This window comes from Mesorhizobium delmotii (genome assembly GCF_900149755.1).
Classification (GTDB): Bacteria; Pseudomonadota; Alphaproteobacteria; order Rhizobiales; family Rhizobiaceae; genus Mesorhizobium; species Mesorhizobium delmotii.
The window spans coordinates 2073-117415 of record NZ_FUIG01000092.1; the positions used below are offsets into that span (position 1 = coordinate 2073).

The following is a 115343-nucleotide window of genomic DNA, read 5'->3' on the forward strand; positions in this document are numbered from 1 at the left end:
ATCGTAAAGAGAAGATGATTTGTTCCTTCATATCCCCCGAAAAGGGGTGTGATTTGTCGCGGGAGACGCTCAATTTCCCGCATATGATGGGTTTGCCTAACCGCACCCTCGAACCGATCTCGAGAAGCTGGTCTTTTTGTGCCAATGCCATCAAGCGCAACCCGTAGGGTTGTCACGCAGCCAAGTCCTGCACAGGATTTGGCTGAAGCGACGATCCTTCGGATCGCGCGGTGGGTATTGGCAATGAGAACGATCAAGTGTCTTAAGGGCAATTGGTGGATGCCTTGGCATGCACAGGCGATGAAGGACGTGATACGCTGCGATAAGCTACGGGGAGGTGCGAATACCCTTTGATCCGTAGATTTCCGAATGGGGAAACCCACCTAAGGTGCTTGGAAAATCAGAGCAGCCAGTGGTCGACAAGGCCAACTTGCTGCTGTGGTTTCCAAGGATCTGTAATAGGTAACTTATCCTGAATACATAGGGATAAAGTGGCGAACGCGGGGAACTGAAACATCTAAGTACCCGTAGGAAAGGACATCAACCGAGACTCCGGCAGTAGTGGCGAGCGAACCCGGACCAGGCCAGTGGCGATGATGAGACAAGCGGAACCTTCTGGAAAGTAGGGCCATAGTGGGTGACAGCCCCGTACGCGTAATGCAAATCATCGTCCTCGAGTAAGGCGGGACACGTGAAATCCTGTCTGAAATTGGGGGGACCACCCTCCAAGCCTAAGTACTCGTGCATGACCGATAGCGAACTAGTACCGTGAGGGAAAGGTGAAAAGCACCCCGACAAGGGGAGTGAAAGAGTACCTGAAACCGATTGCCTACAAACAGTGGGAGTCCAAGGTTCGTCCTGGGTGACCACGTACCTTTTGTATAATGGGTCAGCGACTTAGTGTGACGAGCAAGCTTAAACCGCTAGGTGTAGGCGCAGCGAAAGCGAGTCTGAACAGGGCGTTCAGTTCGTCGCATTAGACCCGAAACCGAGTGATCTAGCCATGAGCAGGTTGAAGGTAAGGTAACACTTACTGGAGGACCGAACCCATAACTGTTGCAATAGTTCGGGATGACTTGTGGCTAGGGGTGAAAGGCCAATCAAACTCGGAAATAGCTGGTTCTCCGCGAAATCTATTTAGGTAGAGCGTCGACCGAATACCCCAGGGGGTAGAGCACTGGATGGGCTAGGGGTCCTCACCGGATTACCAAACCTAACCAAACTCCGAATACCTGGGAGTACTAGTCGGCAGACACACGGCGGGTGCTAACGTCCGTCGTGAAAAGGGAAACAACCCTGACCTACAGCTAAGGTCCCCAAGTTATGGCTAAGTGGGAAAGGATGTGAGGATCCCAAAACAACCAGGATGTTGGCTTAGAAGCAGCCATCATTTAAAGAAAGCGTAACAGCTCACTGGTCTAAATAAGGGTCTTTGCGCCGAAAATGTAACGGGGCTCAAGCCATACACCGAAGCTTAGGGTTCGTGAGCAATCACGAGCGGTAGCGGAGCGTTCTGTAAGCTGATGAAGCCATACCCGTGAGGGGTGGTGGAGGTATCAGAAGTGCGAATGCTGACATGAGTAACGTAAGGGGAGTGAGAGACTCCCCCGCCGAAAGTCCAAGGGTTCCTGCTTAAAGCTAATCTGAGCAGGGTTAGCCGGCCCCTAAGTCGAGGCAGAAATGCGTAGACGATGGGAACCACGTTAATATTCGTGGGCCTGGAGGAAGTGACGGATCATTGAGGTAGTCCAATCTTATCGGATTGAACGGGCTGCTGCGTGGTTCCAGGAAATAGCTCCTCCTTATAGACCGTACCCGAAACCGACACTGGTGGACTGGTAGAGTATACCAAGGCGCTTGAGAGAACTATGCTGAAGGAACTCGGCAAATTGCACGCGTAACTTCGGAAGAAGCGTGACCCTTTTCCACGCAAGTGGAGGAGGGTGGCACAGACCAGGGGGTAGCGACTGTTTATCAAAAACACAGGGCTCTGCGAAGTCGCAAGACGACGTATAGGGTCTGACGCCTGCCCGGTGCTGGAAGGTTAAGAGGAGGGGTGCAAGCTCTGAATCGAAGCCCCAGTAAACGGCGGCCGTAACTATAACGGTCCTAAGGTAGCGAAATTCCTTGTCGGGTAAGTTCCGACCTGCACGAATGGCGTAACGACTTCCCCGCTGTCTCCAGCATAGACTCAGTGAAATTGAATTCCCCGTGAAGATGCGGGGTTCCTGCGGTTAGACGGAAAGACCCCGTGCACCTTTACTATAGCTTTACATTGGCATTCGTAGTGGCATGTGTAGGATAGGTGGTAGGCTTTGAAACCTGGGCGCCAGCTCAGGTGGAGCCACCCTTGAAATACCACCCTTATCACTATGGATGTCTAACCGCGGCCCGTTATCCGGGTCCGGGACAATGTATGGTGGGTAGTTTGACTGGGGCGGTCGCCTCCTAAAGAGTAACGGAGGCGCGCGATGGTGGGCTCAGAACGGTCGGAAATCGTTCGCTGAGTGCAATGGCATAAGCCTGCCTGACTGCGAGACTGACAAGTCGAGCAGAGACGAAAGTCGGTCATAGTGATCCGGTGGTCCCGCGTGGAAGGGCCATCGCTCAACGGATAAAAGGTACGCCGGGGATAACAGGCTGATGACCCCCAAGAGTCCATATCGACGGGGTTGTTTGGCACCTCGATGTCGACTCATCGCATCCTGGGGCTGGAGCAGGTCCCAAGGGTATGGCTGTTCGCCATTTAAAGCGGTACGTGAGTTGGGTTCAGAACGTCGTGAGACAGTTCGGTCCCTATCTGCCGTGGGTGTAGGAATATTGAAAGGATCTGTCCCTAGTACGAGAGGACCGGGATGGACGGATCTCTGGTGGACCTGTTGTGGCGCCAGCCGCATAGCAGGGTAGCTATATCCGGACGGGATAACCGCTGAAGGCATCTAAGCGGGAAACCCACCTTAAAACGAGTATTCCCTGAGAACCGTGGAAGACGACCACGTTGATAGGCCGGGTGTGGAAGAGCGGCAACGCTTGAAGCTTACCGGTACTAATAGTTCGATCGGCTTGATCGTTCTCATTCCTTATGCCCATCTGACAAAGTCAGATGGTCTGTTCTCACTCACGCTTGTTCCGCCCTGCGGGCGGCGCTACGTGGGTGCGGCGCATCGGCGCCGACGGTCGGTCGACCTTGCGAAGCTTCGCTTCGAAAGGCGCCAAGACCAAAAGAACGGTAAAGGCACAACAAAGACCAGCGAACAGCTCAGAGAGAGCAGAAAATAGGGTTCCCTATTCGCTACTCACTATTGGCTATTCGCTCAAAAAGCTTCTCGAGCAACGTGCGCTTTGCCGACCTGGTGGTTATGGCGGAGCGGCTGCACCCGATCCCATTCCGAACTCGGCCGTGAAACGCTCCAGCGCTGATGGTACTTCGTCTCAAGACGCGGGAGAGTAGGTCGCTGCCAGGTCTGCAAAACGCACGTCGAAAAATCCAAATCTTCTCCTTACCAACAGGCCCGCCAAACGGGAACTCGGGCCGCGCAAGCGGCCCTTTCATTTGGCGGAACTTGTACCTAAGTAAAGCGCTGACTTGCTTGAAAAGTTGACGCGGGGTGGAGCAGCGCCCCGTCCGCCCGCAAAGGCCGAAGGCCTCGAGGACGGACAAAACAAAAAGTCCGGGCTGCCCGGCCGGCATTCGCCGTCAAAGTTGACGCGGGGTGGAGCAGCCCGGTAGCTCGTCAGGCTCATAACCTGAAGGTCACAGGTTCAAATCCTGTCCCCGCAACCAAATCAAAAAGACGGCCCGCCTCGCGCGGGCCGTTTTGCGTTTGCGCCCTGGCGCGCCAGTTTTTGATGCTCATCACGTTACCCTACGGTGTGGGTCTCGGCAGGCGCCGTTTTCCCGTGTTAAACTGCTTGGCATGGAGATGGACACCGACAAGATCGACAATGCCGTTCTGGGGCTGCTTTGGCTAACGCTGCATGAAGAGAGGCGCGCCTGGAAGGGATTGGATTGGGATGCTCTGGATCGCTTGCACCAGAAGGGACTGATCGCCAATCCAGCAAACAAGGCGAAGTCGGTGGTTCTGACAGATGAAGGCCTGCGACGGGCTGAGGAACTGTTCCGCACCCTGTTCACGCGGCCGGCGCCATGAGCGCTGGCTGGCGTTCCAATTCGACAGCAAGAGTCGCGCAGGCAAAACCGACAACTTGCTCCGCAGGCTCATCCCGCAACAATTGCGGTTGGGCGTTCCGCCCGACCCCCGTCTGGCGGCGGTGTCCGGAGCGGCGGACTTTCAAGTCGAATTGCTACCGCCGGCGCTGTCATGGCGCCTGGTTCAGTTGATACGGTTTTCCAACCCCACCGTCAGCGGAATCTCAAGCCCCCGCCGCAATCCCGTCGCAACGACCGACACCCTGAATTTTCCTGCGAGCGCCTTGTCGAAAATGGCGCCGACGATGATATCGGCATCGGCGTCGACCTCCTCGCGGATGCGGGTGGCGGCTTCGTCGACCTCAAACAGCGTCATATCAGTGCCGCCCGATATCGAGACAAGAACGCCCTTGGCGCCCATCATCGACGCTTCGTCGAGAAGCGGGTTTGCGATCGCCGCTTCGGCCGCCTTCCTGGCGCGATCCTCCCCGGTGGCTTCGCCGGTTCCCATCATCGCACGACCCATGTCACGCATCACCGACTTCACATCGGCAAAGTCGAGATTGATCAGCCCTTCCTTGACGATGAGATCGGTGATGCAGCCGACGCCGGCGTAGAGGACGCGGTCCGCCATGGCGAAAGCGTCCGCGAACGTCGTCCTGGCATCGGCGATCCTGAAGAGGTTCTGGTTCGGGATGACGATGACGGTATCGGCGCTTTCGCGGAGCCGCTCGATGCCCTCATTGGCCGCATGCATTCGGCGGTTCCCTTCGAAGACGAACGGCTTGGTTACGACGGCCACGGTCAGTATTCCCGCATTCCGCGCGGCCTGCGCTATGACCGGCGCCGCACCAGTTCCGGTTCCGCCCCCCATGCCCGCGGTCACGAAACACATATGCGTTCCCGCGAGATGATCCATGATTTCGTCGATCGATTCGACGGCCGCGGCATGGCCGACGTCGGGCAGGGAGCCTGCACCCAAGCCTTCCGTGACGTGCGCTCCCAATTGGATCAGCCGCGTTGCCTTCGACATGGTGAGCGCCTGAGCATCGGTGTTGGCAACGATAAATTCGGTGCCCTGCAAGCCTTCGGCGATCATATTGTTGATGGCGTTGCCGCCACCGCCGCCAACTCCGATGACGGATATCTTGGGCCTCATCTCCGAGATTGCCGGCCTCGTTGCGGTGTTCATTTGCCGTCTCTCCCCTTGAATGCGCTAGCGCAGCGGTCGGTGGAAGGCTTGTTATCCGCACACTGCAAGATTTTGGACAGTGAGCGAATCAGGACAGCCCAGCGTAACCAAGGGAATCAGACCGTTGAACCGGCTGCAAGTGCAGTATGCAAACTCGCGCATGTTACGCGCCATTGGTTTGCCGTCGGTGCTTCAGTTGGCGCTAGCCGAAAATTGTCTGATGTCAGCGCCTCCCGGTACGGCCGAGACCGATCTTCCTGTTCTACTTCACGCCGATGCCGGCCGTCAGGCCGCCATCGATCCTGTAGTCCGCGCCGGTGCAGAACCCGGCTTTTGACGAACACAGAAAGGCGATGAGTTCCGCCACTTCCTCCGGCTCGCCGATGCGTCCGATGGGGTGGGCTTCGCCGAAGCGCCTGTAGGCGGCTTCGACATCGGCATCGGTGCGTTCTCACCGCGCGCCGCCTTCTCCAGGATAGGGGAGCGGATCGAGCCCGGGCTGACGGAATTGACGCGAATGCCGGAGCGCGCGTAGTCAAGCGCCAGCGAGCGCGTCAGCGTGTGGATGGCGCCCTTGGTCGTAGCATAAGCGGCGACGTTCTGCTGGCAGGCGAAGCCCTGCACCGAAGCCACGTTGACGATGGCACCGCTGCCCCGCCTGATCATTTCCGGGATGCCGAAATGCGCGGTCAGGTAGATCGAGCCGACATTGACGGACATCGCCCGATTCCACGTGTCGAAATCGGTGCTAACAGCGGTTCCATATGGATGGACTGCCGCGGAATTGACGATGATATCGAGGCCGCCGAACCGCTCGACACCGGCCGCGACCGCGTCGCGAACCTGATCCGGCACGGAGACGTCGACGGCCATGACCAGCGCCCCGGCGCCGGAGCTGTCCAGTTCCGCTGTCATCGCCGCGTTGGCCGCGCGATCGATGCCGCAGGCGATGATCGCCGCGCCGCCTGCCGCAAGACGTCTGGCGGTCGCCAGGCCGATCCCGGTCGTCCCCGTCACCAGAGCGATCTTGCCGTCGAAATCCTTCATGCGCAAACTCCTTTAATTTGACTTCCATTGTGGCCCAACAATACGGTTCTGTTTTTATCGCAAAGGGAAAGCCTCGATGGAACAGTGTTGGCGCTGGTATGGCCCGAACGACCCGGTGACGCTCGATCATGTCAAGCAGGCCGGAGCCACGGGCGTCGTGTCCGCCCTGCATGATATCTACGACGGCCGCGCCTGGCCTTTGACGGACATCCTGGAGCGTAAGCGGATCATCGAGGCCGAAGGGCTGACCTGGTCTGTCGTGGAGAGCATTCCCGTCCACAATTCGATCAAGATCGGCTCGGCGGAAAGGCAGCGTTACGTGGGTTGGTACCAAGATACCATCCGCGCGCTGGCGAAGGCCGGCATAAAAACCATCTGCTACAATTTCATGCCGGTGGTCGACTGGACCCGCACCGACCTTGCCTATCGGCTTCCAACGACGGGCTACGCCCTGCGTTTCGATGCGATCGATTTTGCCGCATACGACATTTTCGTCCTGAAGCGCAGGAATGCCGAAGCCAGCTATAGCGCGTCACGTATCGCCGAAGCGGAATCGCGACTGAAGGAACTGAGCGAAGAGCAGATCGACAGGATCGAGCGCAATCTCATTGCCGGCCTGCCGGCGACCGAGCGCAGCTACGTCAGGGATAGTTTTCGCGAGGCATTGGCGGAATACGACTCGATCGGGCCGAAGGAGTTGCGCGACAATCTTGCCTGGTTTTTGCGCGAGATCATTCCGGTGGCCGAGCAGGAGGGAGTGCGCATGTGCATCCATCCCGACGACCCGCCATTCTCGCTTTATGGCTTGCCACGGATCGTTTCGACCGCCGAGGACGCGCGTTTCATCCTCAACGCTGTCGACAGCCCGGCGAACGGCCTGACATTCTGCACCGGCTCCTACGGTACGCGCGCAGACAACGACATTGTCGGCATGGTCAAGGAATTCGCCGACCGGATCCATTTCGTCCATCTGCGCAATGTAACCATCGAGGATGACGGCTCCTTCTATGAAGCCGAGCATCTGGAGGGTGGCACCGACATGGCGCATGTCATCCTCGCTCTGATGCAGGAAGAGACGCGCCGTCGCAAGCAAGGTCGCGCCGACTGGCGGATTCCCATGCGCCCCGATCATGGCCATCTGCTCGCCGACGATATCGGCAAGACCAGGATCAACCCCGGCTACTCATTGATCGGCCGCCTGAAAGGCCTCGCCGAACTGCGTGGCATCATGCTCGCTGTGGAACGTTTTGAGCTGGCCTGAGGATCGCAAACAGGAAGTGGTGCTAAGGCTGATGGCTTGACGCAACAAGCTCGGCCTTGCGCCGTGCCGTCTCCAGCCCGATGGCGATGAAGCGGCGCGCATGCCGGGCCAGCTCCATATTGTCGGTCCACAGATTGCGCCAAATGGCGGTTTTCTTCGACAGGTTCTCATCGACGATCTCCGACGAGAAGGATTCGAAACTGAGGTCGTCGCCATAGCCGATTGCGGTCAGCGCATCGAAGATCGCGGCAAAGTCGATGTTGCCGGTGCCGAGGAAGCCGCGATGGCTCTCGCCGATATGGACATAGCCGATCTTGTCAGCCGCATGGCGGATGGCCAGCCCGATATCGGCCTCCTCGATGTTCATGTGGAAAGTGTCGAGATGCAGGAAGATGTTGTCGGAACCGGTGTCCTCGATGAAGGCCAGCCCTTGCGCGGCGGTGTTGAGCAGATTGCTCTCGAAGCGGTTGACGATCTCGAGGTTGAGCGTAACGCCGGCGGCCTTGGCGGTCTCCGCGACCTTGGCAAGCGTTCCGGCGCTGCGGTTCCATTGATCGCGCGTCGGCGCCTGCCCCTGCAATCCATGGCTGGTGCTGAGGATGCCGGCGACCTTCTGGCCGCCGAGATCGCGGGTGAGCGCGATCGTGCGTTTCAGGATTTCGACGCCATGCGCGGCAATCGCCTTGTCGGCGCTTGAAATGTCGCCGTCGGCCGGTAGTCCGATGCTGATCGCCACGCCGAGATCGAGCTCGGCGATGCGCTTGGCCAGTCCGCCAATGTCGACATTGGCAGGGTCGAGATAGGAGAATTCGATCAGGTCGAAGCCGGCGTCTTTGGTGGCGGCCAGCGTCCGCTCGAGGTCGCCTTGCGCCGAGCTCGCCGACCAGACGAAAGAATGGATTCCAATGCGCGACATGATCGTCTCCTGCTGTTCGAGAGCATCGGACCCAAAAGTGGAAACCGGTTTGGGAAAATCCGATGCTCAAACAAAAAAACGGTGCGACCGGTCGTCCCGGCCGCACCAGCCTTGGGAGGCTCTAAGCTAGCGGGCCGCCGTCCAGCCCTTGTAGTCCTTCAGGTTCTCGGCCGTGATCAGCTGCGGGTCGAGCAGCACCGTCGCCTCGGCCGGCTTTTTGCCGGCAAGCACTTCGGCTGCCATCTGCAGCGACTGGCCAGCCATGACGTAAGGATCCTGCGAGGCCGAGGCCTTGATCATCGACGTGCCGGAAGAGAGTTCCTTCTCGATATCGGGCGCGCCGTCGACCGCGGTGAAGATGAACTCCGAGCGGTTGAGCTGCTTGGCCGCAAGCTGGGCGCCGATCGCCGTCGGATCGTTGATGGCGAACACCGCATCGATCTTGTCGAAGCGGGTCAGCAGCGACTGGAACACCTTCAGCCCGCCGTCGCGCGAGCCTTCGGCATTCTGGTCGTCGGAGAGGATCTTGATATCCGGGTGTTTCGCGAGCACGTCCTTGCAGCCCTTCACCCGCTCCAGGATCGACGACGATGCAGGGCCGTTCAGGATGACATAGTCACCTTTGCCCCCGGTTTGGTCGACGAGGTACTGGCAGGCCGCTTCGCCGGCCTTGACGTTGTTGGTCATCACGGTGACGTCGGCGCCCGGCGCCGAGACGTCGAACGCGGCAACAACGATGCCCGCCGCTTGCGCCTTCTTAACCGCTGGTGCGATGGCCTTAGCATCGACGGCGTTGAGCATGATCACGTCGACGCCGGCCGCGATGAAGGAGTCGACCTGCGAGACCTGCTTGTTGAGGTCGTAGTCGGCCGACACCGACGTCACCTCGACATTCGGGTTGATTTTCCTGGCCGCGTCCTCGATGCCCTTGATGGTGGCGACGAAGAACGGGTTGCCGAGCAAGCCGACCGATATGCCGACCTTGTTCAGATCCTTGGCCGAAGCCGGTGCGATGGCGACGGCCGCGAGGGCAACGCCGCAGAGCAGTTTAGCGATGGTCTTCATTGTTTTCCTCCTGATGCCCCGCGCCTCTCACGGTGCGTTACATGAAACCGGGTCGTTGACGCCGGCGACTAAGGTCAATCACGTTCTTGCTCCTGCCTGGAGCCTGTAGCGGTCGAGGGCGACCGCCACGATGATGACCAATCCCTTGATGATGTACTGCCAGATGTCCGAAACACCGGCCAGGATGAGCCCGTTGGAGAGCACCGCTATGATCAGCCCGCCGATCAGCGTGCCCCAGATCGAGCCGACGCCGCCGACGAAGCTGGTGCCGCCGAGAATGACCGCGGCAATGGCGTCGAGTTCATAGGACTGCCCAAGCTGCAGGCCGTTGGCGGCATAGAGCCGGGCCGCCGACATGGCGCCGCCAAGACCGGCCAGAAGGCCGGAAACGCCATAGACGAAGAGCAGCACCAGCGGCACCTTGATGCCGGTGAGGCGGGCGGCCTCGGCATTGCCGCCGACGGCATAGATCCAGGTGCCGAGCACGGTGCGCTTGAGCACCAGCCAGGACAGCACCACGACCGACAGGGCGATGATGACCAGCCAGGGGATGCCGAACAGCGAACCATTGCCGATGAAGTCGAACGGCAGGTCCGAGTTGAACACCGTGGTGTCCTGGCCGAGCAGGCGGGCGACGCCGCGCACGGCTGTCAGCGAACCCAGCGTGACGATAAAAGGCGGCAGCTTGATATAGGCGACGAGCAGCCCGTTGATGATGCCGAAGCCGAGGCCGACCAGAATGGCCGCCGGCACGCCGAGCATGCCCCACTCCGGCACCAGCGACACCATCACCGCCACCATCGCCGATGCGGCAAGAATGGAGCCGACGGACAGGTCGATGCCGCCGGTCAGGATTACGAAGGTCATGCCGGCCGCAAGGACGATGTTGATCGACGACTGCTGCGTGACGATCAAAAGGTTGGTCTCGGTGAGGAAGCGCGGGTTCATGACCTGGAAGCCGGCCGCCAAAAGGATCAGGACCGGCAGCATGCCAAGGGCGGCGAAGGCCGTGCGAAACCGCCGGCTCCTGCCAACAGCCTGGTCACCGGCACTCATCTCGGTTGCCTTGTCGGTCATCCCTTGGCCGCTCCCGTTGCAAGTTCCATGATTGCTTCCTGACTGAGCGGCTGGCCTTCGGAGGCCGTCACCTCGCCTGATATGGTGCCGTCGCGCATCACCAGAACGCGGTCGGCGACGCCGATCACCTCCGGCAGTTCGCTGGAGATCATCAGGATAGCGATGCCCTTCTTGGCGAGATCGTCGATCAGCCGGTAGATTTCCGACTTCGCCCCGACATCGACGCCGCGTGTTGGCTCGTCGAGGATGAGAACCCGCGGCTCGGTTTCGAGCAGGCGGGCGAGCAGCACCTTCTGCTGGTTGCCGCCCGACAGCGAGCCGGCATTGGCCTGCACCGACCTGGTGCGGATGGACAGGTCGGAAACGGCCTTGGCGGCGCGCTTTTCGGCCGTGGCGAAGTCGCGCAAGCCGCCGGCCCGCGCGTCCCTTGCGAGCACGCCCATGCTGATATTGTCGGAAATCGACATGTCGAGGAACAGGCCGAGTTCCTTGCGATCCTCCGTGAGGTAGGCGATGCCGGCGTCCAGCGCCTCGCGCGGCGAGCCGATGGCTATCGGCTTGCCGTCGAGTTCCAGCGTGCCTGATGTGTGCCTGTCGGCGCCGAAGATCAGCCGTGCGAGCTCGGTGCGGCCTGAGCCGACCAGGCCCGCCAGCGCCAAGACTTCGCCCTTGTGCAGGTCGAAGGAACAGTCCTTCAAAAGATTGCCGTCCGACATGCCCTGCACCGATAGCGCGATTGCGCGCTTGCTGTCCGGCGGGCGGTGATCCTTCTTGTAGAAGGCGGACAGGTCCCGGCCGACCATCATCGAAACGAGGCGCGAGGCATTCAGGTCGGCGCGGTCGAGCGTGCCGACATAGCCGCTGTCGCGCAGCACGCTGACGCGGTCGGCAAGCTGGTAGACCTCTTCCATGCGGTGGCTGATGTAGATGATGGCGATGCCCTGCGACTTCAGCGTCGCAATCACCTCGAACAGCCTGTCAGTCTCGCGCGAGGTCAGCGAGGTCGTCGGCTCGTCCATGACGATGATGCGCGCGCTGGTCGACAGCGCGCGAGCGATCTCGACCATCTGGCGCTCGCCGAGCGACAGGCTGGAGACCGAGGCGCGCGCCGAGAAGGAGACGCCGAGCCGCGCGATGATTTCCTTGGCGCGCCGGTTGCACTGGTCGCGGTCGACGATGCCGAACCGCCTCGGCTCGTTGCCGAGGAAGATGTTCTGCGCGACCGTCAGGTTGGGCGCCAGCGACAGCTCCTGATAGATGACCGCGATGCCGTTGGCGCGTGCCTTGATCGGGTCGCCGGTCGCGACCGGCGCGCCGTCGATCAAGATGTCGCCGCCGGGATCTGGCCGATAGGCGCCGGACAGCACCTTCATCAGCGTCGACTTGCCGGCGCCGTTTTCTCCCATCAGCGCGTGCAGTTCGCCGCCGTGCACAGTCAGCGACACATCCTGCAAGGCGCGGATCGGGCCGAACGTCTTGGAGATGTGCCGCATCTCCAGCACCGGCTGGCGCACTGTTTCGATTCGGGCAGCGGCGGTCATCGCGCGCCTCCCGCAGCTGCACCGACGATGTCTCGGTCGGCGGAAAGGCCGCGCCAGCTGTCGCGATAGAAGGCAAGCCCGGTGAAGCTTGAAGCACGAACAGGCTCCGGCGCCTCGGCGGCAAATTCGCGTCCAACACTCTCGAAGGCGAGAGCCGCCGCTCCAGTGGCGCTGCCCTCCAGCGTGGCGCCCTGCATGAAGGCTTGGCCGGGACGCAGCTGCGCCAGCACCCCGGCGAGCAGGCCGCCACTGTTCAGCCCGCCATCGACGATTACGGTGTTGTTCGAATGGATCAGGTCGAGACACAGATCGACCATCAGCGCGACATAGAGCAGCGCCACGGCCGCGCGTTCCTCCGCGGTGGGTGTGCGCCCGACCAGTTCGCCGGGATGGCCAGGCATCGGCCCACCTGGCGCGAAGCTGGGCAGCGCCATGATGCCGGCGTCGATCACCTGCTGTGCTGTGGAGCGGTCGATTGCGCCCTGCCAGCCGGCGCTGATCGTCGCGAATTCACGCCCGCCCATGAAGCGGATGGTCGGCACCGGGCCACCGTCGACATCGACATTGACCAGCATGTCGCGATCGTGATCGAGCGCGTCGAGCGGGCAGTCCGGATTGAGCACAACCACCCAGGTGCCGGTCGAGACGACAGTGACCGGCCCAAGCTCCTGCCGACGATAGGCATGGAGCGCCGCATTGCTGTCATGGACACCGTTGTGGATGGCGATCGGCCGCGCCGCCTCGCCGAAGCGATGCTCGCCGATGACCGCGCCGGCACGCTCGAAGGCGGGCATCTGGCCGCGCCATCCTTCGGCGTCAACCAGCGAGGAGAAATCGCGCTTGCGCGGCGCCCACAGATGCGAGTGGCAGCCGAGATAGGACACCTCCGACACCGCCCGGCCACCAAAGCGCCAGCTCCAGTACTGGGGATAACCGAGGATCGATTTGGCGGCGGCGAACGCGCTTGGTTGCACCGTCTTCAGCCACAGCATGTGGCGACCATAGTTGAAACCGAGCGGCAGATGGGGCGAGAAGGTCTCGGCAAAATACGGAATGCGGCGATCGATCTGCGCGGCAATCTCGGCCGGCGGCTCCTGCTCGTAGTCGAGGATCGGATGCGTCAGCGCTGCATCGTCGACCAAGGCAAAGGTGCAGCCATGGCCCGAAACCATCAACCCCTCTATGCCATGGATATCGACCGCCTCGCCGACGGCGCGAGCCGCCCAATCGTGAACCGCTGCCTCGTCGAGCACGCTGAAGCCGCCTTTGCGCGTCCAGTTCGGCTGGGTCCGGCGCTCGTCGAGGATCTGCCCGTTCTGATCGAAGACGAACAGCTTCGAGTTGGTCTTGCCGAAGTCGAGGACGGCCACTTTCACTGGACGGCTCCCGAGGAAGAGGCGATCCGCACCATGACGCCGGCGTCTTCCAGCATGCGTGCGTCGGCATCGGAGAGGCCGTCGTCGGTCACCAGCGTGCCGATGCGCGACAAGGGCAGCGCGACGTTGCGCGCGTGGATCGACAGTTTGCGGCTGTCGGCCAGCACCACGATCTGGTCGGCGCATAGGCTGAGTTCGACGATGGAGCGGACCAGCAGCGGATGCGATTCCAGCACGCCCTCCGGGCTGATGCCTTGCGCGCCAAGAAAGAACTTCGATGCGTAGAAAGGCACCGTCTGGGTGAGCGAATGAATGATGCCAGGCTCGCGATGAAGTTCACCCCCGGCAACGGTTAGGCTGCAATGGCCGTGGTCGCTCAAATAGGCGACGAGCGGCATGGAGTTGGTGTAGAGCCGGATGTTGCGGTCGGCGAGTTTGGCGCCGAGATGGAAACAGGTCGAACCGCCATGCACGATGACGGCGTCGCCATCGCGCACCATGGTCGCCGCGAGAGCGGCGATCTGCCGCTTGGCTTCGACCGCTAGATCGCGGTTCTCGTCATAGGGCCTGGCATAGGCGACGCCGGCATGAGAAGCGCCATCGAGCGCCGAGATGCCGCCATAGACCTTCCGTGCTTCGCCGGCCTCGTCGATCTTGTCGATGTCGCGCCGCACCGTCGCAGCCGACACGCCGAGCCGCTCCTGCAGCTCGCGCACCGAGGCGAAAGGGCGGTCCCGCAACAATTCGACGATCTGACGCTGGCGGCCGGAGTCGCTCAACGGATACCCTCCCGAAATGCCATTTTGCCACGGCAATTGGTGCAACTTACTCAACGTGGATCAGATTGCAAGCTCGATTTGATGGGATAAGATCACTATTGACGTAACTTACTCGCATCTGCGATACCAGCTACGGGATATCCAAAGCCGTGGCCACGCGGCCGGTTTGTGGAGGACTTCGATGGCAATCAATGCGGATGCGCAGGAATTGGCTGCGTTGCGGTCGCTTTCGGCCAATATCGGGCGCGACCCGCATTTGACCCAGGCCGCGGGCGGCAACACTTCGCTGAAAGCCGGCGACACGCTCTGGATCAAGGCTTCGGGTACCTGGCTGAAGAATGCGCTCGCCGAGGACATCATGGTTCCCGTGGTGATCCCCCCGCTGCTCAGGGCCGTCGAACAGCGCGACCCGGCCGCCGATCAGCCACAGGCGTTCGCCATCGAGGCGCTCAACATCCGCAAGCTGCGACCCTCGATCGAGACCACGGTTCACGCGCTGATGCCGCAGCGCGTCGTTCTGCATGTCCACTGCGTCGACACCATTTCGCTTGCCGTGCAGGCCGACTGCGAGGCTCAAATCGCCAAGCGCCTGGATGGCCTCGAATGGGCGTATGTCCGTTATCTCCGGCCGGGCCTGCCGCTTGCCCAGGGCATTGCCGAGCGCCTTCGGCCTGGGGTCGATGTGCTGATCCTTGCCAATCACGGCCTGGTCGTCGCAGCCGAGACCGTCGCCGGCGCCGAGGCGCTGCTGCGTCGCGTCACACGACTTCTGGCGCGGCCGCCCCGTAAGGTGGCGGAGCCCAACCTTGTTGCATTGACGGAACTCATCGGACGCACCGGGTACAGATTGCCGGCGGATATCGAAGCGCATGCGGTCGCGATCGATCCTGAAAGCTGCCGCATGGCGTCTGGGGGCAGCCTCTATCCCGATCACGTCATCTTTCTCGGCCAGGGTTCGGTCGTGGCGAGGTCCGGCGAGGACGTTATGCGTGTCACCGAACGGTGCGGCACGGCACCCGCGGCAATCCTGTTTCCCGGGCTTGGCGTGTTGATGCGCGGCGACGCCAGTCCCGGCGCCGATGCCATGCAACGCTGCCTCGCCGACGTGACGGCGCGGGTCGACGTCGCGGCGAAGCTGAACTATCTGACCGCCGCCGAGAACGACGAACTGATCAATTGGGACGCCGAGCAGTATCGCCAGAAACTCAATGCAGCCGGCAGCTGACATGGCGCTTTCGATCGGCCCGCTTTCGATCGGCATCGACATCGGCACATCAGGTGCGCGTGCCGTCGCCATACGGCCGGACTTTTCGATTGCTGCGCGTTCCGCCGTTCCACTCGACAGATTTGGTCAGAACGCCCGCGACCCCTCAGTGTGGTGGTCAGCGATCGGCGCGGCGCTGACGGAACTCCTTGCAGGCATCGATCGCGCGGCGGTCCGGTCGATCGCCGTCGACGGCACTTCGGGCACGTTGCTGCCGGTCGACGGCGCCGGCCGGCCGCTGGCCGAGCCGCTGATGTACAACGACAAGGTCGACGACGACGCCATTCTGGCCGTGATCGCGCGCGAGGCGCCGGCAGCGAGCGCAGCAAGTGGGGCGACGTCCGGTCTCGCCAAGGCGCTGTGGTTCCAGCGCCTGCCCGGCGTCGCCGCGGTGCTGCATCAGGCCGACTGGATCGCGGGACAGTTCTCCGGCCGTTTCGATGTCAGCGACGAGAACAATGCCCTGAAGACCGGCTACGACGTCGAGGCCCGCCGCTGGCCGGACTGGATCGCGGCGACCGGCATGCGCATGGAATTTCTGCCTCGCGTCGTCAGGCCGGGCGATGTCACGGGAACGCTCACCGCGAGCGCAGCGGACCTGTTCGGCCTGGCGCGCGACGTCGCCGTGGTCGCCGGGACGACCGATGGCTGCGCGTCGTTCCTGGCGACGGGTGCTGCGGCAGTTGGCGACGGCGTCACCGCGCTGGGGTCCTCGCTGACCCTCAAAATCCTCTCCGACCGGCCGATCTCGGCGCCGCAGTTCGGCATCTACAGCCATCGGTTGGGAGATGCCTATCTGGCGGGTGGTGCGTCGAATTCGGGCGGCAAGGTGCTGGCCCAGCATTTTTCTCTCGCGCGCATCGTCGAGCTGAGTGCGGCCATAGACCCCATGACGGAGACCGGCCTCGACTATTATCCGCTTCCCGCGGTCGGCGAACGCTTTCCGATCGCCGATCCTGATCTGCCGCCACGTCTGACGCCGCGGCCTGCGGACGACGCCGACTATCTGAAAGCGATGTTGGAGGGCATTGCCGAGATCGAGGCACTCGGCTATCGCCGGCTTGCCGAGCTCGGCGCGCCTCGGCTGCTCTCGGTGAGAAGTGTCGGCGGCGGTGCGGCAAATCCCGCCTGGACCGCGATCCGGCATCGCAAGCTGGGTGTCGGTTTTCTGCCGGCGCTTTCGGATGAGGCGGCCGCCGGTACGGCGCGGCTGGCGCTGATGGGCGCAATCGAAGCGGGGCTTTTGTGAGCACGAAAACGGTTGAACATCTCGACGGCATCGCGGCGCTGGTTGAGCGCTATCAAGTATTCCTGCTCGATCAGTTCGGCGTGCTGCACGATGGTACGAACCCCTATCCGGGCGCTGTGGAGGCATTGTCGGCGCTGAAGCGAGCAGGCAGGACGATCGTGCTGGTCTCGAACTCCGGCAGGCGGGCGCGGCCCAATGAGGCCCGGTTGCTGAAGCTCGGCTTCCAACCAGGAAGCTGGGATCAATTTGTCTCTTCCGGCGAGATCGCGTGGCGGTCCTTTCACGAAATGGCGGTATCCGGAACGCTGCGCCCAAACACAAAGTGCCTGCTGATCAGCCGCGAAGGCGACCGCTCGGCGATTGAAGGCCTGCCTTTCACGTTGACCGGGGACGGCGATGATGCCGAGCTGGTGCTGATCGCCGCCAGCGAGGGCGATCGCTACGACATCGAGCACTATCGCAGACTATTTGCACCGGCAGCAAAGCGGCAGGTGCCGTGCTTCTGCACCAATCCCGACAAGATCATGCTGACCGCCGTCGGGCCTCGCTTTGGCGCCGGTCAGCTTGCGGATCTCTACGAGAGCCTCGGCGGCAGCGTCACCCGCATCGGCAAGCCCTACGCCCCGATCTTCGACGCCGCGCTGGCGCTGGCGGGCAACCCGGACCGCAGCAGCGTGGTCTGTGTCGGCGACAGCGTCGAACACGATGTCGCTGGTGGAATTGGTGCCGGCGTGGCGACTGCGCTGGTCTTGTCCGGAATATTGGCGGATACCCCTGACCTGGCCGAGCTTTTCGACAGTCTGGACGCCTACCCCGATTACACCACGGATAGTTTCAAATTCGCTGATTGAGATCGGCAGCTTCCGAGGGTTGAGCGCTGCCATGGTGTTCGTTTCGTCGTTCGTGCTGCTTTCCGTGGCGCAGCCCTTTGGCTGCTGTTGCCAGTTCACATCTGGTTGGTCAGAGGCTATTGAACTGCATGCGTGATTTCCAACTCCCCGGGCGCTCGCCGGTTCGTGCGACGGAAGCGATGGCCGCGACATCGCACCCGCTGGCGACGCTGGCGGCGGTCGAGATGCTGCGGTCCGGCGGCAACGCGATGGACGCAGCCGTGTGCGCGGCGGCGGTGCAGGCGGTCGTCGAGCCGCAATCGACCGGTATCGGCGGCGACTGTTTCGTCCTCTACTGTCCCAACGGCCAAGGCGAGGTTCTGGCCTTCAACGGCTCCGGCCGCGCACCGGCAGCAGCAGAGGCGCAGTGGTATCTGGACAGGGGGCATGTCGAACTGCCTGAGTCCGGTGCGCACGCAGTCACCGTGCCGGGCGCCGTCGACGCCTGGTGCCGGCTGCTCGAGGATCACGGCAGAAAGGGCATCGACGCCGCGCTCGCACCCGCCATACGTTACGCCGAACAGGGCTACGTCGTCCAAGACCGTGTGGCCTTCGACTGGGCTGAAAGTGCTGCCTTGCTGGCCGCCGACGAACATGCCGCGCGGATTTTTCTGCCGGATGGAAAGGCGCCGCTGGCCGGCGAGCTGCACCGGCAGCCGCAACTGGCCGATACCTTGCGCATCGTCTCGCGCCGCGGTCGTGCCGGCTTCTATGAAGGCGAGGTCGCCGACGACATGGTGTCGCGTCTGCGTGCTCTCGGTGGGCTGCATGCGCTCGAGGATTTTGCGGCCACGAAGGGCGACTATGTCAGGCCGGTCGGCACATCCTACCGGGGCTACGACATCCATCAGATGCCGCCGAACAACCAAGGGCTGACGGCACTGATCATGCTGAATGTGCTGTCGGGCTTTTCGCTCGGCTCCCTGGAGCCGAATGGCGCCGAGCGCTTTCACCTCGAGATCGAGGCGGGGCGGCTTGCCTATCAGGACCGCGACAATTTCATCGGCGACCAGAACCACGTCCATGTTCCCGTAGAGCAGTTGTTGTCTAGATCCCATGCGGACCAGTTTCGCGCCGAGATCGATCCGGCGCGCGCGATGACGCATCTGCCACGCCTCGAGCTTCAGCCGAGCGATACCGTCTACATCTCGGTGGTCGACCGCGACCGTAATGCGGTCAGCTTCATCAACTCGACCTTTGGTTCGTTCGGCAGCGGGGTGGTCGGCCCCAGGACCGGGGTCGTCCTGCAGAATCGCGGCAGCAGCTTCTGCCTGGCGGCGGACCACCCAAACCGCATCGCCCCGGGAAAACGCCCGATGCACACCATCATGCCAGGCATGGTGACAGCCAAGGGCAGGGCGGTCATGCCGTTTGGCGTGATGGGCGGCGGCTACCAGCCGTTCGGCCATGTCCACCTGCTCACCAACATGATCGATTTCGGCATGGACCCGCAGGAGGCGCTGGATGCGCCGAGAGTGTTTTACCGGCAGGACGCAGTGGAGGCGGAGCGTGGCGTTCCGGCCGATGCGATCGCCGGTCTGCGCGAGCGAGGCCACCAGCTGTCCATCGCGGCCGAGCCGCATGGCGGCGGCCAGCTGGTGCTGATCGACTGGGACAAGGGTACGCTTACCGGCGCATCCGATCCACGCAAGGACGGTTGCGCGCTGGGTTACTGACGATCGGCCGCGCCCTGCGTGCTGGTCCTGTTCAGTTTTGGCGCTGCCGCCACCAGCGCCTTGCCGATCGCCGACTGCGGGGCACCGATGACCGCACGGGCATTCCCGCTCTCGGCGACGCGGCCGGCATCGAGAATGACGACACGATGGGCGATGGCGCTAATAACGCCAAGATCATGCGATATGAACAGATAGGCGATCCGTTGCTCGTGTTGCAGATCGAGCAGCAATTGCAGGATCTGCCGGCGCACCGATACGTCGAGCGCCGACACTGCCTCATCGAGCACGATCAGCGACGGCTTTGTGGCGATGGCGCGAGCAATCGCCATGCGCTGGCGCTGGCCGCCCGAGATCTCGTGGATGGCGCGGCCGGCGAGATCAGCGCTCAAGCCGACACGCTCGAGCAGAGCAGCGATGCGGTGCGGGCGCTCCGGTCGAGAGGCGACGCCATGGATGCGCAAAGGATCGTCAAGCACGCGCGCTACCATGGCGCGCGGGTTGAAGGCGGCGAGCGGGTCCTGGAAGACCATTTGCAAACGCGCGCGCCGTGCGCGCAAGGCAGCGCCGTTCAGGGACAGGAAATCGCTGCCTTCGAACTCGATACGGCCGGCGTCCGGTTCGATCAGCCGCAGCACCAGCCTGGCGATCGTCGACTTGCCGCTGCCGGACGGCCCGGCCAGCGCCAGCGTCTCGCCGGGCTCGATGTGGAAGGAAATGTCATCGACGGCGGCGATCGTCCTGCCGCCACGACGATATCGTTTGGTCAGGCCGGAAACGGCCAGCAATGGACTGCTCACCGCGACGCTCCTGCCTGCTGCAGCAGCGGTTCGGCGTCGAGGCCGAGATGGGCGTCGAGCAGCGCTCTTGTGTAGGCGTGGCGCGGGCTAGCGATGATCTGCGCCGTCGCACCGAGCTCGACCAGCTCGCCGTGCCGGAACACGGCGATGCGCTCGGCCAGCTCGGCGGCCAGCGCGATGTCATGGCTGACGAACAGCAGCGTCATGCCGTCCTCGGCCACCAATTGCCGGATCAGCGCGACGATCTCGGCCTGCACGATGGTGTCGAGCGCGCTGGTCGCCTCATCGGCGATCAGCAGCTTCGGACCGGCCGCAATCGCGGCGGCGATCGCCACGCGCTGCTTCTGGCCGCCGGAAAGCTGGTGCGGGTAGGCGTGCAAAGCGGCGTCCGGGTCGGGCAGGCGGACGCGTTCAAGCAGTTCGCTGGCTTTGACATATGCGTCTCGCCAGCTGAGATCGAGATGGGTGTAGGCAACCTCGGCAATCTGCTTGCCGACCGTCATCACCGGGTCGAGGCTGGCGGATGGGTCCTGGAAGACGAAGCCAATATCGCGGCCACCGAGGGGATTGTGGTCGCGAAGACTGGCAGGTTGGCGATCCGTCGCGCCCCCCTCTGTCCTGCCGGACATCTCCCCCACTTGGGGGGAGATTGCGCTGTCATTTCCGCTTTCGCCAATCTCCAAGGCTGCAGGGGGAGTGCCGGCGACGGAACTGCCGATCTCCCCCCTTGTGGGGGAGATGTCCGGCAGGACAGAGGGGGGCGCGAAGGAATGAGGCGATCGAAGGTTCGGTAACTTCCAGACGATCGAGCCTCCCACCTTGGAAGATCCCGGCAGCAGCCCGGCAATGGCCAGCGCCAGCGTGCTCTTGCCCGAACCGCTCTCGCCGATGATGGCGAAGCGTTCGCCGGCGGCGACATCGAAGCCGACATGTTTCAGCGCCGCCACCTCGCTGCCGTCACGGCGATAGGTCACCGTCAGATCGCGGATCGAAAGCAGCGCCATCACGACAGGCTCCTTCTCACCGCCGTTGTCTCGACGACGCCTTCACCGGCGAGATAGACGCCGAGCACGGTCAGCACGAGTGCTACGCCCGGAATGATAGACAAAAAGGGCGCGGTGCGCAGTACGGCCCGGCCTTCGGCGATCATGCCGCCCCAGGTCACGCGGTTGGGGTCGCCGAGGCCGAGAAACGAAAGGGCCGCTTCAGTAAGGATCGCGGCGGCGACGATCACCGACGACAATGCCAGCACCGGCGGCAATGCGTTGGGCAACACTTCGCGAAAGGCGATCTCCAGCGGATGCATGCCGATGACGCGGGCGCCGGCGACAAAATCGCGCTCGCGGATCGATAGCACTTCGGCACGGGCGACACGTGCCGGACCTGTCCAGGCGCCGAGCGCGATCGCCGTGACGACGACGCCGAGCGATGGCCCGACGACGCTGACGAAGGCCAGCGCCAACAGGAAGCTCGGCACGGTCTGGAAGGCGTCGGTGATGCGCATCAGCACCTCGTCGACGAGGCCGCCGGCAAAGCCCGCCAGCGTGCCGACTATTGCGCCGACGGCAAGGGCTGCGGCTGCCGCCGCCAGCCCGACCGCCAAGGAGGTACGGGCGCCGTGGAGAAGCTCGGCCAGCACGTCACGGCCGAGTCGGTCGGTGCCGAGCGGCAGCGACCAGTCCTGAAAGGGCGGCAGCAGCGCCGGCCCGGCAATAGTCTGCGGATCGCCGGGAAAGAATAGCGACGCCGATAGCGCCATGGTGAACAGCGCTACCAGGATGATCGCGCCGGCGATTGCTTCCGGCGCCAGAAGAAAGCGGCGAAGCGGGCTCACGCGCTCGCCTCGCTGGCGCCGATGCGCGGATCGAGGAAGGCGTAGGCGATGTCTACGAGAAGGTTGATGGCGATGACCAGAACAGCGCTGACGAGGATGATGCCGAGCAGCAGCGGCGTGTCGCGCGACGCCACCGCCTCCTGCGCCAGCCGGCCAAGGCCTGGCACCGAAAAGACACTTTCGATGACGACGCTGCCGCCGAGCATCTGCGCCGATTGCAGGCCGAGCATGGTGACCAGCGGCAACAGCGCGTTGCGGGCGACGTGAGCGAGCACGATGCGGCGGCGGGAAAGCCCCTTGGCGCGAGCGGCGAGCACAAAATCCTGCCGCCAGACCTCGGCCATGCCGGCGCGCATCATGCGCAGATAGAGTGCCAGATAGATGAAGCCGAGTGCGGACACCGGCAGGATGAGATGGCGGGCGATATCGGCCGCGCGGTCGAGGCCGGTCTTGCCCGACGCGATGCTCTCGATGCCGCCGATCGGAAACCAGCGCAGGTCGACGGCAAAGATGATGATCAGCACCAACCCGAGCCAGAAGCCCGGTACCGCATAGAGCGCCAGCGAACCGATCGACAGGAAACGGTCGCGAAAACTGCCGGGCCTGGCGCCGGCATAGATGCCGAGTGCCGAGCCGAGCCCGAAGGAGAGCGCGGTGGCGCTGCCCATCAACAGCAACGTATTGGGCAGGCGTTCGAGGATGACGTCGCGGATCGGCCGCGAGAAGGTGACCGACTGGCCGAGGTCGAGATGCAGCAGCGCCCAGAGGTAGTTCGCCAGCCGCGTCAACGCCGACTGGTCGAGGCCCCAACGATGGCGCAGCAATTCGATCATGCCGGCGTCGCCGCCGGTCGAGACGATATAGGCGTCGACCGCGTCGCCGGGGGCGGCTTCCAGCAAAAGGAAAGTGCCGATGACGACAATCAGCAGCACGAAGACGCTGCCGACGAGGCGACGGCGAAGGAGGAGAAGCGCGCGGGTCATGGCGCAACGACGTTGGCGGCAGAGCCAAGCCTTCGGTGCCGATCTCTACGGCGCCCCCCTCTGTCCTGCCGGACATCTCCCCCACTTGGGGGGAGATTGGCAGCTTTGACGCCTCGCTCAGTCCGGCAACGTTGGAGATTGGCGAAAGGCCGGACGACAGCCGATCTCCCCCCTCGTGGGGGAGATGTCCGGCAGGACAGAGGGGGGCGCGACGGAGCTCTCATCATCCAAGCTGAGCACCCGGATACACCATGTGCAAGCCTGGAGCGAACTTGCTAAGCCTCCAGCCAGGTATCCGCCCAGTTCGATACCGCCCAGCGCGGGTTGTTGGCGACATTCCCCACCGTGTCTCTAATAACGCTGATGAAGCTCCATTCGGCGACATTGATCAGCGGCAGGTCGGTTGCAACTTGTCTCTGAAACTCCTTGTAAAGTTCCGTCCGCGCGGCGGGATCGAGCGTCTCGGACGCCTTGGCGATGAGGGCGTCGAGTTCGTCGTTCTTGTAGCCGCCCTGGTTGGAGAACGGCACCCCGTCTGGAATGCCGCTCTGCACCAGGATGGTGGTCGAGATCGCCGGATCGCCGCGGAACACCGGCGGCCCGACCGCAAGGTCGAAGGCATGGTCGGTGTAGACCGCCTTGATGTGGGCGGCCGAGTCGTTGTTGACCAGCTGGGCGTCGATACCGATGGCGGCGAGCGCCTGGCGCAGATAGTCGCCGAACTGCTTTGTCTCGTTGAAATAGGGCGCCGGCAGCAGCTTCACCGAAAAGCGCTTGCCGTCGTCGCCTTTGCTGTAGCCAGCTTCGTCGAGCAGGGCATTGGCCTTGGCCACGTCGAAGGCATAGGTCGGCACATCGGCAGTATAGAACTGCGGATCGTTTTTCGGCACCGGGCCGGTGGCGGTGGCGGCGTAGCCGAGGAAAACCGTCTTGACGACGAAATCCTTGTCGATGGCGTGTGCGATCGCCTGGCGCACCTTCAGGTCGGCCAGCTCCTTGCGGCGATGGTTGATCTCGACGACGAGCTGATAGGTCAGCCCCTCATAGCCCTTGGTGATCACCTTGAGGCCAGGCACCTTGGAGATGCGGTCGAGATCGGCCAACGGCACCGCGGAAAACGCGGCGAGCTGGATCTCTTCGGCCTCGAGCGCGCTTGCCGCCGAGGTGCGGTCGGGCAGCACCTGGTAGATGATCTCGTCGAGGTAAGGTTGGTCCTTGCCCCAATAGTCCCCATTCTTCTCCAGCCGGTAATATTCGCCTGGCTTGTGTTCGGCGAATTTGAACGGGCCGGTGCCGACAGGCGCATTGTTCGCCGGGTTCTCTTCGATCTTTCCTGTCTCGTAGATGTGCTTCGGCACCACGCTGCTCAGCGCCGGCAACGCGTTGCGGATCAGCTGGAACGGTGTCGGCTTGGCGAATTTGAACACCGCCGTCAGTTCGTCCGGCGTGTCGACCGCCTCCAGATCCTTGAACACAATGCGGCCGAGATTCTGCAGCGGCTTCCAGATCTGCAGCGCCGAGAACGCGAGGTCGGCGGAGGTAAAGGGTTTGCCGTCATGCCATTTGACGCCCTCGCGCAATTTGAACGTTACCGACAGGCCATCGGCGGCGCCCTCCCAGCCTATCGCCAGGCGCGGGTCGAGCCCGTCCTTGCCCTCGAAGGACGCCTCGGCCAGCGTTTCCACGATTTTGCTAGAGATAAAGAACACACCGTTGGAAGCGACGATCGCCGGGTTGAGGTTGCGCGGCTCGGAATCGGCGGCGACGACCAGCCGCCCGCCTTTCTTCGGTGTCTGTGCCAGAGCGATGGTCGGCAGAGCCGTCGAAGCCAGCAGGAGTACCGAACCGGCAAGTACGGTGCGTCTGGAAATCGTGACATTTGACATGATCGAACTCCGTCCCTCTCAGCCACCCGGGCCAATACCCTCGGACGCCGGACGGCATCCTTGCAAGGGTGATTATGAGCCTTGCCGAGGGTTTCGCCAGAGACGGATTTGGCGCATCCTCAAGTGGCTTTGAAAATTTCGTCCGCTGGACCAGTTACAGGGAAGCGGTTCAATCCGACCTTATCTGGTAGGACCAGGCTTATCTGGTAGGACGAGACTGGGCACCGCCGGCGATCCGAGCGGCCGGCCAGGGAATTCAGGGAGAGAAAGATGAACGTCGCCCCGGGTAAGAATGCCGTCAGCACCATCCCGTTCGACCACGCCAGAGTCGATCGACTGATGGAGGAGGCCGGTATCGATGTGCTGCTCGCCACCTCCAAGCACAACACGCAATATCTGCTTGGCGGCTACAAGTTCATCTTCTTCGCCGCCATGGATGCGATCGGCCACAGCCGCTATCTGCCTATCGTGGTCTACGAGAAGGGTGGGCCCGACCACGCCGCCTATATCGGCAACCGCATGGAGGGCGCCGAGCACCAGAACAACCCGTTCTGGACGCCGACCTTGCACGCCGCCTGCTGGGGCACGCTCGACGCCGCCAATCTCGCGATTGAGCACCTGACCAAAATCGGCAAGGGCAACGCCCGCATCGGCATCGAGCCGGCTTTCCTGCCGTCGGATGCCTACACGCTGATCCGCAAGGCGTTGCCGGACGCCAAGCTGATCGACGCGACTGATATGCTGGAGCGAATGCGGGCGATCAAGACGGAAGCTGAGCTGGAGAAGCTGCGCACCGCCTCTGAACTGATCACCGATTCCATGCTGGCAACCATTGCCTGGGCACGCGAAGGCACGACCAAGACCGAGATCATCGAGCAGTTACGGCGCGAGGAGACCAATCGCGGCGCGCATTTCGAATATTGCCTGCTGACGCTCGGCGCCAGCCACAACCGCGCCGCCTCGCCGCAGGCATGGAAGAAGGGCGAGGTGATGTCGATCGATTCCGGCGGCAATTATCACGGCTATATCGGCGACCTCTGTCGCATGGGCATTCTGGGCGAGCCGGATGCCGAACTCGAGGATCTGTTGGCCGAAGTCGAGGCGGTGCAGCAGGCGGCCTTTTCCAAGGTACGCGCCGGCACGCTGGGTGGTGACATGATTTCCTACGCGGAAGGCGTGCTGAAGAAATCCAAGGTCGCGCCCTATACCGATTTCTTTGCCCACGGCATGGGGCTGATCACACATGAAGCGCCGTTCCTGATGACCAACCATCCGGTGACCTATGAAGGCACCTATGCCGAAAAGCCGCTGGAGAAAAACATGGTGCTCTCGGTCGAGACGACGATGCTTCACCCGACGCGCGGCTTCATCAAGCTGGAGGACACCGTGACGGTCACCGAGACCGGTTACGCTATGTTCGGCGACCGGGGCAGGGGCTGGAACAGAGGTGGAGTTTGACAGCACTGCAATGAAGGCGCTGCCCCCTCACCCGGATTGCCAACCGAATTGCAAAGGGCAATTCGGGACAATCCGACCTCTCCCCGAAGGGAGAGGAGATCGCCAGCGACGGCGCCTACCTCTTCTCCCCTCGGGGAGAAGGTGGCCGCCCACGGGTCTTGCCTCCGGCAAGCCCGAGGACAGGCTCCGCGCCGGATGAGGGGGCAACTCCAAATGCGATTAGTCCTGCCGCAAACAAGGAGGCGGGTGTGCAGAGATCACTTCCCGCCCGGCGGCAGCAGCCTGAAATCCGGCAGGTCGCGCAGCGCCAGTTCCGGTCCGGCCGGGGAGTAGACGACGAAGAGCTGCATCGGCCCATCGCCGGTGTTCAGCGTCGAGTGGAAGCGGCTTTCCGGCACATAGATGGTGCAGCCGGGGCCGACCTTCTCAACGACCGGATTGCCGTCCTCGTCCTCGACCATCTGCTCGCCATTGCCTGATATGACGAAGATGATCTCTTCAGCACCCGGATGGTTGTGGCGCGTGTGACCCTTGCCGAACGGCAGGTCGACGACGCCGCCGGAAAAGCGCGTCGCGCCGTTCACCTCGGGCGCCACCGTCAGCGACAGTCTGCCCCAGTCGAAGCCGAAGGCGCTGACATCCTTCGGGTAGACAAACACCTTGCTCTTGTCGGTCATCGTCTCATCCCTTCTTTTTCTTCGCGGTCGTTTTGGCACCAAGCGTGACCGCCTTGAAATCGGCAGTCTGCCTGGCGATCGCCGCTTCCGCCGGCAGCCGCTCCATCGAGCTTGCCCCGTAAAAGCCGTGCAGGCCCTTGCAGCGTTCGAGGATGTAGCGGGCATCGTCCGGCATCGAGATCGGCCCGCCATGGCAAAGCAGGATGACATCCTTGCGCACGGCACGCGCCGCTTCAGCGATGGCGTCAATCTCCGTCACGCAGTCGTCGAGCGATTTGGCCGACGTCGCACCGATCGAGCCGCCGGTGGTCACCCCCATATGAGCGACGACGATGTCGGCGCCGGCCTTGGTCATGGCGCGCGCCTCATCGGGGTTGAACACATAGGGCGTGGTCAGGAGATCGAGCTCGTGTGCTGCGGCGATCATGTCGACCTCGAGCCCAAAGCCCATGCCGGTTTCCTCGAAACTTTGCCGCATCTGGCCGTCGAACAGGCCGATGGTCGGAAAGTTCTGCACGCCGGAAAAACCCATCGTTTTCAGCTCGGCCAGCAGCAGCGGCATCATGACGAAGGGATCGGTGCCGTTGACGCCGGCCAGCACCGGCGTCTTCTTCACCACCGGCAGCACCTCATAGGCCATTTCCTTGACGATCTCGTTGGCGTTGCCATAGGCGAGCAGGCCGGCAGCCGAGCCGCGCCCGGCCATGCGGTAGCGGCCGGAATTGTAGATAATGATCAGATCGATGCCGCCGGCCTCCTCGGCCTTGGCCGATAGCCCGGTGCCGGCGCCGCCGCCGACGATCGGCACGCCGGCGGCAATCATCTTGCGGAACTTTTCCAGGATCTTCTTGCGCGGTATCGCGGCCATGGCTTCGTCTCTCACTGTCCGGCGATGTCGAGAAAGGCCGCTGTTGCCGCCCTGGCGAATTCGGGGTCGTTGATGTGCAGTGGCAGGCGCGTCACTCGGCGCGTGTTATCAGGCATGATCGTACGTTCGATAGCCTCGAAGAGTGCTGCATCGGCTTCAGGGTCGAAGAAGGCGCCGCCTTCGATGTCGAGCGCCGAGACGCCCTTTTCGGGAATGAGGAACCGGACCGGTCCCTCGCAAAGGCTCAGTCTTGCACCGATCCATTCGCCGATCTTGCGGCTTTCGTCAGGGGTCGTGCGCATCAGCGTCACATTCGGATTGTGCTCGTAAAACAGCCGCCCGCTATAGCGTTGTGGAACGGTCGGTGGCGCCCAGAAATTCACCATATCGAGCGCGCCGACCGAGCCGACATAGGGCAGTTTCGTGCGGGCGATCGCGCCGAAGCGGTCTTCGGTCGCCGGCAGAACGCCGCCAAACAGGAGGTCGCAGACTTCTGTCGTCGTGATGTCGATGACGCCGGACAGCAAGCCGCTGTCGGCCAGCTTCTCCATGCTGCGGCCGCCGGTCCCGGTGGCGTGGAAGACCATGCAGTCATAGGTCGAACGAAGCTGCTCGGCGATGGAAGTCACGCATGGCGTGGTCACGCCGAACATGGTGAGCCCGATCGACGGTCTGCCGTCGGGTGGCGGCGGCGGTTTTGCAGCCATGCCTGCTATCGCCTGGGCGGCATTGTGCAGCACGACACGAGACAGCCGGTTCAGGCCGGCCATATCGGTCACCGACGGCATCATGACGATGTCGGAGACATCGACGTAAGGTGCGGTGTCGCCCGAGGCGAGCGTCGAGACCATGATCTTGGGCAGGCCGAGCGGCAGCGCGCGCATGCCTGATGTGATGATCGAAGTGCCGCCACCACCGCCGATGCCGATCACACCTGACATATCGGTGCGCGATTGGACAAACCGGGTGAAGGCGATGGCCATTGCCGCCACCGCGGTGCCGCGATCGTCGCTGCCCAGCACGGCACTGCTGCCATCGGGATGATGGCCGGCGATCTCTTCGGCCGAGACATCGACCGGCACGGTCGCGTTGCGCGTTCCAACATCGACGCGGGCGACAGCAGCGCCGGTGGCGGCGACCGCATCGGCAAGAAAGGCGAGTTCCTCACCCTTAGTATCGGCGGTGCCCACCACATAGACGCGCTTCATTGCGTTTCCCCGGTTCTAGGCGCGCTCGGCGTTGCCGCCTGCCGCTCTTTTGCCCGGCCGTTCGGCATCGCGAAGGCCATTGCAATTTTCTGAGACGCGCGTATCGTATTGACATGAATGTCTCACGTCAACAAGCGGCGGTTTCCGATGATACCGGTTCTGGGGCCGCACGTGGACCGCGCGCGCGCACAAGACGGTTGATGCTGGAGACGGCGACAAGGCTGATGCAGGCGGGGGCCACGCCCTCGGTCAGCGAGGTCGCCGAAGCGGCGGAAGTCTCCCGCGCCACCGCCTATCGGTATTTTCCAAGCCAGGCGGCGCTGGTGCAGGCGGTGGTCGACGAAGGACTCGGGCCGATCCTCACCTGGAAATCGGCCTCGGCCGATCCGGAGCGCCGCGTCGTCGAACTGTTCGACACGGCCATGCCACGCATCGAAGCCTTCGAGGCGACGTTCAAGGCGGCGCTCAAGCTGTCGCTCGACCAGTGGGCGCGACGGCAAGCCGGCACGCTGGGCGGCGAGCCGGCCTTCACCCGCGGCCATCGCATCGATCTGCTCAAGGACGCGATCGCACCGCTCAAGCACCGGCTGCCGCCACGCGAATTCAAGCGCCTGGCACAGGCCCTGTCGTTGACCTTCGGCGTCGAAGTGCTGATCGTGCTGAAGGATATATGGGGGCTGGACAGCCGCAAGATGATGTCGGTAGCGCAATGGGCAGCCGGCGCCCTGGTGCGGGCTGCAGTGATGGAATCGATGACCGAAGGAGACAGACGTGCGCCGGCGACAGCTGCGGAATAGTATCGATCTGGTTCGACCAGATGGGGATGCCTACTACCAACAATAGCCGATATGCCGTAGCGCGAACAAGGGCCTTGTGTATCAACGAGTAGGAAAATTTAAGAAAAACAGACAGATGTTGCTGGAATCTGCTTGTCTGAGGCCCCGCCATCGTCCAAGAAAGAGCTTGACGTGCGTCCGAAATTGGTAATACCAGATCAGGACAAATAGCGGGTCGAAAGTGAGGGCTGCGATCCATTTCCGGCGGGGCGAGGAGGCTCAAAAACCGGAACGGCGCCATCACGGAAGGAACTACCAGGGCCGGCCTCGCCGCCGGCTCGCATGATACGGTAGAATGCGCACAAGGGAGGAAATCATTATGCGCAAGACAATGACCAGTATGCTTGCTGGTATCGGCTTAGTGCTCGCCTGCGGAACGTCCGTCCACGCGCAGGATAAGGAACTCACCATCTTCTGGGCCGAATGGGATCCGGCGAACTATTTGCAGGAACTCGTCAACCTTTACGAGGCCGAGAGCGGCGTGAAGGTCACAGTGGAGACGACGCCGTGGCCAGACTTCCAGACCAAGGCGTTCACCGAATTCAACGCCAAGGGCAGCGCCTATGACATGGTCGTCGGCGACTCGCAGTGGTTAGGGGCAGCTTCCGAGGGCGGCCACTATGTCGATCTGACGGACTTCGTGAAGAACAACAATGTGCTGGAGACGATGGCCCCGGCGACCGTCAAATTCTATTCCGAATACCCGGGCAACAGCGGCAAATACTGGTCGATCCCGACTGAGGGCGACGCCGTCGGTTGGTCCTATCGAAAGGACTGGTTCGAAGACCCGAAGGAAATGGAGGCGTTCAAAGCCAAGTACGGCTATGACCTTGCCGTGCCGAAGACTTGGAAAGAAATGACCGACATCGCGGAGTTCTTCAACCGACCCGACCAGAACCGCTACGGCATCGCAATCTACACCCAGAACCAATATGACGGTCTCGCCATGGGCGTCGAGAATGCGATCTTTTCCTACGGCGGGGAACTTGGCGATTATGCGACCTATAACGTGGACGGAATCATCAACTCGGACAAGAACGTCGCGGCGCTCGAGAATTACCGCAAGCTCTTCGGCTTCACGCCGCCCGGATGGACCAACGCCTTCTTCACCGAGGACAACCAGGCGATCACCGAGAACCTGGCGGCGATGAGCATGAATTATTTTGCCTTCTTCCCGGCCTTGGTGAACGAGGCGTCGAACCCGAATGCCAAGGGCACTGGCTTCTTCGCCAACCCGGCTGGCCCCGGGGGTGACCAGTTCGCCGCGCTCGGCGGTCAGGGCATCTCAATAGTCTCCTATTCCGAGAATAAGGAAGAGGCGATGAAGTTCCTCGAATGGTTCATCAAGGACGAGACCCAGAAGAAATGGGCCGAGCTCGGCGGCTACACTTGCAATAAGGCGGTGTTGGAGAGCGCCGAGTTCCAGAACGCGACGCCTTACAACAAAGCTTTCTACGAGACCATGTTCAAGGTGAAGGATTTCTGGGCGGTGCCGGAATACGCCGAGCTGTTGCAGCAGCTCAACCAGCGCGTCTATCCGTACGTCGTGAACGGTCAGGGCACTGCAAAGGAGACGCTTGACGCACTTGCAGCCGACTGGAACGCGACGTTCAAGAAGTACAACCGCGTGCAGTAAAGCGCGGCTTGATCTCGGAGGGGGCGGCCGCCCGCCCCCTCCGTTTCCGTTTCAAGAACCGAAATTCAAGAAGAAGACTGGGAAAGAACGGTCCATGGCCACCACAGTCATAACGACGTTGGATCCAAAATCGCGCGCCGCCTCCCATGGCATGAGCGACATCACGATCCGTAACCTCTTCATCATACCGACGATCCTATTCCTGATCATCTTCAACATTTTTCCGTTGATCTATTCGCTCGGTTACTCCTTCACCGACTTTCGTGCATCGACCAGCGCGGCTGCGAATTTCGTCGGACTGCAGAATTATCGCGAGCTGCTCAACGATCCCTACATCTGGAACAATTTCGCGGTCACGGCAAAATACGTGATCGTCTCGGTCGTCGGCCAGGTCGTGGTCGGCTTCGGCACGGCGATGCTCCTCAATCGCGACATTCCCTTCAAGGGGCTGATCACGACGCTGCTGCTTTTGCCGATGATGCTGTCTATGGCCGTCGTCGGTCTGTTCTGGAAACTGCTCTACGACCCGTCCTTCGGCATCATCAATTACGCGCTGGGCCTTGGAAAATTTGAATGGGTCGGAAATGCCGACATGGCTCTCTACGCGATCGCCATCACCGACATCTGGATGTGGGCGCCCTTCGTCATGCTGCTGTCGCTCGCCGGCCTATCGGCGGTGCCGAAGCATCTTTACGAGGCAGCCGCGATCGACCGCGCCGGCTCGTTCTATACCTTCTTCCGCATTACGCTGCCACTGGTCGCCCCCATCCTGATGATCGCGATCATCTTTCGCACCATGGAGGCGTTCAAAACCTTTGATCTTGCCTATGTACTGTCGACGCAGCCGACCACCGAGGTGATCTCGATCCGGCTCTACAAGATGGCGTTCCAGGAATGGCAGACCGGGCGCTCCTGCGCGCTCGCCTACATCGTGCTGATCATGGTCCTGGCGATCACCAATATTTACGTCAAATACCTGAACAAGGTGAAGGAGCGCTAGAATGGCCGCCGTCACCACCTCTACCGAGCGTTCGCTCAACAAGCTCGCCATCGTCGGCGTGCTGATCGTCACGATTATCTTCCTGGCGCCGATCTACTGGATAGCCTCGACGGCGTTCAAGCCGCGCAACCTCGCCACCACCATCCCGCCGACGGTAGTCTTCCAGCCGGAGATTTCGCCCTTCGTCAAGCTGTTCACCAAGCGCTCGCAACTGCGCACAGCGCCGACGCCGGAACAATACGCCGCCGCCCCGTGGTGGGAGCGGCTGGTGTTTGACGGCGGCGAGAAGGTGGTGCGCTCGGGCAGGGGCGAGGTGCAGTGGTCCGGTTATCCGAGCCGCTTCATGAATTCGCTGATCGTGGCCATCACCTCAACGATCCTCGCCGTCGGCATGGGCACCTTCACGGCTTACGGGTTCTCGCGCTTCAAGATAAAGGGGGAGCAGGACCTGCTCTTCTTCATCCTGTCGACGCGCATGCTGCCGCCGGTGGTGGTGGCGATCCCGATGTTCCTGATGTACCGGGCGGTTGGCCTCAACGACACGCATTGGGGCCTGATCATCCTCTACACCGCCTTCAACCTCAGCTTCTCTGTCTGGCTGATGAAGGGGTTCATGGACGAAATTCCGAAGGAGTACGAGGAGGCGGCCCTCGTCGACGGCTATACGCGCATGGAGGCATTCTTCAAGATCGTGCTGCCGGAGGCGGCTACCGGCATCGCCGCCACCGCCGTGTTCTGCTTCATCACGGCGTGGAACGAATATGCCTTCGCGCTGATCATGACCAACCGGCGGGCCCAGACCGCGCCGCCGTTCATTCCGAGCCAGGTCGGTTCCGGCCTGCCCGACTGGACGGTCATCGCGGCCGGCACCTTCCTGTTCCTGCTGCCGGTCGCCATCTTCACCTTCCTGTTGCGCAACCACCTCCTGCGCGGCATGTCCTTCGGAGCGATCCGCAAATGATCCGCCATGGTACAATCCAGCGCACGGCCGAGATCGTGATGGTGCTCGGCATCATCGCGCTCTGCCAGCCGTGGAATTTCTTCCTGCACCGCTACGGGCTGACGATCATCATCGTCGGGCTGCTGACGTTCATGATCACCGGCTGGGTCGGTCCAAGGCAGAAGCCGCAGGCGACCGGCGCGCCGGAAAAAGAAGGTCACGCATGACCCAGATCGAGCTTCGTGGCGTCCAGAAATTCTTTGGCGCCGTTCAGGTCATCAAGGACCTCAATCTCAAGATCGACGACAACGAGTTCATCGTGCTGCTCGGCCAGTCGGGCTGCGGCAAGACGACGACGCTTCGCGCCATCGCCGGGCTGGAGACGATCGACGGCGGCGATGTCCTCATCGACGGCAAGCCGGTCCAGCATCTCAAGGCTGCCGACCGCGACATCGCCATGGTCTTCCAATCGTTCTCGCTCTATCCGCATATGAGCGTCTACGAGAACATCGCTTTTCCGTTGCGCGCCATGCGCAAGAGCAAGGCGGAGATCGACGGCGAGGTTCGCTCGGTCGCCAAAGTGCTGCAGATCACCGACCTGCTCGGCAAGAAGCCGTCGGCGCTGTCGGGCGGCGACATGCAGCGCGTGGCGATCGGCCGGGCGCTAGTGCGGCGGCCGAAGGCGATGCTGATGGACGAGCCGATCGGCGCACTCGACGCCAAGCTGCGCGAGGAGATGCGCGCGGAGATCAAGCGGCTGCACATCAAGCAGGGCTCGACCACCATCTACGTCACCCACGATCAGATCGAGGCGATGAGCCTTGCCGACCGCATCGTCATCATGCATGAGGGCGTTCTGCAGCAGGTAGGCAGCCCATCGGAAGTGTATACGCACCCGGCCAATTTGTTCGTCGCGCAATTCGTTGGCTCGCCAGTGATGAACGTCGCCAACGCGGCGGTGACGATGAACGGCTCCGGCGCCAGGGTCACCCTCGACGGGGCCGCGGAAGGGTTCCTTTTCCCGGCCGAACTGGGCGGCCAACTCGACGCCGCGAACGTCGGGCAGGACCGCCTTGCACTCGGCATCCGCCCCGAAGGCGTGATGGTCTCGCGCGAGCCGGCGGACGGTTACCTGCCGGTCGAGGCGCACATCATCGAACCGCTTGGCTCCTACGATATCGTCGACCTCAAGGTCGGGGCACAGATGTTGCGCGCCCGCACCCGTTCCGGTTTCGTCGGCAAGCCGGGGGTCCAGGTCTTCGCCAAGCTCGACCCGGCGCAGGCGCACTTCTTCGACACGACAAGCGGCAATTCGCTGGGGGTGAGACTCTGATGGCCCATATCCAGCTCAAGAACATCTCGAAGACATTCGGCAATCACACCGCATTGACCGGGCTCAATCTCGACATTGCCGACGGCGAGTTCTTCGTGCTGCTCGGCGAGACCGGCGCCGGCAAGACGACGACGCTGCGCATGATCGCCGGCCTGGAAAAGCCGGACGAGGGTCAGATATTCATCGACGGCGCTGATGTCGCCGACTGGGGTGCGGCCGAGCGCGACGTGGCACTGGTTCTGCAGCAATACTCGCTTTATCCGCGCTACACGGTGCGCGAAAACCTCGAATTCCCGCTGAAGCCAAAAATCCGCCGCATCGAGCCCGACGAGATCAAGACGCGCGTCGACCGCGTTGCCAGAACCTTGCGTATCGAGCATCTGCTCGACCGCAAGACGGATCGCCTCTCTGGCGGCGAGATGCAGCGCGTTTCGATTGGTCGCGCCATCGTCAGGAAGCCCCGCGTATTCCTGATGGATGAGCCCCTTTCGGCGCTCGATGCCAAGCTGCGGGAGGCGCTGCGTACCGAGCTGAAGAACATCCAAATGAACCTTGGTCAGACCTTCCTGTTCGTCACGCACGACCAGATCGAGGCGATGTCGATGGGCGACAAGGTTGGCGTGCTCAACCATGGCCGCATCGTCCAGACCGGCACACCGTATGAGATCTATAACAATCCGCGCGACACCTATGTGGCGAGCTTCGTCGGCTCGCCGCCGATGAACCTCATCGACGGCAAGCTCGTCGACGGCCGCGCGGTGATGGCACCGCTGAATTTCGAGCTGCCTTTTACGGGGGGTGCCAAGACGAGCGGTGCGACCGACGGTCGCCCGCTCGTCTTCGGTATTCGTCCCGAGGATGTCCATCTCGAGAGCGGGGCGCCGGTGGAAGCGCGCGTCCACGATGTCGAGAACCATGGCGTCGAAAAGATCCTGACCCTGCGGGTCGGCGACACCATGCTGCGCGCCACGGTGCCGGCCAGAACCGATGTCGAAATCGAGCAGCCGGTGCGCTTTGCCTGGGATCCGGACAAGGTGGTGCTGTTCGACAAGGCTAGCGGAATAAGCCTTCGTCACGCAGGCTAAGAGACTGTTTGGAAACTCTACTCCGGCGGCCATCTGATGGCGTTTTCTGTGCTTACTACAGCGCCGCGCGTCCTTTGGACGCGCAAAGGACGCTGTAGCACTTTTGATTTTGCGCATGATCCTTTCCGAAAATCTTTTCCGATTTTCGTGGTCATGCGCGGGCTCACGGACCCAAATGTCCGCTCCGCTCCGGCTCTCGAAACCACCACCATATGACTCGCCGGAGCGACTTTCGAAACAGTCTCTAAGCGCGCCTGCTGGGCGGGAAGGATGCTAGAGCGGGATGCGTTCAAACTGAACGAGGCATCCCGCTCTATCTATTTGTTTTAGCCGCATTTCTGCGACGCCAAGTGATTCCACTTGGGTGCAAAATGCTCTCGCGGCTTGAAGCCTTTGACCAGGTTTAGCCGGCTTGACGGGCCTCGGCCTGTTCCTCGGCGCGGAAATGGCTGGGAGCCGATCCGATGACGCGCTTGAACGCCCGGCTGAAGGACGCGTCGGATTCATAGCCGAGGCGCGCGGCGACGACGGAAATCTTCAGCCGGTCGCGGACCAGCCATTGCCGTGCCTGGTGCATTCTCACCTGGGTGACATATTTTGCCGGGGTTTCGCCGACGATCGTTGCGAAGCGCTCGGCGAAACCCGATCGCGAGGCGCCCATCATCCTGGCGAGCGTTTCCACGGTCCAATCGCGCTCCGGTTCGAGGTGGATCGCGGCCAGCACGCGGCCAATCTCGCGGTCTCTCACCGCGGCGATCCATCCGGACGAGTCGCCGCAGCCGCGCTCGACCCACGAGCGGATGACGGTGGCCGCCAGCACATCGGCGAGCCGGGCCAGAATGCCGCCGGAACCGACGCGCTCCATCGTCACTTCGCGGGCCATCGCCTCCAGCAGATGCGGGATGCCGGGTTCATAGGCTTCCAACTCGTGCGCGCGCATTACGTCCGGCATCATGCCGAGCAATGGGTGCAAACCGTCGAGATTGAAATACATGCTGCCGAAAAACAGCAGCGTCCCCGGCCGGCGACCTTCATTGGACATGCAGTAAACGTCCTTGCAGACCTCGGCGACCTTGTAGCCCTGGATCGGCGAAGCCTCAATGCCCGGCTCGCTCGCCAGGACGTGTGCTGCACCGCGCGGCAGCAGCACCGCGTCGCCCGCCTTGAGCTCCACCCATTCGCCAGAGGGCTGCAGCAGCCAGCATCCCTTGCGGCCGATGAAATGGAACCGCGCCGCCGTCTGGGCCGGAAACTGGAGGCCCCAGGGCTCCTGCATTTCACAGCGGCCGTATTCGACGCCGTCGAGCCGTAACCCGCGCAATATGTCTGTCAGCGGATCACCGGTGATCGGAACTTTGGACGAATAGTCAAGCATGATGGTGTTTCTAGCATGGAAACTCCAGGCGGTCACTCCCTATGTTGCACTGCAGCCAAATGTTGCGCTGCAACCAGATCCGGAGATTCCATCATGACCGAACCCGCGACAGGCGTCATGGACGCCGTTCTCGATCCCGCGGAAACCGACGAACGAGCCGAGCCGGCGTGGGGGGCGGTCGTATCCCTTGCGCTCGGTGTGTTTGGGCTGGTGACCGCAGAATTCCTGCCTGCCAGTCTGCTGACGCCGCTGGCGCAGGACCTCGGTGTGACGGAAGGGACTGCCGGCCAAGCGGTGACAGCGACGGCCGTTGTCGGCGCGATAGCCGCTCCGACCATGGCTATCGTCACCAAACGGCTGGACCGCAGGCTGGTCATGTGGGGACTGACAGTGCTCCTGATCCTGTCGAACCTGGTAGCGGCGTTTGCCTCTTCGCTTCCCGTTCTTCTGATCGCTCGCATCATGCTAGGAGTAAGCCTCGGCGGCTTCTGGTCGATGTCGGCGGCCATGGCGATGCGGCTTGTCCCAATGCGGCTGATGCCGCGCGCCATGTCGATCATTCTCACCGGCGTTTCGGTGGCGACGGTCTGTGCCGCCCCAGTCGGCGCCTATGTCGGCGACGTCTGGGGATGGCGAACGGCCTTCATGATCGCGGCGGTTGTCGGCGCCCTGGCGCTGCTCGTGCAGATCGCCACCCTTCCGAAGCTGCCGCCGGCGGGCGTGGCAAGTGTTCGGACCTTGCTGGAAGTGATGAAGCGCCCGATGATCAGGGTTGCGCTTCTGGTGGTCCTACTGGTCGCTTCGGGACACTTTGCCGGCTTCACCTATGTCCGCCCGTTTCTTGAGAAGGTGCCTGCGCTGGACATCGAGACGATCTCTCTGGTGCTGCTCGCCTTTGGCATCGGTGGATTCTTCGGCAACTTTGCCGGTGGCTTCATGGCCGAACGCAGTCTCAAAACCGCCGTCGGCATGGCGCCTCTGCTGATTGCTGTGGCAGCCGCCTTGCTGCTTACTCTCGGAGCCTCGCCAGTCGTTGCGGCGATAGCGGTTGCCGCCTGGGGCTTTGCCTTCGGCGCGGTGCCCGTCGGGCTGCAAACCTGGCTGGTGCGAGCCGCTCCCGACCAGGCTGAAAGCGCCGGCGGGCTGATGGTCGCGACGTTCCAGGTGGCCATTGCGCTGGGCGCGGTTTTCGGCGGCCTGCTCGTCGACAATGCCGGCGTTGCCAGTGCTTTCGCCTATTGCGGAATCGCGACGTTGCTGGCGGCCTTGGCGGCGTTCTTGCTTGGCCCGAGAAGCGCGACCTAAGCCATTCCGCACGGGCGTCCAACGTAGGACGCCTCTTGCCTCCAAGAAATGGCCCGAAAATCGGTTATGATTTTCGGGCCGTGGCGATTGCGGCGACGAAACGGCCCAGACTGTCTTCGACGTAGGATGCAACTTCGACTTTCGGGTCGAAACTCCACCAAAGCAGCGAACCTTGCCAGTGCGATGCCATCAGCAGGCCGATATCCAACGGCGTGTTGGCCACCGAAGCAAAGCAAGAGTCGAGGATGTTGCACAGGGATGCCTTCCACGATGCCCCGCGCGCGCGAAGCACCGGATCGCGCAGATCTTCACGCAGGACGAGCAGGCCCTCGGCATAGGATTCGATGCCGCCATAGTCACGCGAAAGCGCCACCAACAACCCGATCGCGCCAGCAGGGGTTCTCTGTATCGCATCGGCGAGCTTTATCGTCTTCTCATCCAGCCTATCCCATGCCTGCAGCAAGGTTCTTTGCCTGAGCGTAGCCTTGTTCTTGAAACGCTGCACCAGGGTCGAGCCGGAAAGTCCGCAAGCCTTGGACAGCCGTTCGAATGTGAGGCTCTCCGAGCCATGCTTGTGGATCAGCCGGTGCGCCGCTTCCAGCACGTGCTCGTCGGATTGCGTTTTTTGCCGCGGCATCTTGACATCCATTTATAACCGAATGATCATTTATATATTATGGCATTGAAGAAAGCCAGCGTTTGGTTGGTCAGAGCGTTGGTTGGTCAGAGCCGTGGGGAGTTCAATGACGCTTGAGGGAAAAGTCGCCTTGGTCGCGGGTGCAACGCGCGGTGCGGGGAGAGGTATTGCGGTCGAACTGGGCGCCGCGGGCGCGACGGTTTATGTCACAGGGCGGACGACACGCATGCATCAGTCCGAATACGCCCGCCCGGAAACGATCGAGGAAACAGCGGAGCTTGTTTCAGCGCAAGGCGGCCATGGCATCGCTGTGCAAGTCGATCATCTGGTTGTGGAAGACGTGCGCAAGCTGGTCGACCGGATACGTACCGAGCAGGGCCGCCTCGATGTGCTGGTCAACGACATCTGGGGCGGGGAGAAACTGTTTGAATGGAACAAGCCGGTTTGGGAGCATGATCTCACGAATGGTTTGCGCATGTTGCGGCTGGGCATCGACACGCATCTGATCACCGCGCATTACGCGCTGCCGCTTCTGATTGAGCGCCCGGGCGGGCTGCTTGTCGAAGTCACCGACGGCACAGCCGAGTATAATGCAGACCACTATCGGCTTTCCCCATTCTACGACCTCGCCAAAGTGTCGGTGACCCGCATGGCCTGGGCCCATGCTCAGGACCTTGCCCCGCACGGTGCCACCTCGATTTCGCTGACACCCGGCTGGTTGCGTTCGGAAATGATGCTCGAGGCATTCGGCGTCACGGAGGACAACTGGCATGATGCGACAGCGAAAGTGCCGCATTTTGTCATCTCGGAGACGCCGCGCTTTGTCGGGCGCGCGGTGGCGGCGCTTGCGGCGGACCCGGATCGTTCGCGCTGGAACGGACAGTCGCTGTCGAGTGGCGGGCTGGCGCAGCTCTACGGTTTTACCGATCTCGACGGCTCGCGGCCCGACGCGTGGCGCTACGTTCCCGAGGTTCAGGACGCCGGGAAACCAGCCGATGTGACGGGGTACCGTTAGACCGCTCGAACGCTGGGAGCCGGCAATAGTTTCGGTTTCAGGCCGCGCGGCCGTCGAAGTCGAGAACCGGCACAGCGGCAAGGTCCAATCCGTCGATGCAATGGATATTGACGTAGGCGCTTCGTTCGCTCCCTTCGCTGACATCCTCGGCGAAGGGGTGAATGCCGCAGGTCCGGCAGAACCGGTGGGCGATGACATGGTTGCCGAAAGTGTACCTGCCAAGATCGTCGCCCCAGGCAAGCACCTGCAATGCCTCGTGCGGCACCGCCCATAGCAGCGCGCCCTTGCGCGAGCAGATCGAGCAATTGCATCGCACGGCTCCGGTCAGATCGCCTTCGACCTCGAAGGCGATCTTGCCGCAGTGGCAGCTGCCTTTGTAGAGCATCAGGTCTCCTCCTTCCGTTCGACAGGGGTGCAAATGTGCTTTTGCCGGGTTATGTCTCTGCAGGCCATGCACCAGTCGTTGCCTGTAAGACGTTGCAGGCGTCCGGAGTCCGACACCGAAAATGCAATCCGTCCGCGACCGCCTCGAAGTCGTCCTTTCGCGTCTCGCCGTCCGCGCGGACAATGAAAGCGTATTCGTAAAGCTCTATCCGGAGGCCGCACGGGCAGCAGCCGATGCGGCCGATGGTCGGCGCAGAGCCGGCGTGACGCTCGGGCCGCTCGACGGAACAATTCTGTCGATCAAAGACCTGTTCGATGTCGCCGGCGAGCCGACCACGGCCGGTTCGTTGCTGCTCAGCACCGCGGCGCCGGCGCTGCGGGATGCCGTCATCGTGCAACGATTGCGGCAGGCGGGCGCCGTCATCTTCGGCAAGACCAACATGACTGAATTCGCCTTCACCGCGATCGGCGTCAACCCGCATTACGGCACGCCCGGCAATGCGACCGACGCCAGCCGGATTGCGGGCGGCTCATCCTCCGGCGCCGGTGTTTCCGTTGCCGAAGGCACGAGCGAGATCTCGATCGGTTCCGACACCGGCGGTTCGGTGCGCATTCCGGCATCGCTGAACGGTGTCGTCGGCTTCAAGCCGACGGCGCGGCGCGTGCCGCGCGATGGCGTCTTCCCGCTATCGGCCACGCTGGACTCCATTGGCCCGCTCGCGCGCACCGTTGCCGAATGTGCCGCAGCCGACGCGGTGATGGCCGGCGAAGAGTTCGCGGCACTTGTTCCGCTCTCGCTTGCCGGACTGCGCATCGGTGTTCCGCGCGGCGTGCTCTTCGAGGATACGGAAGAAGAGGTCGCGGTAGCGTTCGACCGATGTGTTCACAAGGTGGAACTCGCGGGTGCACGCCTCGCTGATCTGTCCATCGATGACCTCCTTGCCGATTTGCGCGCGGTAACCAGGCGGGCCTCGATCGCGGCAATGGAGGGTGCCGAGGTCCATGCAGATTGGCTGGCGACTGGCGCGACGACACCGGTGGATCCGCGGGTGGGCGAGCCGTTGTCACGCGCTGCCGCCGTTCCGGCCACGGCCTATATAAGGGCAATCCGCCGCCGCACGGCGCTTGTCGCGGCCATGGACGAGCGGCTGGCGTCTGTCGATGTGCTGGCCCTGCCGACCACCCCGGTCACCGCACCGACAATCGTGTCGATGACCAGCGACGAAGTTCTATGTGAGCGTATGGAAGGCCTTCTGCTGCGCAACACGCAGGTCGCCAACCAGTTCGACCTCTGTGCGATCTCGCTGCCGATGCCGGGAATGGCGCGCCCTGCCGGGCTGATGCTGGTGGCGCGCAACGGCCACGACCACCGTCTCTTGCGTATCGCGGCGGAAGTCGAGGCACTGCTTGGCCGTGGATGATGTGAACGTCAATGCGACGAACAGTGGCCGCGTTCGCTATCCCTGGACGCGCGTTCGACACCGGTCGCGACCAGCCATGGCAAAGTGTATCGCTTGCCGTCTGGGTCCGGGTCTCGATGGAGCCGACAACGACGACCTTGCCGGCGTAGAGCTTGTCAGAGAGATCGAGCGCCTTGTCCTCCTGCGGCAATCCATCGATGTCGATCGACACGCCCTTGATGATCTTGCCCGTGGCAAGATCGAGCGCGCTGTTCGACGGACAGGGCGCCATCACGCACCGCAGGCCGTTGTCGCAATAGACATAACTGCTCTCGGCCGCAGCGAGCGAGGGCGGGACGCACATCGAAAAGATGGTAGCAAGCAGCGGCGTGTGGCGAAGAACGGGCATGGGTCCAGCGTCTTGAAGAAATGGGGCGAAACGGCCGTGGCGCTACGCGTCGGCCGGAAACCGCCGCCGGTAGTGCTCGACCACTTCGGGATTGCGCAGATTGACCGGCAATTTGTTGGCCAGTACCAGCAAGGTTTCATCAGCCGACCCGACGCCCATGCGCATCATCGATTGCTCGGTGATGCCGGCCATGTGCGGGGTGATGATGACATTGTCGAAGCCGAAATAAGGATGATCTGAGGGCAGCGGCTGCGTCGCAAAGACATCGAGCGCGGCACCACCGATACGGCCCTTTTGCAGCGCTTCGATCAGCGCGTCGTCGTCGATCACCGGCCCGCGCGAAATATTGATCAGCAGCGCATGGGGCTTCATTCGACCGATGCGCTCGCGGTTGATCAGGCCGCGTGTCTCCGGTGTCAGCGGGCAGCACAGAACGATGATGTCGCTCTGCTCGACCAGTGCGTCGATCGACAGGAAGCCGACGCTGTCCAGCGCCGGCCTCATGCTGCGCGTCGTCGCCACCACGTTCAGGTCGAAACCATGGGCCGCGATATGGCCGACTGCCTGTCCAATGGCGCCGAAGCCAATAATGCCGATCGTCTTGCCGGCAAGCTCGCTGGCGAGAATGGTGTGGTCGCGACCGGCCAGCCAGCCCTTCGCCCGCAAGTCGCGGTCTACTACGCGGAAACGCCGAAGCAGCGCCAGGGCTGCAAACATCACGTATTCGGCGACCGACCGCGCATTGACCGCCGGCACGTTTGCGACCAGCACGCCGGCTGCAGTGGCCGCCTCCATCGGGACCATGTCGAGCCCGGCGCCATGGCGGATTGCGGCCCGGAGCTTCGTCGCACCTTCGAAAAGCGCTGATGGCAGTGGCGCACGAACGATGATGATGTCGGCATTCCTCGCCTCAGTCGCCAGCGTGTCCGCATCGAGGGCGGAGGCGACGACGAGTTCACCGGCCCCAGTCAGCATGGCGGAGGCGCGCGGGTGAAGCGTGTGTGTCGTCAAGATTTTAGGCATGTCAGACCTGTTCGAGCGCTGGACTGTGAGGTTCTGCCCCACCACCCTCGATCAGGCCTTTCCAGTAGCTTTCCGCACCTTGCAGATGGGCGCTCATGAGCGCCTGGGCGAGGTTGCCGTCGCGGCGCAGCAGCGCCTCGTAGATCTGGATGTGCTCGGCATGCGAGCGCACGCTGCGTTCGGGATCGTTGAAATAGATCGGCAGGCGTTGTTCGCCCATCATGTAGTAGACGCTGCATATGTTGTGAAAAACGCTGTTCTTGGTCGCCCGCACGATTTCAAGGTGAAATTCGCGGTCTTCCTTGGCGAGACCCTCGCCCGCCGCAATGCGGTCTTCCGAAGCCTTCAGGATTTCGCGCAGCCGCTCGAAATTTTCCTCGGTGGCACGCGAACAGGCAAGCTCGGCGGCCTTGATCTCGTGGATCTTGCGCAACTCGACCGTCTCGTAGATCTGGATCGGATCGAGCGGCAGGCCGGCCCTGGCAAAAAGCGCCATCGCCTCGACGCTGGCCTGCTTGGTGTCGATGTAGATGCCGGACTTGGCCCGGCGCTCGACGATGCGCATGGCTTCGAGGATAGCCAGCGCCTCGCGGATCTGGCCGCGGCTGACGACGAAATGCTCCGCCAGTTCTCGCTCCGACGGCGTTCGGCCCGTCGCCTTGTCGGAGTGGGAGAACAGATAGGCGGCGAGTTCCGCGAGAAGGTTCTTTTCTTTCATGATCAGCCGCGTAGCGCGTGCGCCTCCAGGAACCGTTCCGAAAGGGTGAATCCCAGTCCGGGCTTCTCGGGGATCGCTATCATACCGTCCTTTGCTTCGACAGTCTCCTCGATCAGATCGTGGATCATCGGGTTGGCGCCAAGCGAATATTCGACGGTAAAGCTAGCCGGCGAAGCAGCGCAGACATGCAGCCCGGCAAAGAAGCAAGGGGCGCCGGCCCACAGATGCGGCGCGAAGCGCAGATTGAAGGCGCTGGCGATGGTGCTGATCTTCATCGCCTCGCTGATGCCGCCGCAGAAGGCTGGATCCGGCTGGAAGATGTCGGCCGCTTTGAGCGTGGCGAGGTCGCGGAAGGCATAGCGCGTCGCCTCGCTCTCACCGGTGGCGATCGGGATGGAGCCGGACGCCCGCACTTCGGCCATCCCAGGCTTGTCGTCGGCGATGACCGGCTCCTCGAACCAGGCCAGATCGAGATCGCCGGCGAGATGGATGAAGCGTTTGGCTTCCGCCACCGTATAGGTGCCGTGCGCATCGACCATAAGATCGAGTTCAGGGCCGAGCGCCTGTCTTGCGGCGCGGACGCGGGCGGCCGAATTGTGCGGGGTGCCGTCCATCGCGCCGATCCGCATCTTCAGCGCCTTGAAGCCACCCTTGGCGATATAGGATTTCAACTGGTCGCCGATCGCTTCGGTGGGGGCCCAGCCACCGGAAGCGTAGGCCGGCATGCGATCGAGCTTGCGGCCGCCGAGCAGCCGCCAGACCGGAACCCCCAGCGACTTGCCCAGAATATCCCACAATGCGATGTCGACGGCGCTGATTGCGGCGACGCTGATGCCGCGCCGCGCCAGTTGCGGCATGGCGTGGCCGTTTTGCGCGGCGCTGTCGTGGCGCACGCCATTGTAAAGCATCTCCCAGATCACCCCGAGGTCGGCCGGATCGCAGCCGATCAGCTGCGGGCCGACCTCATGGTTCAGCATGTGGACGAGGGCGCCATAGCTGCCGGTGCTGCCGGCGGCATTCTTGCCTTCGCCCCAGCCGACCAACCCATCGTCAGTCTCGATGCGCAAGATGGCGGCGTCGAACGTCGTCACCTGACCGAAGTCGCTGCGGTGCTGCCGTGCCGCTTCGATCGGTATGCGGACCCACCAGGCTTGGACCGTCTTGATGCGCATGTTCATCCTCTGCCTTGCCGCCGTTAGGGGCCGCCGTCGGGCGGAAAGGCTCGTTTCCAGAGATCGACTACTTGATCAGCGGCAGCAGCGTTTCGGCGGTGATGCGCATCTGGTCGGTGTAGAACTTTTCCGTGAGCACGCTGGAACCGTGGTCCTGGATGAATTTGAGCTGCTCCGGCGAGATGTCGACCGGGTTGCGTTCGACCATGTCGGGATAGGGAGCAGCCGGCGTGCGGTCGACAGGGGCGACGAACTCGTTGGTCAGCGCGCCGTCGTAGCCGACTTCCTTCAGGGTGCCAACGATCTTCGGCCAGTCGATCTGTCCGAGACCGGCGGCGAAGCGGTTGTTGTCAGCGACGTGGAAATCGAACAGGCGCTTTCCGACCTGCCGGATGGCATCGTAGACGTTAAACTCCTCCATATGGAGGTGATAGGCGTCAAGGCAGACACCGCATTCGGGGCTGACCGCATCGGCCAGCGCCAGTGCCTGGGCGCCGCGGTTGAACAGATAGGTCTCGAAGCGGTTGAGCGGCTCTACCGCGATCTTGACGCCGACCTTCCTGGCGTGGGTAAAGCATTCCCTGGTGGCGTCGACCACCCATTTCCATTCTTCTTCCTCGGTGCCGTCCGGCACCACCTTCCCGACGGTGGCGGGAACCAGCGTGATGATCTCGCCGTCGAGTTCGCTCACCATCGTCAGCACGTCCTTGACGTACTGCACCGAGCGCTCGCGCTGGCCCTGGTCCTTGGCGGCGAGGTTGCGCTCGCCCAGCATCAGCGTCACCGCCCCCCAGCAGCGGATGCCGTGCTCCTTCAGGAGGGCACGTGTCTCATTGATCTTGTATTGCGCGGGCTCGCCGGAAATCTCGATCGACTCATAGCCGAATTTCTTGATGCGTTTGAGCGTCGTCTCCAACGGTTCCGCCCGCATCCAGTTGTGCGTCGAAAGATGCATGGTCTGTCCTTCCCAGAATTCGCCTTTAACAATTCGCCTGCGACGCCAGATTGCGTTGCAGGTTTCCTCCCCAAGGCGGTCCAGCATTTTTCGTTAACTGGTTCGACCAATTGGGCATGAAAAGAGGTCTACAGCAATTTCATCTGGACGGCAAGAAATCCTGCAAGGCAGCCCCGGCCAACGATTATTCCGTTGATTAAACTAACATATTTCCCCGCTGCCCAGCAATTTTCGCGGCGCTGATTGCGAGCGGCGGCGCTTGACCAAACGGTTGTATTTGGTAATACCAGAATGGCGGCGCGCACTAGCGCCAGTCGAGAAAAGACCAAAGAGGCTGGCCCTGCTTTCAATCGGCGCTATGCTTGGTCGTGGATAAATTAGGGAGGATGCCGATGCCGTCGACAATGAAGGGTCCTGGGCTGTTTCTGGCGCAGTTCGCGGGCGATGCCGCACCGTTCAATTCACTGCCGTCGATCACCAGATGGGCGGCCGGACTGGGCTACAAGGGCGTGCAGATACCGACCTGGGACAGCCGGCTGTTCGACCTCGAGAAAGCGGCGTCTTCCCAGGCCTATTGCGACGAAGTGAAAGGCATCTGCACCGAGGCTGGCGTCGAGATCACCGAGCTGTCGACGCATCTGCAGGGGCAGTTGGTGGCGGTGCATCCAGCCTATGACGCACAGTTCGACGGCTTCGCGCCGCCTGCGGTGCACAACAATCCTAAAGCCAGGCAGCAATGGGCGGTCGAACAGATGAAGTTCGCTGCCAAAGCTTCGAAGAATCTCGGGCTCAAGGCATCGGTGTCCTTTTGTGGTGCGCTAGCCTTCCCTTACCTTTATCCGTGGCCGCAACGGCCGGCGGGATTGATCGAGGAAGCATTTTCGGAGCTCGGAAAACGCTGGAAGCCGATCCTCGACCTCTATGAGGACAATGGCGTCGACCTTGGTTACGAAATCCATCCGGGCGAGGACGTGTTCGACGGCGCGACCTTCGAGATGTTCCTCGACGCCGTGGGCGGCCACAAGCGCTGCAACATCAATTACGACCCGTCGCATTTCCTGTTGCAGCAGCTCGACTATCTCGAATTCATCGACATCTATCACGAGCGGATCAAGGCGTTCCACGCCAAGGATGCCGAGTTCAATCCGACCGGCCGGCAAGGCGTCTATTCCGGCTATCAGAGTTGGACGAACCGGGCCGGGCGTTTCCGCTCGCTCGGCGACGGTCAGGTGGATTTCGGCGGCATCTTCTCCAAGCTCGCCCAATATGACTACGATTCATGGGCGGTACTGGAATGGGAATGCTGCCTGAAGCACCCCGAGGATGGCGCGGCCGAAGGCGCTCCCTTCATTCAGCACCACATCATCAGGGTGACGGAAAAGGCATTCGACGATTTTGCCGGCGGCGCGACGGATAAAAAGGTGCTGCGCGCCATGATGGGAATCTAGCGCGATTTTCCCTCCCCCTCGAGGGGAGGGTCGATCCGCGCAGCGGATCGGGGTGGGGTCGCAGGGCGTAGAGCTCGGCATCGACCGACCCCTCCCGGCCCTTCGGGCCACCCTCCCCTCAAGGGGGAGGGGTATTTCAGACACGAGGGAGAAAATCATGGTCGGCGCAACGAAGTCGGAGACGGGAGGCGGCCCGATCCGCTACGGCATGGTCGGCGGCGGGCAAGGCGCCTTCATCGGTGCCGTGCACCGGATCGCGGCGCGCATGGACAATGAGTTCGTGCTGGTCGCCGGTGCCCTGTCATCCAACCCGGCGCGTGCCAAGGCATCGGCCGAGGAGCTCGGGCTCGATCCGGCGCGCAGTTACGGCTCGTTCGCCGAGATGGCCAAGGCCGAGGCCAAGCGGCCGGACGGTATCGAAGCGGTGGCCATCGTCACGCCCAACAATGTGCATGTGCCGGCGGCGAAGGCTTTTCTCGAAGCTGGCATCCACGTCATCTGCGACAAGCCGCTGGCGACGACGTTGGCGGAAGCGAAGAAGCTGGCGGCATTGGTCGAAAAGACCGGCAAGGTCTTTGTCCTCACCCACAATTACACCGCCTATCCGATGGTGCGGCAGGCGCGCGAGATGGTGGCCAAGGGACAACTCGGCGACATCCGTATCGTGCAGTCGGAATACCCGCAGGACTGGCTGACCGAAGACCTCGCCGCCACCGGCCAGAAGCAGGCGGCCTGGCGCTCCGATCCCAAGCAGGCCGGCGCCGGCGGTGCGCTGGGCGACATCGGCACGCACGCCTACAATCTCGCGCGCTTCGTCTGTGGATTGGAGCTCGATTCGCTTTCCGCCGATCTCGACGCCTTCGTGCCGGGGCGACAGCTCGACGACAATGTCAACGTGATGTTGCGCTTCAAGCCGGTCGGCAAATCGCATCCGGCCAAGGGCATATTGTGGGCGAGCCAGGTGGCGCCCGGCCACGAGAATGGGCTGAAGCTGCGTATCTACGGCTCGAAGGGCGGGCTTGAATGGGTGCAGGCCGACCCGAACTATCTCTGGTACACGCCGTTCGGCCAGCCGAAGCAGTTGATCACCCGAAATGGCGCCGGCGCGCTGCCCGTCGCCGGGCGCGTCAGCCGGGTTCCGTCAGGCCATCCGGAAGGCTATCTCGAAGGCTTCGCCAACATCTACCAGGAGGCGGCGCGCGCCATCCGCGCAGCGCGCCGCAAAGGCGGAAAGCCGGCTAAGGACGTAATCTTCCCGACTATCCAGGACGGTGTCGAAGGCATGGCCTTCATCGAAGCCTGCGTGAAGTCGTCGAAGAAGAATGGAGCCTGGACGAAACTTTAATCGCTGCGCCCGGTTAACGGGGGAGCCCCCTCACCCGGATTGCCAACCGAATTGCAAGGGCAATTCGGGGCAATCCGACCTCTCCCCGAGGGGAGAGGAGATCGCCGGCGCTGCCGTCTGCCTCTTCTCCCCAGCGGGGAGAAGGTGGCCGCGAAGCGGCCGGATGAGGGGGCTTATGGCGAAGTCGGCGGAGGAGCCAGCCGGCCGTCAAATGGGGAGGAGGCGTCGATGAAAATTGGCATGTGTATGTTTTTGTGGACGACGGCCGTGTCGAAGAAACACGAGCCGCTGCTCAGGGATATCAAGGCGACCGGCTTCGATGGCGTCGAGATACCGATCTTTGCCGGCACGCCGGACGATTACAAAAGGCTCGGCGCGCTGCTCGACCGCATCGGGCTGGAACGCACCGCCGTTTCGGCGATGGGCGATCCGGCGATGAATTTGATCTCGGCCGATGCCTCAACGCGCAAGGCCGGCATCGACTATATGAAATGGGCGATCGACTGCACACAAGCGCTTGGCGCCAAAACGCTGAGCGGCCCGCTGCATTCGACGCTCGGCGCCTTTTCCGGCAGCGGGCCGACAGCGGCGGAGAAAAAGCGTTCGGTCGGCTCACAGCGCGCCATCGGCGATCATGCCGGCAACAAGAACGTCACCATCGGGCTGGAGGCGCTCAACCGCTTCGAATGCTATCTGCTCAACACGATGGACGATCTGTCGGAGCATGTCGACGCGATCGACCGGCCGCACATCAAGGCGATGTACGACACTTTCCACGCCAATATCGAAGAGACCGACGCGATCGGCGCCTATACGCGCAACCGCAAAAATGTCGTCCATATCCATATTTCGGAGAATGATCGCGGCGTGCCGGGGCGCGGCCACATTCCGTGGAAAGAGACGTTTTCGGCCATCCGCAAGAGCGGCTATGACGACTGGCTGACGATCGAGGCCTTCGGCCGCTCGCTGAAAGATTTGGCGGCGGCAACCAAGGTGTGGCGCGATTTTTCGGAAAGCCCGGAAGCCGTCTACCGCGACGGCTACAAGCACATCAAGAGCGGCTGGAAGAGGGCCGGAGCCTAGGACGCAGCCTTCCTCTCAGGCGATCTGAGCTGCCGCCGGACGGGCGGAAACGCGCCGCTCATCGTTGCTGTTTGCGACGGTCCCCATCAGCTTGCGGCGGAGATAGCTGGAGATGTTGTCGAAGATGAAAACGACAAGCAGGATCAGCAGAACCATGTAGAAAACATTGGCCCAGTTGGTGTTGGTGCGCATGGCCTCCCACAATTTCAGGCCGATGCCGCCGGCGCCGACAGCACCGATGATCGTCGCTGACCGGGTGTTCGATTCCCAGAAATAGAGGGATTGGCTGAGGAACACCGGCAGAACCTGGGGCAGCACGCCGTAGCGCTGCACCATTGCCGGCGTGGCGCCAACCGAGCGGATGCCCTCACGCTGCTTGTCATCGATGTTTTCCAGCGCCTCGGAATAGAGTTTGCCCAGGGTTCCGGTGTCGGTGAAGAAGATCGCCGACATGCCGGCCAGCGGCCCCGGACCGAAGCCGCGCGTGAAGAACAGCGCCCAGATCAGCATGTCGACCGAGCGCTGGAAATCGAAAAAGCGCTTTGTTAGCTGGTTGGCTATCCGGCTCGGCGTGACGTTGCGCGCAGCCAGGAAGGCGAGCGGAAAGGCGACGATCGAGGCCAGCACCGTGCCGACAAAAGCCATGACGATGGTCTGTAAGAGTTTCAGCCAGACGTCGCCGTGCTGCCACTCGGCGTTGTTCAAAATGTTGTCCCAGGCGAGCGCCGCGTTTGACCGCGACCGGTCGATGCGAACCCCGGAGACGATCAGTGAAGCGACCTCGCTGAACGGCTTTCCCCAGAATGGCGAGTTCGTGTCGAACACGAAATTGGCCCAGCCGAAGAAACGTCGCCAGGCGACCACCTCGTCGTTCTGCACCTCAGCGCGGCCGAGATATCCAAACGAGACATAGGCTGTCGAGCCTGGCCTGCGTTGCTCGATCCAGTCAGGCAGCGGTGTGCGCGGTGTCACAGAACTGCCCTTGGCGATGTCGAAGACGACGCTTTCGGCGCCGCGCGTCACGGTGACCAGGTTTGGCGTGACGGCGATCTGGCCATTGCCAAGGGTGACGGTCGCCGCCACGACGGCGTTTTCGCGCACCGTTTCAGGCATCGCAGGAGCGGATTGGCCCGACGGGGCGGCCGGGTTCTCGGCAGTTGGCGCACCAGGCGCCATGAACGAATCCTGCGACGACTTGTTGGTCGCGATCGCCGGTGCCGGCGCTGCCTCGACCTGCCGCTCGATGACGGCCATCTGCTTGGCCACCCAGTCGGGATTTGGATTGGATCCCAGCTTGGAGAAGCGGGAGTAGTCGATTGTCAGATGATTGTCCTTGAATTCGATGTCCGGCCGGATTTCGTAGGACACCCAGTCGCCGAGATACGCGCCGGCAAGGTTCCAGTTCGCCTTTTCGAGGACGGCGCCGACCGAGAAGAACCACGCGCAGTAGAAGGTGTAGAGAATGCAGAGAAGGATGCCGATCGGGACGGCGTAGCGCTTCCACAGCGAGCGCCGGAACGCGTCCGGGTGGCGAGCGGCGATGTCGTTGATGGCATCGGCATTCATTCTCTTACTCTCCGCGCCCGTATGCGAACGCCTGCCGGCCGACAAGTCGATGTCTTAGCCATGCCGAAAGCTGGTCGACGGCGACGATCGTGCAGAACAGCAGGAAGACGATGGCGATGGTCTTGGCCTCATGGCCCCGGCCGATCGAAAGACGCAGGGATTCGCCGATGCCGCCGGCGCCAACGGCGCCAAGAATGGTCGAAGCGCGCACATTGATCTCGAAGCGGAGCAGGAAATAGCTCATGAAGTTGGGCAGGACCTGGGGCACGATGCCGAACCACACCCGTTCGACCCAATTGGCGCCCACGGCGCGCAAGCCTTCTTCAGGCTTCATGTCGGCGTTCTCGACCACTTCGAAGAACATTTTTCCGAGCGCGCCGACGGTGTGGATGCTGACAGCGAGGATCGCCGGAATGGGTCCAAGCGAGAAAATCGCGAGAAAGAAGCCGGCAATAACAATTTCCGGAAAGGCGCGGACGATTTCAAGGAAGCGACGCGTGGCGAAACGGAGCCAGCGGTTGGCCGTGATATTGCTCGCAGCGAGGAAGCAGAGCAGGAAACCGAATGTAGAGCCTACGAGCGTCGAAAACAGGGCGATGTTCAGCGTCTCGATCATCCGGTGGAAATATTCCGGAATGTAGATGCTTTGGGTCAGGTAGACCCGGCCTTCGGGGTAGTCGAACTTGAGGCTGCCATCGTCATAAGGGGACGGCAGGTCGAACAGCGCGCGCGCCGGGTCGAACCAGTCGCGCGGCTTCAACTCCGCGAAAAAGTCGGCGACGTAGGGAAGGCGGTGGAAGAACTTCCCAGCATTTGTTTCGTTGGCGAACCAGAGCGAGCCAGACAGTGCAAAAAACAGGAAAACCAGGCCGCCGATCGTGTAAAGGCGCCGGCGGGCGGCAAGGTCGCGCCAGTGCCGCTCGACAGTAGCTCCCTCCGGTGAAAGCGCGGGCGCGCGGCAGACGTCGGTCGCACTCATCGTTATTTTTTCTCGGCCCCTGATGCGGCAACGCCGCCGGCGGCACATGGCCCCGGCGGCGTTGTGGCAGTTTGCTTTACGAGCCGATCTTCGCCTTACGGGCGTCGATGATCGGCTGGTAGAATTCCGGGGTGACCGGCGAATAGCCCTTGTAGTCGCCGCCTTGTATCGCCGAGAAACAGGCCGGATCGGTTTCCGGAAGCTTGGTCAGGAAATCGGTGATCTTCTGCTTGGCGCCGGCGTCGATTGACGTACGCAATACCAGCGGGCCGTTCGGGATCAGCGGCGACTGCCACAATTCGACGAGGTCGTCCATCTTGAGGACACCCTTGTCGACCATCTTGCGCAGATTGCCCGAGCTGTAGCCGTCGTTGAAGTCGCCGACGCCCGAAGCCCAGGTGGTGCCGGCATCGAACGTGCCCTTCAGGACTTCAAGGACAAGCTGTTCATGGCCGCCGCCGAAACCGGTCGACGCGAAGTAGCTCTTCACATCCATGCCGATGTCCTTGGGCAGTGACGTGACCGGGATCAGGTAACCAGAAGTCGAATCGGGATCGGCGAAACCGAGTTTCTTGCCCTTCATGTCGGCGAGCGTCTTGATGCCGGAATCGGCGCGCGCGACCATGACCGCACGGTAGCCGGTCGAGCCGTCGGTCTGGATCGTCGTCAGGATCGGTTGAACCGCGTCCTTGTTTTCGAGATAGACCTTGGCGTAGGCGGAAGCGCCGAGCTCGGCAAAGTCGAGCGTGCCGCCGAGCAGGCCCTGGATGACGCCGTCATAGTCAGCGGCCGGGAACAGCGAAACTTTTTCCACGCCGAGGACTTCCTTGATGTGGTCGGCGAAGCACTGGTAGTTGCGCAGGCGGTCGGCTTCGTTCTCGCCGCCCAGAATGCCGACGCGGAATTCCTTCAGGTCCTGTGCCTGGACCGCGCCCATCGCCATGGCGAGGATGGAAACGGCACCGAAAACTATTTTTCTAAACATTTCGCGTCTCTCCTGTTGGTTCCGGCGTCGCGCCGGAAGCGTTCGAATTTTGATAGCGCCTTTTTTACGCCCGGCCTTGATGCGGACTGGCGGTCCAGGCGCTCTTTCGTCGTCTGCTTTCGTATACTCGTATACAGATATCCACTCGCCGGGATCTTGGAGCTAATAGCCGGGAAATGCCGGCTCGAGCGGCCCGGCGGATGCGGCGATTTTTTTCTTGATGGCAACGCTGGTCGAGGTAATGGCCTCGGAGATTTCACCGCCATTGCTGTCGGCGCCATAGACCATGCGCACGGCCTCGCGGTTGAGCTCTTCGGGCGGGCCGTCGAACACCACCTTGCCGGCGGCCATGCCGATGATGCGGTTGCAATAGGTGCGCGCGGTATCCAGCGTGTGGAGATTGGTGACGACGGTGAGGCCCTCGCGCAGATTGATGTCTTGCAGCGAATCCATCACCACCTTGGCGTTGAGCGGGTCGAGCGAGGCGATCGGCTCGTCGGCAAGGATGACTTTCGGCTGCTGCATCATGGCACGGGCAATCGCAACGCGCTGCTGCTGGCCGCCGGACAACGTGCCGGCCGGTTGCAGCGCCGTGCGGGCGATGTCGAGACGCTCGAGCGCCGCGATCGCCTCGGCCCGTTCCTCGCGGGAGAAGACACCGAGCAGATTGACAAGGGTCGAGCGGTGATTGAGCCGGCCGAGCAGCACATTGGTCAGCACGTCGAGACGCGGCACCAGGTTGAATTGCTGGAAGATCATGGCGCAATCGCGCTGCCAGCGCCTGAGCAGCGAGCCGCGCAGGCTGGAGACTTCGGCGCCGTCAAAGAAAATCGAGCCCTGGCTCGGATCGATGAGGCGGTTGATCATCCGCAAAAGCGTCGACTTGCCGGCGCCCGAGCGGCCGATGATGCCGACCATCTGACCCTGCGGGATCAAGATGTCGACATTGCTGACGGCGGTGTTCCTGCCAAACCGGCGGGTGACACCGCGGATCTCGAGCGTGGCTGAGGTTGCTGACATAGGCAAGTTCCAGTCCAGTCGCGTTTCGAAGGTCCGTTAACCTTCGCTAGCGCAGCCGCATGAAACTGCGGTGTCGGATTGATGTCAGTTTTGTTACCGCCCACAGGCCATAGGCGACGCGCCGTCAACCCAGGACCAGAGCTCCTCGAAATGCTTCATGTCCTTGAAACGGCAGAATGCCGGAGCCCGCAACTCGATCACCGGAGCCTGACGGGCGAGCAGCGAAAGGCAATCATCGAACACGTCCTGCCATTGCGATGCACTTTCGTCGTCGAGATGGCGGATCTGATAGGCGAAGGTTATGTGGAATGTGTAGCTGTCGTGGTCGGAATGCCGGTATCCGAACGGCACCGACAGAGCATCGCGCCAGGCGCGCATGACGCGCTCATCCTCGTCCGACGCGCCGGCGACGGTCCGGCCGGTCGGCACGACATCGACGACCCTGACTTTGAACGCACCATGGCCTTCGAAGCCCTTCAGACGCTCCAGATAGAGCCGGGTCATGTCTTCGATGCTGGTGTCGAGAGGCATGTACTGCGGCCAGAAGGGAAGCCGGCGGCGATGTTCGATGATGCCCTGGAACAGCGTCATGTGCAGGCTGGAGATCGGGGTGAAGGCCAGCCGGTCGGGATCGGGCATAGCGCGCATCCGCTCACGCACTTCGATGACCACCGCTTCGGACGGTGAGCCACTGGCGAGATGGCAGACGACAGTGTTGCCGGGCTCGATGAGGAAATTGCCAGCACTGTCGTAGCGCGTGCGGAGATGCACGGGAGGGTTCGGGTTAGAGCCGGCAAAAATCCGGCTAGCGACGGTTTCACGGAGTGAAGCATGGCGATCTCCAGGGAAGACCGCCTCCTGTCCGAGTCATGTGTCAGGCATATGAAAACTGCCCGCAGGGCGAGAAAGGAACCTTCAAAGACAGGGGTTTAACAAGGGCTCGCGATCGACTTCGAGCAACTTGTCCATGTTGGCGGTGCTCTGGCTGGGATCGACAGACTTGAGCGAATTGTAGAGTGCCATGCTCTCGCCCTCCAGCTCACAAGAGGCGGTGCCGCGTTGAGCTTGGCGCGCACGGATCTGGTTCTGCCGTTCGTCCAGCGCAGCTTGCGTGGTGTCCGAGTTCCTGATGATGAAGGCGTTCATGCGGTCGATCCCTGACTGAAGGAAGTCGAGAAAATCACGATCTTGCTTCGGAGCGCAGTTTTCACCGATCGCGTGGATTGATGCATAGATCATCCAGATGCAAAGGACCGCGCCGCGAGGATCCATCTTCGGCACCTGGTTGGCAGGCGCTTGTTGAGGCAAGAGAGTCACCAGCGCAACCAGGCAAGATCCTACCCATCGTCTGAGCATGCCAATCCTTACGTTTTTTCTTACGACTTTTTGCCCGGCAATCGTCAATTAAAAGGCGACAGCGTTGAGCAAGGGACGTTAGCCGCCATATTTTTCCAGAAACGCTTCCGCCGCAAGCGCGCGGAAATCGTCGAGTGCGGCGCGCAGGCAGGCATGGTCCCAATCCCACCAGGCGAGTGCCTGATAGCGTTCCACCGTGCGGCGGTCGAAGCGTTCGCGGATCGGTTTGGCCGGCACGCCGCCGACAATGGTGTAGGGCGCGACGTCTTTCGACACCACGGCGCCGGCGCCGACCGCTGCGCCATCGCCGACGCTGACGCCGGGCAGGATGGTCGAGCCGTGGCCAAGCCAGGTGTCGTGGCCGATGGTGACGCGCCTGGCGCGGCGCTGGGCGAAAAATTCGCTCTCGTGCTCGGCGTCGTCCCAATAGTCAGAGGCGCGATAGGTGAAATGGTGCAGCGTTGGCCGCCAGGTCGGATGGTTGGTGGCGTTGATGCGCACGCTGGCGGCGATGTTGGCGAATTTGCCGATCGTCGCGCACCAGACGCCGCAGTCCTGCATCATGTAGGAATAGTCGCCGAGCGTACTTTCCGAAAGGCGGCAGCGTTCGGCGATCTCGGTCCAGCGGCCGAGCGTCGAGTTCTCGACTTCCGCCGTCTCGTGGACCAGCGGCGTTTCCGACAGTTTTCTGGTCATGCGGCGATTTTTCCGGCGGCAAAAACGGTCACGTCGATAACGCGGTCGGCCACCGCCTCGCGCACGTCGTGGTCGTGGAAAATGCCAAGCAGCGCGACGCCCGCCGCCTTCTTGGCCGCGATCAGCGCAATCACCACGTCGCGGTTCCTGGCGTCGAGCGACGCGGTCGGCTCGTCGAGCAGCAGGATCGGGTGCTCGGTGATGAAGCCGCGCGCGATGTTGACGCGCTGTTGTTCGCCGCCGGAAAACGTCGCCGGCGGCAGCATCCAGAGCTTTTCCGGCAGGTTGAGTTGCGCCAGCAAGGCGCGCGCCTTGCCGCGCGCGACCTCACGGTCCTCTCCGCGCTCGACCAGCGGTTCGGAAACGACGTCGAGGGCGGAGACGCGCGGCACGGTGCGCAGGAACTGGCTGACATAGCCGATCGTGAGCCGGCGCACGGCAAGCACGGTGCGCGGGCTGGCCGTCGCGAGATCGATGAGCCCGTCCTCGTGCTGGACGATGATCTGGCCTACGTCGACGGCGTAGTTGCCGTAGAGCATCTTCAGGATCGAGCTCTTGCCGGCACCGGACGGGCCGCCGAGCACGGCACATTCGCCGCTCCTGATGGAGAACGACACGCCGGTGACGACAGGCAGCTTGATGCCGTCGCGCAGATGCATGGTGAAGCTCTTGGCGACATCGGAGACGACGAGCGGGGTTGCCATGGTTACACCTGAAGTATCGAGGAAACGAGAAGCTGGGTGTAGGGCGCGCGCGGGTCGTCGAGCACGCGGTCGGTGAGGCCGCTTTCGACGACGCGGCCGTCCTTCATCACCATCATGCGTTGCGACAGCAGACGCGCCACCGCAAGGTCGTGGGTGACGACGATCGCCGCCAGGCCGAGATCGGTGACCAGGCCGCGCAACAGGTCGAGCAGGCGCGCCTGCACGGAAACGTCGAGACCGCCGGTCGGCTCGTCCATGAACACCAGCCGCGGCCCGGTGACGAGGTTGCGGGCGATCTGCAGGCGCTGGCGCATGCCGCCGGAAAAGGCGCGCGGTTCGTCGTCGATACGGTCCTCGTCGATCTCGACGCGCGACAGCCAGTCGACGGCGGTAGCTCGGATTTTCCCATAGTGGCGGTCGCCGACCGCCATCAGCCGCTCGCCGACATTGGCCCCGGCTGAAACCGTCATACGCAGCCCGTCGGCCGGGTTCTGGTGGACAAAACCCCAGTCGGTGCGCATCAGGAAGCGGCGCTCGGCCTCGCTCATGCGGTAGAGCTCGCGGAACTGGCCGTCGCGCATGCGGTAGCTGGCGGTGCCGGAGCTCGGCAGCAATCTGGTCGACAGGCAGTTGAGCAGCGTCGTCTTGCCGGAACCGGATTCGCCGACCACCGCCAGCACCTCGCCTGGCCACAGGTCAAAGGTGACGTTCTCGCAACCGACGCGCGAGCCGTAGAACTTGGACAGCGCGGAAACGCGCAGCAACGGTTCCTCGGTCATTGCGCCGGCTCCATCGTTTCAGGCGCAAGGTGGCCGCGATGGCCTTGTTTGCGCCGCTTCTCGCAATGGTCGGTATCGGAGCAGACGAACATGTGGCCGCCATGGTCGTCGAGGATGACCTCGTCGAGATAGACGTTCTCGGCCGCGCACAGCGCGCAGGGCTGGTCGAATGTCTGCACCTCGAACGGATGGTCCTCGAAGTCGAGGCTGACCACATCGGTGAAAGGCGGCAGCGCATAGATGCGCTTCTCGCGGCCGGCGCCGAACAGTTGCAGAGCCGGCGAACGGTGCATCTTCGGATTGTCGAACTTCGGCGTCGGCGAGGGATCCATCACATAGCGGCCCTCGACCTTGACCGGATAGGCGTAGGTGGTGGCGATGCGGCCGTGCCTGGCGATATCTTCGTAGAGTTTTACATGCATGAGACCGTATTCCTCCAGCGCATGCATTTTGCGCGTTTCTGTCTCGCGCGGCTCGAGGAAGCGCAGCGGCTCGGGAATCGGCACCTGATAGACCAGCACCTGGCCTGCGGTCAGCGGGTGCTCGGGGATGCGGTGGCGGGTCTGGATAATGGTCGCCTTGGCCGTCTCGGTGGTCACGGCGACATTGGCGACCTTCTTGAAGAAGGCGCGGATCGAGACGGCATTGGTGGTGTCGTCGGCGCCCTGGTCGATGACCTTGAGCACATCGTCGGGGCCGATAATCGAAGCGGTGACCTGGACCCCGCCGGTGCCCCAGCCATAAGGCATCGGCATTTCACGTGAGGCGAACGGCACCTGATAGCCGGGAATGGCGATGCCCTTGAGGATCGCCCGGCGGATCATCCGCTTGGTCTGCTCGTCGAGATAGGCGAAGTTGTAGGTGGCGATGTCGGTCGGTTGTGCGGTCATTCCGCGGCCTCCCTTTTTTCTTCGACTTTGCCGGCGCTTTCGCGGGCATCGTGCTCGGCGCGCATGCGGCGCACCAGGTCGAGCTCGGCCTGGAAGTCGACATAGTGCGGCAGCTTGAGGTGCTCGACGAAGCCGGTCGCCTGGACATTGTCGGAATGCGAGATGACGAACTCCTCGTCCTGGGCAGCGGCGACGACGTCTTCGCCGAATTCGGTTGCACGAAGAGCGCGGTCGCAGAGCGCCATGGCCATCGCCTTGCGCTCGCTCTGGCCGAAGACGAGGCCGTAGCCGCGGGTGAATTGCGGCGGCGCCTTGGCCGAGCCCTTGAACTGGTTGACCATCTGGCACTCGGTGACACGCACGGAGCCGAGCGGTACGGCGAATGGCAGCTCCGGCACGTCGAGTTCCAGCTCGACCTCGCCGATGCGAACCTCGCCGACGAAGGGATGGTTGCGGGCATAGCCGCGCTGGGTGGAGTAGCCGAGTGCGAGGAGAAAACCCTCATCGCCGCGTGACAGCGCCTGCAGGCGGATGTCGCGCGCCATCGGGAATTCCAGCGGCTCGCGGGTGATGTCACCCGGGATATGGTCCTGCGGCATGTCGCCATCAGGCTCGATCAGGCCTTCGCGGGCGAGGATGGCGGAGACGCGCGGCATGGCTTCCGCCTCGCTGGCGCGCTGCAGCGGCTCGGCGACATCGCCGCCCGCGGCAAGCTCGGGATCGAGCAACCGATGGGTGTAGTCGAAGGTCGGGCCGAGAAGCTGGCCGCCGGGAAGATCCTTGTAGGTCGCCGACACGCGCCGCTCGACCAGCATCGCGCCGGTGTCGATCGCCCTGGTGTAGCCGAAGCGTGGCAGCGTGGTGCGATAGGCGCGAACCAGGAAGATCGCTTCGATCATGTCGCCGCGCGCCTGAACGATGGCCAGCGCCGCCAATTCGCGGTCGTAGAGCGAACCTTCGCTCATCACCCGGTCGACGCCGAGCGCCAACTGCTCGACGATCTGGTCGAGGCGAAGCGCCGGCACGGAACGGTCGCCGCGGCGGCGGTCGGCGAGCAGGGCGTGGGCGTTGGCAATGGCCGCTTCACCGCCTTTTACTGCGACATACATATCACGCCTCCATCGTCTTGATGCGTGTCGTGCGCGGCAGGCAGGCAACGCCTTCCGGGGTGGCGAGGATAATGTCGACACCACGGGGAAAACGCTGATTGTTCTGCTTCCATTGTTCGACGAAGTGGCGCGGCATCTGCGCTGGCGCGATTGTCGCGGTTCTTTCGATGCCAGGACCTTCGAGCAGCAGCGGGGCGCCTGAGACGAGATTGCTCACCTGCAGGATCAGCGTCGTCGAGCGGTCGGGATAGTCCTGTGTGCCTTGTGAAAAGCCGTCGAGCGCCATCATCTCGCCCGGCGTGGCGATCAGCGCGAAATGCGCATCGGCTGGCGTGTGGGCCAGTGGCGCGCCGGAGTGGAAGCCAAGCCAGGATTTTATCGCTGCCGGGGCCTGCAAAACGAGATCGAGCCAGAGCGGCGTGTCGTTGTCGCACAGCGCCAGCGCGATGGCGCCCGCGGTGGCCGACAGCGGCGCCGGCGGGCGGGCAAAGACCGGCAGGGGCTGCAGGGTGCCCGGCCGCGCCATCGCATCCATCACGGCGCGGAACACCGTCTGGGCGTCGAACACCGGATCGGCAAAACCGCCCTCGATCGCTTGCGTCGCGATGTCCATCAGTCTTCTCCGCGTACCATGGTGAAGAAATCGACCTTCGTTGCCGCCGTCTCGGCGCGCCGCCGCTCACGTCCGCTGGCCAGCGCGGCCTGCAGCGGCGCAATGAGTTTGGTCTCGACCTCGTTGCGGCGGGTGGGATCCTGCCAGAGCGCGTCGGCGATCGCCGCCAGTTTTGCTTTCTGCTTGTCACGGCCGAGTGCGTAGCAGTGGCCGACTTCTCCTGAGGCAAGCCGCACCGTCGCGCGGGTGACCGTCGCCTCGCCGACGTTGAACGGCGCGCCGCCGCCGCCGATGCGGCCACGCACGGTGACCAGGCCGGTTTCGGGACCGCGCAGGAGTTCTGCTTCCGAAGGCAGGCCGGCTTCGTTCCAGAGGCGGACGATATCGTCGCCGGTCGATTGCGCCAGCGTCTCCATGACGGCCTTGCGCTCAAGCTGCTGATCGCGCGCTTCCTGTCCTCGCATGGCCGCCATTCCTTTCTCGCCGCAAAATTTGTATAATGATGTAGACAATTATACAAATAATACTTATTTTCTAGTGCGTGTCCATGACGGATGGATGACAAAGATCGGGGCAAAGAGATGATCGGTCAGCAAATGGCCAACAGCTTGGAGCGGCGCAGCGGCGTCTCGCTGTGGCGGCAGATCGCCGACCAGATCCTGCGTTCGATCGCCGTCGGCGACTTTGCCGAGAATGCTGCGTTGCCACCGGAAGTTGCACTGGCCGAGCGCTATGGCGTCAACCGCCATACGGTGCGCAGCGCCATCGCCGCACTGGTGCAGGAGGGCGTACTCAGGGCCGAGCAGGGGCGTGGCACTTTTGTGCTGTCGCGCAAGCGCCTGTCCTATCCGATCGGCGCGCGCACCCGTTTTTCGGAGGGCTTGCAAGGGCAGGCGTCGGAGCGCCGCAGCGTGCTGCTCGAATCGGCGGTCGAGCCGGCCAGCCGGCGCGTCGCCGAAGGGCTGGGGCTTGCCAAGGGTTCGAATGTAATTCGCCTCGAGACGCGCGGCGAAGCCGATGGGCAACCGGTCTCGCGTGCCACCGGCTGGTTCGACGCGGCTCGCTTCGCCGGCATCGATGCCGCCATGGCCGAAACCGGATCGGTGACCGCCTCATTCCAGCGTTTCGGCATCGGTGACTATCTCAGACAATCGACGGTGTTGTCGGCCCGCCACGCGGACGCCGCCGACCTTGCCGATCTCGATCTGCAGCCCGGCGCCATCGTGTTGGTCACGGTCGCCGTCAACGTTAGCCCGGACGGCGAGCCGATCCAGTTCGCCGAAACGCGGTTCCCGGCTGAGCGGGTCGAGCTCAAGATATCGGCGCTTTAAGGTGTGCTGATATTCAGGTGAGGCCGGCCTGCAAATGGCTGATACCTGCGCTTCCGGTACTCACGTACCCAAAAAGTACGCTGCGTTCCGGTTCTCGGAACCCACCTGTTTGGTCGCTTCGCGCCCGTCTTCGACTCCGACTCGGCCTGACCCGAATCTCAACAGACCTTGGTGCATCTTTGTAGCCAAGTGGAACAAAAACAAACCGGATGCCCTGTTTTGACGCATCTCGCTTTAGGGCGTTCCGGTTTCATCCGACCTGGATGACGGCCTTGATCAGACCGGATTTCTCATGCGCCCAGCGGGCGAGGTCGCGCGGTGTGTCCAAAAGCGTCGTGCGATGGGTGACGAGCTTTGCCAGCGGCACCGCGCCGTTGCGGATCGAAGCGGCGACATGGTCGAAATCGGCGCGCAGCGCGTTGCGGCTGCCGATGAGCGTCATCTCGCGCTTGTGGAATTCAGGATCGGAAAAGATGATGTCGTCCTTGACGACGCTGACCAGGACCAGCGTCCCGCCATGCGCGACATGGGCGAAGGCCGAACGGACGGACTGGGTGTTGCCGGTGGCATCGAAAATCACGTCAAAACCTTCGCCGCCGGTCGCCTCCTTCACCAGATCGGTCGCAGACTGCCGTGAACCGTCGAGCGTGGCGAAGCCGAGTTCACTTGCGGCAAAACCCAGTCTTTCCGCACTCATGTCGAGCAGCGTCACGTCGAGACCGCCGATGCGGGCGAACAGCGCCGTGCCGAGGCCGATCGGCCCGGCGCCGATGACCAGCGTGTGCGCGCCGGGATCTGTTAGCGAGCGCCGCACGGCGTGCGCCCCGATCGCCAGGAATTCGACGGCGGCGGCATCAGCCAGCGACAGGCCGTTTGCCGGATAGAGATTTTGCGCCGGCACCAGGATCCGCTCGCACATGGCGCCGTCGCGGTGGACGCCGAGCACCTCGATCCTGACGCAGCAATTCGGCTTGCCTTGGCGGCAGGCGATGCATTTTCCGCAAGCGAGATACGGGTTGATGATGACCGGGTCGCCGAGGGCCAGATCGACGCCTTCGCCAGCCTCGATCACAGTGCCGGAGACCTCGTGACCCATGATGCGGGGATAGGCGAGGAATGGATGCTTGCCCTCGAAGATGTGATAGTCGGTGCCGCAGATGCCGACATGACTGACCGCGACCAGCGCCCAGCCCGGCGGTGGTGTGCCCGGCGCCGGGCGGTCTTCCACAACAAGATTGCCGGGCGAACGGCAGATGACGGCTTTCATGTTTTGATCCAGTCGGTTCATGGCACCGCCGGCCCGATCGCCGGGCCGGCGGTTGTTAAGATGGTCTACTTGCCGCGGCGGCGCAGGCCGTCGAAATAGACGATGACGATGATCAGCACGCCGGTAATGATGCGCTGCCAGAAGGCATTGACGTTCAAGAGATTGGCGCCGTTGTTGATGGTGGCGAGGATGAAGGCGCCGAGCAGCGGTCCGTGCACCGAGCCGACGGCGCCGAACAATGAGGTGCCGCCGATCACCGACGAGGCGATCGCCTGCAACTCCCAGCCCTCGGCCTGTGTCGGATTGCCGATGCCGATGCGCGAGGCAAGCAGCACGCCGACAAAAGCCGCACAGAGGCCCGACAGCGTATAGGCCATGTAGATGGTACGCTGGACGTTGACACCGGACAGACGCGATGCCTCGGCGTTGGAGCCGACCGAGAACAGATACCGGCCCCAGCGGCTGTGATGCAGGAAGACATACGCCGGGATGCCGACGAGGATCACCATCCAGAACAGATTGGGGACGCCGAGAAACGAGCTGCGCGAAAACAGTTGGAAGGCGTCATTGTTGATCGAGATCGAGTTGCCGTTGGTCATCAACAGGCCGATGCCGCGCAGCGAGGTCAATGTCGCCAGCGTGATGATGAAGGGCGGCAGGCCCATCTTGACGATGCCGAAACCGTGGAACAGACCGATGGCGACGCCGACCAGCAAGGTGATCAGGATGGCGAGGAAAATCGGCACGCCGGCATTGATCAGCATTGCCACGATGACGGTTGCGAAGCCAACGACGGCGCCGACGGAAAGGTCGATACCTCCGGTGATGATGACGAAGGTCTGGCCGACCGCCAGGATGGCGATCATCGAACCTTGCCGCAGCAGGTTCGAGATGTTGTTGGCGGAGGCGAAGCTCGGCGTCGCCACCGACAGGATGACCCACAACAATACCAGCAGCGCCAGCAGTGTCAGCCCGAACAGGGCGTTGTAGTTGCGTTTCGGCCTTTCGGCCGGTATCGCCTCGGTGCTCATATCTGTCCTCCCGGGTTTTCTTGTTTCTCGGCCAGCGCTTGGGTGAGGATCTCCTCATGGTTGGCGGTGTGGAAACCATGAGTGGCCACCAGTTTGCCGCGCCGGAACACATGCAGTGTGTCGGCCAGTTCATAGACCTCGGGCAGATAGGACGAGATGAGGATGATGCCGGCGCCATTGGACAAAAGCGCACTGAACAGGCGGTAGATCTCTGCCTTGGTGCCGACATCGACGCCAACTGTCGGCTCGTCGAAGATGAACAGCTTGGCGCCGTGAGCCAGCCATTTGCCGATGACGATCTTCTGCTGGTTGCCGCCGGACAGGCTGGAGGCGAGCGCGTTGCGCGTCGGCGTCTTGATTCTGAGATTAGCGATCTGGCGATCGGCCTCGATCTTCTCCTGTGCGCTGGAGATCAGCAGATTGCTGGAGATGCGCTTGTAGATCGGCAGATTGAGATTGAGGCCGACCGGCAGGTTGAGGCAGAGGCCCTGGTCGCGGCGGCTTTCCGGCGCCAGCGCCATGCCGAGCCTGATAGCGTCATGCTCGGAGTTGACCTGAACCGCCTTGCCCTCCCAGAGGATCTGGCCGGCCGACCTGCGATGACGGCCGTAGAGCGTGGTGACGAACTCGCTGCGCCCGGCGCCGATCAGGCCGTAGAGCCCGACGATTTCGCCGGCACGGACCGTCATCGAGATATTTTCGAAGCCCTTGCCGGAGAGATTTCTGGCTTCGAGGAGCGTCGCGCCCAGGGTAAAATGCTCCTTGTGATAGACTTGCTCGATCGAGCGGTTGATCATCATCTTGACCAGCTCGGCGTCGTTGGTCTCGGCGATGTTCCTGGTGCCGACAAGCGTGCCGTCGCGCAGCACCGAGACGCGGTCGGCGAGTTCGAACACCTCTTCCATGCGGTGGCTGATGTAGATGATGGTGACGCCTTCGCCCTTCAGCCGGCGGATCAGCTTGAACAGCTGGTCGGCTTCCTTCCGGGTGAGATAGGCAGTCGGCTCGTCGAAGATCAGGAACTTGGTGCCGCGCACGGTGGCGCGGGCGGCGGCGATCAGCTGCTGCTGGCCTATGGTCAGGTCACCCAGCACGACATGCGCCGGCAGATCGAAGCCGAGATCGTCGATGATCTTCTGCGCTTCCCTGACCATGGCCCGCTGCTGCAGGATGCCGAAGCGGGAAGCCTCCTCGCCGAGGAACATGTTGGCCGCGACAGTGAGATGGCGGCACAGAACGACCTCCTGATGCACGGCATTGATGCCGAGCGCCATCGCCTCATGCGGCGTCGCCAATGCGGCGGGCTTGCCCTCCCAGATGACGTCGCCGGAGGTGCGCGGCATGACGCCGGTCAGCAGCTTGATCAGGGTGGATTTGCCGGCACCGTTCTCGCCGACGATGGCGTGGATTTCACCGGACTTGAAGGCAAGGTTAATCGGCTTCAGCGCGTGCGTGCCGGGATACTGCTTTTCCAGTCCCTTGAGTTCGAGGATCGTCCTGCCCGGTTCCAGCCTTGGGGCCGGATGCAGGTCCTGCGCCGTCGACGTCATGACAATCCTCCCAGATCGGCCTCACGAGTGGCACGAGTGTAGGTTTCCGGGGCAAAAAGCCCCGGAAACGGTGCGCCAATGCCGATGCTCAGTCGAGCTTCGGATTGAGCAGCGCGTCGATCTTCGGATCTTTCATGTTAGCCTTGGTGACAAGGTTGGCGCCCGTGTCGACATTGGCCTCGACCTTCTCGCCCTTCGAGGCAGCGAGCGCCGTCTTGATGCCGTCATAACCCATCCGGTACGGATCCTGGACGACGAGGCCGGAAATGACGCCGTCATTGAGGAACTTGACCAGCTTCTCGTCGCTGTCGAAGCCGATCAGCCCGACCTTGCCGGCAAGGCTGTTCTCGGCGATCGCCTGACCGACGCCCTGCGCCATGATCAGGTTGGAGGCGAAGATGCCCTTGAGGTTCGGGTTGGCGGTGATCAGGTCGGTCGCGATGTTGAGGCCGGTGGTGGCCTGGCCGTCGGCATATTTGTCGGCAATGAGCTTGAGGCCCGGATATTTGGCGGCTAGCTGTTCCTTGAAGCCCTGGGCGCGCTGCTCGAGCGAGCCTGCACCCGGAAGCGCGGTGATCAGGGCGACGTCGCCCTCGATTTTGCCGCCATTGGCTTCGCCGATCGCGGCCGCCAGCCCGTCAGCGGCGACGCGGCCGCCCTGAATATTGTCTGTGGTCAGGAACGAGGTGAAGGCCTTGGAGTCAGCGCCGGAGTCGATGCCGATGATCTTGACGTTGGTGGCTGCCTCGTCGATCGGCTTGCCGAGCGCCTTGGCCTCGGTCGGTGCGATGACCACGGCAGCCGGGTTGCCGGCGACGGCGTTTTCAAGGATCGAGATCTGGCCGTTGACGTCGGTCTCCGCCTGGGCGCCGAGTTCCGGCACGTTGACGCCGAGGTCCTTGCCGGCCTTGCGCGCGCCGGCCAGGACGATCTGCCAGTAGAAAGAGGTGGTGTCCTTGACGATGATCGGAATGGTTACGTCCGCCGCCGAAGCCGGCGCCGAATGCATCACGCCGGCAAGCATCGAGGCGGCGGCGAGCGCCACGAATGCGCGGCGGTTGAGAATGCTGGTCACGAATTTCATTAGACTTCCTCCCTAAGTCGCCCGGTGGACGTGCGGAAGCTCGGTTTGGATAGGCGCTGGCCAAACGGAACTTTATCAATAAAAAACATTTACCGCATTTTGATAATGCATAGGTTAGGTCGACGCAAGCGGTGTTTCGTATCGGTCTCCATATGGCTAGACCGGAAGGGAGTGCCGATCCTCATTGGAAACCCTCCAGATCCTCTCCGAAAAGGAATGGAATATTAATTCCAACAACTAGTCAAGATGGAATATTCATTCTTTTCTTGAGGGTACGATTATGACGCCTCCTGACCGCACCGTCCGCCGTTAACCAGCGGAGGCCGCAGCGCATCAGCCAAGTTTCTGAACGACCGTATAAGGATCATATTTGGCGAATTCTGTTTCGGGTACTTGGATGTCGAGCAGTTGGAGATTTCGTTCCAGATTGGCCGGTTTGGCGGTGCCCGTCAGCACAGAAGCCACCACAGGCTCGTGCAGCGGGAACTGGAACGCCGCCGCGGCAAGCGGATAGCCGCCCTCGGCGGCGATTTTTTCCATAGCACCGACGCGGTCGAGAATGTTCTGGGTGGCCGGCAGGTAGTCGAAATGCGCACCCGGCACCGGGCCGGTCGCCAAGATGCCGGAATTGAAGACGCCACCGATGATCAGCGAGGTTTGCCGTTGCCGGCAAAGCGGCAGCAATTCGGCTTCGGCGGTGCGGTCGAGCAGCGAATAGCGGCTGGCAAGCAGGATGCAGTCGAGCGGCGCCTGGCGCAGCACATCGAGACAGATCTGCACCTCGTTGACGCCAAGGCCGTAGGCGGAAATGACCTTGGACGACTTCAGCTCTTCCAGCGCCTTCAGCCCGCCATCCATCAGCTGGCGGAAATGCAGCTTCGTTTTCTCGACGCCATGCGTGTAGACGCCGATGTCGTGGACGAACAGGATGTCGATTCGATTGAGGCCAAGCCGCGCATAGCTGAACTCGACCGAACGCATGATGCCGTCGTAGGAATAGTCATAGTCGAGCGCAAAGGGCAGCGGATCGACATAGGAATGGTCCGGAATCTGATCTTCCGGCACCGGCCGGAACAGGCGCCCAACCTTGGTCGACAGCACGTAGGAATCCCGCGGCTTGTCGCGCAGGAAATCGCCGAAGCGGCGTTCCGAGAGGCCGAAGCCGTAGAAGGGCGCCGTATCGAAATAGCGCAAGTCGGCATCCCAGGCGACCTGCAGCGTCTGCATCGCCGCCTCGCGCGGGCAAGCTCGGTAGAGGCCGCCGACCGCCGCGCCGCCGAAGCTGACCTCGGTTATTTCCAGCGCGGTGCTGCCGACACAGCGTTTCTTCATGCAAAGCCTCCCACCGGCCATTTGCCTGGCCCGTCTATGTCTTAAGTCAGTTAGTGGCTGGTCTAGAGGGTCGCTCCGAGGTGCCAGGGCACGAACTCGTTGTCGCCGTAGCCGAAGTCCTCACTCTTGGTCTTGCGGCCGGAAGCCGTCTCGACGATCAGTTCGAAGATCTCGCGGCCCATGCCGGCGATGGTCTTTTCGCCCGAGGCGATGACGCCGCAATTCACGTCCATGTCCTCTTCCATCACGTGGTACATGGTCGAGTTGCTGGCGACCTTGATCGACGGTGTCGGCCGGCAGCCGAAGCAGGAACCGCGGCCAGTGGTGAACACGATGACGTTGGCGCCGCCCGCGACCTGGCCGGTGGCGGAGACCGGGTCGTAGCCGGGCGTGTCCATGAACACCAAGCCGTGCCCGGTGACCTTCTCGGCATAGCCGAAGACACCGTTGAGCGGCGTCTGGCCGCCCTTGGCGACCGCGCCCAGCGACTTCTCCAAAATGGTGGTCAGGCCGCCGCGCTTGTTGCCGGGCGACGGATTGTTGTCGATGGAAGCGCCGTGCTTGGCGACATGGTCTTCCCACCACTTCACATAGCCGTCCAGCTTGGCGGCGATCTCCGGGCTCGCCGCACGGTAGGCCAGCAGATGCTCGGCGCCGTAGATTTCCGTTGTCTCGGAGAGGATGCCGATGCCGCCGACGCCGGCCAGGATATCGACAGCGGCGCCCAGTGCCGGATTGGCGGTGATGCCGGACATGCCGTCCGAGCCGCCGCATTGCAGGCCGACGACGATCTCGCTGACCGGGATCGGCTCACGCTCAAGCTTACCGACCTCCTCGGCGATCTCGGCCAGCACCAGCATCGCCTTTTCGACCGATTTGCGCGAACCGCCGGCTTCCTGGATGTTGAAATGGCGTTTCCCCGCGGCGACGCCCTTCTGGCCATAGAGGGTGAGTTGGTTGACCTCGCAGCCGAGGCCGACCATCAGCACGCCGCCGAAATTCGGATGGCGGGCATAGCCGGCCAGCGTGCGGTGCAGCACCATCATGCCGTCGCCGGTGGCGCTCATGCCGCAGCCCTGGCCGTGGACGATGGGAACGAAGCCGTCGATGCCCGGATATCTGGGAAGCAGCGTGCGGTTCGCCTCGTCGGCGATGGCGTGGCAAACGGTGGCCGAGCAATTGACGCTGGCGAGAATGCCGATGAAGTTGCGCGTGCCGGCACGGCCGTCGGCGCGACGGTAGCCCATGAAGGTGCGGGCGCGGTCGGCCTCGGTCGCGTGCACGGCTTCGCTCGGCGGCACCACCGGCAAACGCCCGGACTCGAATACCAGATTGTGCGAATGGACATGCTCGCCGGGCGCGATGTCCTGGGTGGCGCGGCCGATCGCTTGAGCGTATTTGACCACGGCCTCGCCGGCGGCGATCGGCTTGATCGCCACCTTGTGGCCGGGTTCGATCAACGCCGTGGCGACGGCACCGCCCGGCAGCACAGCGCCGATCTCGATGCGGCCATTGGCGACCGCGACATTGTCGGCGGGAGACAGAAGAATGCTGTTTGCGGCGTTCACTGGCAGTTTCCTGGGTGTTCCTGGGATGGGCAAGCGGATTGACATGCGCCTGTTAAAAGATAATGTCTTTTATCGTGAAAAAACAGTTTTGCGTCAATTGTTTTTTCGTGACGACGCCGCGCATTCTTATGGATGTGCAGAGGACCGGGCACCGGAATCAGGGCTGACTTCTGAAGAGCAATTCGGCTTTTTGGGGGCCTGCGCTAGGGACGTTTGTCAATATCGCGCTTCAAGCCGGCCGCCGCAAGCGCCGGCGCGCAATGGGGCAGGGATGTCGAAGAGCAATAACGTCTATAAGGACGCCTACAATCGCGGTCTGCGGCTGCTCGATGAAACGAAAAGCCTGCCGTCTGAGCCCGAGCTGGGCGCGCTGCTCGGCGTCAGCCGCACGACGATCCGCACCATCCTTGCGCGCATGGAAGAGACGGGGCTGATCACCTGGAACAAGCGCAGCAAGACGGTTTTGCGCGTGCCGCGGCCGGACGACTTTTTCCCCGAGGAAGAGACCGACACGCTGTCGCAGATCATCGAGCGCTCCTTCATGCGGCGGCTGCTTGCCGGCGGCGCCGAGCCCGGCATGCAGATCAACGAGCTCGAACTGGCGCGCGAGATCGGCGTCGGCACCACCAGCGTGCGCGAGTTCCTGATCCGCTTTTCCCGCTTCGGGCTGATCGAGAAGCGCCGCAACAGCCATTGGGTGCTGAAAGGTTTTACCCGCGCTTTTGCTCTGGAATTGACTGAAATCCGCGAGATGTTCGAATTGCGCTCGGCTAACGCCTTTGCCGCGCTGCCGGAAGACAGCCCGGTGTGGGCCGACCTCGACCTGCTGGAAGACGAGCACCGCCTGCTGGCGCGCGAGATCGCCACGCGCTTCAATGAATTCTCGGAGCTCGACGAGCGCTTTCACCGGCTGATCCATCGCGCGTCGCACAATCGCTTCATCGTCGATTTCTACGACGTCATCGCCATGATCTTCCACTATCACTACCAGTGGAACAAGGCGCAGGAGCGCGAGCGCAACGAAGTGGCGGTCGCGGAGCATCTGGCCTATATCGCAGCGCTCAAATCGCGCGATCTAAGCATGGTCGACGCCGCCTGCCGCAAGCATCTGAAGTCGGCACGGCACACGCTGCTGACGTCGATTCCGGAAGGCCAGCAGCGCCCCGATCGCGCCGCGTTGCCGCAGCAGTGATTTGGCGATTTTCCACCTGCTGAGCCCGTGCTAGACATCTGGCCGTTGCTGCGTGAAGAGGCAGGTCTTTGAATATCCGGCGGAGACGATGGAGCATGCCGGCCGCGTTCGCTGCGGCCTATTTGCTCGTGCTCCAGTCGGCGCTTGGCGCATTCGCCATTGGCATCGGGCCGAATGCTTCGCAACTTGACGCTTTCGGCAATGTCATCTGCACTCAGGAGGGCGCGGCCCAGCTTCCCGGCGGCGATCCACACCAGCAGCATATGCCGGCTTGCTGTGTGCTTGGCTGCGGCATGGCCTCGGCTGTTTACGCGCCGCCGCCCGCTGCCGCCACGCTGCCCGGCAATTTTCCCGTCGAAATCGTCGCCTTTGTGCTGCCGCCGTTCAGGCATCTCGACTTTGCCCGCGACCGCTCTCCGTCGAATCCGCGCGCGCCGCCGGTGACGGCCTGATCCGTCCCAGTTCGCCTTGCGGAATTTTTCGCGGGCGAATTCGTTCAACATCGAAACTGTTCGCGACCGGCCGACGGCGCGATTTCTCAGTTCCTGGAGCTATCATGTCTCACACTTTTCGCGCGCGGCTCGGCCGCATCAGCCGATTCCTGCGCAGCTTCGAGGAGCGACTCGGCGTCACCGTGTTCCTCCTCGCGCTGCTGTTCGTCAGCGCCCAGGCCGTTTTCGCGCATGAGTTCAGGGTCGGCGACCTCGAGATCGTGCATCCCTGGTCGCGCGCCACGCCGCCTGGCGCCAAAGTGGCCGGCGGCTATTTTACCGTCACCAACACCGGCAGTTCGCCGGATCGGCTGCTGTCGATCTCCTCCGATGTGTCGGACAGGACCGAACTGCATGAAATGGGCGTCAAGGACGGCGTCATGACCATGCGGCCGGTCAGCGGCGGCCTCGAAATCCCGGCCGGCGGCAGGGTCGCGCTGGCTCCCGGCGGCTATCATCTGATGTTCGTCGGGTTGAAGCAGCAGCCCAAGCAAGGCGAGACGTTTCCCGCCACGCTGACCTTCGAAAAGGCCGGCACGGTGACCGTCGAGTTCGCCGTCGAAGGCATGGGCGAAATGGGCGGCATGCACGACCATGCCAATTGATCCGGCCAGATCCGCACAATTCAAACTCGAGGAACCATCATGAACAGTTATCTTCTGTCGGCCGGCGCGTTTTTCGTCCTGGGGACAAGTGCTGCCTTTGCCCACATTACCCTGGAAGCGCAGGAGGCGGCGGTCGGTTCGACCTACAAGGCCGTCCTGCGCGTGCCGCATGGCTGTGAAGGCAAGGCGACGACCGCCGTGCGCGTGCAGATCCCGGAGGGAGTGATATCAGTGAAGCCGATGCCGAAAGCCGGCTGGACGCTGCAGGTCAAGAACGGCAGATACGAGAAATCCTATCAGCTCCATGGTCAAGAGGTGTCCAGCGGCGTCAAGGAAGTCAACTGGAGCGGCGGCAGCCTGCCGGACGAGTTCTACGACGAATTCGTCTTCCGCGGGACACTGGCAGCGGATCTGCCGGCAGGCCAAACGCTCTACTTCCCGGTGGTGCAGGAATGCGACGGCGCCGCCGAACGCTGGATCGAGATTCCAGCGGCCGGCCAGGATGAGGACGCGCTGGAATATCCGGCGCCCGGCCTCAAGCTTGCGCCGAAGCAATGATTTTTTGGCGGCGCGCCTTGTTCGAAAGAGCGCGCCGCTGTTTTTGTGACATGAGTGCTGCATCCCTGCTGCGAACGGTCTGCACAGCCGGCCGACCTGCGATCTGCCTGCTGGCTGCGATCGTGCTATTTGCCGCCATTGCCGCGCCAGGTCAGGCCTTCGCCCACGCGGCGCTGGTCACAACCGAACCGACGGACGGCGCCGTGCTGGCGCAGGGCCCGGCGCAGTTCTCGCTGACCTTCAGCGAGCCGGTGTCACCGCTGATGCTGAGCTTGGTGCGGCCTGATGGAACGCCGGTTCCGCTGACGTCGTTTCGGCTCGATGGCCACGCGCTCGACATCGACAATCCGCAAAGGCTCGGATCCGGCACGCATGTGCTGAGCTGGCGGGTGATCTCCGCCGATGGCCATCCGGTCGGCGGCTCGGTGCTGTTTTCCATCGGCGCGCCGAGTGCGGCGCCGGCCGTCTCCGAAGCTGTCGACCGGGGTCTGAGGCCGGCGATCTGGATCGGCAAGGTTTTTCTCTATGTCGGCCTGTTTCTCGGCGTCGGCGGCGCCTTTGCCATCGCCTGGCTGGCGCAAGGCGGGCGTTCCGGCCGCCGCTTCGTCATCGCCGCGATCCTGTGCGGCCTCGTCGCGGCGCCGTTGTCGCTCGGCTTGCAGGGGCTGGACGCGCTCGGGGTACCGCTCGCGCGGCTAGCGCAGCCAGGCGTCTGGCAGGCCGGGCTCGCCACCAGCTTCGGCCGGACGGTGCTGGTCGCGCTGGTGGCGCTCGGGCTGGGCCTGCTGTCGCTGGTCGGACCGCGCGGCGGTGCAAAACTGTTTGCCCTTGCCGGCTTGGCCGGCGTCGGCGCCGCCCTTGCCGCCAGCGGGCATGCAAGTGCCGCCGAACCGCAATGGCTGACACGGCCGATGGTGTTTCTGCACGGCGCCGGCATTGCATTCTGGGCCGGGGCGCTGGCGCCGCTCGGTCTCGCCATGAGGCGGAAGCCGGCCGAGGCCGCGCCTTTCCTGAATCGGTTTTCCCAGGCGATCCTGCTTGTCGTGGCCGTGCTTGCGGCCACCGGCTTCGTGCTGGCTGTCATCCAGGTGCAGGCGCCCGCAGCTTTGCTCGAAACCGCCTATGGCCGGCTGCTGCTGGTCAAGCTGGCGCTGCTGTTGTTTCTGTTCACTCTGGCCGCCATCAACCGCTGGAAGCTGACCGGTCCGGCGGAAGCGGGAGAGACGGAAGTACAGACGAGGCTGGTCCGCTCGATCGGCATTGAGATGCTGATCGTTCTGGCGATTTTTGGCGTTGCCGCCGGCTGGCGCTTCACGCCGCCGCCACGCGCCCTGGCGATCGCTGCGGCGCAGCCGGCATCGGTGCATATACACACGCCCAAGGCGATGGCCGACCTCAGCATCACACCCGGCCATGTTGGGCCGGTTGCGGCGTCGATCGTCATCATGACCGGCGATTTTGGCCCGCTCGACGCAAGCCAGGTGACGCTGGTGCTGTCAAAACCCGACTCCGGCATCGAGCCGATCAAGCGCGCAGCGACAAAGCGCGGCGACGGCACCTGGCGCGTCGACGGTCTCGTCGTCCCGGTTCCCGGCCGCTGGACGGCCCGGCTCGATATTCTCGTCTCGGATTTCGAGGTGGTGAAGATAGAGGCGCCGATCGATATCAGATGATGAGGCCCAGCCGGCAGTCTGCGAACCACAATTCGGCGAGGCGGTTGACGCGGCCTTGAAGGCCCGTCATTCATTTCGGCAAGAACGGGCATCCCGACAAGAATGGTCATCGCCGCAAAATCGCGGCCTAGCAAAAGATCCGAAAGCAGGGAAGAAAACGATGGAAAAAGCCGAAATCGGCCTGATCGGCCTTGGCACGATGGGCTCCAACCTGGCGCTCAACATCGCCGAGAAGGGGCACCGCATAGCCGTTTTCAACCGCACCGCGGCACGCACCGACGCCTTTGTCGAGAATGCCGGGGCTCTCAGGGATATGGTCGTGCCCTGCTACAGCCTGGAGGAACTCGCCGCCGCCATCCGGCCGCCGCGGCCGATCATCATCATGGTGCTGGCCGGCAAGCCGGTCGACGAGCAGATCGCGGCACTGCGCGGCGTGCTGTCGGCCAACGACATCGTCATCGATGCCGGCAACGCCAATTTCCGCGACACGATGCGGCGCTTCTCCGAGCTTTCCGATTCGGGTCTCACCTTCATCGGCATGGGCGTGTCCGGCGGCGAGGAGGGCGCGCGCCATGGACCGTCGATCATGGTCGGCGGCACGGAACAGTCCTGGAAACGCGTCGAAAAGGTGCTGACCGCCATTTCGGCCAAGTTCAGGGATGAGCCCTGCGCGGCATGGCTTGGCACCGATGGTGCCGGGCATTTCGTCAAGACCATCCACAACGGCATCGAATATGCCGACATGCAGATGATCGCCGAGATCTACGGCATTTTGCGCGACGGCTTAAGCATGGGGCCGAGGGAGATCGCACAGGTGTTTGCCGGCTGGAACAAGGGCCGGCTCAACTCCTATCTGATCGAGATCACCGCCAAGGTGCTGGCCGCCGACGATCCGAAGACGGGCAAGCCGGTGGTCGATATCATCCTCGACCGCGCCGGCCAGAAGGGCACCGGCAAATGGTCGGTGATCGAGGCGCAGCAACTCGGCATTCCGGCCACCGCGATCGAGGCCGCGGTGGCGGCGCGCGTCCTTTCGTCGATCAAGGACGAGCGCCTGGCCGCTGAAAAGGCCTATGGCAATGACGGTGTGACCAAGATTTCCGGAGACAAGGACGCGCTTCTTGGCGATCTCGAACTGGCGCTGTTCGCCGGCAAGATATCAGCCTATGCGCAAGGCTTTGCGGTGATGAACGGCGCGTCGAAGGAGTTCAACTGGAACCTGCCGATGCCGACCATCGCCAAGATCTGGCGGGCCGGCTGCATCATCCGCTCGCAATTGCTGGACACGATGGCGGAAGCCTTCGGCACCGGCGGGGCGGCCACCAATCTTTTGATGGCACCGGCCTTCATCGCGATGATGCAGGAGGCGCATCCATCGCTCCGGCGCATCGTGGCAAGGGCGTCGGAATCCGGCTCGCCGGTGCCGGCGATGTCGTCGGCGCTTGCTTATTTCGACAGCTACCGCCAGGGCCGCGGCACCTCGAACCTGATCCAGGCGCAACGCGATTTCTTCGGCGCCCACGGCTTCGAACGCATCGACGGGCCGGGCGCTTTCCATGGCCCTTGGGGGAGCGGAGCGGCAGGCTAGCGCCTTCATCTCGGCCGTTTGGGCTAGCTTTGCCACTTCCTGTAAGCAGACATTGACAGGAAACATTTGGAGGTCGCGGTTGCGCCAACAGCGGCCGTGTGAGGCGACATCTGTGAACGCCCGGTGCCGATGATGCAAAGCGGTCGTTCGTTCTCCGCCAGGCGTACTACCAGGCGAACCGACTCTTACCCGAATTTCAATTGTGAATCGATTTGGCTGCTCCAGTACCGAACTCGTCGTCGTTTCGAAGCGCGGTTGGTCGCCGGCGCCGATCTGCTAAACTCCCCGCAGAAATGGAGCGAAGCAGATTGGCGGTTTTGATATGCGCCAAAAGAGGTGGTCTGTCGCGGATGTGGCGAGGGAACTCGAACGAGGCCGCAAGTCCTACAAACGGCATGCCTGGGCCGAAGCCTACCAAGCACTCTCGCTCGCCGATAAAGTGGTTCCGCTGGCCGTCGAGGATCTCGAGCTGCTGGCGATGTCGGCGTATATGATCGCTCGGGATGACGACTATCTGAGAGCGCTTGACCGTGCCTACCACATCTATCTGGATGCGGGCGAAAGTGTGCGCGCGGTTCGCTGCGCCTTCTGGCTGGGTTTGCGCCTGCTCTTTAGAGGAGAGACGGGCCGCGCGACCGGATGGCTCGCCCGTGCCAAGCGGCTTATCGAATGCGAGGAGCGCGATTGCGTTGAAGCGGGCTACCTGCTGTTGCCGGTGGTGCAGCAGCATATCGACGCCGGGGAATGGGAGGCCGCGTATGCCGCCGCGGGCAATGCCGCCGAGATCGGCGATCGCTTCGGAGAGGCAGACCTGATCGCCTGCGCCCGCCACCTGCAGGGCTTGGTTCTGATGCAACAGGGGCAGGTCGAGCAGGGGCTCAGGCTGCTAGACGAGGCCATGCTCGCGGTCACAGCTGGAGAGCTGTCGCCGCTGGTCACGGGTTTGATCTATTGCAGCGTGATCGACGGCTGTCAGCAGGTATACGCGGTGGACCGTGCCCGCGAATGGACGACCGCCCTTGCGCGGTGGTGCGAGGCACAACCCGAGATGGTCAGCTTTACTGGCAAGTGCCTGGTGCATCGCGCGGAAATCATGCAGCTGCACGGCGCCTGGCCGGAAGCGCTCGTAGAGGCGCGCCGCGGCTGCGAGCGTTTCGAAAAGGGCATCGATCCTCAGCGCCCCGCCTCGGCCTTCTATCAATTAGCGGAGATACACCGACTCCAGGGCGACTTTACAGCGGCCGAGGAGGCATACCGGAGCGCGAGCCGTTGGGGCTGGGAACCGCAGCCTGGCTTGGCCTTGTTACGGATGGCGCAAGGACGCGTTGAGATTGCGGCGGGAGCGATCCGACGCGTCGTCAGTGCTACTACCGACCCATTGCAGCTGGCAAGGCTCTTGCCCGCCTGTGTCGACATCATGTTGGATGCGGGCGAAATCGAGGTTGCTCACGCTGCCTGCCAGACACTAAAGGAAATAACTGATCGCTTCGACACGGGCCTTCTTGGTGCGATTGCTGCCCACGCCCAAGGCGCTGTGGAACTGGCCGAAGGCGACGCTCAGGCTGCGCTGGGCTCGCTGCGCCGAGCTTTGCAGGGGTGGGAACAAGTCAAGGCGCCGTACATGGCCGCACGCACGCGTTTGCTGGTGGGGCTGGCCTGCCGCGCTCTGGCGGACGAGGAAGGAGCAAGTTTGGAACTGGATGCGGCCTGCGCCGTGTTCGAACAGTTGGGAGCCGTGCCGGATCTCGCCCGGCTTGAATCGCTTAGAAAGGGTCCACTGTCCGCTCATCCCCACGGACTGACGCCGCGTGAGTTGCAGGTCCTTCGGCTAATTGCCACCGGCAGGACGAACAAGGTCATCGCCGCCGAGCTGTTCTTGAGCCAGCGGACAGTCGACAGGCACGTAAGCAACATCTTCACCAAGCTCACCCTTCCTTCGCGGGCGGCCGCGACGGCCTACGCATACGAGCACAAGCTGATCTGAATCGATCGGCCATACTGGGCGAAACTACCCATGCGGCGGTTGGCGCAAATTGGGTGATTTTGCCGAAGCGGCGCTGTGGCGATCCGTCCTAACGTCGATTTGCGGATCAACACCGTAGATGCGAGCAGGAGGACGCCATGTCCGAGATACAAGCGCGGATGGCCGCTCAGGAGCCAGCAGAAGGGCATCGCGGTCGCCGGTTTGTCGGCAGGCAGGCTCGTGAACGGCTGCTGGCGGAGATGCCTGTCACCGAGCGACGGCTGGAACTGGCTGGCATTCCGACCGCCGTGCTGGAAGGCGGAGACGGCCAGCCAATCATCCTGCTGCATGGACCGGGAGAGCACGCGGCCAAGTGGATGCGGGTCATCCCGGACCTGGTGACGACACATCGCGTGGTTGCCCCCGACTTGCCGGGTCACGGAACGACTGATGTACCTGACGGCCCGCTGAGCACCGATCGCGTACTCGCGTGGCTCGGCGAACTGATCGAGCGAACCTGCCCGATATCGCCGACGCTGGTGGGGCAAATTCTTGGCGGCGCCATAGCAGCGCGCTTCGCCAGCCACCGGAGCGACCGACTCAGCCGGCTCGTTCTTGTCGACACGCTCGGCCTGGGGTCATTCCAGCCGACGCCGGAGTTCGAGCTCGCCTTGACCGACTTCATGGCGGGGCCGACCGAGGAGACGCACGACACGCTCTGGCGCCAATGCGCCTTCGATCTGGACCGCATGCGTGATCGGATGGGTGAGAGCTGGGAGTGGTTGAAGGCGTACAACCTCGATCGGGCCCGCGCGACGAACTTGCACGCGGCGCAGCACAGCCTCATGACGCAGTTCGGGATGCCCGCGATCCCGCCAGCGGACCTCATGCGGATCACGGTTCCCACGAATCTGATCTGGGGCAGGCACGACCTCGCGACGCAACTGGCGATCGCCGAGTCAGCGAGCACCCGCTACGGATGGCCGCTACATGTGATCGAGAACGCCGCCGACGATCCTCCCATCGAGCAGCCCGAAGCTTTTCTGCGGGCGTTGCGCGAGGCGCTCGAAACTTCGACGGGACGGGGAAACGTCACATGAACATGAGCGCCATCGACATCGCTGGTCTCGAGGGTGGGCGCGTCAACCTGACCTCAAAGCAGCTCGACGAATTGGAGGCGCGCCTCGAGGGGCCGCTGCTGCGCCCCGGCGATGGGGGCTGGGATGATGCTGTACTGATCTGGAACGGCATGGTGGCGAAGGTCCCGGCGCTCGTGCTCCAACCGACTTCGGCCCACGACGTCGCCGCGGCCGTGGGATTCGCACGTGACCACCGGCTGCTCCTCAGCGTGAAGGGCGGAGGCCACAACATCGGCGGAACTTCGATCACCGAGCGCGGCTTGGCGCTCGATATGACCCGCATGCGCGACGTCACAGTCATACCCAATGCCAAGCTCGCGCACGTCGGGCCCGGGTGTCTGCTCAAGGACGTCGACCGCGCGACACAGAAGCACGGGCTGGCAACTGTGCTCGGCTTCATATCCGAGGTTGGCGTCAGCGGCTTGACCCTCGGCGGCGGCTTGGGATACCTGACGCGTCGGTTCGGTTGGACGGTCGACAACCTCGAGGAGGTCGAGATCGTCACTGCGGACGGCGAGATCCGCACCGCCAACCGCCAGGAGAATGCCGACCTGTTCTGGGCGATCCGTGGCGCCGGTGCCAACCTCGGCGTTGTCACCCGGTTCACCTTCCACCTGCACGAAGTCGGCCCGACCGTCTACGGCGGACTCATCGCGTGGCCCTTCGACCGGGCCGAAGAGATCCTCCGAGCCTACAGAAGGATCACCACCGAGGCGCCCCGGGAATTGGCCGTGTGGCTGAACCTCCTCCGTGCCCCGGCGGCGCCCTTTGTGCCAGAGCAGTGGCACGGGGAGCGGATCTGCGCGTTGGTCGTCTGTTACAGTGGCGACCTGGGCAACGTCGACGAGGTGTTCGCACCCATGCGGGCGTTGTCCGACCCCGTCGTGGATCTGCTTCAGGAGCAGCCCTATACGCAAGTGCAGTCCTACCTCGACGCGGCAGAGCCGAAGGGCAACCACTACTACTGGAAGACCGAGTATGCCGCCGAGCTGAGCGACGGCCTCCTGTCGACCTGGCGGGACTTGGCCGCCGCGTGTCCCATCCCGGAAGCGCAGCTCGGAATCCTCCACCTCGGTGGAGCCCTCAACGAGCACGACGGGGACGACGGGGCCGTCGGGAACCGGGACGCCCGCTATGCCTGCGGCGTGATCGGCATCTGGAAGCCGGAAGAACCCGAGGCGGACACGTTCCCGCAATGGGTCCGCGACGCATGGAAACGGATCCGACCCTTCTCAACCGGCGGCAACTACATCAATTTCCAGACCGCCGACGAGGACGAGGAGCGCATCTGGGCGACGTACGGCGCCAACTTCGACCGTCTCGTCGAGGTCAAGAAGAAGTACGACCCGGACAACGTGTTTCGCTCAAACCGGAACATCGCGCCTCGAACCCGAGCCGGGAATGCGTGAGCGAAAGCGAACCACGGCGTCGAACAAAGATCGAGGTCTATTTCATTGAGGCGGGCACGGGCCCGCTGGTCGCTCGCGTTCATTCGAGCATGTCCGGAGCACGGCTGATGGACGATTTCCGCAACCGGTTCCACGTCCGCGCGCGCTTCCTGAGATCTTCGGCGATTGAGGATGCAGAAGTCCAGTGCGAATGTCCTCTCCCAACGCAAAGCGATACAAACGTATCCCTCAAGCGGCTGGAGTGAATGACGGCTCGTCACCACCAATCCGGACCTTCGATGTGGTGCGACTGAACGGCCGATAGGGTGAAGGTTTTTCAACGCGGGCCGATGTCGATCCAGCCCCAACCCTCGTGCCACGGCCCGCATCGAAAAACCTTCACCCAGGCCGACCTTCATCAACCCATTTTGCTACTCGATAGCCGACATTCCTTCCTTCACGCATGCGAAAAGATCCAGGCGTAACTGTTGGTGCAAGCTTCGCCATCTCGCGCGAGCCCGACGCCCTCCCAGTTGACGATCACATGGTCGCCATCCGCCCAAACGCGTGTGCTGACCGGCCTGGCAGGCTTGGAAAGCCGGGTTGCAAACGGACGAACGGCGCGCTCATGGATTGATCGCGACCTTGAAAGAGGCCCGCGCTCGGGCCGGAGCCCTCGATCGTCCAGTTGACGTCCAGAGCAAGAATGTCGGTGAAGAACGTCGTTCCACCGGCCGCCCAGCGACCGAACGCCTCGGTGACGACTTGCTTGTTGCGGGTCTCGACGTTGGCCTCGAGAGGCTATCGCCGCATTCGACGACAGAGTGGCGCCGACCAGCACCGTGAGTGCCAACAGGGTCGCGCGAGACGGTGGTGAATTCATCATACTTACTCCTTCATGGCGATGGTTCTTCGATCGTCGAAATCGGGGAACGAGCAGGTGGTCGGCTTCAGCTGCCGTCGCTCAGAGGGAAGGCCTCTTCACCTGCTATCGTCGCGATCGGCTCGTAGTAATCCCATTCGCCTCTCGACTGCCTGGGCGCTTTGACGCGAAGCAGGTACATGTCGTGCAGCATCGTCCCGTCTTCGCGCAGTCGGCCATTCCTGACATACATATCGTCAAAGGTGGTGCTGCGAAGATGCGCGAGGACGACGTCGGGATCGGTGCTGTTCGTCGCTGCGATGGCTTTGAGGTATTGAAGCGCGGCCGAATAGTCGGCGGCCTGAAGTGAAGAGGGCATGCGTTGCTGTCGCGCGAAGAAGCGCTCGGCCCAGCCCCGCGATTCAGCATCGCGTGTCCAGAACCAGCTGTCCGCCAGGTACAGCCCTTGCGCCGCTTCAAGGCCCATTTCGTGGATGTCGTCGATGAAGGTGAGGAGACCGACCAACTCCATCTGATGGGTCAGGTTCATTTTCTCCATCGCCGCCATCGCTTTCAGCAGTTCGGCATGGCCGTTGGCAAGACCCAGAACCTCTGCGTGGCTGTCGCGCGCCGCCGCAAGGTACGGCGTGAAGTCATCCTCACCGTGAGGATTCCTGACCGAGCCGACGATCGTTCCACCCGCAGCCTCGACTGCGGAGGTGCCATGCGCCTGAAGTTCCCGTCCGAATGGATAATCGGCGGTGACGTAGAACCACCGTTTCAGTCCTTGGCGTGTCAGTCCAAGCCCTGGAACGGTAGCAAGCGCGACAGTGCTGTATGCGTACTGAATAATGGAAGGTGCTGCGCGTTCTCGCGTCTGAACCGATGTGCCGGCGCCAACGACAAAGATCGGCTTGCCATGGCGGGCTGCGACCGCTGTCATCGCCAGACTGGTGTCCGAGTTGACGCCGCTGATCACCATATCGACACCGTCGTCTGCATGCCATTTCCGAGCAATTTCGGCGGCGATCTGCGGATCGTTGCGGTGATCGCCGAGAAGCAGTTCAACACGTCGGCCGGCAACGGTCCCCCCCATGTCTTCGATAGCCATTCGGATGGCCTCTGCGCCGGCGGGGCCGTCAACCCCTTGGTAAGGGCCGGTGAGGTCCGTGCAGAAGCCGATTTTGATGGCGGTGTCAGGCATTTCCGCACGCTTTTCTTGTGCCCATGATGATTGCGGAAGCATTGCTGTGATCGCTGCCGCGGCAGTTGCTTTGATGGTTTGCCTTCGGTTCATGTTTGTTTTCCTCGCCGTGAGTGTTCGTTCACTCGTGTCTTGTAATGTCTCTCATCGTTCATAGCGGGCAACCGATGCGCCACCGAAGATGAGTTGCTGAACCATCGGGCGGCGGACGAAGCGGCTGGGGAAGATCGGATCCGGAGCACTCGCCCTGTCGAGTCGATCGAGATATTTGGGCGATAGCGCGACGTCGATAGCGGCGAGGTTGTCCTCAGCCTGGGCGAATGTACGCGCGCCCATGACGGGCGAGATGACCGCCGGCTTTTGCGAGTAGCCATGCGATCGCCACCTGCGATGGTGTCGCTCCGAGGTCCTGCGCGATGGCGCGAACAACCTCTGCAATCTCGATCGAATGCTCGGTGAGGTGACCGGACGAGGCGATGACGCCCTTCCGAGTTGACGATATACTAGCCTCGGCGGATTCGGTGGATCATCAAGCCCGCGCATCACCTCATCAGGCTGCGTCGTCAGATCCCAGCCGTGAAGGTAGAACAAATCGATGTGGTCGGTATCGAGCTGCCGCAGGCTCTGCTCCAGCGGGCGCACCATGTTCAGCCGGTGATTGCCGCCTGAGTTCGGATCGCCCGGATGGCGGGCCATGGTGAATTTTGTTGCGAGGACGATCCGCTCGCGCCTCTCCTTGATGAAACGCCCGAGGATGCGCTCCGAGGCGCCGTCGGTGTAGTTCACGGATGTGTCGACGAAGTTGCCGCCCCTGTCGACGTAAAGATCGAAGATCCGGCGCGCCTCGTTTTCATCGGCGCCCCACACCCAGTCCTCACCAAAGGTCATCGTACCAAGCGAGATCGGGGACACACGTAGCCCGGAGCGTCCGAGCAAACGGTAAGTATCGAGAGAAGTCATAATCCGTAACCCCGGGTATGTTCGGAGATACAGATAGGGCCCGGTGACGGGCGAAACAATTTGCTCAATGATAACCAGCTTGGTAAACCGTGCTAACCAATGGCTGTCGATCTGAACCTCGTTTCCGTCTTTCTCGCAGTCGCAGAAGCAAAAAGCTTCCGCGGCGCTGCCGAACGGCTGGGGGTCACCCGCTCGGCGGTGAGTCAGGCGATTCGTAGGATGGAATAACTAACTTAGGACCACACCTGTCGATCCACTCTCGGCCCCAAACCGGGCTGCTCTGCGCCCATGGCAGTCATTCCTGCCGTCCAGTCCATTCACCAAAAGCGGACGCGGCTGCTGCAGCGGCTCAGGCGGCCCTTGCGCCATATGGACGGCCCGCGCTAGCACCTCGCTGGTACTGTCGCGCTGGGAGTATTTATTTCGCAAGACACCCCGATGCAGAATGGTTTGCGATTGCAGCGCCGCTCCGTGCCTTCCGTCACCCACGCTTCCACTTGATGGCCGCAAGATTGCGACGGTCCGGCTTAAGCCCGTGTAGGGTCAGCCTAAAGCGCGCAGCCGGTCTCGGCAGGCCGAGCCGGCCTATGCGTGCCCAATTTGGCGGGCTTGGACCTTGTAAGAAAGTAGATCACTGCGGCGTGGCCGCGAACGGCAAGATATTCTGATTGAGGCGGAAGAGGTTGGAGGGATCGAGCCGAGTTTTCAGGTGTCTGAGCCGATCATACTTGACGGCTCCGTAGGCACCCGAAGCAATGGCAGTATCGGATTGCTCGTTGACATAGTTGGCGGCTATGGACCGATCGGCCAAGCGCCCGGCTGCGGATCTGCCCCATTCGATGCAACGCTCGTCGTCTGCCGGATCGTCCCATACGGGCTCGGCAATCCAGTAATAGCCAGCCTGCCTTCCGGAATAAGCGGTGTCTTCTTCCCGCACGTCCGCAACGGCACCTCCAAGCTGCGTTATGTAGAACTCGCAATCCATGGTTGGTGCTGAGGCAATCTGCTGCAGCATGGCATCCACTACGTCACCGGTGATATCCGACCAGAAACCACCTTTCGCGTAGTACCGGCGTGACCAGGCGAAATGAGCGTCGTTGCGACTTTGCAGGTGAAGAAACGGCATGGCGCCCATCTCTCCTTCACCGACACCTGCAAGGTCGCCGAACGGCGAGAGCATCTGATCCGCCAGCCTGCTGTCGCCCACCCACACGGCAGTCACGCTCAAGCCTCCTCGCGTGAGTGTAAAAGCGACGGAGAACTCTCGCGGGCGTTGACGAGCCAAATCGCCCAGGCCGGTGATTGCGCGTTGCGCGTCGGCCATCGGGTACATCCAATGGCCGACAGCCACCGGACCAAGCTGATGCAGCCGGAACCTAAAGCGGGTTATGACACCGAAATTCCCACCGCCACCGCGGATGCCCCAAAAAAGCTCCGGATCGATTGCCGCATCGATCCAGTTCACGCTGCCGTCGGCCGTCACGATCTCGACCCCGATCAAGCTGTCGATCGTCAGCCCGTAGGCGCGGCTGACGCGGCCCATGCCACCGCCAAGGGTGAGACCGGCAACGCCCGTGTGAGAAACGACACCCGCCGGAACCACGAACCCGCTTGGAACCGTCGCTCCATCCAGATCGCGAAGAAGCGCGCCGCCGCCGGCTTCCACGGTTCCGGCGGAGATGTCCAGCCGGCCAGAATTGAGCTGCGAGAGATCGAGCAAAAGTCCGCCGTCGCACGTCGAAAGGCCGGGCAGGCTGTGTCCACCGCCTCGGATCGCCAGGACCGCATTGCAATTGGCCGCTACGTCGATCGCCTTCCGCACGTCATCGACATCCGCCGCACGCAATACCGCGGCCGGCCAGCGATCGGCGACACCGTTCCATACCTGCCGGGCTCGATCATAATCCGTGCTGCCGGGCGTGATCACAGGTCCGCGACACCCAATCAAGGCGAGTTGCTTCAATAGCAAGTCGGACATATGAGCCCCCTCGTCGCAAGCGACCGCCGAACCTATCACCGCAGCGCATCCTACGCGCAATCGTTGCAGTTAGCTCCTCAGAAAGCGTTCGCGTCCACCGATCAGCGTCTCACAAGCCTCCGACAATACCCGACACCTGTGGTCCGTCGGCTCTGCGCCGCATCTCGGACGGTAGCGCCGGTTCTGCCGCATCCTGAAGCCGATATCCCAAGCGACCACGCTGATCACTTTCGGATGTGCATGGATACGAGGGTCAGGTTGCAGAAACGGTCCGGCAATTCAGATCTCTTGCCTGGGCAGCGAGAGGAGATCATCCGTGCGGCGACCGGCGTTTTCGCGGCTGGTCCGCAAAATGGGATGACCTGCATCTTGGTAGCAGTGCGGCCTGACTCCATACTATGGACCCCAGCTCAAACGGCCGGGAACCTGGCCAGTTGCAAAGGTATCGGTACTGAAGGCGTCGATGCCGTTCCCGCACCCAGCCACGGTAAAGCCACGGCCCCTCACTCGATCGGGGAAGCGATCGGCTTTCCCTTCTCCACGACGTAGGTCGCGATTACCTTGGCGCCAGCGGGACCGGTCCTGGCGTCGTGGACCTTGGCCGGCGGCACCTGGTAGGATTGGCCGGCCGCGAGATGCCGCGGCGGCTCGCCGTCGATCAGCAGCTCGAAGCTGCCCTCGATGATGTAGCCTGACTCCGGTCCCGGATGTGTGTGGCGTCCGACCGAAACGTTAGGTGCTATTTCGGCAATGCCGATAACCGTCTCGTACGCAGTGCCGGGCACGTCGAAGCGCTGCAACGGCGTACGCTTGATTGGTTGCTGGTCGGTCGCGGCCGCCGGCTTTTCCTGGGCCCCGAGCGGGCCCGTCCAGGCAAAGCATGACAGAGCGGCGCAAAGCGCCAGGGTGTACCTGAGTTCGTGCATCGATCGCCTCCCTGATTTGACAGTCACATTGTCGGCGCCGAACGGGCAGCGCGTCTCGGACTCCCGCGAAGTACTCCTATGCCGTGGACGAACTGGCGATCCCCGCGGCCATTGAACGTCATATTCACCCAGACTAATATCTTTGGGCCGCGGCAGGCGGCGTGGGAGTAGCCAGGGATGAACGGCACCGACTTTGCCTCCTTGCATTTCTCGACGCGCGAGCTTGCCCCGGACAAGCGCCTGCAGGCGTTGCGCGAGCTGTTCGACAGGGCGGTCCGCCTCAACATCGACACCGAGCCCGGCCGTGTGGTTGAGATGCAGATGCACGTCGCACCGGGCCTGCGTCGAGCGCGCATGCTGTCGCCGCTGACGGCGCGCCTTACCCGCTCGGCGCCGATGCTCGCGGACGGCGAGGACACCATCTGCCTAATGATGAAGACCAGTGGTCACATGGCCCTGGCTCAGGGGCGGCGCGAAGGCGTGCCCGAGATCGGGGACGGCGTACTCCTCGTCTATCGCGAGCCGGTCGAGCTCCATTTTGTTGACGCTACCTATCTTTCAGTGCGCGTGCCCTTCACCGCTCTGGCCGGGCTCGCCGACGTCGAGGCTGCCGCCGCGCGGCGCATACCGGCCACGACCGAAGCGCTATCGTTGCTGCGGAGCTATGTCGCGGGCCTGCCCGACCGCTTTGCCGACCCTCGGCTCGCCCGGCTATGTGCAACCCACGTCTACGACCTTATCGCTCTGGCGATCGGCGCGACCGAGGAAGGGCGCGAGATTGCCGGTCAACGGGGCTTGCGGGCCGCGAGGCTGCAGGCGATCAAGGCCGACGTGGTCAAGGATGCCGCGATCCAAATTGACGAGCTCGCGGCGCGCCACGGGATTTCGCCGCGCTATGTCCAGATGCTGTTCGAGGCCGCCGGCACAACCTTCTCTGCTTTCGCTCTCGAACGGCGGCTCGACGCGGCCCGCACCATGCTGACCAGTCCGCGCTACGCGAGTTGGTCGGTCACCGAACTCGCGTTCGAAGCGGGCTTCAGTGATCTTTCGCACTTCAACCGGCGGTTCAAGCGCCGATTCCTGATGACCCCGTCGGAAATGCGCCACAACGGCAAGCCTGAGGCCACAACGGACCCAAATATCGCGCCCTGATGGCGGCACGGCAAAACGCGTCCGCCGTCGGCTTTTGCGAGCTGTCTCTGGCTCAGTTAGTCATTCGCAGCGAACAACGGGAGTGGTGCGGACAGGACGCTTTTGCCTCGGCTGAAGCGCTTTCTTGGTCTTGCTATTGGATTGATTGGCGTTGGCGCAATTATGGAGAGGGGCAATGGCTGTGGGATGGTGCTCGCCCTGCTAATACCTGTGACATACGCCGCTGAGGACCTCTATATATCGCAGAAGCAGCCTGCCAACATCGACAGAGTAGCTATCTACGGACTCGCGCTAATTGCCTCTTGCTTCATACTTATTCCCTTTGCAGTGGGCTTTAGTGACTTCATTCCTGCCCAATTCTTTCTGGAAAACTCGGCATCATTGTCATTCTGATTGCCCTCGCGTCGGCCTGGCGATGGTCCTGTTCATCTATCTCATAAGGGCCACCGGAGCGGTTTTTTGCCAGCCAGAGTGCATATGCGACGACCGTTGCTGGCATCGGCTGGAGCATCGTTCTATTGGGTGAATACATCCCCTTTGGATCTTTGCAGCACGCAGGTTGATCATTGTCGGTCTGATCATAGTCGAGCCAAAGCAGGAAGCGGAGGAGGAACCGCCTCTCTTGGATGGAGCAATCGAGGACCTGCCGATATAGGCTGGACCAGCGCTCTGGAGGTCCGATCACGTGTATTCCGGCCGGCTGAAGGTCCGCTTTCGAATATCTGTTCCGGGAAGCTGCCGATCCGCTCTCGGCCCCAAGGCTGCCAGTCAGCAGCGCGCATTTTGCAGCCAGTGGAATCACTTGGCGCCGCAGAAATGCGACTAAGACAAATAGATGGAGCAGGATGCCCAGTTCAATTTGACCGTAATTCGCTCTAGTCGGGACGGCGGTAGGCCAGAACCCCCGTCGGCCTGCTCAGGCTCTGCAAGGAGCCAGGTGTTGCGCCGCCGATCCAGCCCAACACCGAGCAGCCGGAGCCGGACCCATCGCGGTCATTGGCACGCGCCAAATCGCCGATCGGGGAAGATCCACGTTCGAGATCGGGTCGTTGGCAGGAAAGTGCGATCTCCGCTGACGCGCCTTCCTGGTTCGTTGTTACTTGGCAACCCGGGTGGTAGAATGACGATGGGTTCAGGCAAAATAGCTTTATCATATTCGAGCGTCATGACTTTCGTGCCGCGCGCTGCAGCCGCTGCGATGAGTATTTTATGGAGAGGACAGCCGTGACAGTCCCAGAGGACGATTTTTTCGTCCTCTCGAGCTTGCCGCCAAGTCGGGCGCAAAAGCAGCTCGCTCTTGTTTTTGTGCTTGGCCTGTTGGCCGTCTACGTGTTGATCACTGTTGGTCCGCTCTCGGGCATCCATCTGAGCCGGGTCGACGCCTTCGTGCCGGCCTACGCGACAGCGATGTTCGTCAACGATTCGATCACCGCAATCCTCCTGTACACTCAGTTTTCCATCCTGCGCTCACGTGCCACGCTCCTGATTGCAAGCGGATATCTCTTTACGGCGCTCATGCTGATCCCGTTTGTCCTGGCATTTCCGGGTCTGTTCACGCCAGAGGGCGGCCTGGTGGGCGGCATGCAGAGTACGTCATGGATCTACTTTTTCCAGCACGCTGGCTTTCCCCTGTTCGTCATAGGCTATGCCCTCTCAAAGGGCTCGAACCCCAGCAAACGATTTTGGCAGGGTACCGCCCGTGCGGAGATTAGCCTCAGTGTCGCCCTGACCGCAGCTGTGGTCTTGTTGGCGTCATATTTTTTCATAGCGGGCGAAGCGTTATTGCCGCGCGTGACCCTCGATTCCACTCGCCTTAGCCCGGTGTGGCCCTATGTGGGCGCGCCCGTCGCATTGCTAAGTATCACCGCGATGGTCGTGCTCTGGATCCGGCGACACTCGATGCTCGATCTTTGGTTGATGGTCGTGATGCTCTTATTCACGATAGAGATGCCTTTAAGCTATTACCCCGATCCGGCTCGCTTCAGCCTTGGCTGGTATACCGTCCGCATCTTCGGAGTTCTGTCCAGCGGACTCGTCCTTATGGTTCTGCTTCACGAGATAACGACCCTTTATACGCGGCTTCTCGGAGCGGTCCGTGGCCAGCGTCACGAGCGCGAGGCGCGACTGGTAACCGGCGACGCAGTCGCAGCCACGGTTGCGCATGAAGTCAAACAACCTCTATCTGGCATGATAACGAGCGCCGATGCCGGCCTGCGCTTTCTCGGTCGCTCGATGCCCGATCTTGAGGAAGCAAAGGAGGCATTCAAGCAGATTATCGCCGGTGGTCATCGCGCGGCAGCGGTGATCGACGGAATTAGAACGATCTTCAAGAAAGAAGACCGCAAGCGAGCTCCGCTCGACCTCAACAGTCTTATCGGGGAAACACTCACCCTGGTGCGAGAGGGTCTGGCGAAACACCGGATAATGGTCGAAGCCGAGCTGGATGAACGCCTGCCGCGCGTAACAGGCGATCGAATCCAGCTACAGCAGTTGCTTGTAAACCTGATGACGAACGCCATCGATTCCATGGCCGCAGTCGGCGGGGCGCGGGTGCTGTCCGTGAAATCCAAGTTGCATGACGATGGCCACGTAACGGTTTCGGTTGCGGACACTGGAACCGGAATTGGTCCGCAAGACGTGGATCGGATATTCAACCCGCTCTTCACGACAAAGCCCGACGGCATGGGGATGGGCCTGTCGATCTGCAGATCTATCGTCGAAGCCCACGATGGGCGGTTGTGGGCGGCCCCGAACACGCCCCGGGGTGCCATATTTCATTTTAGCGCAACTCGATCTGTCTCCGCATGACAAGGATCCGTCTGTGATCAAAGTCGCACCGAACAGTTTGCAGCCGACGACAGAGGTCGCGGCTGCTGTCTATGTGATCGATGACGACGTCGGAATCCGCGACTCGCTCGGCCTGTTATTCCGCTCGGTCGGTTTGCGCGCCGAACTATTCCATTCGGCGAACGAACTCATGCAAAGCAAGCTGCCTCCGATCCCGAGCTGCCTGGTTCTCGATGTTCGGCTACCGGGGTTGAGCGGCTTCGAGCTTCATGCCGAGTTGACTAAGGCCGATGTCCATATACCCATCATCTTCATTACTGCACACGGCGATATCCCCATGTCCGTACGGGCTATGAAAGCCGGCGCCGTCGACTTCATCACCAAGCCGTTTCGCGACCAGGATATGTTGGATGCCGTCACCGCCGCGATCACCCGCGACCGGGCCAGGCTGGATGCCGATCGCGCACGGCTCGACTTAAAGGGCCTGTTCGACAGCCTGACGTCGCGCGAACAGGAGGTGATGGCGCTCGTCGCTACCGGCTTAATGAACAAACAGATCGCCGCTCACATCGGCCTCAGCGAGATTACGGTTAAGATTCATCGCGGCCACGCGATGAAGAAGATGCGTGCGAAATCGCTCGCGGACCTGGTCAAAATGGCCGAAGCACTCGGTATCGGCCGGGAAATGTCCTCGTAGCCTCATATCTATGTATGACTTTTCGAACACAGCCGACTCGTACCATTGTCGGTGCGCATAGATGGGCCACTCGCTTGCCAGACACCCGCGTTATTTCAATCGTCGACGATGACGAATCCATTCGAAGCGGAACTGCGAGTCTTGTACGGTCGCTTGGGTTTGTCGCCCACGCTTTCCCATCCGCACGTGCGTTCTTGCATTCGGAGCAACTGGCTCAAACCTCGTGTCTGATTTCAGACATCCAGATGCCGGAGATGAGCGGAATTGAGTTGCACGATATCTTGCGCATACGTGGACATCACACGCCCATCATTTTCATCACGGCCTTTCCCGATGAAAAGGCGCACGCTCAAGCGTTGGTTCGAGGCGCCGTCTGCTTTTTGAGCAAGCCTTTTGACGGCGACACGCTGTCTCGCTGCCTCGACGTTGCATTGAAAAACAATGCCGGTGAGAGCGACTAGCGCGTCGCTGATCGCTGGGCGCGATCAGGCTCAGCAGACCCCAAAATCCAATTCGTCGAAGCGCATCCGTTAAACCGAGGGATGCTCGGGCCCGTCGGGGCCAATAAACCTAAGGTATGACCGCCATAAACGAAAATGCGGTCACGACCAACCTACGTCCGATGGAGCGCGCACCGGAGTGAGAGCACAACTAAAGTGGTCACCACTCTAATGGCACCGCGCAACGAAGGAGACTGATCATGTCCACGCCATCACCGGCGCCAAATCGGCGCGACTTTCTTGCCACATCGGCCACCGCATTGCTTGCCACTTCGGCAGGTGCTGCCGCGTTCAACTTCACCTCGTCTCAGCCGGCGGCCGCGGCCGAAGCCAGTTCAATCCGCCCCTTCACCGTCAGCTTCCCGCAGGAGGAGATCGACGAGCTACGCCGTCGCATCGCCGCCACGCGCTGGCCCGATCACGAGTTGGTGTCCGAAGCAGCTTCTCGGCGGACTTCGGCGACGTTGGCGGCAGGCGACACACAAGGCGTGCAACTCGCGACGATGCAGAAGCTCATCCAGTACTGGGGAACGGAATATGATTGGAGCAAGTGCGAGGCGCAGCTGAAGTCGCTGCCGCATTTCGTCACCGAGATCGACGGGCTGGACATCCACTTCATCCACGTGAAATCAAGCCATCAGGGTGCGCTGCCGGTCATCATCACGCACGGCTGGCCCGGTTCGGTCATCGAGCTGCTGAAGGTCATCGATCCGCTCACGAACCCCACGGCGCATGACGGAACCGCGGCCGACGCGTTCGACGTGGTGATCCCGTCGATGCCGGGCTACGGCTTTTCCGCCAAACCGACCCAACCCGGTTGGGATCCGGTGCGTATCGCGAAAGCGTGGACCGTGCTGATGAAGCGCCTGGGCTATAACCGGTTTGTTGCACAGGGCGGCGACTGGGGGGCTCTCATCACCGAACAGATGGCTCTGATGGCGCCTCCCGAGCTGATCGCCATCCACACCAATATGCCAGCGACCATTCCGCCCGAGATTGTGAAGGCGCTTGCCGCCGGCAGTCCGCCTCCCGCCGATCTCGGGCCCGACGAAAAGCGCGCCTACGAGCAGGTCGCCTTCTTCTACAAGTTCGGCCTAGGCTATGCCAACGAGATGGCGCTTCGTCCGCAGACGCTTTACGGGCTCGTCGATTCACCGGCCGGCCTGGCGTCATGGATTCTCGATCACGATGCGGACAGTTATGCACTGATAGCCCGCTCCTTCGATGGGGAGCCGGAGGGCCTTACCCGCGACGACATCCTCGACAACATCACGCTCTATTGGCTGACCAACACGGCCATCTCGTCGGCCCGGCTCTATTGGGAACACCGGCGAACGGCGAAGGCGGGCTTCTTCGACGCCAAAGGCATCACCATTCCCGTCGGTGTGAGCGCGAACCCCAGCGAGATCTACACGGCGCCGAAGAGTTGGACCGAGCGCGCGTTCCCGAAGCTCCTGCATTACGGTCACCCGCCCAAGGGCTGCCACTTCGCGGCATGGGAGCAGCCGAAGTACTTCACCGACGACGTGCGCGCATCGTTCAAGACGTTGCGGACGGCGTGAAGTGTTGAGCGGGGATGGCGCGCCGGACGTGCGCGTCACCCTCCGCCTGGCGATTAACCCCCAGCGCATCTCCAAAAGGAGAGAATGCAATGAACCTTCTCATCCAGACGCTCACCGCACTCGCGGCTTGCACCGTGTTCGCCACGGGTGCGTTCGCCCAGAGCACGGTCGTGCCCATCGACAACGAGCCCGCGCCAAAGCTGATCGTGGAGCCGCCGCTTCCGGGTCCGTTGGCCGAGGGTGTGGTGTTCATCCCGTACCGGGTGGAGAACCTGCGCATCCTGCCTGTCGGTGGGCCGGCCGCGCGCAACGTGTCTCCGCGGGTCGGGCATCTGCACCTCACCGTCGACGACCTGCCCTGGGCGTGGGCGGATTACGGTCAGAGCGACACCATCATCCTGGTGGGCATGCCGCGCGGTCAGCACAAGGTCCTAGTCGAGGTGGTGGACGCCGAAGGTAACGTCTTCACCAAGCAAACGGTGACGTTCCACTCGCCGGGCAAGGAGATTCAGCCATGAAGCTCCACAAGTTGGCGACCGTGCTGGCATTCGGGTTTTGCATCTTTTCCGCCTTGGCCAACGCCAGTGCGGCCGAAGATCGCTCGATCCGGCCCTTCACCGTCAGCATCCCGCAAGCGGCGCTCGAAGACCTTCGTCGGCGCATCGCCGAAACACGGTGGCCGGATCGCGAGACGGTCGATGACCAGTCGCAGGGCATACAGTTGGCGAAGCTGAAGCCGCTCGTCAAGTATTGGGGCACCGGCTACGACTGGCGAAAGGCCGAGGCCAAGCTCAACACCCTGCCTCAATTCATGACAACGATCGACGGCGTGGACATTCACTTCATTCACGTCCGCTCGAAGCATCCCAATGCTTTGCCGCTGATCATGACGCATGGCTGGCCCGGGTCGGTGTTCGAACTGCTCAAGACCGTGGGCCCGCTGACGGATCCCACAGCTCATGGCGGACGAGCGGAGGACGCGTTCGATCTCGTCCTGCCTTCGATGCCGGGATATGGCTTCTCCGGCAAACCGACAGAGACGGGTTGGGGACCGGATCGCATCGCGCAAACCTGGGCGCAGCTGATGAAACGCCTGGGTTACACCCGCTACGTCGCACAGGGTGGCGACTGGGGCTCCCCCGTCTCCAGCGCGATGGCGCGCCAGGCGCCGACAGGTCTGCTCGGCATTCATATTAACTTGCCGGCGGTGGTGCCGCCCGAGATTGCCGCGGTGCTCGCCGTCGGCGGGCCAGCGCCAACGGGACTCACGGATAAAGAACGCGCAGCGTTTGACGCGCTCAGCGCTGCAGCCAAGATGGGGAACAGATCCTACGCTACGATGATGGGCACCCGGCCGCAGACGATCGGCTACGCCATCAATGACTCTCCCACAGGCCTCGCGGCGTGGATGCTCGGACATCCGGGCTTCTCACGCTGGACATACGACAACAGCGATCCCGAAAAGACCCCGGACGAGGTGCTGGACGACATTACTCAGTACTGGCTGAGCAACAGCGCGACCTCAGCAGGGCGGCTGTACTGGGAGTACGGTGGACGCAGCGTTGTTTTTGCGGCCGTGGAGCGGACCCTCGAGATCGCGCTGCCGGTGGCCATCACGGTCTTTCCGGAGGAAACTTATCTGGCCCCGGAGACGTGGGCCCGGCGCGCCTATCCAAACCTGATTTACTTCCATGAGGTCGACAAGGGCGGTCATTTCGCCGCCTGGGAGCAGCCCGAACTGTTTTCCGCCGAGTTGCGTGCGGCGTTCCGACCGCTCCGACAAGATTTCTGAGGCGCGCGTACCGGGCCCCAGCCCAGACGCGTTCAACGCTTAACAGGTTAAACCTAAGGAGATCGACATGAGCAGCACCACTCTGACGCATAGCGAAAAACCGATCGAAACTCCCGGAACGCGGACGCTCGACATGAAGCTCGAGGCCGTGGTTATCCCAGTTTCGGACGCAGCACGCTCCAAGCAGTTTTACGAAGGGCTGGGTTGGAGGCTCGACGGCGACTTCGTCGTCGGCGACACGTTCCGGGCGATGCAGTTCACGCCTCCGGGCTCGCCGGCCTCGATCCATTTCGGCACCGGCATCACGTCGGCCGCGCCCGGCTCCGCAAGCGGGCTTTTCCTCGTCGTGTCGGACATTGACGCCGCGCGCGCCGAACTCATTGGCCACGGCGTCGAGGTGAGCGAAGTGTTCCACCGCGCCGGTCCGGGCAAACCAGCGCTCAGCGGCAGGCATCCGGAGCGGCAGAGCTATTCCTCTTACGCAACCTTCAAGGATCCAGACGGCAACGAGTGGCTGCTGCAGGAGGTCACCACCCGGCTCCCTGGCCGGGTCGATTCCAATACGACGGACTATGCTTCGGTAGCGGACCTTGCGGCCGCAATGCGGCGCGCGTCAGAAGCACACGGCGAGCACGAGAAGCGCAATGGCGGCCAGCGCGATGAGAATTGGCCGGACTGGTATGCCAAGTACATGGTGGCGGAGCAGGCGGGCAAGCCGCTGCCGCTCTAAGCAGCAACCCAAAATCGGGTGAGCGGGACGGGTCACCGTCCCGCCGCCCAGCTCAACCGGCAATCCAAGCCTGGTTTGCCGCTGATGTTTTCACGCGCTGTTGCCGGCGCAATCGAATGGGAGAACGATCATGACGCACTCCAAAATGGGCATTGCTCTGGTGACCGGCGCCTCGGCCGGGATCGGAGCGATCTACGCCGACCGGCTGGCGCGCCGCGGCTATGACCTCATTCTCGTGGCGCGCAGCCAGGAGAGGCTGGACGAAGTGGCCAAGCGCATCGCCGGCTCAACGAATTGCAACGTCAGCGCCGTTGCGGCTGACCTCAACGACAAGGCGGATCTGGGCCGGATCGAGACCTTGCTCGGCGCCGATCCCGCCATCACGATGTTGGTCAATAACGCTGGCATCGGCGCCGTCGCGCCGCTCTTGGAATCCGACGTGGACAAAATGCAGGCGATGATCGAGCTCAACATCACAGCGCTGACTCGCCTGACTTATGCCGCGGCTCCGGCCTTTGTGGCGCGCGGCGGCGGCACGATCATCAACATCTCCTCGGCCGTCGCTATCGCACCTGAGCTTCTCAACGGCGTCTATGGCGCGACGAAAGCCTTTGTGCTCGCTTTCAGCCTTTCGCTCCACAAGGAGCTTGCGGACAAGAAGCTGCGCATCCAGGCGGTTCTGCCCGGCGCCATCGCCACCAATTTCTGGGACGTATCAGGAGGTTCACTCGACGATCTGCCGAGCACGGCGATCATGCAGTCCGATGACCTCGTCGACGCGGCCCTTGCCGGCCTCGACCAGGGCGAGTTGGTGACTATTCCCTCGCTTCCCGACGTCGCCGACTGGCACGCCTATGAATCGGCCCGGCAGAAACTCGTCCCAAATCTTTCGCTCAACGCCTCGCCGGCGCGGTACGGCATCGCCGTGGCTGCGTAACCGAGCGAAAACTCAATGAGTCAGCCTGAGTAAAGCGCCAGAGGAGAATCAAAATGGACAAACTTTTGACGGCGGTCCTCGAGGCGCATGGCGGATTGCCGAATTGGGGCAACGTTACAAGTATCACTGCGCAAATGTCGCTTGGGGGCGTATTTTGGGCTGCAAGGGGCTGGCCGGACATCTACTCCAAGCAGACCGTCACACTCGATCCACATCGCGAGCACATCGTTTTTTCGCCCTTCACAGCACCAGACCGTATGTCGGTGCTGGATGTCGCTCCCGAGCGGGTCGCTATTGCTACGCGCGACGGCCGCATCATCGAGGAACGTTTCAATCCACGTGGCTCATTTCCGCTGCCCTTTCTGGATGGCAGCACACCTTGGGATGCGATCCAGGTGGCGTACTTCACGAGCGCCGCCGTATGGAACTACCTCACGGCGCCGTTCGTCTTCACACTACCCGGTGTCGAAGCACGAGAAATCGCCCCTTGGAGAGAGGGCGCGCAAACGTGGCGACGGCTGGCCGTCACGTTCCCTAAGACTATCGCCAACCATAACGCCGATCAGGTCTTTTATTACGACGATGCGTTCATGCAGCGGCGCATGGACTATTCGCCCGACGTGACGGGAAACCCGCCGGTCGCACACTACGCTTATGACCACAAAACCTTTGACGGGTTCGTATTCCCGACACGGCGGCGTGTGCTCCTCCATGACGCCGAGGGGGTCGCAAACCAAGCATTCGCACCTATCACGGTCGACGTGTCCGATGTGACAGTCGACCGAAGATAATCTTCCACCGGGCACCATGCCTTATCAACGGGTACAAACCACTATGACCGAACAGATCGACCTCCATCGACGCCACTTGTTGGGCGTGGCCGTCACCACCGTTGCGGCCGCTCAGTTTGCCATGACGGGCTCGGCAAATGCGCAGTCCAGCATTACGAAACCGGACGCCAGCACAATCGAACCACAAGCAAACACGTCGTTCGGTCCGTTGAAGCAGGTTCAAGCTGGCGTACTCGACATTGGATATGCCGAGGTCGGTCCTGGCAAAGGGTCGGTCGTCATCCTCCTGCATGGATGGCCCTATGACATTCACACCTATGTCGACGTTGCACCCATTTTGGCATCGAAAGGCTTTCGGGTCGTCGTTCCATATCTACGCGGCTATGGCACCACGCGGTTCCTCTCCAACAAAACGCCACGCAATGGCCAGCAGGCGGTGGTCGCGATTGATGTCAATGCGCTGATGGATGCACTGCAAATCGATAAGGCGATCGTCGGCGGTTGCGACTGGGGCGCACGCACGGCCAACATCGTCGCGGCACTGTGGCCGGAACGCTGCAAGGCCCTTGTTTCGGTCAGCGGCTACCTGATCGGCAGCCAGGAGGCCAACAAGATGCCTCTGCCGCCAAAGGCCGAGCTGCAGTGGTGGTACCAATATTACTTCGCCACTGAGCGGGGTCGCGCTGGCTACGAGAAATACACGCGGGATTTTGCCAAGCTGATCTGGCAACTCGCTTCTCCGCAGTGGAATTTCGACAACGCCACCTTCGAGCGCAGCGCTACGGCCTTCGACAATCCGGATCATGTCGACATTGTAGTACACAACTACCGCTGGCGGCTTGGGCTGGCGGAAGGCGAGCCACAATACGACGAACTGGAGCTACGACTTGCGAAAGCTCCTGTCATCGCCGTGCCGACGATCACTCTGGAGGGCGACGCCAACGGCGCGCCGCATCCCGACCCCAGCGCCTACGCCAAGATGTTCTCCGGCAAATACGAGCACCGGCTCATATCCGGCGGCATAGGGCATAATCTTCCTCAGGAAGCACCGAAGGCATTCGCAGACGCCATAATTCAGGTGGCGAGTCTGGCCTGAGCAAAACGGCCATGCCACGATACATGATCGACCATGCCCAAGGCAAAAACTGATGAAATCACACCCGGGGCAATCCCTCCGACACGAAATGAACATTTGGCGCGGCCGGGACCGCTTTCGTCGCCCTTTGCAGTGGCTCCTCGCACCCATTGTGGGGGCAGTAGCGGGCTTGGCCTACGCACTGATGTTCGATGTCGAAGCACTGCACTCCGCAGTCAGGGGCGTGTTCATCGGAACTCCTATTCTGTTGTATGAGCGCGGCGTTATCTTGCGCCGATGGCGCAATGTGATCCGGCAAGCGGCAACGCCGGTCTTCGTCGTGGCTACGATCGCAACCTACGTATTGACGATCTTGATCGGCAATGCCGCCGCCGGCACAGCGCTTCACCATCTCCTCGGCTATATGAGCACCGCTCGCGAAGCCATGGTGATGTCGGAGTCCGGTCTTCTGTATTCACTCGGCGTCTCCACGCTCGTCGCATTCGTGTTCCGACTGCGTGACCTTATCGGGCCAAGCCTGTTCACCAGCCTGCTTCTTGGTCGTTATCACCGTCCCATCAAGGAGGAGCGGATCTTTCTGTTCCTCGATGTCAGTGGCTCCACGCACTTCGCGGATCGGTACGGAGATCTGGAGACCCAGGCCTACCTCGGACAGATATTCAACGCACTTGCGTCGCCTGTTCGTCGCTCCCAGGGCTCTATTGACGACTACATCGGCGATATGGCGGTGGTCACCTGGCCCATGGATCGCGGCATGCGGGACGCCGCGTGTCTTCGTTGCGTCTTCGACTTCGCGGCGGCCATAAGGGATCAGGCGGCGGCGTGGCAAGCGCGTTTCGGGCAGGTGCCGGAGTTTCGCGCCGTCCTGCATTGCGGCCCGGTCGTTACCGCTGAGATTGGCCTTGAGCGACACAAGATCGCGTATTTCGGCGATGTCGTGAACACCACTGGACGTCTGGAGTCGCTATCCAAGGCTCTCGGTCAACCTATCCTGGTCTCCGCAGATCTTCTCGCCGGTATCCGTGTTCTACCTCCACATGTCGTCGCGGAGAACCTCGGATTTCATGTGATTAGAGGCCGAGATGAACCGCTTCAGATCTCAGCCGTAAGGCTAGCATTGGGAAGCTGATTGGAGTGGCGCCATCATTACTATCTCCGTGTATCCACCTATCTTCGATGCCCATTTTACGGCAGTCGCCGTCACTCCTGTCCGCTTTTGAAGGCCCAGGTTCCGCAGCTGCCGGTCCGTTTTTCGGCCACCGTACGCCTGTTCCAAGCTGCGTTCTTCTTCTGGCCAATGGTGGCCGAAGGAGAAGTGTCATGGGACGTTCACAGTATGGTCCTGCGGTGCAGGAGCGGCGTGCGTGGAATGCAGGCAAGAAGGTCGGCGCGAAACGGGCGTTGAAACCTCGACAGATATGGGCAATCCGCTTCTTCCTCGATCGCGAACGTCGATTGCGAGATCGCGCGCTGTTCGACCTTGCCATCGACAGCAAACTGCGCGGATGCGATCTGGTGAAGATCAAGATTGGTGATCTGGTCGCTGGCCCGGAAATCCGCACGCGTGCGATCGTCGTGCAGCAAAAGACAGGCCGACCGGTGCAGTTCGAACTTACAAGTGAGGTACGCGCAAGCTTGCTCGCTTGGCTCGAACGCCGCGACGGCAGGATCAACGACCATGCGTTCCCGAGCCGGGTTGATCAGGCACACCACATGAGCACAAGACAGTATGCTCGCCTTGTCGATGAATGGGTCAGCGCGATTGGACTGCGGCGCCAGGAATATGGAACGCATTCGCTGTGACGAACGAAGGCGTCGATGATTTACAAAGCCACCGGCAACCTGCGCGTTGTGCAGATCCTGCTTGGACACGCCAAGATCGAGAACACTGTTCGTTATCTTGGCCTCGATATCGAGGACGCGCTTGTGCTTGCCGAGCGGACTGAGATCTGACGTTGGGGGCGGTCGTTCGGCAGTGCTGAATGGCCACTTCCAGCCGGAGCTCTACCCTCGATCCGACTTTGGAGGAGAGCGGAATGGCAGCTATTGATCGACACTGAAAACGATCCGGACATTCAGACCGCGCGACACCCCGAACGGGCCAGCCCATCATCCATCCTTCGCCGGACGTAGCTCTGTCCCCGAAGGTTCTTCTTCCCGTTTCGGCGATCAATCCCGGCGCGGATCGTAAGGCTTGGCGGCCCATTGAGCGACGCGCTCACGGTATCTCGCGTCGGTCCCACTTCGGTTTTCCGGCTTGGTAAGCGTTTCGACAGGCTTCCCGAGGACGACCAGCAGCGTGTCCCATTCTTCCTGGCCGAGCGTCTTGTAGCGGTACTCCAGACCCGGCGAAGCCAGGAGCTGCTCGATCTCAGGCCGCGCGGAAGAGGCCGCAGGGCCAATGCGGCGAAAGCCGCTTCGCACGGCATCGGTAGCCGCGGTCAGGTCGCTGAAGCCATACTTGCCCGGATCGTAGACGGAGTACTCGCGCAGCAGCCGCAACAGGTCGGGCACGGCATCGACGCCGCGGTCGCCCTGGCGCTTGATCAGGCCGGTGGCAAAGCGGCTGACCGCCGGATCGGCGAGAATCGCGCGCTCTTCCGGCAGAGGATCGGCGTATGCACCTACAGGAAGGCCGGCCAGAACATTGATCCAGTTGCGCGCCGCCTTCTTGTCGGTGGCCGCGAGGTAGCGGCGGGCGGCGAGCCGCCGCAGATCGGCGGAGTCGCCATTGACCTGTTTGATGATCGCCCACAGCCCGTCTGAGGATCGCACCCGCGGGTCCTCCAAGATGCGAACCAGCAGACGCCGGTCGCTCTCGCCGAGCGGCTGGTCGTTCGCGCGGAACGAGTCCATCCACTGATTGGCGAGCGCGAACGCGGGATGGCTCATCGGCTTACGCGGATCCTCGAGCGCTCTGGCAAGTTCCTCGCGCGTTCTCGTTTTCGCCACTTCCATATTCACGCCGCGCGAAACGCTGGTGTGGTCGAGTAGCAGCCGGTTGACGGGAACCTCGGTGTACATCCTTCCGTCACCGAGCCGCCGACGCGCCCAGCCGAACCGGAAGTTCTCGATCCCGCCCGAAGTCCCGATCAGCAACGGCGCCGCCGGGGCAAAGATCGACAGGATCGACTGCCGCAGCAGCACCTGTTCACCGGCGTCGGTGATGGTGAGCGCCTTGCGGTGGGGTGCGGAGGGTTCGAGCGACCAACCCACCCGTCCCGATCGGGGCTTGGCATCGGGCACGGCGGGGCCGTCCTCGATCGCGATGGTGAAGTCGGGTTCGGGGGCGTCGTCGCTTTGTAGCAGCGCCTTGCCCTCTGACATCATCAGGTTCCATTCGGCTTCCAGCGCGCGCTGAGGGGCGAGCGGATCGGAGGCATCGTAGCGCCGCTCTTCCAGCAGGCCATGCCCGATGACGGTGCTTCGTTTGCCGGGCGTCGAGTCCGGCACGACGCGATAGGTATTGGAATGACCGCGAAAGGTCTGGACGCGGACCGAAGTGACGCCTGGGGTCTTGAGCAAGGCCGCGCACAATGCATCGCAACGGCCCTCGAACGTGCGGGCGAGGAGAATGTCGCCCTTGAGCGCAATCGGTGCGCTCGACTGAATGTCCGGCTCCTTCAGGCTGGCTAGCATGCCCCTCGCCCAGGTGAGGCCTGGCTGGGGGATGGTCCAAAACAGTGCCAGCGTCGCGGCGCCCGACATGACGTTCAGAGGAACCCCTGAAAGGAAACGTCCGAGCAGCAAGCGGAACAGGGCGAAGGCGACGCCATACATGAAGGCCGTTGGCATCGACGCGAGGATGAGCCCCGGGATGATCAGGAAACTGCCGATGATGACCAGCCATGGCATTGTCAGCGCCGCGAACGCGCCGACGCCGGTGATGATCAAGTAAGTCTTCAACCACATGCGCGGAACTTTACCGCGCAGGATTCAAAAAAATGATAAAGCTACTGTTCTCGGGTCGGTGCCGTCTTTCGGGATCCGCCCGTTGACGAATCTCGTTACGGTCACCTCAAAAAGCTGTCGATCGTCCGCCTCTGGGGCTCTGGGGCCTCCATCAAATGACCGACTAGGTGAAGGTTGTTCAACGCGGGCCGATGTCGATCCAGCCCCAACCCTCGTGCCGCGGCCCGCATCGAAAAACCTTCACCAAGGCTGCCAGTCAGCAGCGCGCATTTTGCAGCCAAATGGGATCACTTGGCGTCGCAGAAATGCGGCTAAGACAAATAGATGGAGCGGGATGCCCAGTTCAATTTGAACGTATCCCGCTCTAGTCGGAACGGCGATAGGCTACAACCTCGCCAGGCACGCTCAGGCTTTGCAAGGAGCCGGGCGCCGCGCCGCCGATCCAGCCCAGCACGGACCGGGCCAATTCGGCGCCGGCCAGCCGGAAGTTCTCGTTGACCACCAGCAGTTCTCGGCGAAACAGGTGCAGCAGGTCGGACGACTGCTTGGACACCACGTCGACGTCCCGGCCGAGCTTGAGGCCGGCGTCCTCGATGCCGGCGACGATGGCGAGTGTCGCGGCAGCGGCACTGCTGACGAAACCGTCCGGCCTGACGTCGCGGCGCATCAGCTGCGCGGTCCTCATCCTGATCTGCTCGATCGAGTGGTCGACCGAAACGGTGTTGAACGGGATCTCGCTGGCGCCGACCTCGCTCAGCGCATCGGTGAAGCCGCTCAGCGTATGACTGTGGTAGGTCAGCTCGACTGGAGGCGCCAGCAGAGCCAGCCTGTGGCGGCCGATGCCGGCCAGGTGGCGCACAGCCTCGGTCGCGAACGCGTAATTGTCGAAATCATGATAGGGGTGGATCAGCCCCATATCGGTGCGGCCATGCGTGGCAAAGGGGATACCACGCTCCAGCATGTAACGGGCCCTGGGGTCATTCGGCTGGGTGCGCGAAATGATGACGCCGTCGGCGGAGCCGGTTTCCACCAGATAGCGTATCGGGTCCAGGGGATCCTGCGAACGTGAGTAGGGCGTCACGATCAAATGATAGGGCGTATCAGCGATGACTTCCGAGACGCCGTAGATGATGTCTGAGACAAAGCTCATAATCTCGCGCTCGGTGTTGAGCACGAGGCTGATGACGTTGGTCTTGCCGGTCCGCAGGCGCACACCGGCACGGTTTGGCCGGTAGCCAATCTGCTTGGCGACGAGCTGGACGCGTCGCCTGGTCTCGGCGCCGATTTCAGGCGCGTCCTTCAACGCCCGCGACACGGTGGTGACGCCCAGGCCAGTCATGAAGGCAAGCGTCTTCAACGTCGGCCGACCCTGTGCCGACGCCTCGTCGTCCTTTTCCGTCTGATGTCTGTCCATTCATCCCGCCCGTCAGGCGCATAGCAGTTGTCGTGCAGGCCGGCAATCGGCGGATTGCGGCTCGCCCGCGACTCTCCGCCTGATGAACACCCTATATACTGAAACGTTACAGATTGTCACTTGCCATCGCATAGCGGTTGGTGACAGGTATCCTGCACGAGCGACGCTCCATCCGACGCAAAGTCGTTGGGACGTCGGCAAGGGATTGCCTGCGGAGCAGGATTTTGCCGGATTTCGTTAATTGCAACGGCCATTTTTTTGCGGTGCAACCTATCTTGCTGCGGTGCAATGGAAGGCAGTTGCACGGGCAGATTTGTTCGCAGCTCGAAAAAATGTTGAACCGCTGCTATTCGGGGTTGCGCGCCTCCCGCAATTGCCTTATCGAAAATCTGTAACGTTTCAGATTCTGGGAGGAGCCGAAATGCGATACCAATTCATGACCGCTGTGCTGGCAGCGACAACTGCTCTGTCATTCGCCGGCCCGGCGGCAGCGACGGATCTGGAAGTCACCCATTGGTGGACTTCGGGCGGCGAGGCGGCGGCGGTCGCCGAATTCGCCAAGGCGTTCGATGCGACAGGCAATCATTGGGTCGACGGCGCCATCGCCGGCGCCGGCAGCACGGCGCGGCCGATCATGATCAGCCGCATCACCGGCGGCGACCCGATGGGCGCCACCCAGTTCAACCATGGAAGGCAAGCGGAAGAATTGGTGCAGGCCGGACTGATGCGCGACTTGACCGATCTCGCCACCAGAGACAAGTGGGCGGAAATCGTACAGCCGAAGAGCCTGCTCGACGGCTGTACCCTCGACGGCAAGATCTATTGCGTGCCGGTCAACATTCACTCCTTTCAGTGGCTGTGGCTGTCGAACGCGGCCTTCGACAAGGCCGGTGTGCCGGTGCCGAAGAATTGGAATGAATATGTCGCGGCCGCCCCTGCGCTGGAAAAGGCAGGCATCATACCGCTGGCGGTCGGCGGGCAGCCGTGGCAATCCTCCGGGGCCTTCGACGTGCTGCTTGCGGCGGTTGGCGGCACGGAGACTTTCTTGAGGGTCTATCGCGACAAGGACGCGGAATTCGCCGCCGGGCCCGAGGTCGCCAAGGTGTTCAAGGCCGCGGACGATGCCCGCAAGATGGCGAAGAACACCAATGTGCAGGACTGGAACCAGGCCACCAATCTCGTCATCTCCGGCAAGGCCGGCGGCCAGATCATGGGCGATTGGGCGCAGGGCGAGTTCCAGGTTGCCGGGCAGACCGCCGGCAAGGACTATACGTGTCTTCCCGGCCTTGGCCTGAACGAGGTCATCGCCACCGGCGGCGATGCGTTCTACTTCCCGCTGCTGCAGGACGCCGAAAAGTCCAAGGCGCAGGAAGCGCTGGCCGAAACGCTGCTCGATCCCAAGACGCAGGTCGCCTTCAACCTCAAGAAGGGCTCGCTGCCGGTGCGCGGCGATATCGACCTCAAGGCGGCGAACGACTGCATGAAGAAAGGGCTCGACATCCTGGCCAAGGGCAGCGTCATGCCCTGGACGGATCAGTTGCTGTCGCAAGACACCCAAAAGCAGAAGGAGGACCTTTTCTCCGAGTTCTTCGCCAAGCCGGACATGACCGTGGAAGAGGCGCAAAAGCGCTTCGCCGACATCGTCGCCTCAGCGGACTGACGATCGACGAACCGCTCGCTCCCGGCCCGCCGCGGGGCCGGGAGCTCCGGGTCAAGTCGTGACCCTTCGGCCTTACCCTAGCCCGGCTGTGCAGATGAGCAAGAGCGAACGCCCCAACCAACTCTTCCGCAACCTTAACGCCAAGGTCGCCTCTATTCCGATGGTCCTCACCGCACTGGTGATCTTCGTCGGCGGCAGCGCGTGGACGGTGCTCTATTCCTTCACCAATTCAAAACTGCTGCCGCGGCTGAACTTCGTCGGGCTCGACCAGTATTATCGACTGTGGTCGACGCCGCGTTGGCTGGTCTCGATCGAGAACCTGCTGGTTTACGGCGTGCTGTCGCTGGTGTTCTCTCTGGTCATCGGCTTCATACTGGCGGCGCTGCTCGACCAGAAGATCCGCTTCGAGGACACGTTCCGCACCATCTTCCTCTACCCCTTCGCGCTGTCCTTCATCGTCACCGGCCTTGTCTGGCAGTGGCTGCTCAACCCGGAGTTCGGAATCCAGGGGGTGGTGCGCGGCCTCGGCTGGGAAAGCTTCAGCTTCGATCCGCTCTACAATTCCGACATCGTCATCTACGGCATCCTGATCGCCGCGCTCTGGCAAGGCACCGGGCTGATCATGTGCCTGATGCTGGCGGGCCTGCGCGGCATCGACGAGGATATCTGGAAGGCCGCGCGGGTGGATGGGATACCCACCCTAAAAACCTATCTGTTCATCATCATCCCGATGATGCGGCCGGTCTTCATCACCGCGCTGGTCATCATCGCCGCCGGTATCGTCAAGGTCTATGACCTGGTCGTCGCCCAGACCAGCGGCGGTCCCGGCATCGCCTCCGAAGTACCGGCCAAATATGTCTATGATTACATGTTCTTCGCCCAGAACCTCGGCCAGGGCTTCGCCGCCTCGACCATGATGCTGCTGTCGGTGGTGGTCGTCATCGTTCCCTGGGCCTATCTCGAATTCGGAGGCAAGAAGCGTGGCTGACCTTGCCGTTCCCCTGCCTGCCGGCACTGGCTCTATCGGGCTTGAGGCATCCGGGCCGCGAGGGCCGAAGCCGCGGCATGTGTTCTCGCGCCGCAACATCTTCCTCTATGGCACGCTCATCGTGGTGGCACTGTATTATCTGCTGCCGCTCTACGTGATGGTGGTGACGTCGCTCAAGGGCATGCCGGAGATACGCCTCGGCAACATTTTTTCACCGCCGCTCGAGATCACCTTCGAGCCTTGGGTGAAGGCCTGGTCCAGCGCCTGCACCGGCCTCAACTGCGACGGGCTCTCGCGCGGCTTCTGGAACTCGGTGCGCATCACCGTTCCGTCGGTCGTCCTGTCGATCGCCATCGCTTCGGTGAACGGCTACGCGCTTGCCAACTGGCGCTTCAAGGGCGCCGACACGTTCTTCGTCATCCTGATCGTCGGCGCCTTCATCCCCTATCAGGTGATGATCTATCCGATCGTCATCATCCTGCGCGAAATCGGCCTCTATGGCAGCCTGAGCGGCCTGGTGATCGTTCATTCCATCTTCGGCATGCCGATCCTGACACTGTTGTTCCGCAACTATTTTTCTTCCATGCCGGATGAACTGTTCCGGGCGGCGCGCGTCGACGGCGCCGGCTTCTGGGGCATCTATTTCCGCATCATGCTGCCGATGTCGCTGCCGATCTTCGTCGTCGCCATCATCCTGCAGGTGACCGGCATCTGGAACGACTTCCTGTTCGGCGTCGTCTACACCCGCCCCGACACCTATCCGATGACGGTGCAGCTCAACAACATCGTCAACTCGGTGCAAGGCGTGAAGGAATACAACGTCAACATGGCCGCCACCATCCTGACCGGCCTCGTACCGCTCGTCGTCTACTTCGTTTCCGGCAAGCTCTTCGTGCGTGGCATCGCCGCCGGCGCGGTGAAAGGATGATGATGACAAGACTCGAAAATCCCAGCGTTTCGATCCAGGACCTGTCGCTGAATTTCGGCTCGGTGTCGGTGCTGGAGACGCTCAACATCGATGTCGCCGAGGGCGAGTTCATCGTGCTGCTCGGGCCGTCCGGCTGCGGCAAGTCGACCTTGCTCAACTGCATCGCCGGCCTGCTCGACGTTTCGGACGGCCGCATCTTCATCAAGGGCAAGAACGTCACCTGGGAGGAACCCAAGGACCGTGGCATCGGCATGGTGTTCCAGTCCTATGCGCTCTATCCGCAGATGACTGTCGAGAAGAACCTGTCGTTCGGGCTGCGCGTTGCCGGCATCCCGAGGGACGAGATCGCCAAGCGCATCGCGCGGGCTGCAGAAATCCTGCAGATCGAGCCACTGCTGCAACGCAAGCCGTCGGCGCTTTCGGGCGGCCAGCGCCAGCGTGTCGCGATCGGCCGGGCGCTGGTGCGCGACGTCGACGTCTTCCTGTTCGATGAGCCGCTTTCCAATCTCGACGCCAAGCTGCGCGCCGAGCTGCGTGTCGAAATCAAGCTGCTGCACAGCAAGCTGCAGAACACGATGATCTATGTCACCCACGACCAGATCGAGGCGATGACGCTGGCCGACCGCATCGCGGTGATGAAGGGCGGCGTCATCCAGCAGCTCGACGCACCGCAGACCATCTACAACCGCCCGGTCAACCGTTTCGTCGCCGGCTTCCTCGGCTCGCCGGCGATGAATTTCCTCGATGGTCGGCTGGAGAAGGACGATGGCACCTGGCACTTCGTCGCCGAAGAAGTGCGGATCCCGCTCGCCACTTACGCTTTCGAAAAGGAGCCCCTGCCGGGAGCGGCCGTGTTCGGTATCCGGCCCGAGCATGTCGCGTTCAACAGCGGCTCCGGATGGCCGTTCACAGCCACGGCAAATGTCGTCGTCGTCGAGCCCATGGGGTCCGACACGCTGGTCTGGCTGAAGCTCGGAAATCAGAATTTCACGGTTAGGGTGACATCCGAGCGCACGCCAAACAATGCCGACACGGTGAGCATCGGTTTTGACCCGATGCGCGCTTCGCTGTTCGACGCCGCAACCGGCAACCGCCTGTAACTCCCCAGAATTTCACCTCAAGCCCATCCATCCCCAGAGAACGGACAGAGACGATGAACTGGTCATTCCAACTTTATAGCGCCCGCAATTTCCAACCTTGGGAAGCGGTGCTCAAGATGCTGGGCGAGCTCGGCTACGCGCAAGTCGAGGGGTTCGGCGGCGTCTATGATGACCCCAAGGCATTTCGTACCGAACTCGACAAGAACGGCCTCACCATGCCGACCGGCCATTTCTCGATCGATGCGCTCGAGAAGGATTTTGGCGGTGTGCGCAAAATCGCCGACGCGCTCGGCATCACACTGCTCATCTGCCCCTATCTGGTCGCCGAGAGCAGGCCGACCGACGCGGCCGGCTGGCGCGGCTTCGGCGCACGCCTGGCCAAGGTTGGCGAGACGGCTGAGAAAGCCGGCTACGGCTTTGCCTGGCACAATCATGATTTCGAGTTCAAAAAGCTTGCCGATGGTTCGGTGCCGCAGGACCATATCCTGACGGCAGCGCCCGACATCGGCTGGGAGATGGACGTCGCCTGGGTGGTGCGCGGCGGCGACGATCCGCTGCCCTGGATCGAGAAATATGGCAAACGCATCGCCGCCGTCCATGTCAAGGACATTGCCAAGCCAGGCGAGGGCCTCGACGAGGACGGCTGGTCGGATGTCGGCCACGGCACGATCGACTGGGCCGGCCTGATCCAGGCGCTGCGCGCCAAGAGCGCCGCCAAATACTACGTCATGGAACAGGACAACCCCAACGACATCGAGCGCTTCGCCCGCCGCTCGATCGCAGCCGTCAAGACCTATTAGGAGCAAACCAGCATGGCAAAAAAACTTGGGGTCGGCGTCATCGGCTGCGGCAACATTTCGAAGGCGTATTTCTCGTTTGCGCCGCTGTTTCGCGGCATCGAGATGCGCGCCTGCGCGGATATCAACATGGATGCGGCCAAGGTGCGGGCGAAGGAGTTCAAGCTGCGCGCCGAGACAGTCGAAGGGCTGCTCAAGGCTGACGATATCGACATCATCGTCAACCTCACCGTTCCGGCGGTGCACTACGAGGTGTCGAAACAGATCCTCGATGCCGGCAAGCACGTCTATTCGGAAAAGCCGTTCGTGCTGTCGGTCAAGGAAGGGCTCGACCTGAAGAAACTGGCGGAGAGAGACGGACTGCGCATCGGCTCGGCGCCCGATACTTTCCTCGGTGGCGCGCACCAGCTTGTCCGCAACCTGATCGATACAGGCAAGCTCGGCAAGATCACCAGTGGCACATGCCATGTAATGAACCATGGGATGGAGCATTGGCACCCCAATCCGGACTTCTTCTTCCAGCCTGGCGCTGGGCCGGTGCTCGACATCGGACCCTACTATATCACCAACCTGATCCAGCTGATCGGGCCGGTGAAGCAGGTGGCGGCGTTCGCTTCGATCCCGAAGACGGAGCGTACCATCTCGTCCAAGCCTCGCGCGGGCGAAAAAGTCCTGGTCGCCACGCCGACGACGATCCACGGCGTGATGGAGTTCGAGAATGGCGCCGTGGTGACGCTCAATACCAGCTGGGACGTGTGGAGCCATGGCCATGCGCCGATGGAACTCTACGGCGAGTTGGGCACGGTGTTCTTGCCGGATCCGAATTTCTTCGGCGGCGATGTTCGTTTCACCGACGCCGCCAAGCCGGTTAAGAAGCTGCCGAAGTGGAAGCATCCGTTCGGCGTGGCCAACCAGATGCATTCGCACGGCATGATGGCTAACTATCGCACCGCCGGTCTCGCCGACATGGCACTAGCGATCACGGAAGGCCGGCCGCATCGGTGCTCGATGGAACTGGCGCTGCATGCCGTCGATGTGATGACCGGCATGTTGCGGTCGGGCGCGAGCGGAAAGTTCGTTGCCATGCAGACCACCTGCGAACGGCCTGCGGCCCTGGGCGTCGAGGATGCGGAAGGGCTGTTGGCGAAGAAGAAAGGGCTCTTGGCAAAGAAGAAATAGCATGAGCGCTTCAGCGATTGCGACACGTGCTGTTTTCCGTCGACCCCTCTCCCCATAGAAACGGGGAGAGGCTAAGGGTGAGGGCAGGGCCGACTCACCATTTTTTGCGGTGGCAGCTGCCGGGCTCGTTTTTGCTTTGAGGATCTCCCATGCCCTATGTCCCCGCCGAAAACCGCTACGAGAAAATGGTCTATAATCGCTGCGGGCGATCCGGCCTGAAATTGCCGGCGATCTCGCTCGGGCTCTGGCACAATTTCGGTGACGACACACCGCACCGAACCAAGCAGGCGATCGCGCGCAAGGCCTTCGATCTCGGCATCACGCATTTCGACCTCGCCAACAATTACGGCCCGCCGCCCGGTTCGGCGGAGACGGCTTTTGGCGAAATCCTGCGGACGGATTTCTCCTCCTATCGTGACGAGCTGATCATCTCGACCAAGGCCGGTTATGAGATGTGGGCCGGACCCTATGGCGAATGGGGCGGGCGCAAATATGTGCTGGCCAGCCTCGACCAGAGCCTGAAGCGGATGGGGCTCGACTATGTCGACATCTTCTATTCGCACCGCTTCGACCCTGATACTCCGCTGGAAGAAACGATGGGCGCGCTCGATCACGCGGTGCGCTCGGGTAAGGCGCTTTATGCCGGCATCTCCTCCTACAATTCGCAGCGCACGCGCGAGGCCGCCGACATTTTGAAGCAGCTCGGCACGCCTTGCATCATCCATCAGCCGAGCTATTCGATGCTCAACCGCTGGGTCGAGGACGATGGTCTGCTCGACACGCTGGAGGGGCTCGGCGTCGGCTCGATCGTGTTCACGCCGCTGGCGCAAGGCATGCTGACCGACAAATATCTCGGCGGCATCCCCGAGGGCAGCCGCGCCAGCCAAGGCAAGTCGCTGAGGCCGGCCTTCATCAACGACAAGACCATCGCCAACATCAAGGCGCTGAACGCGATTGCCAGCCGACGCGGGCAGACGCTGGCGCAGATGGCGCTGGCCTGGGTGCTGCGCAAGGGCCGGGTGACCTCGGCGCTGATCGGCGCCAGCCGGCCGGAACAGGTCGAGGATTGCGTCGGCGCGCTGAAGGCGCTCGACTTCAGCGATGCCGAGCTCGCCGATATCGACACCTACGCGCGCGAAGCCGACATCAATCTGTGGGCCGCCTCCGCCGAGCGCAAGGGTCCGCCACGGAAGTGATTGGCAGCGCATAGCCGAACAGGTACGGCGGGAACTGCTCCCGCCGTTTTTTTACTCGGCCGCCAATGTCTGCTTCGAAATTTGGGCCTGCCCGGAGTTGGCCGGCTTCTGGGCCATGCCGACACAGAAACAGTAGCAAAAAGGCCCGTTCGTCGCTATCTGGATAGGACTGGAGCCGCTTGCATGCGGAAATGACGTGCAACGGGCGCAATACGGGTTGGAAACAGGATCATGGCGGCAAGGGATGTGCTGACGAAAAACCAGCTGTGCGTGCTTGAGAAACTCGAGGCCGCCAGCGGGCCGCTCAGCGCCTATACATTGCTCGACCAGCTTCGCGATCGGGGTTTTCGAGCACCGCTGCAAGTCTATCGCGCGCTCGACACGCTGGTGAAGTCCGGCTTCGTGCACAGGCTCGAAAGCCTCAATTCCTTTGTCGCCTGCGCCGAGCCGCACGACCACAGTCATTCGATGACCGCCTTTGCCATCTGCGACACATGCGGGCAGGTGACCGAATTTTCCGACCATGATGTCGGACACCGGCTCGACGAATGGGTGCGCTCGACCGGCTTCGCCGCCAAGAAGGCGGTGATCGAGTTCCGTGGCACCTGTGCCAAATGCCTGGCCGAGGCGGCTTAAGGTGTATTGATATTCAGGTGATGCCGGCCTGCAAATGGTGGCTTCCTGCGCTTCCGGTGCTCACGTACCCAAAAGTACGTTCCGCTCCGGTTCTCGGAACCCACCTGTTTGGTCGCTTCGCGCCCGTCTTCGACTCCGACTCGGCCTGACCTGAATCTCAACACACCTGGCTTGGGCGCATCAATGAGCCTCTTCCCAATTGTCGGCGGCGCGGGCGTCGACATGCAGTGGCACCGACATCGACACCGCTGGCATCGCGGCGTTCTCCATCACATGGCGCACGACGGGGATCGTCGCCTCGACCTCCGCTTCGGCCGTCTCGAAGACCAGTTCGTCATGCACTTGCAGCAACATGCGGGCGGAGAGCTTCGCCTTTTCCAGCGCATCGTCCATGCGTATCATGGCGCGGCGGATTATGTCGGCTGCGGTGCCCTGCAGCCGGGCATTGATCGAGGCGCGCTCGTTGAAGGCACGGACTGAAGGGTTCGACGACCGTATCTCCGGATAATGGATGCGGCGGCCGAAGATCGTTTCGACATAGCCGTATTCGCGGGCATAGGCCTTGGTCGCGTCGATATAGTCGCGGATGCCCGGGAAGCGTTCGAAATATTTCTTGATGTAGGCGCCGGCCTCTTCGCGCGGGATCGACAGCTGGTTGGCCAGGCCAAAGGCGGAAATGCCGTAGATGATGCCAAAATTGATCGCCTTGGCGCGGCGGCGTATCTCCGAGGGCATGCCCTCGACCGGCACGTTGAACATCTCCGATGCGGTGATGGCGTGGATGTCGGCGCCGTCGGCAAACGCCTGCTTGAGCTGCGGGATCTCGGCGACATGGGCGAGCACGCGCAGCTCGATCTGGCTGTAGTCGGCGGAAACCAGCTTGTTGCCCTTGTCAGCGATGAAGGCCGTCCTGATCTTCCGCCCCTCGATGGTGCGTACCGGAATGTTCTGCAGGTTGGGATCGGAGGACGACAGCCGGCCCGTTGTCGTCGCGGCAAGGGCGTAGGAGGTGTGGACGCGCTTCGTATCGGGATGGGCGAAACCGGGCAGCGCATCGGTATAGGTCGATTTCAATTTGGTCAGCTGGCGCCAGTCGACGATCTTGCGCGGCAGTTCGTGGCCTTCGGCGGCGAGGTCTTCCAGGAGCTGCGCCGAGGTCGACCATTGGCCGGTCTTGGTCTTGGAGCCGCCGGGCAGGCCCATCCTGCCGAACAAGATGTCGCCGAGCTGTTTTGGCGAGCCGATATTGATGCGCTCGCCGACGAGCTGGTAGATTTCATCCTCCAGCCGCGCGGCGCCCTGTGCCAGCTCGCCGGAGAGCCGCGACAGGATCTGCCGGTCGACGGAGATGCCGCGCTGCTCCATCCTTGCCAGAACCGGCACCAGCGGCCGTTCCAGCCGCTCGTAGACCGAGACGAGGCCCTTGGCGGCAAGCCGTGGCTTCAGCACCCGCCAGAGCCTGAGCGTCACATCGGCGTGCTCCGCGGCATAGGCTGTGGCCTTGTCGATATCGACCTGGTCGAAGCCGACGAAGCTTCTTCCAGAGCCGGCCAGCTCCTTAAGGGCAATGGTCGAGTGGCCGAGCCACTTTTCCGACAGAGCCGCCATGCTGTGGCCGCCGGACGTGCCTGCATCGAGCACGTAGGAAATCAGCATGGTGTCGTCGAAGGGGGCGACATCGATGCCGTGGCGGCTCATGACGACGAGGTCGTATTTCAGCTCCTGAACGATCTTGAGAACCGACTTGTCCTCCAGCAACGGCTTCAGAATGCCAAGCGCCTCACGGATCGGGATCTGGTTTTCGACCACTCCGCCGCCGAGCAGGTCGCCGTTGCCGCTTTTGTGGGCGAGCGGCACATAGGCGGCGCGACCGGGCGCGGTGGCCATGGACAGGCCGATCAGCTCGGCCTGCATCGGATCGGCTGACGTGGTCTCGGTGTCGAAGGCGACGATGCCGGTCTCCATCGCCTCGGCCACCCATGCATTCAGCACTGCTGTGTCGCGGATGGAGACGTAGGCGCTGGTGTCGATCTTGCTGGCGGTGGCGTCCTCGAAGCGAAGCGCAGAGAGCAGCGAAGGGGTGTCGCCTTCCTTGGGTTCCACCTTGACGGTGGCCGGCACTGCTTCTCCGGCTTCGTCTGTCACTGTGCCTGCCGCTCTTTCGGCGGCTGCCGGCACCCCAAACCCGACATCGGGACCATGCGCGGTGTCGGCGCGCTCGATAATGACGGGAACGGCCTTGACATCAGCCGCTTCCGTTCCGGTTGCTTCCGCCACGCGGCGGGTCAGCGAGGAGAATTCCATCGTCTTGAGGAAGCCGATCAGCTTTGGTCCGTCGGGCGGATGCAATACGAAATCGTCGAGTCCGCTGATCCCCGGCACGTCGTTCTTCAGCGTCACCAGTTCACGCGAAATGCGCGCCTTGTCGGCGTTGGCAATGATCGATTCGCGCCGTTTGTCCTGCTTGATCTCGGCGGCGCGGGCGAGCAGCGTATCGAGATCGCCGAACTGTTCCAGCAATTGCGCCGCGGTCTTCGGCCCGATGCCGGGCACGCCCGGCACATTGTCGACCGAATCGCCGGTCAGCGCCTGCAGGTCGATCATTTTTTCCGGCGGCACGCCCCATTTCTCGATCACCTCGGGAACGCCGATCTGGCGGTCCTTCATCGGGTCGTACATGGCGACCGAAGGGCCGACCAGTTGCATCAGATCCTTGTCGGAGGAAATGATGGTGGTGTCGCCGCCGGCTTCGCAGGCAAGCCGGCAATAGGTGGCGATCAGGTCGTCGGCCTCATAGCCTTCTGTCTCG

The 115343-nt window shown here is 62.4% G+C and carries 98 protein-coding genes, 1 tRNA gene, 2 rRNA genes and 3 pseudogenes (1 of these 104 only partly in view); 55 read left to right on the forward strand and 49 right to left on the reverse strand.

Going from position 1 to position 115343, the window contains the following annotated elements:
• Nucleotides 1-251: 251 nt before the first annotated feature.
• The 4 genes from BQ8482_RS34455 (at nt 252) to BQ8482_RS34470 (ending at nt 4151) form a co-directional block, all read left to right on the forward strand.
• Nucleotides 252-3071, forward strand: a 23S ribosomal RNA gene (locus BQ8482_RS34455).
• Between the two features lie 278 nt (nt 3072-3349).
• Nucleotides 3350-3464 (forward strand): 5S ribosomal RNA (rrf, locus tag BQ8482_RS34460).
• Nucleotides 3465-3707: 243 nt separating this feature from the next.
• Nucleotides 3708-3784: transfer RNA gene (locus BQ8482_RS34465), tRNA-Met, on the forward strand.
• Between the two features lie 133 nt (nt 3785-3917).
• Nucleotides 3918-4151, forward strand: coding sequence for a DUF6429 family protein (locus BQ8482_RS34470; protein ID WP_123151629.1), 234 nt, complete (start codon nt 3918-3920; stop codon nt 4149-4151).
• Nucleotides 4152-4334: 183 nt separating this feature from the next.
• Here BQ8482_RS34470 and ftsZ read toward each other — a convergent pair whose 3' ends face one another.
• Nucleotides 4335-5342, reverse strand: coding sequence for a cell division protein FtsZ (ftsZ, locus tag BQ8482_RS34475; RefSeq protein ID WP_123151630.1), 1008 nt, complete (start codon nt 5340-5342; stop codon nt 4335-4337).
• Between the two features lie 262 nt (nt 5343-5604).
• Nucleotides 5605-6389: pseudogene (locus tag BQ8482_RS34480) on the reverse strand (SDR family NAD(P)-dependent oxidoreductase).
• Between the two features lie 76 nt (nt 6390-6465).
• Between BQ8482_RS34480 and uxuA the strand changes: the two are divergent.
• Nucleotides 6466-7650 carry a mannonate dehydratase gene (gene uxuA, locus BQ8482_RS34485; protein ID WP_123151631.1) on the forward strand — a complete coding sequence of 395 codons (1185 nt, stop codon included), beginning with the start codon at nt 6466-6468 and terminating at the stop codon, nt 7648-7650.
• A 22-nt stretch (nt 7651-7672) separates the two neighbouring features.
• On the opposite strand, the gene BQ8482_RS34490 is transcribed toward uxuA, so the two are convergent.
• The 6 genes from BQ8482_RS34490 to BQ8482_RS34515 all read right to left on the reverse strand — a co-directional run bounded on the left by BQ8482_RS34490 (nt 7673) and on the right by BQ8482_RS34515 (nt 14404).
• Complete coding sequence (locus BQ8482_RS34490) at nt 7673-8566, reverse strand: sugar phosphate isomerase/epimerase family protein (protein WP_123151632.1); 894 nt, start codon at nt 8564-8566, stop codon at nt 7673-7675.
• Nucleotides 8567-8692: 126 nt separating this feature from the next.
• Nucleotides 8693-9631 (reverse strand): ABC transporter substrate-binding protein, encoded by a 939-nt coding sequence (locus BQ8482_RS34495; RefSeq protein ID WP_123151633.1) that lies wholly within the window; start codon nt 9629-9631, stop codon nt 8693-8695.
• A gap of 78 nt (nt 9632-9709) precedes the next feature.
• The gene (locus BQ8482_RS34500) at nt 9710-10708 is read right to left on the reverse strand and encodes an ABC transporter permease subunit (RefSeq protein ID WP_123151634.1); all 999 of its coding nucleotides are present in this window, start codon (nt 10706-10708) and stop codon (nt 9710-9712) included.
• Nucleotides 10705-12249, reverse strand: a complete 1545-nt coding sequence (locus BQ8482_RS34505) for a sugar ABC transporter ATP-binding protein (protein WP_123151635.1) — start codon at nt 12247-12249, stop codon at nt 10705-10707. The genes BQ8482_RS34500 and BQ8482_RS34505 overlap by 4 nt, the downstream gene beginning before the upstream one ends.
• Complete coding sequence (locus BQ8482_RS34510; RefSeq protein WP_123151636.1) at nt 12246-13625, reverse strand: FGGY-family carbohydrate kinase; 1380 nt, start codon at nt 13623-13625, stop codon at nt 12246-12248. Before BQ8482_RS34510 ends, BQ8482_RS34505 begins: the two co-directional genes overlap by 4 nt.
• The gene (locus tag BQ8482_RS34515; protein WP_123151637.1) at nt 13622-14404 is read right to left on the reverse strand and encodes a DeoR/GlpR family DNA-binding transcription regulator; all 783 of its coding nucleotides are present in this window, start codon (nt 14402-14404) and stop codon (nt 13622-13624) included. The genes BQ8482_RS34510 and BQ8482_RS34515 overlap by 4 nt, the downstream gene beginning before the upstream one ends.
• Nucleotides 14405-14585: 181 nt before the next feature.
• On the opposite strand from BQ8482_RS34515, the gene BQ8482_RS34520 reads away from it, so the two are divergent.
• The 4 genes from BQ8482_RS34520 (at nt 14586) to ggt (ending at nt 19483) form a co-directional block, all read left to right on the forward strand.
• On the forward strand, nt 14586-15629 hold the full coding sequence (locus tag BQ8482_RS34520; RefSeq protein WP_123151638.1) for a class II aldolase/adducin family protein: 1044 nt from the start codon (nt 14586-14588) through the stop codon (nt 15627-15629).
• Nucleotide 15630: 1 nt separating this feature from the next.
• On the forward strand, nt 15631-16917 hold the full coding sequence (locus BQ8482_RS34525; protein ID WP_123151774.1) for an FGGY-family carbohydrate kinase: 1287 nt from the start codon (nt 15631-15633) through the stop codon (nt 16915-16917).
• Nucleotides 16914-17768: a TIGR01459 family HAD-type hydrolase gene (locus tag BQ8482_RS34530; protein ID WP_123151639.1), complete on the forward strand. Its 855-nt coding sequence runs from the start codon at nt 16914-16916 to the stop codon at nt 17766-17768. Before BQ8482_RS34525 ends, BQ8482_RS34530 begins: the two co-directional genes overlap by 4 nt.
• A gap of 128 nt (nt 17769-17896) precedes the next feature.
• Nucleotides 17897-19483, forward strand: a complete 1587-nt coding sequence (gene ggt, locus BQ8482_RS34535) for a gamma-glutamyltransferase (protein WP_123151640.1) — start codon at nt 17897-17899, stop codon at nt 19481-19483.
• On the opposite strand, the gene BQ8482_RS34540 is transcribed toward ggt, so the two are convergent.
• From BQ8482_RS34540 to BQ8482_RS34560, 5 genes are all read right to left on the reverse strand, one after another.
• Nucleotides 19477-20280: an ABC transporter ATP-binding protein gene (locus tag BQ8482_RS34540; protein WP_123151641.1), complete on the reverse strand. Its 804-nt coding sequence runs from the start codon at nt 20278-20280 to the stop codon at nt 19477-19479. The two genes, ggt and BQ8482_RS34540, sit on opposite strands and share 7 nt — an antisense overlap.
• Nucleotides 20277-21287 carry an ABC transporter ATP-binding protein gene (locus BQ8482_RS34545; RefSeq protein ID WP_244603108.1) on the reverse strand — a complete coding sequence of 337 codons (1011 nt, stop codon included), beginning with the start codon at nt 21285-21287 and terminating at the stop codon, nt 20277-20279. The genes BQ8482_RS34540 and BQ8482_RS34545 overlap by 4 nt, the downstream gene beginning before the upstream one ends.
• A complete protein-coding gene (locus BQ8482_RS34550; protein WP_123151643.1) occupies nt 21284-22114 on the reverse strand; it encodes an ABC transporter permease in 831 nt (276 codons plus the stop codon). Before BQ8482_RS34550 ends, BQ8482_RS34545 begins: the two co-directional genes overlap by 4 nt.
• Nucleotides 22111-23097, reverse strand: coding sequence for an ABC transporter permease (locus BQ8482_RS34555; protein WP_123151644.1), 987 nt, complete (start codon nt 23095-23097; stop codon nt 22111-22113). Before BQ8482_RS34555 ends, BQ8482_RS34550 begins: the two co-directional genes overlap by 4 nt.
• 275 nt (nt 23098-23372) lie before the next feature.
• Nucleotides 23373-24983: an ABC transporter substrate-binding protein gene (locus BQ8482_RS34560; RefSeq protein WP_123151645.1), complete on the reverse strand. Its 1611-nt coding sequence runs from the start codon at nt 24981-24983 to the stop codon at nt 23373-23375.
• Between the two features lie 270 nt (nt 24984-25253).
• Between BQ8482_RS34560 and BQ8482_RS34565 the strand changes: the two genes are divergently transcribed.
• A complete protein-coding gene (locus BQ8482_RS34565; RefSeq protein ID WP_123151646.1) occupies nt 25254-26441 on the forward strand; it encodes a M24 family metallopeptidase in 1188 nt (395 codons plus the stop codon).
• A 257-nt stretch (nt 26442-26698) separates the two neighbouring features.
• Here BQ8482_RS34565 and BQ8482_RS34570 read toward each other — a convergent pair whose 3' ends face one another.
• The 3 genes from BQ8482_RS34570 to BQ8482_RS34580 are packed head-to-tail and all read right to left on the reverse strand — an operon-like array spanning nt 26699 to nt 29194.
• Entirely contained in the window at nt 26699-27118 is a 420-nt protein-coding gene (locus BQ8482_RS34570; protein WP_123151647.1) for a cupin domain-containing protein, read from the reverse strand.
• 4 nt (nt 27119-27122) lie between these two features.
• Nucleotides 27123-27986 carry a phosphoenolpyruvate hydrolase family protein gene (locus tag BQ8482_RS34575; RefSeq protein WP_123151648.1) on the reverse strand — a complete coding sequence of 288 codons (864 nt, stop codon included), beginning with the start codon at nt 27984-27986 and terminating at the stop codon, nt 27123-27125.
• Between the two features lie 11 nt (nt 27987-27997).
• Complete coding sequence (locus BQ8482_RS34580; protein ID WP_123151649.1) at nt 27998-29194, reverse strand: Tm-1-like ATP-binding domain-containing protein; 1197 nt, start codon at nt 29192-29194, stop codon at nt 27998-28000.
• Nucleotides 29195-29307: 113 nt separating this feature from the next.
• On the opposite strand from BQ8482_RS34580, the gene BQ8482_RS34585 reads away from it, so the two are divergent.
• From BQ8482_RS34585 to BQ8482_RS34615, 7 genes are all read left to right on the forward strand, one after another.
• Nucleotides 29308-29991, forward strand: coding sequence for a TetR/AcrR family transcriptional regulator (locus tag BQ8482_RS34585; protein WP_123151650.1), 684 nt, complete (start codon nt 29308-29310; stop codon nt 29989-29991).
• A 358-nt stretch (nt 29992-30349) separates the two neighbouring features.
• Complete coding sequence (locus tag BQ8482_RS34590) at nt 30350-31666, forward strand: ABC transporter substrate-binding protein (RefSeq protein WP_123151651.1); 1317 nt, start codon at nt 30350-30352, stop codon at nt 31664-31666.
• A gap of 94 nt (nt 31667-31760) precedes the next feature.
• The gene (locus BQ8482_RS34595) at nt 31761-32666 is read left to right on the forward strand and encodes a carbohydrate ABC transporter permease (protein ID WP_123151652.1); all 906 of its coding nucleotides are present in this window, start codon (nt 31761-31763) and stop codon (nt 32664-32666) included.
• A gap of 1 nt (nt 32667) precedes the next feature.
• Nucleotides 32668-33627 (forward strand): carbohydrate ABC transporter permease, encoded by a 960-nt coding sequence (locus BQ8482_RS34600; protein WP_123151653.1) that lies wholly within the window; start codon nt 32668-32670, stop codon nt 33625-33627.
• On the forward strand, nt 33624-33833 hold the full coding sequence (locus BQ8482_RS34605) for a hypothetical protein (RefSeq protein WP_123151654.1): 210 nt from the start codon (nt 33624-33626) through the stop codon (nt 33831-33833). Before BQ8482_RS34600 ends, BQ8482_RS34605 begins: the two co-directional genes overlap by 4 nt.
• Nucleotides 33830-34939 carry an ABC transporter ATP-binding protein gene (locus tag BQ8482_RS34610; RefSeq protein ID WP_123151655.1) on the forward strand — a complete coding sequence of 370 codons (1110 nt, stop codon included), beginning with the start codon at nt 33830-33832 and terminating at the stop codon, nt 34937-34939. Before BQ8482_RS34605 ends, BQ8482_RS34610 begins: the two co-directional genes overlap by 4 nt.
• Nucleotides 34939-36024, forward strand: coding sequence for an ABC transporter ATP-binding protein (locus BQ8482_RS34615; protein WP_123151656.1), 1086 nt, complete (start codon nt 34939-34941; stop codon nt 36022-36024). Before BQ8482_RS34610 ends, BQ8482_RS34615 begins: the two co-directional genes overlap by 1 nt.
• Before the next feature lie 403 nt (nt 36025-36427).
• Here the strand turns inward: BQ8482_RS34615 and BQ8482_RS34620 are convergent, their stop codons facing one another.
• Nucleotides 36428-37399: an AraC family transcriptional regulator gene (locus tag BQ8482_RS34620; protein WP_123151657.1), complete on the reverse strand. Its 972-nt coding sequence runs from the start codon at nt 37397-37399 to the stop codon at nt 36428-36430.
• 93 nt (nt 37400-37492) lie between these two features.
• Between BQ8482_RS34620 and BQ8482_RS34625 the strand changes: the two genes are divergently transcribed.
• Entirely contained in the window at nt 37493-38704 is a 1212-nt protein-coding gene (locus tag BQ8482_RS34625) for an MFS transporter (RefSeq protein WP_123151658.1), read from the forward strand.
• 64 nt (nt 38705-38768) lie between these two features.
• Here BQ8482_RS34625 and BQ8482_RS34630 read toward each other — a convergent pair whose 3' ends face one another.
• Entirely contained in the window at nt 38769-39341 is a 573-nt protein-coding gene (locus BQ8482_RS34630) for a TetR/AcrR family transcriptional regulator (protein WP_123151775.1), read from the reverse strand.
• 106 nt (nt 39342-39447) lie between these two features.
• On the opposite strand from BQ8482_RS34630, the gene BQ8482_RS34635 reads away from it, so the two are divergent.
• The gene (locus tag BQ8482_RS34635; protein ID WP_123151659.1) at nt 39448-40356 is read left to right on the forward strand and encodes an SDR family oxidoreductase; all 909 of its coding nucleotides are present in this window, start codon (nt 39448-39450) and stop codon (nt 40354-40356) included.
• Between the two features lie 37 nt (nt 40357-40393).
• Here BQ8482_RS34635 and BQ8482_RS34640 read toward each other — a convergent pair whose 3' ends face one another.
• On the reverse strand, nt 40394-40741 hold the full coding sequence (locus BQ8482_RS34640) for a GFA family protein (RefSeq protein WP_123151660.1): 348 nt from the start codon (nt 40739-40741) through the stop codon (nt 40394-40396).
• 121 nt (nt 40742-40862) lie between these two features.
• Here BQ8482_RS34640 and BQ8482_RS34645 point away from each other — a divergent pair, with 121 nt between their 5' ends.
• A complete protein-coding gene (locus tag BQ8482_RS34645; protein ID WP_123151661.1) occupies nt 40863-42161 on the forward strand; it encodes an amidase in 1299 nt (432 codons plus the stop codon).
• Between the two features lie 430 nt (nt 42162-42591).
• Here the strand turns inward: BQ8482_RS34645 and BQ8482_RS34655 are convergent, their stop codons facing one another.
• The 4 genes from BQ8482_RS34655 to BQ8482_RS34670 form a co-directional block, all read right to left on the reverse strand.
• Nucleotides 42592-43572: an NAD(P)-dependent oxidoreductase gene (locus tag BQ8482_RS34655; RefSeq protein ID WP_123151662.1), complete on the reverse strand. Its 981-nt coding sequence runs from the start codon at nt 43570-43572 to the stop codon at nt 42592-42594.
• Nucleotide 43573: 1 nt separating this feature from the next.
• Complete coding sequence (locus BQ8482_RS34660; RefSeq protein WP_123151663.1) at nt 43574-44290, reverse strand: FadR/GntR family transcriptional regulator; 717 nt, start codon at nt 44288-44290, stop codon at nt 43574-43576.
• Nucleotides 44291-44292: 2 nt separating this feature from the next.
• Nucleotides 44293-45462 carry a mandelate racemase/muconate lactonizing enzyme family protein gene (locus BQ8482_RS34665; protein ID WP_123151776.1) on the reverse strand — a complete coding sequence of 390 codons (1170 nt, stop codon included), beginning with the start codon at nt 45460-45462 and terminating at the stop codon, nt 44293-44295.
• Between the two features lie 67 nt (nt 45463-45529).
• On the reverse strand, nt 45530-46417 hold the full coding sequence (locus BQ8482_RS34670; RefSeq protein ID WP_123151777.1) for a sugar phosphate isomerase/epimerase family protein: 888 nt from the start codon (nt 46415-46417) through the stop codon (nt 45530-45532).
• Nucleotides 46418-46809: 392 nt separating this feature from the next.
• On the opposite strand from BQ8482_RS34670, the gene BQ8482_RS34675 reads away from it, so the two are divergent.
• The 3 genes from BQ8482_RS34675 (at nt 46810) to BQ8482_RS34685 (ending at nt 50293) form a co-directional block, all read left to right on the forward strand.
• Nucleotides 46810-47865, forward strand: coding sequence for a sugar phosphate isomerase/epimerase family protein (locus tag BQ8482_RS34675; RefSeq protein WP_123151778.1), 1056 nt, complete (start codon nt 46810-46812; stop codon nt 47863-47865).
• A gap of 157 nt (nt 47866-48022) precedes the next feature.
• Nucleotides 48023-49210: a Gfo/Idh/MocA family protein gene (locus tag BQ8482_RS34680; protein ID WP_123151664.1), complete on the forward strand. Its 1188-nt coding sequence runs from the start codon at nt 48023-48025 to the stop codon at nt 49208-49210.
• 228 nt (nt 49211-49438) lie between these two features.
• Entirely contained in the window at nt 49439-50293 is an 855-nt protein-coding gene (locus tag BQ8482_RS34685; RefSeq protein WP_123151665.1) for a sugar phosphate isomerase/epimerase family protein, read from the forward strand.
• A 15-nt stretch (nt 50294-50308) separates the two neighbouring features.
• Here BQ8482_RS34685 and phnE (BQ8482_RS34690) read toward each other — a convergent pair whose 3' ends face one another.
• The 13 genes from phnE (BQ8482_RS34690) to phnG form a co-directional block, all read right to left on the reverse strand.
• A complete protein-coding gene (phnE, locus tag BQ8482_RS34690; protein ID WP_123151666.1) occupies nt 50309-51859 on the reverse strand; it encodes a phosphonate ABC transporter, permease protein PhnE in 1551 nt (516 codons plus the stop codon).
• Nucleotides 51860-51863: 4 nt separating this feature from the next.
• Entirely contained in the window at nt 51864-52838 is a 975-nt protein-coding gene (gene phnE, locus BQ8482_RS34695; protein WP_123151667.1) for a phosphonate ABC transporter, permease protein PhnE, read from the reverse strand.
• Nucleotides 52839-52914: 76 nt separating this feature from the next.
• Nucleotides 52915-53823 carry a phosphonate ABC transporter substrate-binding protein gene (gene phnD / locus BQ8482_RS34700; protein ID WP_123151668.1) on the reverse strand — a complete coding sequence of 303 codons (909 nt, stop codon included), beginning with the start codon at nt 53821-53823 and terminating at the stop codon, nt 52915-52917.
• Nucleotides 53824-53985: 162 nt separating this feature from the next.
• A complete protein-coding gene (gene phnC, locus BQ8482_RS34705) occupies nt 53986-54843 on the reverse strand; it encodes a phosphonate ABC transporter ATP-binding protein (protein WP_123151669.1) in 858 nt (285 codons plus the stop codon).
• 93 nt (nt 54844-54936) lie between these two features.
• A complete protein-coding gene (locus tag BQ8482_RS34710) occupies nt 54937-55614 on the reverse strand; it encodes a DUF1868 domain-containing protein (protein WP_425294164.1) in 678 nt (225 codons plus the stop codon).
• 144 nt (nt 55615-55758) lie between these two features.
• Nucleotides 55759-56115, reverse strand: a complete 357-nt coding sequence (locus BQ8482_RS34715; RefSeq protein ID WP_123151670.1) for a hypothetical protein — start codon at nt 56113-56115, stop codon at nt 55759-55761.
• A gap of 162 nt (nt 56116-56277) precedes the next feature.
• Entirely contained in the window at nt 56278-56895 is a 618-nt protein-coding gene (locus tag BQ8482_RS34720; protein ID WP_123151671.1) for a DapH/DapD/GlmU-related protein, read from the reverse strand.
• Complete coding sequence (phnL, locus tag BQ8482_RS34725) at nt 56892-57599, reverse strand: phosphonate C-P lyase system protein PhnL (protein ID WP_123151672.1); 708 nt, start codon at nt 57597-57599, stop codon at nt 56892-56894. The genes BQ8482_RS34720 and phnL overlap by 4 nt, the downstream gene beginning before the upstream one ends.
• 2 nt (nt 57600-57601) lie before the next feature.
• Nucleotides 57602-58378: a phosphonate C-P lyase system protein PhnK gene (gene phnK / locus BQ8482_RS34730; protein ID WP_123151673.1), complete on the reverse strand. Its 777-nt coding sequence runs from the start codon at nt 58376-58378 to the stop codon at nt 57602-57604.
• Nucleotides 58375-59268 (reverse strand): alpha-D-ribose 1-methylphosphonate 5-phosphate C-P-lyase PhnJ, encoded by an 894-nt coding sequence (locus tag BQ8482_RS34735; RefSeq protein ID WP_123151674.1) that lies wholly within the window; start codon nt 59266-59268, stop codon nt 58375-58377. Before BQ8482_RS34735 ends, phnK begins: the two co-directional genes overlap by 4 nt.
• The gene (locus BQ8482_RS34740; RefSeq protein ID WP_123151675.1) at nt 59265-60377 is read right to left on the reverse strand and encodes a carbon-phosphorus lyase complex subunit; all 1113 of its coding nucleotides are present in this window, start codon (nt 60375-60377) and stop codon (nt 59265-59267) included. Before BQ8482_RS34740 ends, BQ8482_RS34735 begins: the two co-directional genes overlap by 4 nt.
• Before the next feature lies 1 nt (nt 60378).
• Complete coding sequence (gene phnH / locus BQ8482_RS34745) at nt 60379-60990, reverse strand: phosphonate C-P lyase system protein PhnH (RefSeq protein WP_123151676.1); 612 nt, start codon at nt 60988-60990, stop codon at nt 60379-60381.
• Nucleotides 60990-61454, reverse strand: a complete 465-nt coding sequence (gene phnG, locus BQ8482_RS34750) for a phosphonate C-P lyase system protein PhnG (protein ID WP_123151779.1) — start codon at nt 61452-61454, stop codon at nt 60990-60992. Before phnG ends, phnH begins: the two co-directional genes overlap by 1 nt.
• A gap of 117 nt (nt 61455-61571) precedes the next feature.
• On the opposite strand from phnG, the gene phnF reads away from it, so the two are divergent.
• Complete coding sequence (gene phnF / locus BQ8482_RS34755; protein ID WP_123151780.1) at nt 61572-62321, forward strand: phosphonate metabolism transcriptional regulator PhnF; 750 nt, start codon at nt 61572-61574, stop codon at nt 62319-62321.
• Nucleotides 62322-62571: 250 nt separating this feature from the next.
• Here phnF and BQ8482_RS34760 read toward each other — a convergent pair whose 3' ends face one another.
• The 6 genes from BQ8482_RS34760 to BQ8482_RS34785 form a co-directional block, all read right to left on the reverse strand.
• Nucleotides 62572-63588, reverse strand: a complete 1017-nt coding sequence (locus BQ8482_RS34760) for a zinc-binding alcohol dehydrogenase family protein (RefSeq protein ID WP_123151781.1) — start codon at nt 63586-63588, stop codon at nt 62572-62574.
• A 65-nt stretch (nt 63589-63653) separates the two neighbouring features.
• Nucleotides 63654-64619: an ABC transporter permease gene (locus BQ8482_RS34765; protein WP_123151677.1), complete on the reverse strand. Its 966-nt coding sequence runs from the start codon at nt 64617-64619 to the stop codon at nt 63654-63656.
• Nucleotides 64616-66169 (reverse strand): sugar ABC transporter ATP-binding protein, encoded by a 1554-nt coding sequence (locus BQ8482_RS34770; RefSeq protein WP_123151678.1) that lies wholly within the window; start codon nt 66167-66169, stop codon nt 64616-64618. Before BQ8482_RS34770 ends, BQ8482_RS34765 begins: the two co-directional genes overlap by 4 nt.
• Nucleotides 66170-66257: 88 nt before the next feature.
• Nucleotides 66258-67253, reverse strand: a complete 996-nt coding sequence (locus BQ8482_RS34775; protein ID WP_027153111.1) for an ABC transporter substrate-binding protein — start codon at nt 67251-67253, stop codon at nt 66258-66260.
• Nucleotides 67254-67586: 333 nt separating this feature from the next.
• Nucleotides 67587-68585 (reverse strand): aldo/keto reductase, encoded by a 999-nt coding sequence (locus BQ8482_RS34780; protein WP_123151679.1) that lies wholly within the window; start codon nt 68583-68585, stop codon nt 67587-67589.
• Nucleotides 68586-68647: 62 nt separating this feature from the next.
• Nucleotides 68648-70153, reverse strand: coding sequence for a UxaA family hydrolase (locus tag BQ8482_RS34785; RefSeq protein WP_123151680.1), 1506 nt, complete (start codon nt 70151-70153; stop codon nt 68648-68650).
• A gap of 271 nt (nt 70154-70424) precedes the next feature.
• Here BQ8482_RS34785 and BQ8482_RS34790 point away from each other — a divergent pair, with 271 nt between their 5' ends.
• From BQ8482_RS34790 to BQ8482_RS34830, 9 genes are all read left to right on the forward strand, one after another.
• Nucleotides 70425-71345: a GntR family transcriptional regulator gene (locus BQ8482_RS34790; RefSeq protein WP_123151681.1), complete on the forward strand. Its 921-nt coding sequence runs from the start codon at nt 70425-70427 to the stop codon at nt 71343-71345.
• Nucleotides 71346-71440: 95 nt separating this feature from the next.
• A complete protein-coding gene (locus BQ8482_RS34795; RefSeq protein WP_123151682.1) occupies nt 71441-71797 on the forward strand; it encodes a DUF2946 family protein in 357 nt (118 codons plus the stop codon).
• 104 nt (nt 71798-71901) lie between these two features.
• Nucleotides 71902-72441, forward strand: a complete 540-nt coding sequence (locus BQ8482_RS34800) for a copper chaperone PCu(A)C (protein WP_123151683.1) — start codon at nt 71902-71904, stop codon at nt 72439-72441.
• Nucleotides 72442-72480: 39 nt separating this feature from the next.
• Complete coding sequence (locus BQ8482_RS34805; protein ID WP_123151684.1) at nt 72481-72999, forward strand: YcnI family copper-binding membrane protein; 519 nt, start codon at nt 72481-72483, stop codon at nt 72997-72999.
• Nucleotides 73000-73049: 50 nt separating this feature from the next.
• A complete protein-coding gene (locus tag BQ8482_RS34810; RefSeq protein WP_123151782.1) occupies nt 73050-74672 on the forward strand; it encodes a copper resistance CopC/CopD family protein in 1623 nt (540 codons plus the stop codon).
• A gap of 160 nt (nt 74673-74832) precedes the next feature.
• Nucleotides 74833-76260 carry an NADP-dependent phosphogluconate dehydrogenase gene (gndA, locus tag BQ8482_RS34815; protein WP_123151685.1) on the forward strand — a complete coding sequence of 476 codons (1428 nt, stop codon included), beginning with the start codon at nt 74833-74835 and terminating at the stop codon, nt 76258-76260.
• Between the two features lie 352 nt (nt 76261-76612).
• Nucleotides 76613-78244, forward strand: coding sequence for a LuxR C-terminal-related transcriptional regulator (locus BQ8482_RS40230; RefSeq protein ID WP_280178898.1), 1632 nt, complete (start codon nt 76613-76615; stop codon nt 78242-78244).
• Nucleotides 78245-78381: 137 nt separating this feature from the next.
• Nucleotides 78382-79323: an alpha/beta fold hydrolase gene (locus tag BQ8482_RS34825; RefSeq protein ID WP_123151687.1), complete on the forward strand. Its 942-nt coding sequence runs from the start codon at nt 78382-78384 to the stop codon at nt 79321-79323.
• Nucleotides 79320-80771: an FAD-binding oxidoreductase gene (locus BQ8482_RS34830; protein ID WP_123151688.1), complete on the forward strand. Its 1452-nt coding sequence runs from the start codon at nt 79320-79322 to the stop codon at nt 80769-80771. The genes BQ8482_RS34825 and BQ8482_RS34830 overlap by 4 nt, the downstream gene beginning before the upstream one ends.
• Nucleotides 80772-81700: 929 nt before the next feature.
• Here the strand turns inward: BQ8482_RS34830 and BQ8482_RS34845 are convergent.
• Together BQ8482_RS34845 and BQ8482_RS34850 are read right to left on the reverse strand one after the other, a co-directional pair.
• Nucleotides 81701-82909 (reverse strand): ABC transporter substrate-binding protein, encoded by a 1209-nt coding sequence (locus tag BQ8482_RS34845; RefSeq protein ID WP_123151690.1) that lies wholly within the window; start codon nt 82907-82909, stop codon nt 81701-81703.
• Nucleotides 82910-82960: 51 nt separating this feature from the next.
• Entirely contained in the window at nt 82961-83776 is an 816-nt protein-coding gene (locus BQ8482_RS34850) for an aldo/keto reductase (protein ID WP_244603109.1), read from the reverse strand.
• Between the two features lie 99 nt (nt 83777-83875).
• Between BQ8482_RS34850 and BQ8482_RS34855 the strand changes: the two are divergent.
• Nucleotides 83876-84001: pseudogene (locus BQ8482_RS34855) on the forward strand (helix-turn-helix domain-containing protein); the annotation flags it as partial.
• Nucleotides 84002-84407: 406 nt separating this feature from the next.
• On the opposite strand, the gene BQ8482_RS34860 reads toward BQ8482_RS34855, so the two are convergent.
• Nucleotides 84408-85754 carry an FAD-binding oxidoreductase gene (locus BQ8482_RS34860; RefSeq protein WP_123151691.1) on the reverse strand — a complete coding sequence of 449 codons (1347 nt, stop codon included), beginning with the start codon at nt 85752-85754 and terminating at the stop codon, nt 84408-84410.
• 503 nt (nt 85755-86257) lie between these two features.
• Nucleotides 86258-86680, reverse strand: coding sequence for a cupin domain-containing protein (locus BQ8482_RS34865; RefSeq protein ID WP_123151692.1), 423 nt, complete (start codon nt 86678-86680; stop codon nt 86258-86260).
• A gap of 177 nt (nt 86681-86857) precedes the next feature.
• Here BQ8482_RS34865 and BQ8482_RS34870 point away from each other — a divergent pair, with 177 nt between their 5' ends.
• The 13 genes and pseudogenes from BQ8482_RS34870 (at nt 86858) to BQ8482_RS34935 (ending at nt 100677) form a co-directional block, all read left to right on the forward strand.
• The gene (locus BQ8482_RS34870; protein WP_123151693.1) at nt 86858-87832 is read left to right on the forward strand and encodes a helix-turn-helix domain-containing protein; all 975 of its coding nucleotides are present in this window, start codon (nt 86858-86860) and stop codon (nt 87830-87832) included.
• A 1224-nt stretch (nt 87833-89056) separates the two neighbouring features.
• The gene (locus BQ8482_RS34880) at nt 89057-90640 is read left to right on the forward strand and encodes a sensor histidine kinase (protein ID WP_123151783.1); all 1584 of its coding nucleotides are present in this window, start codon (nt 89057-89059) and stop codon (nt 90638-90640) included.
• Nucleotides 90641-90653: 13 nt separating this feature from the next.
• Nucleotides 90654-91316, forward strand: coding sequence for a response regulator transcription factor (locus tag BQ8482_RS34885; RefSeq protein ID WP_123151695.1), 663 nt, complete (start codon nt 90654-90656; stop codon nt 91314-91316).
• 74 nt (nt 91317-91390) lie between these two features.
• On the forward strand, nt 91391-91777 hold the full coding sequence (locus BQ8482_RS34890) for a response regulator transcription factor (RefSeq protein WP_244603110.1): 387 nt from the start codon (nt 91391-91393) through the stop codon (nt 91775-91777).
• 239 nt (nt 91778-92016) lie between these two features.
• Nucleotides 92017-93378 carry an epoxide hydrolase family protein gene (locus BQ8482_RS34895; protein WP_123151697.1) on the forward strand — a complete coding sequence of 454 codons (1362 nt, stop codon included), beginning with the start codon at nt 92017-92019 and terminating at the stop codon, nt 93376-93378.
• 89 nt (nt 93379-93467) lie between these two features.
• The gene (locus BQ8482_RS34900; protein ID WP_123151698.1) at nt 93468-93896 is read left to right on the forward strand and encodes a DUF6130 family protein; all 429 of its coding nucleotides are present in this window, start codon (nt 93468-93470) and stop codon (nt 93894-93896) included.
• Complete coding sequence (locus tag BQ8482_RS34905; protein WP_123151699.1) at nt 93893-95170, forward strand: epoxide hydrolase family protein; 1278 nt, start codon at nt 93893-93895, stop codon at nt 95168-95170. The genes BQ8482_RS34900 and BQ8482_RS34905 overlap by 4 nt, the downstream gene beginning before the upstream one ends.
• 67 nt (nt 95171-95237) lie before the next feature.
• Nucleotides 95238-95900 (forward strand): VOC family protein, encoded by a 663-nt coding sequence (locus tag BQ8482_RS34910; RefSeq protein WP_123151700.1) that lies wholly within the window; start codon nt 95238-95240, stop codon nt 95898-95900.
• Nucleotides 95901-96030: 130 nt separating this feature from the next.
• On the forward strand, nt 96031-96837 hold the full coding sequence (locus tag BQ8482_RS34915) for an SDR family NAD(P)-dependent oxidoreductase (RefSeq protein WP_123151701.1): 807 nt from the start codon (nt 96031-96033) through the stop codon (nt 96835-96837).
• A 53-nt stretch (nt 96838-96890) separates the two neighbouring features.
• On the forward strand, nt 96891-97628 hold the full coding sequence (locus tag BQ8482_RS34920) for a hypothetical protein (RefSeq protein WP_133254891.1): 738 nt from the start codon (nt 96891-96893) through the stop codon (nt 97626-97628).
• 43 nt (nt 97629-97671) lie between these two features.
• On the forward strand, nt 97672-98724 hold the full coding sequence (locus BQ8482_RS34925; protein WP_123151703.1) for an alpha/beta fold hydrolase: 1053 nt from the start codon (nt 97672-97674) through the stop codon (nt 98722-98724).
• 169 nt (nt 98725-98893) lie between these two features.
• Nucleotides 98894-99853 (forward strand): adenylate/guanylate cyclase domain-containing protein, encoded by a 960-nt coding sequence (locus BQ8482_RS34930; RefSeq protein WP_342211010.1) that lies wholly within the window; start codon nt 98894-98896, stop codon nt 99851-99853.
• Nucleotides 99854-100044: 191 nt separating this feature from the next.
• Nucleotides 100045-100677: pseudogene (locus BQ8482_RS34935) on the forward strand (tyrosine-type recombinase/integrase).
• A 216-nt stretch (nt 100678-100893) separates the two neighbouring features.
• Here the strand turns inward: BQ8482_RS34935 and BQ8482_RS34940 are convergent.
• Nucleotides 100894-102618 (reverse strand): hypothetical protein, encoded by a 1725-nt coding sequence (locus BQ8482_RS34940; protein ID WP_133254892.1) that lies wholly within the window; start codon nt 102616-102618, stop codon nt 100894-100896.
• Nucleotides 102619-103000: 382 nt separating this feature from the next.
• On the reverse strand, nt 103001-104050 hold the full coding sequence (locus BQ8482_RS34945) for a LacI family transcriptional regulator (protein WP_123151706.1): 1050 nt from the start codon (nt 104048-104050) through the stop codon (nt 103001-103003).
• 421 nt (nt 104051-104471) lie between these two features.
• Between BQ8482_RS34945 and BQ8482_RS34950 the strand changes: the two genes are divergently transcribed.
• From BQ8482_RS34950 to BQ8482_RS34985, 8 genes are all read left to right on the forward strand, one after another.
• Nucleotides 104472-105710 carry an ABC transporter substrate-binding protein gene (locus BQ8482_RS34950; RefSeq protein ID WP_123151707.1) on the forward strand — a complete coding sequence of 413 codons (1239 nt, stop codon included), beginning with the start codon at nt 104472-104474 and terminating at the stop codon, nt 105708-105710.
• Nucleotides 105711-105804: 94 nt separating this feature from the next.
• Entirely contained in the window at nt 105805-106698 is an 894-nt protein-coding gene (locus BQ8482_RS34955) for a carbohydrate ABC transporter permease (protein WP_023797405.1), read from the forward strand.
• Nucleotides 106691-107626 (forward strand): carbohydrate ABC transporter permease, encoded by a 936-nt coding sequence (locus BQ8482_RS34960; RefSeq protein WP_123151708.1) that lies wholly within the window; start codon nt 106691-106693, stop codon nt 107624-107626. Before BQ8482_RS34955 ends, BQ8482_RS34960 begins: the two co-directional genes overlap by 8 nt.
• A gap of 2 nt (nt 107627-107628) precedes the next feature.
• Complete coding sequence (locus BQ8482_RS34965) at nt 107629-108726, forward strand: ABC transporter ATP-binding protein (protein ID WP_123151784.1); 1098 nt, start codon at nt 107629-107631, stop codon at nt 108724-108726.
• A gap of 53 nt (nt 108727-108779) precedes the next feature.
• Nucleotides 108780-109526, forward strand: a complete 747-nt coding sequence (locus tag BQ8482_RS34970; protein WP_123151709.1) for a sugar phosphate isomerase/epimerase family protein — start codon at nt 108780-108782, stop codon at nt 109524-109526.
• Nucleotides 109527-109538: 12 nt separating this feature from the next.
• Nucleotides 109539-110702, forward strand: coding sequence for a Gfo/Idh/MocA family protein (locus BQ8482_RS34975; protein ID WP_123151710.1), 1164 nt, complete (start codon nt 109539-109541; stop codon nt 110700-110702).
• 149 nt (nt 110703-110851) lie between these two features.
• Nucleotides 110852-111898 (forward strand): L-glyceraldehyde 3-phosphate reductase, encoded by a 1047-nt coding sequence (gene mgrA / locus BQ8482_RS34980; protein WP_123151711.1) that lies wholly within the window; start codon nt 110852-110854, stop codon nt 111896-111898.
• A gap of 231 nt (nt 111899-112129) precedes the next feature.
• Complete coding sequence (locus BQ8482_RS34985; RefSeq protein ID WP_023797411.1) at nt 112130-112534, forward strand: Fur family transcriptional regulator; 405 nt, start codon at nt 112130-112132, stop codon at nt 112532-112534.
• A gap of 180 nt (nt 112535-112714) precedes the next feature.
• Here BQ8482_RS34985 and polA read toward each other — a convergent pair whose 3' ends face one another.
• Nucleotides 112715-115343: the 3' portion of a DNA polymerase I gene (gene polA / locus BQ8482_RS34990; protein ID WP_123151712.1), read on the reverse strand. Its footprint extends 338 nt past the window's final position; only the last 2629 of its 2967 coding nucleotides appear in the window; its start codon lies beyond the right edge, outside the window; the stop codon is at nt 112715-112717.

Excerpts from the sequence above, each read along its gene's own strand:
- BQ8482_RS34470 (WP_123151629.1), top strand. The coding sequence starts at position 3,918 with ATGGAGATGGACACCGACAAGATCGACAATGCCGTTCTGGGGCTGCTT.
- ftsZ (WP_123151630.1), bottom strand. The coding sequence starts at position 5,342 with ATGAACACCGCAACGAGGCCGGCAATCTCGGAGATGAGGCCCAAGATA.
- uxuA (WP_123151631.1), top strand. The coding sequence starts at position 6,466 with ATGGAACAGTGTTGGCGCTGGTATGGCCCGAACGACCCGGTGACGCTC.
- BQ8482_RS34490 (WP_123151632.1), bottom strand. The coding sequence starts at position 8,566 with ATGTCGCGCATTGGAATCCATTCTTTCGTCTGGTCGGCGAGCTCGGCG.
- BQ8482_RS34495 (WP_123151633.1), bottom strand. The coding sequence starts at position 9,631 with ATGAAGACCATCGCTAAACTGCTCTGCGGCGTTGCCCTCGCGGCCGTC.
- BQ8482_RS34500 (WP_123151634.1), bottom strand. The coding sequence starts at position 10,708 with ATGACCGACAAGGCAACCGAGATGAGTGCCGGTGACCAGGCTGTTGGC.
- BQ8482_RS34505 (WP_123151635.1), bottom strand. The coding sequence starts at position 12,249 with ATGACCGCCGCTGCCCGAATCGAAACAGTGCGCCAGCCGGTGCTGGAG.
- BQ8482_RS34520 (WP_123151638.1), top strand. The coding sequence starts at position 14,586 with ATGGCAATCAATGCGGATGCGCAGGAATTGGCTGCGTTGCGGTCGCTT.
- BQ8482_RS34525 (WP_123151774.1), top strand. The coding sequence starts at position 15,631 with ATGGCGCTTTCGATCGGCCCGCTTTCGATCGGCATCGACATCGGCACA.
- ggt (WP_123151640.1), top strand. The coding sequence starts at position 17,897 with ATGCGTGATTTCCAACTCCCCGGGCGCTCGCCGGTTCGTGCGACGGAA.
- BQ8482_RS34555 (WP_123151644.1), bottom strand. The coding sequence starts at position 23,097 with ATGACCCGCGCGCTTCTCCTCCTTCGCCGTCGCCTCGTCGGCAGCGTC.
- BQ8482_RS34560 (WP_123151645.1), bottom strand. The coding sequence starts at position 24,983 with ATGTCAAATGTCACGATTTCCAGACGCACCGTACTTGCCGGTTCGGTA.
- BQ8482_RS34565 (WP_123151646.1), top strand. The coding sequence starts at position 25,254 with ATGAACGTCGCCCCGGGTAAGAATGCCGTCAGCACCATCCCGTTCGAC.
- BQ8482_RS34570 (WP_123151647.1), bottom strand. The coding sequence starts at position 27,118 with ATGACCGACAAGAGCAAGGTGTTTGTCTACCCGAAGGATGTCAGCGCC.
- BQ8482_RS34575 (WP_123151648.1), bottom strand. The coding sequence starts at position 27,986 with ATGGCCGCGATACCGCGCAAGAAGATCCTGGAAAAGTTCCGCAAGATG.
- BQ8482_RS34580 (WP_123151649.1), bottom strand. The coding sequence starts at position 29,194 with ATGAAGCGCGTCTATGTGGTGGGCACCGCCGATACTAAGGGTGAGGAA.
- BQ8482_RS34585 (WP_123151650.1), top strand. The coding sequence starts at position 29,308 with ATGAATGTCTCACGTCAACAAGCGGCGGTTTCCGATGATACCGGTTCT.
- BQ8482_RS34590 (WP_123151651.1), top strand. The coding sequence starts at position 30,350 with ATGCGCAAGACAATGACCAGTATGCTTGCTGGTATCGGCTTAGTGCTC.
- BQ8482_RS34595 (WP_123151652.1), top strand. The coding sequence starts at position 31,761 with ATGGCCACCACAGTCATAACGACGTTGGATCCAAAATCGCGCGCCGCC.
- BQ8482_RS34600 (WP_123151653.1), top strand. The coding sequence starts at position 32,668 with ATGGCCGCCGTCACCACCTCTACCGAGCGTTCGCTCAACAAGCTCGCC.
- BQ8482_RS34605 (WP_123151654.1), top strand. The coding sequence starts at position 33,624 with ATGATCCGCCATGGTACAATCCAGCGCACGGCCGAGATCGTGATGGTG.
- BQ8482_RS34610 (WP_123151655.1), top strand. The coding sequence starts at position 33,830 with ATGACCCAGATCGAGCTTCGTGGCGTCCAGAAATTCTTTGGCGCCGTT.
- BQ8482_RS34615 (WP_123151656.1), top strand. The coding sequence starts at position 34,939 with ATGGCCCATATCCAGCTCAAGAACATCTCGAAGACATTCGGCAATCAC.
- BQ8482_RS34620 (WP_123151657.1), bottom strand. The coding sequence starts at position 37,399 with ATGCTTGACTATTCGTCCAAAGTTCCGATCACCGGTGATCCGCTGACA.
- BQ8482_RS34625 (WP_123151658.1), top strand. The coding sequence starts at position 37,493 with ATGACCGAACCCGCGACAGGCGTCATGGACGCCGTTCTCGATCCCGCG.
- BQ8482_RS34630 (WP_123151775.1), bottom strand. The coding sequence starts at position 39,341 with ATGCCGCGGCAAAAAACGCAATCCGACGAGCACGTGCTGGAAGCGGCG.
- BQ8482_RS34635 (WP_123151659.1), top strand. The coding sequence starts at position 39,448 with ATGACGCTTGAGGGAAAAGTCGCCTTGGTCGCGGGTGCAACGCGCGGT.
- BQ8482_RS34640 (WP_123151660.1), bottom strand. The coding sequence starts at position 40,741 with ATGCTCTACAAAGGCAGCTGCCACTGCGGCAAGATCGCCTTCGAGGTC.
- BQ8482_RS34645 (WP_123151661.1), top strand. The coding sequence starts at position 40,863 with ATGCAATCCGTCCGCGACCGCCTCGAAGTCGTCCTTTCGCGTCTCGCC.
- BQ8482_RS34655 (WP_123151662.1), bottom strand. The coding sequence starts at position 43,572 with ATGCCTAAAATCTTGACGACACACACGCTTCACCCGCGCGCCTCCGCC.
- BQ8482_RS34660 (WP_123151663.1), bottom strand. The coding sequence starts at position 44,290 with ATGAAAGAAAAGAACCTTCTCGCGGAACTCGCCGCCTATCTGTTCTCC.
- BQ8482_RS34665 (WP_123151776.1), bottom strand. The coding sequence starts at position 45,462 with ATGCGCATCAAGACGGTCCAAGCCTGGTGGGTCCGCATACCGATCGAA.
- BQ8482_RS34670 (WP_123151777.1), bottom strand. The coding sequence starts at position 46,417 with ATGCATCTTTCGACGCACAACTGGATGCGGGCGGAACCGTTGGAGACG.
- BQ8482_RS34675 (WP_123151778.1), top strand. The coding sequence starts at position 46,810 with ATGCCGTCGACAATGAAGGGTCCTGGGCTGTTTCTGGCGCAGTTCGCG.
- BQ8482_RS34680 (WP_123151664.1), top strand. The coding sequence starts at position 48,023 with ATGGTCGGCGCAACGAAGTCGGAGACGGGAGGCGGCCCGATCCGCTAC.
- BQ8482_RS34685 (WP_123151665.1), top strand. The coding sequence starts at position 49,439 with ATGAAAATTGGCATGTGTATGTTTTTGTGGACGACGGCCGTGTCGAAG.
- phnE (WP_123151666.1), bottom strand. The coding sequence starts at position 51,859 with ATGAATGCCGATGCCATCAACGACATCGCCGCTCGCCACCCGGACGCG.
- phnE (WP_123151667.1), bottom strand. The coding sequence starts at position 52,838 with ATGAGTGCGACCGACGTCTGCCGCGCGCCCGCGCTTTCACCGGAGGGA.
- phnD (WP_123151668.1), bottom strand. The coding sequence starts at position 53,823 with ATGTTTAGAAAAATAGTTTTCGGTGCCGTTTCCATCCTCGCCATGGCG.
- phnC (WP_123151669.1), bottom strand. The coding sequence starts at position 54,843 with ATGTCAGCAACCTCAGCCACGCTCGAGATCCGCGGTGTCACCCGCCGG.
- BQ8482_RS34715 (WP_123151670.1), bottom strand. The coding sequence starts at position 56,115 with ATGGATCCTCGCGGCGCGGTCCTTTGCATCTGGATGATCTATGCATCA.
- BQ8482_RS34720 (WP_123151671.1), bottom strand. The coding sequence starts at position 56,895 with ATGACCAGAAAACTGTCGGAAACGCCGCTGGTCCACGAGACGGCGGAA.
- phnL (WP_123151672.1), bottom strand. The coding sequence starts at position 57,599 with ATGGCAACCCCGCTCGTCGTCTCCGATGTCGCCAAGAGCTTCACCATG.
- phnK (WP_123151673.1), bottom strand. The coding sequence starts at position 58,378 with ATGACCGAGGAACCGTTGCTGCGCGTTTCCGCGCTGTCCAAGTTCTAC.
- BQ8482_RS34735 (WP_123151674.1), bottom strand. The coding sequence starts at position 59,268 with ATGACCGCACAACCGACCGACATCGCCACCTACAACTTCGCCTATCTC.
- BQ8482_RS34740 (WP_123151675.1), bottom strand. The coding sequence starts at position 60,377 with ATGTATGTCGCAGTAAAAGGCGGTGAAGCGGCCATTGCCAACGCCCAC.
- phnH (WP_123151676.1), bottom strand. The coding sequence starts at position 60,990 with ATGGACATCGCGACGCAAGCGATCGAGGGCGGTTTTGCCGATCCGGTG.
- phnG (WP_123151779.1), bottom strand. The coding sequence starts at position 61,454 with ATGCGAGGACAGGAAGCGCGCGATCAGCAGCTTGAGCGCAAGGCCGTC.
- phnF (WP_123151780.1), top strand. The coding sequence starts at position 61,572 with ATGATCGGTCAGCAAATGGCCAACAGCTTGGAGCGGCGCAGCGGCGTC.
- BQ8482_RS34760 (WP_123151781.1), bottom strand. The coding sequence starts at position 63,588 with ATGAAAGCCGTCATCTGCCGTTCGCCCGGCAATCTTGTTGTGGAAGAC.
- BQ8482_RS34765 (WP_123151677.1), bottom strand. The coding sequence starts at position 64,619 with ATGAGCACCGAGGCGATACCGGCCGAAAGGCCGAAACGCAACTACAAC.
- BQ8482_RS34770 (WP_123151678.1), bottom strand. The coding sequence starts at position 66,169 with ATGACGTCGACGGCGCAGGACCTGCATCCGGCCCCAAGGCTGGAACCG.
- BQ8482_RS34775 (WP_027153111.1), bottom strand. The coding sequence starts at position 67,253 with ATGAAATTCGTGACCAGCATTCTCAACCGCCGCGCATTCGTGGCGCTC.
- BQ8482_RS34780 (WP_123151679.1), bottom strand. The coding sequence starts at position 68,585 with ATGAAGAAACGCTGTGTCGGCAGCACCGCGCTGGAAATAACCGAGGTC.
- BQ8482_RS34790 (WP_123151681.1), top strand. The coding sequence starts at position 70,425 with ATGTCGAAGAGCAATAACGTCTATAAGGACGCCTACAATCGCGGTCTG.
- BQ8482_RS34795 (WP_123151682.1), top strand. The coding sequence starts at position 71,441 with ATGCCGGCCGCGTTCGCTGCGGCCTATTTGCTCGTGCTCCAGTCGGCG.
- BQ8482_RS34800 (WP_123151683.1), top strand. The coding sequence starts at position 71,902 with ATGTCTCACACTTTTCGCGCGCGGCTCGGCCGCATCAGCCGATTCCTG.
- BQ8482_RS34805 (WP_123151684.1), top strand. The coding sequence starts at position 72,481 with ATGAACAGTTATCTTCTGTCGGCCGGCGCGTTTTTCGTCCTGGGGACA.
- BQ8482_RS34810 (WP_123151782.1), top strand. The coding sequence starts at position 73,050 with ATGAGTGCTGCATCCCTGCTGCGAACGGTCTGCACAGCCGGCCGACCT.
- gndA (WP_123151685.1), top strand. The coding sequence starts at position 74,833 with ATGGAAAAAGCCGAAATCGGCCTGATCGGCCTTGGCACGATGGGCTCC.
- BQ8482_RS34825 (WP_123151687.1), top strand. The coding sequence starts at position 78,382 with ATGTCCGAGATACAAGCGCGGATGGCCGCTCAGGAGCCAGCAGAAGGG.
- BQ8482_RS34830 (WP_123151688.1), top strand. The coding sequence starts at position 79,320 with ATGAACATGAGCGCCATCGACATCGCTGGTCTCGAGGGTGGGCGCGTC.
- BQ8482_RS34845 (WP_123151690.1), bottom strand. The coding sequence starts at position 82,909 with ATGAACCGAAGGCAAACCATCAAAGCAACTGCCGCGGCAGCGATCACA.
- BQ8482_RS34850 (WP_244603109.1), bottom strand. The coding sequence starts at position 83,776 with ATGACTTCTCTCGATACTTACCGTTTGCTCGGACGCTCCGGGCTACGT.
- BQ8482_RS34860 (WP_123151691.1), bottom strand. The coding sequence starts at position 85,754 with ATGTCCGACTTGCTATTGAAGCAACTCGCCTTGATTGGGTGTCGCGGA.
- BQ8482_RS34865 (WP_123151692.1), bottom strand. The coding sequence starts at position 86,680 with ATGCACGAACTCAGGTACACCCTGGCGCTTTGCGCCGCTCTGTCATGC.
- BQ8482_RS34870 (WP_123151693.1), top strand. The coding sequence starts at position 86,858 with ATGAACGGCACCGACTTTGCCTCCTTGCATTTCTCGACGCGCGAGCTT.
- BQ8482_RS34895 (WP_123151697.1), top strand. The coding sequence starts at position 92,017 with ATGTCCACGCCATCACCGGCGCCAAATCGGCGCGACTTTCTTGCCACA.
- BQ8482_RS34900 (WP_123151698.1), top strand. The coding sequence starts at position 93,468 with ATGAACCTTCTCATCCAGACGCTCACCGCACTCGCGGCTTGCACCGTG.
- BQ8482_RS34905 (WP_123151699.1), top strand. The coding sequence starts at position 93,893 with ATGAAGCTCCACAAGTTGGCGACCGTGCTGGCATTCGGGTTTTGCATC.
- BQ8482_RS34910 (WP_123151700.1), top strand. The coding sequence starts at position 95,238 with ATGAGCAGCACCACTCTGACGCATAGCGAAAAACCGATCGAAACTCCC.
- BQ8482_RS34915 (WP_123151701.1), top strand. The coding sequence starts at position 96,031 with ATGACGCACTCCAAAATGGGCATTGCTCTGGTGACCGGCGCCTCGGCC.
- BQ8482_RS34920 (WP_133254891.1), top strand. The coding sequence starts at position 96,891 with ATGGACAAACTTTTGACGGCGGTCCTCGAGGCGCATGGCGGATTGCCG.
- BQ8482_RS34925 (WP_123151703.1), top strand. The coding sequence starts at position 97,672 with ATGACCGAACAGATCGACCTCCATCGACGCCACTTGTTGGGCGTGGCC.
- BQ8482_RS34945 (WP_123151706.1), bottom strand. The coding sequence starts at position 104,050 with ATGGACAGACATCAGACGGAAAAGGACGACGAGGCGTCGGCACAGGGT.
- BQ8482_RS34950 (WP_123151707.1), top strand. The coding sequence starts at position 104,472 with ATGCGATACCAATTCATGACCGCTGTGCTGGCAGCGACAACTGCTCTG.
- BQ8482_RS34955 (WP_023797405.1), top strand. The coding sequence starts at position 105,805 with ATGAGCAAGAGCGAACGCCCCAACCAACTCTTCCGCAACCTTAACGCC.
- BQ8482_RS34965 (WP_123151784.1), top strand. The coding sequence starts at position 107,629 with ATGACAAGACTCGAAAATCCCAGCGTTTCGATCCAGGACCTGTCGCTG.
- BQ8482_RS34970 (WP_123151709.1), top strand. The coding sequence starts at position 108,780 with ATGAACTGGTCATTCCAACTTTATAGCGCCCGCAATTTCCAACCTTGG.
- BQ8482_RS34975 (WP_123151710.1), top strand. The coding sequence starts at position 109,539 with ATGGCAAAAAAACTTGGGGTCGGCGTCATCGGCTGCGGCAACATTTCG.
- mgrA (WP_123151711.1), top strand. The coding sequence starts at position 110,852 with ATGCCCTATGTCCCCGCCGAAAACCGCTACGAGAAAATGGTCTATAAT.
- BQ8482_RS34985 (WP_023797411.1), top strand. The coding sequence starts at position 112,130 with ATGGCGGCAAGGGATGTGCTGACGAAAAACCAGCTGTGCGTGCTTGAG.